The sequence below is a fragment of the Streptomyces sp. NPDC093984 genome, assembly GCF_044764595.1.
GTDB lineage: Bacteria > Actinomycetota > Actinomycetes > Streptomycetales > Streptomycetaceae > Streptomyces > Streptomyces cynarae.
Genome location: NZ_JBIWIM010000009.1, coordinates 131,624 through 243,908, shown reverse-complemented (window position 1 = coordinate 243,908; position 112,285 = coordinate 131,624). Strand labels below are relative to the sequence as shown.

The following is a 112,285-nucleotide window of genomic DNA, read 5'->3' as shown; positions in this document are numbered from 1 at the left end:
TGAGCGCCACGCTGCGGGAGCGGGGCTGGGTGATCCGGCAGTAGGGCGGGCGTACGACCGGTCACGGGTCCGCGCCGGGCGCTGCGGCAACCGGGTGACGGGCAGGCCCGGCATGCCGGGCCCGGCGAGCCAGTAACCTTGTGCGGGGCGCCCTCGCGTCCCGCCCGTCCACCCACCCGCCACACACCACCAGGAAGGTGTTCCCACCGTGGAAAACGGCGCCGCCCGGACCGCCCCGGCAGTGATTGTCGCCATCGACGGCCCCGCCGGCACGGGCAAGTCGAGCACGTCGAAGGCTGTGGCCGCACAGCTCGGGCTCAGCTACCTGGACACCGGCGCCCAGTACCGGGCGATCACCTGGTGGATGGTGAACAACGGCATCGACATAGCGGACCCCACTGCCGTCGCGGCCGTGGCGGGCAAGCCGGAGATCGTCTCCGGTACCGACCCGAAGGCCCCCACCATCACCGTGGACGGCACGGACGTCTCCGGGCCGATCCGCTCCCCGGAGGTCTCCTCCCAGGTCAGCGCGGTCAGCGCGGTGCCCGAGGTGCGGGCCCGGATCACCGAGCTGCAGCGCACCATCGCGGCCGCCGCCGAGAACGGCATCGTCGTCGAGGGCCGCGACATCGGCACGACCGTGCTGCCCGACGCCGACCTGAAGATCTTCCTCACCGCCTCCCCGGAGGCACGCGCCGCCCGCCGCAACGGCGAACTGAAGGGCGCGGACCTGCACGCCACCCGTGAGGCGCTGATCAAGCGGGACGCGGCCGACTCCAGCCGCAAGACCTCCCCGCTCGCGAAGGCGGACGACGCGGTCGAGGTGGACACCACCGACCTCACCCTCCAGCAGGTCATCGAGTGCGTCGTCACCCTCGTCGAGGAGAAGCGGGCCGGGAAGTGACCGAGGCTCCTTCCGTGCGCAGCGCCGAAGTCGGGCGGCGCATCGGCGTCCCGCTGATGTACGGGCTGTGGAAGCCGCGCGTGCTCGGCGCGTGGAGGGTGCCCGCGAGCGGCCCGGTGATCCTCGCCGTGAACCACTCCCACAACATCGACGGGCCCATGGTCATGGGCGTGGCGCCCAGGCCGACGCACTTCCTGATCAAGAAGGAGGCGTTCGTCGGCCCCCTGGACCCCTTCCTGCGCGGCATCGGCCAGCTGAAGGTGGACCGCACGTCCACCGACCGCACGGCCATCACCCAGGCGCTCGGCGTGCTCCAGAACGGGGGAGTCCTCGGCATCTTCCCCGAGGGCACCCGGGGCGAGGGCGACTTCACCTCGCTGCGCGCCGGGCTCGCCTACTTCGCGGTCCGCAGCGGGGCGCCGATCGTCCCGGTCGCGGTGCTGGGAAGTTCCGAGCGGCGGGGACGGTTGATAAAGGGGCTGCCCCCGCTGCGCAGCCGTATCGACGTCGTCTTCGGCGAGCCGTTCCAGGCGGGCGACGGCAGCGGGCGGCGTACGCGCAAGGCGCTGGACGAGGCGACCGTGCGCATCCAGAAGCAGCTCGCCGGGCACCTGGAAAACGCCAGGCGTTCGACCGGGCGCTAGGCGACACTTGAGTAGTGGATCACCGTAGGTGCGGTGCTCCACCGATCACCACGATGAACGAGGTACGGACTTCATGAACGACCAGATCCAGCCCGACGGCTCGGCTGAGCACGAGTACGAGCACGGGGCGCTCGGCGACGCCGAGTACGCGGAGTTCATGGAGCTCGCCGCGGAAGAGGGCTTCGACCTCGAGGACGTCGAGGGCGCCATCGAGGAGGCCGGACACGGCCCGCTCCCGGTGCTCGCCGTCGTCGGCCGCCCCAATGTCGGCAAGTCGACCCTGGTGAACCGCATCATCGGCCGCCGCGAGGCCGTCGTCGAGGACAAGCCCGGCGTCACCCGCGACCGCGTCACCTACGAGGCCGAGTGGGCGGGCCGCCGCTTCAAGGTCGTCGACACCGGCGGCTGGGAGCAGGACGTCCTCGGCATCGACGCCTCCGTGGCCGCGCAGGCCGAGTACGCGATCGAGGCCGCCGACGCGGTCGTGTTCGTCGTCGACGCCAAGGTCGGCGCCACCGACACCGACGAGGCGGTGGTCCGGCTGCTGCGCAAGGCGGGCAAGCCCGTGGTGCTCGCCGCCAACAAGGTCGACGGCCCGAGCGGCGAGGCCGACGCGGCGTACCTGTGGAACCTCGGCCTCGGCGAGCCGTACCCGGTCTCGGCGCTGCACGGCCGTGGCACCGGCGACATGCTGGACGCCGTCCTCGAGGCCCTGCCCGAGGCGCCCGCCCAGACCTTCGGCGGCGCCGGGGTCGGCGGACCGCGCCGTGTCGCCCTGATCGGCCGCCCGAACGTCGGCAAGTCCTCACTGCTGAACAAGGTCGCCGGCGAGGAGCGCGTCGTCGTCAACGAACTGGCGGGCACCACCCGTGACCCGGTCGACGAGCTGATCGAACTCGGCGGCAAGACCTGGAAGTTCGTCGACACGGCCGGCATCCGCAAGCGGGTCCACCTCCAGCAGGGCGCCGACTACTACGCCTCGCTGCGCACCGCCGCCGCCGTCGAGAAGGCGGAGGTCGCGGTCGTCCTCATCGACGCCTCCGAGTCCATCTCCGTACAGGACCAGCGCATCGTCACCATGGCGGTGGACGCGGGCCGTGCGCTCGTGCTCGCCTTCAACAAGTGGGACACCCTCGACGAGGAGCGCCGCTACTACCTGGAGCGGGAGATCGAGACCGAGCTGGGCCAGGTGGCGTGGGCGCCGCGGGTGAACGTCTCGGCGCGTACCGGCCGCCATATGGAGAAGCTGGTCCCGGCGATCGAGACCGCCCTCGCGGGCTGGGAGACCCGGGTGCCGACGGGCCGCCTCAACGCGTTCCTCGGCGAGCTCGTGTCCGCGCACCCGCACCCCGTCCGGGGCGGCAAGCAGCCGCGCATCCTCTTCGGCACGCAGGCCGGCACCAAGCCCCCGCGGTTCGTGCTCTTCGCCTCCGGCTTCATCGAGGCGGGCTACCGCCGGTTCATCGAGCGGCGGCTGCGCGAGGAGTTCGGCTTCGAGGGTGCGCCGATCCATATCTCGGTCCGCGTGCGCGAGAAGCGCGGCAAGAAGAAGTGACGTGAAGTGACACAAGGGCCGGCCTCCGTGCGGGGGCCGGCCCTTCGCGTGTTCTGCGTCCTCTGCCGCCCCGCTCACAGCCCCCTGCGTGGTGCGGGGGGCAGCGCCGGGACGTGGTGCATGCCGCGGGCGTGCCGCGCCACCTGCTGCCAGACGCTGGCCGCCGAGGCCGTATGGCCGTGCTGGGCAGCCAGGTGCCCGGTCCCGTGCTGGGGGGAGGCGGAGAAGGCGGTGAAGCCCAGATCCTCCTCGCCGCTGCGGTCGCCCGGGCACGCCCGGAAGGCCCTGACGTACTCGGCGTAGAGCGCGTCGTAGATCGGCGTGGCGGAGGGGGCCTGGGTCGCTGCCCCGGAGCGGATCGGCTGGTAGGACTGGCGGCGGGGGACGTCATATGCGTGCACGTAGGTGCCAACGACCCCGCCGCTCAAGGGATGCGCACGATTGGTCCGCTTCGTCGGCAGCGGCGGCGCCCTGGAGAGGGGCCAGGCCTCAGATGCCCGCCAGAGGCAACGCCGCGGCCACGAGCTTGCCGTACGCCGCTGCCCTGTCCAGCGCCTCACGCAGCAGGTCCTCACGCGGCTGACGCCCGATCGATCCCACCGGCGCGGCGAACATCAGCACTTGCTGGTGCTTGTTGGCGGCCGCCCGCCACCCGTCCGTCACCTGCAGCGGCTGGTGGGCCTGCCACCATGCCACCGGCTGCCCGCCGTTCGCCCCGGGCTGCAGCACCGCGTGCAGCTGGCCCACGGCGAGCAGCACCGACCAGCCGTGCAGCACCGGCGGCACCGACTCGATCGCCGTCAGCGGCATGAAGCCCTGCTCGATGAGCAGCGGCAGGAAGTCGTCGCCGATCCCGGTCGTGCCCGGGCGCGCGATCGGCGCGGTCGGCTCCACGACGAGCGCCGGGTGCAGCTCTCCGGCGATCAGGACGAGTCCGCTGGTGACACCGAGCACCGCCTGCTCGGGTACGGCCGTGCCGGGCCCCTGGTCGGCGGCGATGGAGCGGACGGCGCCCTGCAGCTGTTCCTCGGTGACCTGGACGACCTGGGAGGGCAGGCAGGTGGCGTGGGCGAAGGCGAGGACGGCCGTCTCCTCGCCGACGAACAGGACGGTGCTGGTGCGCTCCTGTGAGGAGTCGCCCGGGGTGCGGCAGGAGGTGCAGTCGTAACTGCCCGGGGTGTTGTCTCCGGCGAGCAGCCGGTCGGCTTCTTCGTCGCCGATCTCGGCGCGTACGGCGTCGCTGACGTCGAGCATGCGCGGCACGGGTGGCTCCCTCGGGATGCGGTGCGTGACGGTGCCGGGTGGCTCCCGGCCCATGAGCCCGGGGGTCCCCGGCTCATGAAGATGACAACGGGCGATCTGTGGCCGGAGTCACGCCCGAAGGCGAACGGAATCGAACCGACCAGCGCGCAGGGTGAAGCTCCCTGCGGAATCGGTTACTCCACGTCAACTTCTGCCAAGTCACTGCGAGTTGGTTCCGTGAACTGACTCACAGACCGTCGCGTGCGCTGGTCGACAAATCCGGAAATCAGCGAATGAAGTGGGTGGCCTGAAATCGACGATACCCGCGGTAACCGCCAACTGGCCTGGAATGACATCGAGTCGGTTGATTCCGGGCTGCAGACCTCCTTACATTCCTCCGCCGTGTGCAACGAGCACCGCCCGGGTACGTCCACCGGCCGCGCCGCACAGCCGGCGCGCAGCACCACCTCCGGCGGACGGGGCGGAGTGCGACGACCGCGTTCATGCGCGGGACGGCGCGCCTCGCCTTGGGGGATCCGGGTCTGTGGAGAGGGAATTACATGTCCGAATGTGCCGATAACGCCCGTAAGACTCGTACGACCCGTAACTCGGCGGTCCTCGCCGGCGCGGCCCTGCTCGCCCCGCTCGGACTGCTCGCCGCGACCGGCAACGCCGCCGCGGCCGACGGTGGAGTGTGGGACCGCATCGCCCAGTGCGAAAGCGGCGGGAACTGGCACATCAACACCGGCAACGGCTACTACGGAGGACTGCAGTTCTCCGCCGGCACCTGGCGCGCGTACGGCGGCACGGCCTACGCCCCGACCGCCGACCAGGCCTCCCGCCAGGCGCAGATCGCCATCGCCACCAAGGTCCAGCAGGCCCAGGGCTGGGGCGCCTGGCCGGTCTGCTCGCAGCGCGCCGGAGCCTACGGCAGCGCGCCCACCACGTCGGGCGCCGAGGTGAGCACCCGCTCCTCCTCCAAGAAGGCCACCACCGAGTCCGCCCCGGCGAAGCAGGCGTGGAAGGCGCCGCAGCGCTCGACGGGCCACGTCAACCGCAGCGCGTCCCGCGGTGACTACACCGTGCGCCAGGGCGACACGCTCAGCGGCATCGCCGAGCGGCACGGCATCAGCTGGCAGCGGCTGTACGAGCGCAACAAGTCGGTCATCGGCGGCGACCCCGACCTGATCGTTCCCGGGCAGCGGCTCGAACTCTGACCGCGCCCGCCCTCGGGCCCCGACGTCTCAGCGGGACGTCGGGGCCCGACGCGTTCGTGCACGGCCACGGGCTGCCGCTCCCCGTGGCCGTGAGCGGCCGCCCCCGCCTGCGACGACGCGCACGAGCCGCCCGTCCGTGGGAGGCTGGGAGGACGCGGAGGGCCGGCTCGGCCGGGGCGGTGTGTACGCCACCTGTCGCGGTGTACCGCATTCATCGGCCTCGCCCCCGCCCGTCCGGCTGCGCGGCTCGGTCCACCGCACCCGGGCGGCGCCGCTCGGTGGCGCCCACACAGTTCGGGAGGCCGGGCGCAGCGCGCTGAGAAGGGGGCGCCCCGCATGATGACCGAAGGCCCACGCGCCGCCCCGCCCTTGTCCGCCGACTGCGTCGCCGACACCGCGGGCGGACTGACCTTCGACATCGGCGTCGCCGAGCCGGGTCCCGCCCACCTGGTGCTGCGCCGCCGCGACGGCGAGGAGTGCGCGCTGCCCCTGGCTCCCGCCGAGGGCGGCCGGCTGCGCGCCGCCCTGCCCAGCAGCGTCGACCTGCCCGAGGGCCGCTGGGACGCCTACGCACGGTTCGCCGAGGACGAGCCGCACCCCCTCGTCCCGGGCGTCAAAGACCTGCGGTCCCTCGTCGACCGCGTGCCCGGGGAAACGGCCGCCCGGATCGCCGTCCGCATCCCGTACACCACCAGGCGGGGCACCCTGGCCGTCCGCAGCTGGCTGCGCGCCCCGCACGCCGAGGCCGGAGAACTGCACATCACCCAGGCCGGGTTCACGGTGAGCGGCCGGGTGTACGGCACCGGGCTCGCACCCGACGCCTATGCCGAGGTCCGTGAGCGCAGCTGTGCGGAGAAGGTGCTGCGCACGGGCGTCACCGCCCGGGAGACGGAGTTCGGCTTCACCGTTCCCTACGCGCCGCTCGACCCCGGCATCTGGGACCTGTGGCTGCGCCCGGCGGGGGAGGAGGGGCCGCGGGTGCGGATCGCTCGGCTGCTCGACGACGTCGTGGACAAGAGGCCGGTCTTCCGCTACCCGAAGGCCGCGGTGCGGGCGGAGCACGGCGAGGTCCGGGCCCGGCCCTACTACACCGTCGACAACGACCTGTCGGTGACCGTCAGCGCCGTGAGCTGACCGCCTTGCGGACAACCCCGGCCGCCGGGCCTGGCAGACTCGGCCCATGCTGGACACCTCGGCCCGACTGCTGCGCCTGCTGTCCCTGCTCCAGGCCCACCGCGAATGGTCCGGAGCCGACCTCGCGGAGCGGCTGGGCGTCAGCCCCCGCACCGTCCGCCGCGACGTGGAACGGCTGCGCGACCTCGGCTACCCCGTCAACGCCAGCCCCGGGACCGGCGGCGGCTACCAGCTCGGCGCGGGAGCCGAACTGCCGCCGCTGCTGCTGGACGACGACGAGGCGGTCGCCGTGGCCGTGGGGCTGCGCACGGCCGCCGGACAGGGCATCGAGGGCATCGGCGAGAGCTCCGTCCGCGCTCTCGCCAAGCTGGAGCAGGTGCTCCCCGACCGGCTGCGCCGCCGCGTCGGCGCCCTGAACGCCTTCACCGTGCCGATGCTGCGCGGGCCCGCGCCGTCCCCGGTGGACCCGGGTGTGCTCACGGAGCTGGCCCACCTGTGCCGGGACGCGGAGCGGCTGCGCTTCGAGTACCGCGATCACGAGGGCGCCGCCACCCGCCGCACGGTCGAGCCGCACCGCCTGGTGTGCACCGAGCGCCGCTGGTACCTGGTCGCCTGGGACCTCGACCGCGACGGCTGGCGCACCTTCCGCGTCGACCGCATCACCCCCAAGCCCCCGCACGGGCCCCGCTTCACCCCGCGCACACCGCCGGCCGACGACCTGGCCGCCTACGTGTCGCGGGGCGTCTCCACACGCGCGTACGCCACGCAGGCCGTCCTGCGGCTGCTGGTGCCGCTGCACGAGGCGGCCGAGCGCATCTCCCCGTCGGCCGGGGCCCTGGAGGCGGAGAGCGACGGCAGCTGTCTGCTGCGCACCGGGGCCCCCAGCCTCGAGGCGATGGTGGTTCATGTGATGATGACCGGCTTCCCCTTCGAGGTCCTGGAGCCCACCGAGCTCACCGAGACCGTCAGGACGGCTCGTGACCGGCTTGATGCCGCTCTGGCTCGGGCTGAGGGGCCTGACCGGCGTACAGCGGATGGTGCAGGTCGAACGCCGGGGACTCCGAGCGGATCCGGGGCAGCGTGACGAAGTTGTGCCGCGGCGGCGGGCACGAGGTCGCCCACTCCAGGGAGCGGCCGAAGCCCCACGGGTCGTCGGACTCCACCTTCGGCGCGTACTGGGCGGTCCGCCACACGTTGTAGAGAAACGGCAGCGTCGACAGGCCGAGCAGGAGCGCGCCGATCGTCGAGACGGTGTTGAGCGCGGTGAACCCGTCGGCGGCCAGATAGTCGGCGTACCGGCGAGGCATGCCCTCCGCGCCCAGCCAGTGCTGCACCAGGAACGTGGTGTGGAAGCCGATGAACAGCGTCCAGAAGTGGATCTTGCCGAGCCGTTCGTCCAGCATCCTGCCGGTGAACTTGGGCCACCAGAAGTAGAAGCCGCCGAAGGTCGCGAAGACGACGGTGCCGAAGACCACGTAGTGGAAATGGGCGACCACGAAGTACGAGTCGGTGACGTGGAAGTCCAGCGGCGGCGACGCCAGGATCACCCCGGTCAGCCCGCCGAACAGGAACGACACCAGAAAGCCGGTCGCCCACAGCATCGGGGTCTCGAACGACAGCGAGCCCCGCAGCATCGTGCCGCTCCAGTTGAAGAACTTCACCCCCGTCGGCACCGCGATCATGAAGGACATGAACGAGAAGTACGGCAGCAGCACCGCCTGCGTGGCGAACATGTGGTGCGCCCAGACGACGATCGACAGGCCGGTGATCGCCATCGTGGCGCCGACCAGTGTCAGATAGCCGAAGATCGGCTTGCGGCTGAAGACCGGAATGATCTCCGTGATGATCCCGAAGAACGGCAGCGCGATGATGTAGACCTCGGGATGGCCGAAGAACCAGAACAGGTGCTGCCACAGGATGGCGCCGCCGTTCGCGGACTCGAACACCTGCGAGCCGAACCGCCGATCCGCCTCCAGGACCAGCAGCGCCGCGGCCAGCACGGGGAACGCCATCAGGACGAGGATCGACGTGAACAGCGTGTTCCAGGTGAAGATCGGCATCCGGAACATCGTCATCCCCGGCGCGCGCATCCCGACGATCGTCGTCAGGAAGTTCACCGCGCCGAGGATCGTGCCGAAGCCGGCCAGCGCGAGCCCCAGGATCCACATGTCGGCGCCGATGCCCGGCGTGTGCTCGTGGCTGTTGAGCGGGGCGTAGGCGAACCAGCCGAAGTCGGCGGCGCCGTCCGGCGTCAGCAGCGACCCCAGCACGATCAGCCCGCCGAACAGGAACAGCCAGTACGACAGCATGTTCAGCCGCGGGAACGCCACATCGGGGGCGCCGATCTGCAGCGGCATGATCTCGTTCGCGAAACCCGCGAAGCTCGGGGTCGCGAACAGCAGCAGCATGATCGTGCCGTGCAGGGTGAACAACTGGTTGTACTGGGTGTTGCTCATGATCTGCAGGCCGGGCCTGGCCAGTTCCGCGCGCATCAGCAGCGCCATGACGCCGCCGATCAGGAAGAAGCCGAACGACGTGATCAGATAGAGGTGGCCGATCTTCTTGTGGTCGGTGGTCGTCAGCCAGTCGACGACCAGCCGCCCGGCCCGCCTCCGCGGTACGGGCCCCGCGATCGCCCGCGCCGTGTCCGTGCCCATGCTTGCCTCTCGCTCGTCGCGCCCGGGGCCTGCCGGCGCCCGCGGCCCGGCACTCCCGCGGGCTCACGTCATGCTGCGCGCGCCGCCGACGGCTCCGACCGCAGACATACGGGGATTCTGTGCTGAAGCCGTGTGTTTCTTATGCGGAGTCAGGCGGCGCGGACGATCCCGGAATCGGATTGGAAAGAGCCGCGGTGAACTGCGTACCCGGCTTTCCGCGGGGTTTTTCCGAACCCCTTCCGACCGTGGTCAAGCTAGTCCCGAATTACGTTCGGCGGCGTGCGCGGCGCGACCGGAACCGCCCGTACGTGTGACTCCGTTGGGGCGAAACGGGTGTCGTGATCCTGTGACAGAAGCGTGATCGGAGGGGTATCTGAGCCTCCTGTGGCGCTCCGGGCTTCCGCCTCGGGAGCCCGCGGCCTACCGTGGCGGCATGGCACCCCATCCCACACCTGACGCCGAACCCGAGGACTCCCCGGAGCGTTACGTCGGCCTGGAGGCCGGGCAGGCCGAGCGGCTCGCCCGCGAGCGCGGCTGGCGCACGGTCCGCTCGCTGCCGCCGGGCTCGATCATCACCATGGAGTACCTCTTCGGACGGATCAACTTCGAGGTCGAGGACGGCAGGGTCAAGCGCTCCTGGAAGGGCTGACCGAACCGCGTACGCCCATGACGAAGGCCCCGGCTCGCAGGAGCCGGGGCCTTCGTCATGCGTGCGGGTGGGTGTGCGTACCGGTCCCGCGACGTGCGCCGCTCAGCCGCCCGCCAGGGGCCGGGCCGAGGCGGTGCCGCGCGAGGCGCGGTCCGAGTGCGGCGGGCGGCGGCTGCCCACCGGGGTGACCGGGGTGCGTTCCGCCCGGGCCATGTGCGGTCCCGGAGCCAGGTACGCCGGTGAGCGTGGGGCGCGGGAGGCGGTCACCGGCTCCCACGCGGGCGCCGGCTCGTCGGCGGTGCGCGGGGTGACGACCAGCGACGGGGCGCCGACCGGGGCCGGAACGCGCGCCGGGGCGGCACGGCGGCTGCGCAGGCGGTCCCGCAGCGCCAGGATGCGGACCTCGGCGGTGGCGATCGGCGACTCGAACCAGGGCAGCGCCAGCAGGATGAGCAGGCCCGCGGCCCAGCCGAGGAGCACGTCGCTCAGCCAGTGCGTACCGAGGTAGACGGTGGTCATGCCGACGCCCAGGGAGGTCACCGCGGAGAGCGCGGACAGCCAGCGTCTGGCTCGCGGCGTGGAGGCCAGATAGGCGAGGATGCCCCAGGTCACCACGGCGTTCGCGGTGTGACCGGAGGGGAATATATCGCCGCCGCGCCACATCTCGTTCGACCCGATGACGGTCGCGTAGTGCGGTCCGAGACGGCCCATGCCGTACTTGGCGGCTCCGACCGTGATGTTGAGCAGCAGCAGCGCCGTGGCCAGGGTGAGCAGCGGGCGCAGGGTGTGCTGCCGCCAGGAGCGCCAGCCGAGCCAGGCCGCGACCATCACCGCGGTGGGGCCGCGCTGGCCGAGCACCACGTAGTAGTCGAGGAACGCGTGGATCTGCGGCCACTGCTGGTACGGCCGGAAGAACATGACCTGCCAGTCGAGCCGGACCAGCCAGGAGGAGACGACGACGGCCCACACGATCGCCAAGTAGAAGGCCAGAGTTGCCGAGAAGAGAACAACTCGGTGCCGGCTCATCCTGGGCACGTCGATGTGGGCCGGTCGGCTCGGCTCACGGTCCAACCGGGCGAAGACCCGCTCCCAACGGCTCAGCTTTCGTTCGGTACGCACTCAATCGACGTTACAGCGGGTGAGCTGTGAACCCGCCCGAATCACTGGGGTCGTGATGACGATGTGATGTGGGATTCCTCTCAACAGGGCGTTTATATCAACGGATTCCGCAATGAGCTGCGCGGAGCGACCTTCAATTCCATTGATCTTCGGGGTCCACGTTTTAATGGCCCATATCCATTCGTTCACCGAATGCTGGGGCTCAATTCCCCGGCCGATCACCGCCAGTCGCCGAGTGGATCACAGCGGACCGGATCCGTTGAGCCACAACGCTCCGTAGACGGCCGATGCCAACGCGACACCGCCGAGCACCGACGCCGACGTCGATGTCCGTCCCCGGGCGAGAGCGCGGGCGAGCGGCAGCAGCAGGGGGAAGGCGGGCATCAGCAGGCGCGGTTTCGAGCCGAAGTAGCTTGCCGCGCCGAGCGCGAGCGCCGTGACCACGCCCGTGTACACGAGCAACGGCAGCGGCTGGCCCTGCCGTACGCACACCACGTACAACCAGACGATCAACGCGACCCCGGCCACCAGACCCACGCCGGCCGGCACCGAGGCCAGGGACGTGAACTTGGCGGCGGCGAAGCGCGCGAAGGCGTAGCCGCCGTCGAAGCCGTTGCGCCAGCCCGCCTGGACGTCGAGGTAGCCGAGCGGGCCCCGGCCGGTGCGGTGACCGACCCACAGGACGTACCCGGCGGCGCCGAGCGGGGCGAGGAGCATCCCCAGCGCCCGGCGAACAGGGTTGCCGGGCCGCCCGTCCACCGCCGACGCGCCCCGGTCGCGTACGTACGCACGGATCGCCGCCACCCACACGGCCGCGACCACGGCCGCACCGACCGGACGGGTCAGGCCCGCGAGCGACGCGAGCACGCCCGCACTCACCCAGCGGTCCGTCAGCACCGCGTACAGCGCCCAGGCGGCGAGCGCCGTGAACAATGACTCGCTGTACGCCGTCGACTGGACGATCCCGACCGGCAGCGCCGCCCACACCAGCACCGCGCACACTCCGACACGGCGCCCGTACACATGGTCCGCGACGGCGAAGATCCCCCACGCCGCGGCGAGCGAGGCGAGCGTCGAGACGGCCAGGCCCGCGTCGGCGTACGACAACGGGGTGAGTGCCGCGCCGAGCCGCTCCAGCCAAGGCAGCAGCGGGAAGAACGCGAGGTTGGAGTGCACGTCGCCGTTCGGCAGACGGACCTCGTAGCCGTAACCGAGCGCGGCGACCCGGGTGTACCACAGCGAGTCCCAACGGGCGCTCAGCAGCGTGTGCGGGCTCGTGCCGCGCGCCGCGCTCCACACGGCGAGCACGACGAGCCCCATGGCGCGCACGGCGGCGTACCCCGCGAGGGCGGGGGCGGCCCGGCGTACGGTGCCGGTGGGGGGCGGGCGCGTTGCAAGATCGGTCACGCGCTCGATTATCGGCGCCGTACGGAACCGCAGCGGTCATCCGCGCGTGGTGGACCGGGGGAGGCGTGGCGCATACCACATCCTCCGCCAGAAGAACGTGAGAGGTCTGCCACGCGACGGCCGGGGGAACTCGCGTACGCTGACGACTCACTCACTTCGTTGCGTGGGCCCGGAGTACCGCTCCTCCCGGCCACTACCGCGGGGACGTCCCCACCTCGTGGATCCGCCGAAGCGAGGGACCATCTGGGAGGTACGTACATGTCCGGGACGACCACGGCCGCCGCTCGGCTGCGCCGTAGGACGGCCGGGGCGGGTGCCAACCGCTGGGTCGTGCTCGTCGTCCTCTGTGTGAGCCTGCTGCTCGTCGCCCTCGACGCGACCGTGCTGCACGTGGCGATGCCCGCCGTCACCGAGGACCTCAAGCCCGGCGCGATAGAACTGCTCTGGATCGTCGACACCTATCCGCTCGTCTGTGCCTCGCTGCTCATCCTGTTCGGCACGCTGGGCGACCGGATCGGCCGCAGACGCGTCCTGCTGCTCGGCTACGGACTCTTCGGAGTCGCCTCCGGCGTCGCCGCCCTCGCCCAGGACGCCCAGGTGCTGATCACGGCGCGGGCGCTGCTCGGCGTGGGCGGCGCGATGATCATGCCGGCGACGCTGTCCATCCTGCGCCAGGTGTTCCCCGACCGGCGCGAGCGGGCGCTGGCGATCGGCATCTGGAGCGCGGTGGCCGCCGTGGGGGCGGCGGTCGGTCCGCTGCTCGGCGGCTTCCTGCTCGAGCACTTCTGGTGGGGTTCGGTCTTCCTGATCAACATCCCGCTGATGCTGGTCAGTCTGCCGGTCGGACGGCTGCTGCTGCCCGAGTCGAGGGGTGACCGGGACGGCCCGTGGGACGTGGTCGGCGCCCTCATGGCGGCGGGCGGTCTCTTCGGGCTGGTGCTCGGAGTGAAGCGGCTCGGCGGCGGTGAGCCGCCGATCGCCCCGGCCACGCTGCTGCCGCTGCTGGTGGGCGCGGCCCTGCTGGCGGGTTTCGTGCGGCGGCAGCGACGCCGCGCACACCCCCTGGTGGACCTGAGGATGTTCGCGCGTCCGGCGTTCAGCACATCGGTGGGGTGCATCGTGCTGGCGATGCTCGCGCTGGTCGGCCTGGAGCTGATCGCGGCGCAGTACCTGCAACTGGTGCTGCGTCTCTCGCCCCTGCAGACGGGCCTCAGGCTGCTGCCGCTGACCTTCGCGGCGATGGCGGCGGGCCTGGCCGGCTCCCACCTGCTGCACCGGTTCGGTCCGCGCCGGATGGTCGCCGTCGGCTTCTGCCTCACGGCCGCGGCGGTGCTCCTGCTGACGGCGATGGGCGGGGAGGACGACCCGGCACTGCTGCTGTCCGGCTTCGTCCTGCTGGGCTTCGGGCTGGAGACCACGCTGTTCGCGGCGTACGAGTCGATGCTGAGCGAGGCGCCGCAGGAGCAGTCCGGTGGCGCGGCGGCGATCGGCGAGACGTCGTACCAGCTGGGCGCGGGCATCGGCATCGCACTGCTGGGCAGCGTGATGAACGCGGCGTACGCGCCCGGGCTGTCCTCGGTGCCCGGAGTCCCGGCGGGGGCGACACGGGCGGCGGGGCACTCGCTGGGGGAGGCGTACGAGGTGGCGGACCGGCTGGGCGGTGCGCGGGGCGCCGCACTGCGCCACGCCGCGCGGGACTCCTTCGTGCACGGCCTGCATGTGACGCTGGTGGTGAGCGCGGGGCTGTTGCTGCTGGGGGCGCTGATGGCGGTGAGGCTGCCGCGGGTGATGCACTGTGAGGCACCTCCGGCCGGGGTGCCGACCTCGCGCGAGGCCGCCGACACGCGCGTCACGGCGTAGCCGGGGCCCCGCCCACTCCTCGGGCAACGAGCTGCCCGGGGGGCCGGCCCGGTACTGGACGTGGAGCGCACCGCGCCGTAGCGTCGGCCCCGTCCAACCTGGCTAGCGCTGTTAGTTTTCAGTGTCACGGAGGCTGCTCCCATGACCACGTCCTCGACGTTGCCGCCCTTCGACCCGGCCGACCCGCTCGGGATCGACGACCTGCTGGACGCCGAGGACCGCGCCATCCGCGACACCGTACGGACCTGGGCGGCGGACCGTGTGCTGCCCCACGTCGCCGAGTGGTATGAGAAGGGCGAGCTGCCCGCCATCCGCGAGCTCGCCCGTGAGCTGGGCGGCATCGGCGCCCTCGGCATGTCCCTCAGCGGCTACGGCTGCGCGGGAGCCAGCGCCGTGCAGTACGGGCTCGCCTGCCTGGAACTCGAGGCCGCGGACTCCGGAATCCGGTCCCTGGTCTCTGTGCAGGGCTCCCTCGCCATGTACGCCATCCACCGCTACGGCAGCGAGGAGCAGAGGCAGCAGTGGCTGCCGCGCATGGCCGCCGGTGAGGTCATCGGCTGCTTCGGGCTCACCGAACCCGACCACGGCTCCGACCCGGCCTCGATGCGGACGTACGCCAAGCGCGACGGCTCCGACTGGGTCCTGAGCGGCCGCAAGATGTGGATCACCAACGGCTCCGTCGCCGGTGTCGCCGTCGTCTGGGCGCACACCGACGACGGCATCCGCGGGTTCGTCGTCCCCACCGACAGCCCGGGCTTCTCCGCCCCGGAGATCAAGCACAAGTGGTCCCTGCGCGCCTCCGTCACCAGCGAGCTGGTCCTGGACGACGTACGGCTGCCCGCCGACGCCGTACTCCCCGGTGTCGCAGGACTCAAGGGACCGCTCAGCTGTCTCTCCCACGCCCGCTACGGGATCGTGTGGGGTGCCATGGGGGCCGCCCGGTCGTGCTTCGAGGCCGCCGTGGAGTACGCGAAGAGCAGGGAACAGTTCGGCAGGCCCATCGGGGGGTTCCAGCTCACCCAGGCCAAGCTCGCCGACATGGCGGTCGAACTGCACAAGGGGATTCTGCTCGCCCACCATCTGGGGCGGCGCATGGACGCGGGACGGCTGCGTCCCGAACAGGTCAGCTTCGGCAAGCTCAACAACGTCCGCGAGGCCATCGAGATCTGCCGCACCGCGCGCACGATCCTCGGCGCCAACGGGATCTCCCTCGAGTACCCCGTGATGCGGCACGCCACCAACCTGGAGTCGGTGCTCACCTACGAGGGCACCGTCGAAATGCACCAGCTCGTGCTGGGCAAGGCGCTCACCGGACTCGACGCCTTCCGATGACCCGGAACCCGGGAGCGGGCAGGGCCGGTGAGCGGCCCTGCCTCAGCTCTGGTTGAAGAAGCCGTCGCCCTGCCGGCTCGCGGTGTCGCCGCTGACGATCTCCGTGTTCGCCGGGGTCAGCAGGAACACCCGGCTGGAGACACGGTCGATCGAGCCGCGCAGGCCGAAGATCAGCCCGGCCGCGAAGTCGACCACGCGCTTGGCGTCGCCGGGCTCCATGTTGGTGAGGTTCATGATGACCGGGACCCCGTCCCGGAACAGCTCGCCGATGGCCCGGGCGTCCCGGAAGCTGTCCGGGGTGACCGTGCCGATCCGGCGGCCCTTCTCCTCCGCCGTGTCGGAGGCGACCTTGACGCGCGGGTCGGTCACCCAGGCCTCGCCGTGCCCCTGGTCCTCGGCGTAGTCGTCGTCGTAGTAACGCTCGTCATCGTTGTCGTCGACGAGGCCGAGCCAGGCACTCGCCTTGCGCACCGATCCCATGGACGCCTCCTCTCACAGCGGTCTTTTTCATGCCTTCCGCAACCCCATGGTCGTCCATGATGCGGATGTGGCGCCAAGGGGATAGACGCCGCGCGGGGGTTTCGTGACGGTACTGGTGCACAGCGGATCCGTCGAGAGGCCGTATGCCCCAAGAGTTCGAGCTCGAACGCCTGCTGACTATGAGTGAAATACGATTTGTCGCGGCGTCCGGGTGACGGCAAGTGCGTACGGGTGAACGAGTCGGCGGATAATCTGCCGCAGCTCGACATCGTACGAGCCACGGGGGAACGGGGGAGTGTCGTGTTCGGAATGGTCCGGCCCTGTCGTCATCGGATGAGCGAGGGCCTGAGGGCCCAGTGGATGGCGCACTTGTGCGGGCTGTGTCTCGCCCTGCGCCGGGACCACGGGCAGCTCGCGCGCATCGTCACCAACTACGACGGCCTGCTGATCTCCGTTCTGACGGAGGCTCAGGCCGAGGGGACCGCCGGGTGGCGGCGCACCGCCGGTCCCTGCCCGCTGCGCGGGATGCGCACCGCGTCCGTCGCGCGGGGCGAGGGGGCGCGGCTCGCGGCCGCCGTGTCGCTGGTGCTCGCCTCCGCCAAGGTGCGCGACCACATGGCCGACGGGGACGGGATGTTGGCGCGCGCGCCGGTGGCGTTCGCGGCGCGCCGGGTGGCCGCGAACTGGGGCCGGGCCGGGGCCCGTACCGGCTCCGGCATCGGGTTCGACACCGCCGTGCTGGTGGACGCCGTGGACCGGCAGGTGGGCATCGAGGCGCTCGCCGGGCCCGGCACTCCCCTCCTGACCGTCACCGAACCGACCGAGACCGCCACCGCGGCCGCCTTCGCGCACACGGCGGTTCTCGCCGGGCGCCCCGGCAACGCCGCACCGCTCGCCGAGACCGGCCGGCTCTTCGGGCGGCTCGCGCACCTGCTGGACGCCGTGGAGGACCGGGAGGCGGACGCCGCGTCCGGAGCCTGGAACCCGCTCACCGCCACGGGTACGTCGCTGGAGGAGGCCCGTCGCCTCGCCGACGACGCGTTGCACGGGATACGGCTCGCGCTGCGCGAAGTCGCCTGGGGGTCCGGGGGCTCCCCGGAAGGACACAGCTCCGACGGGCGGCTCGCGCACGTCCTGCTCGTCCACGAGCTGCGGCGCTCGGTCGACCGGGCCTTCGGCACCGAGTCCTGCGGGCACGGCCCTCAGGGCGCCTTCGGACCTCCCCGGCAGGACGGTCCGCACACCACGGACGACCTCTCGAAGCCCGGCAAGCGGGGCTTCCTGGCCGGCTGCGCGGTGGCCGTGGGGCTGTGCTGCACCTGCCAGGTGTGCTGCGCCGACGAGTTCGAAGGACCGTGGTCGCGGCAGAGGCGTGAGGGATGGTGCAACAACTGCGACTGCGACTGTGGCGATTGCGGCGACTGCTGTGAGTGCTGCGGCAACTGCTGTTCCTGCGGCGACGGGTGTGACTGCGGCTGCGACTGCTGAAACGCCCGCTGTCCAAAAGATGTCCGGCACGTAAAACAAGCACATGATCTGGTGACCGGTGCGCCGTGGTGATCGTTGGCCGGGGGCAGAACGATTTTCTGCCCCTCCGACCATTCGTCCTCCATATAAGGCACTTCATCAGTGGACGTCACACCCCCCACCACCCGCGCCAGGCTGCTGAGGTTCCTCGTCCTCGCCCTCGCCGTCCTGCTCGCCCTGCTCGGCGCGGCCGCCGCCCAGCAGATCTCCGAACACCGCGACGCTGCCGCCACCGCCGACCACGCCCGGCTCGAGATCGCCCTCCAGGGGCTCGTCCACGAGCTGCAGAAGGAACGCGGGCTGACCACCGGATACGTAGGCGGCGTACGGCAGTTCGGCGCGAAGCTGCCCGCGCAGCGCAGAGCCACCGACACCGCACGCGCCCGGCTGGAACGAGAGCTGCGGGGCCGTGACGATGCCGCCGCCTCCGTGCGCGCGTCCCTGGGACGGCTCGACGGGCTCACCGCGATCCGCCGGCACGCCGACGACGGCACCGGCACCTTCCAGGAGACCTTCGCCTCCTTCAGCACCGGCATCACCGTCCTCGACCGGCTCGAGCTCGGCCTCGACGACGTGTACGACGTCCGGCTCCACGCCGCCTGCCGGGCGCTCGACATCCTCGGCGACGCCAAGGAGTCCGCCGACGAGGAGCGCGCCATCGTCCTGGGCTCGCTACGCGCCGGACGGTTCTTCGGCGACGACTACAACCGCTTCCTGCAGCTCCGCGCGGCCAGGCTCGCCGCCCTGGAGAGCTTTCCGCGCTCGGCCACCGCGGCCCAGCGGCGGCGCCTCGACGCCGCGCTCGGCACACCCGAGGCCGAACGCGCCCTCGCCTATGAGAACGTCGCCGTGCACGCGGACGGCCGCCTCGCCACGGCCGCCATTCCCCCGATGGCCTGGTGGGAGTCCATGACCTCCGCCGACGACGGACTGCGCGCGGTGCAGATCTCGCTCGGCAAGGACGTGGAGGAGCGCGCCACCGCACTCCGGAGCGCCGCCCGGCGCGATCTGCTGCTGTTCGTGCTGTTCGCGTTCGGCACCGTCGCCGCGCTCGGCCACCTCGCCCTCGACTGCGTCCGATCCGTCTCGACTCCGCTCGCCGTCCTGGCCCAGCAGGCACTGGAGGTGGCCGCCACTCAGCTGCCGCGCGCCGTCGCCGCCGGGCGGCGCGGCACTTGGGGCGAGCACCCCGGCCCGCCCGCACCGCTCGCGGTGCCCGGCCGGGCCGGGGCCGAGGTGCTCCACGTCGCCGAGGCGTTCGACCGTGTGCAGCGCGTCGCCTTCGACCTCGCCACCGAGCAGGTGGTGCTGCGCCCCGCGTCCCTTGAGGACGGAGCGGAACCCTTCAGTTCTTCAGCTCCGGAGGTGAGATCTGCGACGTGCTGATCGCCGAGTCCGTGGTCCCCCACTTCTTCAGGATCTTCTGGTACGTTCCGTCGGCGATCAGGTGGTTCACCGCGGACTGGAACGCCGCTGCCAGCTTCGTGCCCTTCTTGAAGGCGAAGCCGACGTCGAGGCGGTGGTACTCGTTCAGGAACCTCAGCCCCGGCTGCTGAGCGACCGCGTACCGCAGGCCGTTGATCGTCGACATCACCACATCGCTGCGGCCCTGCTGCAGGGACGACCACAGCGCCCCCGACTCGCTGTACGTCTGCACGCCGTACGCCTTTTTGCCCGCGTCCGTGCAGACGTGCTTGTTCTCCTCCAGGGTGGCCTCGAAGGTCGTGCCGGCGCCGGTCGCCACGTTCAGCCCGCACAGCTGCTCCAGATCGGTGATCTTCGTGAGGCCGCTGTCCTTGCGGGCGGCGAAGCCCTGGCCGTCGTTGATGTAGGTGACGAAGTCGATCGTCCTGCGCCGCTCGTCGGTGACACCGAAGTTGCTCGCACCGAAGTCGTACTTGCCGCTGCCGAGCGCCGGCAGGATCGCCTCGAAGCTCGCCGGTTCGAGCTTCAGCCTGATCCCGAGCGTCTTGGCGACGGCGGTGGAGAAGTCGATGTCCTGCCCGACGAGCGTCTTGCCGTCGTCCAGATAACTGGTGCCCGGCAACTGGCCGGAGACGGCAACGCCGACGGTGAGGTCGTGCACGCCCGCCGGCAGCAGCCTGGCGGCGGGCCCGTACGCCCTGACGGCCGACACGACGTCCGTGGCCGGGATCTTCCCGGTCTCGGCCGCGGCCCGGGCATCGTTACCGCCCGAGCCCGACGCGTCGCCAGAACCGCACGCGGTGAGCGACAGAGCGGCCGAGACAGCAAGGGCAAAGGCGGTGAAAAGCCTCTTGTTTGTACGTGTCAACGTACGCATGGGTCAGCGGTCTCCTGAGAGCGGAAGTGACAGCGCGCGAGGGAACGCGAAGGAGGGAAGGCGCGTGTGAAGGCGTGGAAAGCGCGTATGGGAACGCGAAAGAGGCCCTGAGGATCAGGGCGTACAGGGCGTGCAGGGCGTCAGCTCAACAGGAACAGGACCACACGCGACCGAAGTCGATGTGGGAGCGGGTGACCAGCCGCTGCTGTGGGCGCATGTGTCAAGTGGAACAGGCATCCGTTTCCCCGTCAACCGACTTGAGACGCACGGCTCACAGTGCGGACGGCCTTGACAGTGCGGGGAAACGGGCACGTACGCTCAGTGCACGGCCCTGCTGAGGGGCTCGGCCGTACAGCGCCTGTGTGAAGGCACCCACCCGTGTTCGACTCGACGTATCACGGAGCCTTCGCATGTCCTCCGAGACTCTCGCCAAACCGGCCGCGGCTGCCGAAGAAGCCGCACCCCCGCGTCTCGTCCCCCGGCGCCACCTCGGTCAGTGGGCCGCGGCCCTCGTGGTCCTGGTTCTGCTCGGTTTCGCCCTCGCCTCCGTCGTGCGCAACGAGGCGTTCCAGTGGGACGTCGTCGGCGCCTACTTCACCTCCACCGCCGTCCTGCGCGGCCTCTGGCTGACCCTCTGGCTGACCGCGGTCGTCATGGGGCTCGGCTTCGCCCTGGGCACCCTGCTCGCCACGGCCCGGCTGTCCGCCAACCCGGTGCTGAAAAGCGTCAGTTGGGGTTACGTCTGGCTGTTCCGCTCGGTGCCGATCCTGGTGCAGCTGCTGTTCTGGTTCAACATCGGCGCCCTGTACCCGCACATCCTCGGCGTGAGGACCGTGAACCTGTTCGGCCCGGTCACCGTCGCCGTCGTCGGCCTGACGCTGCACGAGGCCGCGTACGCCGCCGAAGTGGTGCGCGGCGGCATCCTCTCCGTCGACCGGGGCCAGATCGAGGCCGCGCAGGCGCTCGGCCTGAGCCGGTGGCAGCGATGGTGGCGGATCGTGCTCCCGCAGGCGATGCGGTCCATCGTGCCGCCGGCCGCGAACATGCTGATCGGCACCCTCAAGGGCACGTCCATCGTCAGCGTCATCGCCGTCCAGGACCTGCTCTACTCGGCGCAGCTCATCTACCACCGCACCTACCAGGTCATCCCACTGCTGATGGTGGCCACGCTCTGGTACGTCATCGTCACCTCGGTGCTCAGCGTGGGCCAGTACCACGTGGAGAAGCACTACGCGCGCGGTGCGGAGCGCACACGATGAGCGGTGACCGACCTTCGCTGGTGATCGTGGGTGCCGGACCGCGGGGGACCGGTTTCCTGGAGCGGATCGCAGCCAACGCCCCGGCCCTCTACGCCGGTTCCGAGCTGGACGTGCACCTGGTGGACCCCTATCCGCCCGGCGGCGGACGCATCTGGCGCCAGGCGCAGTCGCCGCTGCTGTGGATGAACTCGCACGCCGAGGACGTCACCATGTTCACCGACGAGACGGTGACCATGGAGGGCCCGGTGCGCGAGGGCCCCACCCTGCACGAGTGGGCGGGCGTCGACGGGCGTCTGTTCGCCGAACGGCAGCGGCAGGGCGCGTATCTGAGCTGGGTCTACGAGCAGACGGTCGCCGCCCTGCCGCCCGGTGTCCGCGTCCACCACCACCCCCGCCTCGCCGTCCGGGTCGACGGCCCGCGCGACGGCCGGCAGAGGGTCTGGCTGGAGGGACGGGCCGAGCCGCTGACCGCCGACCTCGTGGTCCTCACGCTCGGCCACCTCGACGCCGAACTCGACGACGAGCAGCGCGCCCTGGCGTCGTACGCCCGCACGCACGGCCTCGTCCATCTGCCACCCGACTTCACGGCCGACAGCGACCTGGCACCGCTGAAGGCGGGCGAGCCGGTCCTCGTCCGCGGCTTCGGGCTCGCCTTCGTCGACCTCATGGTGCTGCTCACCGAGGGACGCGGCGGACGGTACGAGGGGGACGCGTACGTGCCTTCGGGAGGCGAACCGGTCCTGTACGTCGGCTCTCGGCGCGGCGTGCCCTACCACTCCAAGATCGGCTACGACTGGACGGGGGAGAGGCCGCCGCTGCCCCGGTTCTTCGGGCCCGCCGAGGTCGACGCGCTGCTCGCGCGCCCCGAGGGCTTCGACTTCCGGCGCGACGTGTGGCCGTCGGTCGAGAAGGAGCTGGGCTTCGCCCACTACCACCGGCTGTTCACCGCTCACCCCGAGCGCACCACGGTCGCCTGGAGGGACTTCGAGGAGAAGTACGCCGTGGCGGACGCGGCCTCGCTGCCCGCGCTGGTGTCCGCCGCCGTCCCCGACCCCGCCGACCGCCTCGACCTGAGAGCCCTCGACCGTCCGCTGGACGGCGTGCGCCACGCCTCCTTCGGCGACCTCCAGGTCGGTCTGCGCCGCTACATCGAGGCCGACCTGGACCGGCGCCACGACCCCGCCCACAGTCCGGACCTGGCGGTCTTCCTCGGGCTGCTCTCCGTCTACGGGCAACTGGTGCGGCTCGGCGACATCGGACCCTGGTGGCACGGCTTCTTCAGCTACCTGGCCTCCGGTCCGCCCGGGCCACGACTGCGGCAGATGCTCGCGCTGTCACGCGCGGGCGTGCTGAGGTTCCTCGGCGCCGACATGACCGTCACCGCCGAGGACGGCGTCTTCCGGGCGTCGAGCGGCACCGTGCCCGGCACGTTCGTCGAGGCCCGCGCGCTGGTCGAGGCGCGGCTGCCGAACCCCACGGTCGAACGCACCCGAGACCGGCTGCTGCGGGAACTGCACGCGGACGGCGCGGCCGCCACCGCCGAGGGACTGCTCGCCGTGGACCCCGCCGACGGGCGCGTCCTGGACCGCTCCGGCCGCCCGCATCCCCGGCGCTTCGCGCTCGGCCCGCACACCGACGCCCGGGGTTCCGGCGCGTTCACCCGGCCCCGCACGGGCGGGCCCGCGTTCCGGCAGAACGACGCGGCGGCACGGGCGGCACTGACAGTCCTGCGCGGCCCGTCCACGGCGCTGTGACACCCCATCAGCCACAGAAAGGTTTCACTCGAGATGACCTCATCGCACGGCCGGGGGCTGTTGCACCTGGCCGCCGCCGTCGACCAGCGGGAGGCCCGTGATGTCGACCGCCATGTCGAGGCGGTACGGCTCGCGGAGCGCGGTGCGCTCGACTTCGTCACGCTCGGCGACCACTCCGCCTGGCCCGGCCCCCACGGCTTTGGGGCGCCGGTCCCCGATGCGCTCGCCGTGCTGCACCGCGCCGCGCCCGCAACTCGCCGTATCGGCCTGGTGCCCGGCACGTCCGCGGAGCCGTCCCGTGTCCGGGCGGCCCTCGAGACCCTCGACCGGGTCAGCGGCGGCAGGGCGGGCTGGTACCTCGACCTGCCGGCGACCGAGGCGGAGACCCGGCTCCGGGAGGGGTGGGAGGACTCCGGGTCGCCGCAGGGCCACCCGGTCCGCGTCGTCGACGCCACCGACGCGGGCACCCGTACGAACGTCGCCCGCCACGCCGACGTGGCACTCGCCCGCGTCACGAGCCCCGCGCAGGCCGCTGCCGTACGCGACGAACTGCGGGACGCGGCACGCGAGTCCGGCCGCGAACCGGACGCCGTGCGTCTCCTGGCGAGCCTCGTCGTCGACCTCGGCGACGGCGAACACGCGGCCGAACCCGGATGGGGGTCCCCCCTGTTCGAACGAAGCCGGGAACTTGGGGGAGGCGGGGGCGGCCCCCGGAAGACCGCGCACGGCCCCCTCTACCGCGGCGGCCCCGTCGACCTGGCCGAACTGATCGCCCACTGGCACACGGCCGGTGTCGTCGACGGCTTCCACCTCACACCCGCCGAGCCGCGCCGTGACCTGGAGCGGCTCGTCAACGGCACGGTCGCGCTGCTCCAGCACCGCGGTTTGTTCCGCACCTTCTACCCGGGCAGCACGCTCAGGGAGCACCTGGGCCTGCCCCGGCCCGCCCACCGGCACGTCGTGACAGGGGGAACGTCATGACGGCGCGCTCTGTGCGACGTTCGCCCGAGGGACGAGTTCGTCCGATCGGGCGCCGCCGATGGGTTCTTCCTCGTACCGCATCCCACCACGCTGCGCTCGCACCCCGGGCCCACGTGTCCCATATGGAAGGGTTGACCACATGACGACGGACGCATCCGACGAGTGGAAGCAGTGGCACGAGCACCGCACCGCACAGGTGTCGGAGCCGTACGGACCGCTCGCGTTGACCGGTACCTACTGGCTGGAGGATTATCCGGACGGTCAAATTCCGGACATTCCCGGGCGGTGGACGGACGACGGTGACGCGGTGGCACTGACGGCCGGCGAGGCCGACGGACTGACGGTCGACGGGCGGCCCTTCACCGGTGAGGTCCGCCTGGACGCCGATGCCGGGCCGGTGGGCGCGGCCCGCGTCGCGGCCGGCGAGCGCCGCCTGGTCGTCCTCGCCCGCGAGGGCGTGTGGGGCGTGCGCGACTACGACCCGGCCGCCCCGGCACGCCGGGACTTCCGGGGCATCGACGCCACGCCCTACGATCCGCGCTGGTCGGTCGAGGGGCACTTCACCCCGTACGGGGAGAGCCGCACCGTACGCGTCGAGAACGCCGACGGACGTCACCGCGGGCTCGGCCTCGGGGGAGTGCTCGCCTTCACCCTCGACGGACAGGACCTGACCCTCCAGGTGTCGGTCGAGGGCGATGGCTCGCTGTGGGCCGTGTTCGCCGACGCCACCAGCGAGGACACCAGTTTCCGCTTCCGGTTCCTGCGGCCGCCCGCGCCCGACGCCGAGGGACGCACGACCGTGGACTTCAACCGCGCGCTGCTGCCCCCCTGCGCGTTCGCGGACCACTTCATCTGCCCGTTCCCGCCGCCGGGCAACACGCTGGGCGTCGCGATCGAGGCGGGAGAGCGCGCCCTGCTGTAGACACGAGCCGCCGCAGGGTCGCTGTCAACCCCTTGGAGCCCTAGAGAGGTTAAAGACCGCACGGCCGAAAGGCGCCCTTGCGTCCTTCGGTCAGGCGGCCGAATACTCCCCCACAGCGCTTGTCAGGGGCACGGCGTGTCCGGAATCCGGATGGCACGGCCCCCGGCTGCGACTCACGGGCCCCATCCCCCACGTGGGCCCCCGACTTCCCTTGGAGGGGAACGACAAGTGAGGTTCAAGCGCACCAACCCCACGAGCGGCCTCGCGAGACGGACCCGGCTGATCGCCGTGGCCACCGGACTCCTGGCCGCGGCCGCGTTCACGGTCCCCAGCGCGAACGCGAGCAACGCACAGACCTTCAGTGCGAACCAACTCACCAGGGCGAGCGACTCGGTGCTCAAGGCCGATGTCCCGGGCACCGCCTGGGCCGTCGACCCGAAGACGAACCGCGTCGTCGTCACCGTCGACAGCACGGTCTCGAACGCCGAGATCGCGAAGATCAAGCAGGAGGCCGGCGGCAACGCCGGTGCCCTCACGATCAAGCACACCCCGGGCAGGTTCAACAAGCTGATCTCCGGCGGCGACGCCATCTATGCGAGTAGCTGGCGCTGCTCGCTCGGCTTCAACGTGCAGGACAACAGCGGGAACTACTACTTCCTGACCGCCGGTCACTGCACCGACGGCGCGGGCACCTGGTGGTCGAACTCGTCGCACTCCACCACGCTCGGCACCACGGCCGGCTCCAGCTTCCCGGGCAACGACTACGGCATCGTGCGCTACACCAACAGCTCGGTGACCAAGTCGGGCACCGTGGGCAGCGTGGACATCACGAGCGCGGCCACGCCCTCCGTCGGCACCACCGTCTACCGCCGCGGCTCCACCACCGGCATCCACAGCGGCCGCGTCACCGCGCTCAACGCGACGGTCAACTACGGCAACGGTGACGTCGTCTACGGCCTCATCCAGACCACGGTGTGCGCCGAGCCCGGCGACTCCGGCGGCCCGCTCTACTCCAACAGCGGCGTCGCCTACGGTCTGACCTCCGGTGGCAGCGGCAACTGCACCTCCGGCGGCACGACCTTCTTCCAGCCGGTCACCGAGGCCCTGAGCGCCTACGGCGTCCACGTCTACTGACGCCGAGGACCTCCACGCCGGCACACCCGCACGGCCGACCTGCATCCGGCGGCAGGCGAGCCCCCGCACGCAACCCGCGTGCGGGGGCTCGCCCTTGTCGCGTCCCGGGTCTACCGTCGAGGCAGGCACCAAGCACGCACCTGATGCGCCCACTTCGGACCCTGGGGGCCGGCCTGGTCGAGGAGCTGGTGGCGGCGGGGGCGGCGCTCGCGTCCGCCGGGGCCGTCTACGCGATGGCGGCGGTCCGGGTCGTCAAGCAGTACGAGCGGGGGGTGGTGTTCCGCCTCGGACGGCTCAGGCCCGAGGTGCGGGGACCCGGGCTGACGCTGGTCGTGCCGCTCGTCGACCGGCTCCGCCGGGTCAACATGCAGATCGTGACGATGCCGGTGCCCGCACAGGAGGGCATCACCAGGGACAACGTCACGGTCCGGGTGGACGCCGTGGTGTACTTCCGGGTGACCTCCCCGGCCGACGCGATCGTCCGAGTCGAGGACTACCGGTTCGCCGTCTCGCAGATGGCGCAGACCTCGCTCAGGTCCATCATCGGCAAGAGCGAGCTGGACGACCTGCTCTCCAACCGGGAGAAGCTCAACCAGGGGCTGGAGCTGATGATCGACAGCCCCGCCGTGGAGTGGGGCGTCACCATCGACCGCGTCGACATCAAGGACGTGTCGCTGCCGGAGACCATGAAACGGTCCATGGCCCGGCAGGCCGAGGCCGACCGCGAGCGGCGGGCCCGGGTGATCAACGCCGACGCGGAGCTCCAGGCGTCGAAGAAGCTGGCGGAGGCGGCCCAGCAGATGGCCGAGACGCCCGCCGCGCTGCAACTGCGGCTGCTGCAGACAGTGGTGGCGGTCGCCGCCGAGAAGAACTCGACACTGGTCCTGCCCTTCCCGGTGGAGCTGCTGCGGTTCCTGGAGCGGGCACAGCAGCCGGTGGCGGCGGTGCCGCGGCAGGCTCCTGCGGCACCGGAGGCGGCCGAGTCGTCGATGCGGGAGCAACTCCCGCCCCCGGCCACCGGCTTGAATTAGAAGCCCCAAGGGGCGAAATCCAGCCAGGACTAGACCTCGCTGCCCGCATGGGGACAACCCTGGTGTGCGCAGGGGGCCGGCCAGGCGTGCGCCGACGCATACGTCAGCGGTGAGCCACCGTGTGACGCCGTGTGACGCCGGGCCGTCATCGCACAGGGCTTCCACCGGTGAGCCGTGAGACCTACGATCACCTCTCTCGGATCACTGGGGAGTGATCCGGCAAGGGGGGACGATGGATTTCCTGATCGGCATGGTCCTGATCGTGTTCGGCGCACCGCTTGTCGGGATCGTCGGCCGATGGATCGAGGGCGCCGGCCGCGAGGGCCTGGGCAGGACCATCTCCGTCGGCGGGTACCTGGGGGTGCTCGGCGTCGCGGCGTGGCTGATCATCGGGAGTTTCTGAGCCGCGTTCACGCCGTTGCGCGGGTGGGTGTCTCTGTCCCCGTGTGCCCGCGATGCGCAGGCGGGTGACCGTATGTCCGCAAGCTCTTGCGCGGGGGTATTTTGTCCATGTCTGTACAGGAACGCGCGCCCGAAGGGTTGTCGTACGACAGTTCGAAAATTGGTCTATGGTGGTCCTGAGGGAGATGGGAACGGACGTTCGAGAGCCGTGTGAGTGGCTCACGGGTACGGGAGGTGCGTGTGCCGGGTTTCACGCATCTGCACACCGCCTCCGGGTTCTCCCTGCGGTACGGCGCCTCGCACCCGGAGCGGCTGGCCGAGCGCGCCGGTGAGCTGGGCATGGACGCCCTCGCGCTCACCGACCGGGACACCCTCGCGGGCACGGTCCGGTTCACCCGGGCCTGCGCGGCGGCTGGGGTCCGGCCGCTGTTCGGGGCGGAGCTGGCGGTGGCGGAGTACGAGCCCGCACGACGCGAGAGGCGCCGTACCCCGGTGCGCGGCGGTGCCTTCATCGACGAGTCGACACCCCGCGCGGTCTTCCTCGCCCGGGACGGCGCCCGCGGCTGGGCCGACCTGTGCCGCCTCGTCTCCGCCGCCCATACGCATGAGGGCACCCCGCTGCTGCCGTGGGCCGACAACCACGCCGACGGCCTGACCGTCCTGCTCGGCCCCGACTCCGACGTGGGCCGCGCCCTCGCCGCCGGACGACCGGACCGCGCGGCGAAGCTGCTCGCACCCTGGCGTGAGGTCTACGGCGACGCCCTGCGCCTGGAGGCCGTCTGGCACGGCCGTGCCGGCACCGGCCCCGGCTCCCTGCGCCTGGCCGCCCGCACCGTCGGCTTCGCCGCCGAGCAGCGCGTCCGGCCCGTGCTCAGCAACGCCGTCCGGTACGCCGACCCCGGCCTCGGCCCGGTCGCCGACGTCTTGGACGCCGCCCGCCGTCTGGTCCCCATCGACCCCACCAAGGAGCTGGACTCCGGTGAGGCCTGGCTCAAGGACGCGGGCGCCATGTTCGAGATCGCCGAGCGGGTGGTGGAGGCGGCCGGCTTCCGCCGCGACACCGCCCACCGCCTGCTGGAGCAGACCCGGGCCACGGCCGCCGAGTGCCTGGTCGACCCCGAGGACGACCTCGGCATCGGCACCGTCCACTTCCCCGAACCGCACCTCGTCGGCGCCGGCCGCCGCACCGCCCAGCGCGCGCTCGCCTCCCGGGCGGCGGCGGGCATGGTGCTGCGCGGTTACGCCGGCCGCCGGGACTACTGGGAGCGGATGCACGAGGAACTGGGCATCATCGCCCACCACGGTTTCGCCTCTTACTTCCTCACCGTCGCCCAGGTCGTGGACGACGTGCGGGAGATGGGCATCCGGGTCGCCGCGCGCGGTTCCGGCGCGGGCTCCCTCGTCAACCACCTCCTCGGTATCGCGCACGCCGACCCCATCGAGCACGGGCTGCTGATGGAGCGCTTCCTGTCCAAGCGGCGCGTCGCCCTGCCCGACATCGACATCGACGTGGAGTCCGCGCGCCGCCTCGAGGTCTACCGGGCGATCATCGGCCGGTTCGGCACCGAGCGGGTCGCCACGGTCGCGATGCCGGAGACGTACCGCGTGCGGCACGCCATCCGCGACGTGGGCGCCGCCCTGTCCATGGACCCGGCCGAGATCGACCGCATCGCCAAGTCCTTCCCGCACATCCGCGCCCGCGACGCCCGCGCGGCGCTGGAGGAACTGCCCGAGCTCAGGCAGCTCGCGGGGGAGAAGGAGAGGTACGGCAGGCTGTGGGAGCTGGTTGAGGCCCTCGACGCCCTCCCGCGCGGGGTCGCCATGCACCCGTGCGGAGTGCTTCTCTCCGACGCCTCCCTCCTGTCCCGTACGCCGGTCATGCCGACCAGCGGCGAGGGCTTCCCCATGTCGCAGTTCGACAAGGACGACGTGGAGGAGCTGGGGCTGCTCAAGCTCGATGTGCTCGGGGTGCGGATGCAGTCCGCGATGGCGCACGCGGTCGCGGAGGTGAAACGGACCCAGGGTCGGCGGATCGACCTGGACTCCCTCGCGCCGGGCGACCCGGCGACGTACCGGCTCATCCGCTCCGCCGAGACACTGGGGTGCTTCCAGATCGAGTCGCCGGGCCAGCGGGACCTGGTCGGGCGGCTCCAGCCGGCCGGCTTCCACGACCTGGTCGTCGACATCTCCCTCTTCCGGCCGGGGCCGGTCGCGGCCGACATGGTGCGGCCGTTCATCGAGGCCCGGCACGGGCGGGCGCCCATCCGCTATCCGCACCCCGATCTGGAGGAGCCGCTGAAGGAGACGTACGGCGTCGTCGTCTTCCACGAGCAGATCATCCACATCGTCGACATCATGACCGGGTGCGGGCGGGGCGAGGCGGACCAGGTGCGGCGCGGGCTGTCCGACCCTCAGGCGCAGGGGCGGATCCGGGTGTGGTTCGCGCAGCGGGCGGCGGCGAACGGATACGACGCGGAAACGATCCAGCGGACCTGGGAGATCATCGAGGCCTTCGGCTCCTACGGCTTCTGCAAGGCGCACGCGGTCGCCTTCGCCGTGCCGACGTACCAGTCCGCGTGGCTGAAGGCCCATCACCCGGCCGCGTTCTACGCGGGGCTGCTCACGCACGACCCCGGGATGTACCCGAAGCGGCTGCTGCTGGCGGACGCGCGGCGCCGGGGCGTGCCGATCCTGCCGTTGGACGTGAACAAGTCGGGCGCCGCCCACCGTATCGAACTGGTGTCTGAATCACCTGACTCCGGCGGGCGTTGGGGCCTCCGCCTCGCCCTCTCCGACGTGCACGGCATCAGCGAGGCCGAGGCCGGGCGGATCGAGGCCGGGCAGCCGTACGCCTCCCTCCTCGACTTCTGGGAGCGGGCCCGGCCGAGCCGCCCCCTCGCCCAGCGGCTCGCGCAGGTCGGCGCGTTGGACGCGTTCGGCGCCAACCGCCGCGATCTGCAACTGCACCTGACCGAGCTGCACCGGGGCTCCCGGGGCGCGGGCGGCGGCCAGCTCCCCCTGGCGGGCGGACGCAGGACCGCCCCGGCCGGGCTGCCCGACCTCACCGCTCAGGAGCGGCTCAGCGCCGAGCTGGGCGTGCTGTCCATGGACGCCTCGCGCAACCTGATGGACGACTACCGCACGTTCCTCGACGAGCTGGGCGTGATCTCGGCACGCCGGCTGCGCGACGCCCGGCACGGTGAGACGGTGCTGGTCGCGGGCGCCAAGGCGGCCACCCAGACCCCGCCGATCCGCTCCGGCAAGCGGGTCATCTTCACCACGCTCGACGACGGCACGGGCCTGGTCGACCTCGCCTTCTTCGACGACTCCCACGACACCTGCGCCCACACCGTCTTCCACTCCTGGCTGCTGCTGGTGCGCGGGGTGGTGCAGCGGCGCGGACCGCGCAGCCTCAGCGTGGTCGGCTCGGCCGCCTGGAACCTCGCCGAACTGGTCGAACTGCGCGCCGAGGGCGGCCTCGACGTGGTGGCGCAGCGGCTGGCGGAGCCCGCGGCGCACCCGTCGGACGGCGGCGACGGCGACGCGGCGAGGGGCCGGCGCATCCGGATGTCCACGGGGTACGAGATGAACCCCTGGGCCGACATGCGTCCCGCGGGCGAGGGCCCGGCGGGCGGAAGGAAGTTGTGGCACCAGAGTCCGGGGAGTGCGGGATGACCATCCTCTGCGTACGTTTCCAGCTGCCCGAGCTGTACGAGGCGGCCCTGCCCGGGCTGCTCGGGCTCCTCGAGGAGTTCACGCCCGTCGTCGAGGCGCTGCCGCCCGACGTCGCGCTCGCCGACCTCGGGGGAGCGGAGCGGTACTTCGGGCGGGACGCCGTCGAACTGGCCAGGCTGATCCGCGTACGGGCCCTCGCGCACCACGGGGTCGACTGCGCGATCGGGGCCGGGCCCGGGCCGATGCTGGCCCGTATGGCCCTCGGGGAGGCGGCGCCCGGGGAGATCCGGGTGGTGCCCGACGACCCGGACGCCATCGAGGAGTTCCTGGCCGACCGTCCGGTGCGGGCGCTGCCCGGGGTCGGCGGCGCGACCGCCCGCACCCTGTGCGAGTACGGCCTCGACACCATCGGCAGGCTCGCCGCCGCGCCCCAGTCGACGGTGCAGCGCCTCGTCGGCGCCCGGGCCGGTCGCGAACTGCACGAGAAGGCGCACGGCATCGACCGCGGCCGGGTCGTGCCCAACGCCGTCACCCGCTCGCTGGCCACCGAACGCACCTTCGCGCGCGACGAACTGGACCCGGACCGGCACCGCCGCGCCCTGCTGTCGGCCACCGAGGAGTTGGGCGCCCGGCTGCGCGCCGTGGAGCGGGTGTGCGGCAGGCTCACCCTCACCGTGCGCTACGCCGACCGCTCCGCGACGACCCGCACCCGCACCCTCGCCGAGCCGACCGCGCACTCCGCGGTGCTCACCGCCGAGGCGTACCGCATGTACGAGGCGCTCGGCCTGCAGCGCGCCCGCGTCCGTGCGATCGCCCTGCGCGCCGAGGACCTGAGCTCCGCCGAACACGCGGCCCACCAGCTCACCTTCGACCCGGTGGACGAGAAGGTCCGCCGCATCGAGGAGGTCGCGGACCGCGCGCGGGCGAAGTTCGGGCCCCGGGCGGTGATACGGGGGTCGCTGGCCGCGTAGGCGTCAACTCGCCCACGGGGGCGTGATACGGGTGCCGTCCGCGAGCACCGCCTCCAGACCGATGGAGGTGGTGACCCAGGAGACGGCGACCTCGTCCGTGGGGTTCTCGACACCGAGGGTGGCGCCGGGATTGATGATCACCGTGTCACCCGCGGTGATCCGCTCGGCGTGGCCGTCGAGGGTGATCAGCAGTTCGCCGCTGAGCAGGTGGAAGATCTCCTCCCGGTTGACTGTGTGGAAGGGGGCGCGGGTCCCCGGCGGGATCTCACCGCGCCATGCGCACAGCTCCTTGCTGCCGGTCAGGGGGGTGGCGTACGAGACGAATCGGGCGCCGTGCAGTTCGTGGGTGACGGCTTGGGAAGGGCGGACGACGGGCATGGGTGCCTCCTGCGTGGATGGTCAAGCTGCTTGACTAAAGGCTGTGCCTGAATGGTCAACCCGCTTGACCATTCCGTCAAGGGTGTTTGAATGCCCCCGTGCAGAACTCCGAGGCCATCTCCCTGTCCGCAGCCCTGCTCGCCGTCGCGGGTGAGCTGACGCAACGCATTCATGACGGGGTTGTCGCGCGCGGCTTCGAAGGGCTGCGACCCGCGCACGGGTTCGCCTTCGCGCGACTGGCCCCGGATGGCGCGACGGTCACAGAGTTGGCCGCCCACCTGGGCGTGACCAAGCAGGCCGCGAGTCAGCTCGTCGAGGAGATCGTGCGCAAGGGGTACGCCGAGCGGCGGCCGCATCCGGGCGACGCGCGGGCGCGGCTGATCGTGCTGACCGAGCGCGGATGGGCCTGTACGCGCGCCGCCGAGGAGGCCGCGGCGGACGCCGTGCGGCCATGGGTGGAACTGCTCGGCGAGCGTGAAATGCGTTCGTTGGAGCGGCAGTTGCTGCGTATCGCGCCCTATGGGCCGATCAAGCCCGTCTGGTGACGAGTCGCCGCATACGTTCAGGGCATTACCAGGAATCGCTGCCGCGGTCAGTTACCGCTGGAAGTTTTTACTGACGCGTAACTTCACTTGTCTCCTACTCGTTCGTAACTTGACGAGTGAACAGCATCCCGTGATCCGGATCACAGGGCGCAAGGTCATCGCCTCTCCCCTGAGCCGCAAGGAGATCACCCGATGCTGCCCTGGAAACGCCTTCTCAGACCGCTTGCCGCGCTCGCGCTGGCCTCGGCGGTCGCCTTCGTCCCCGCCGCCACCGCCGAGGCCGCCGCCCCCAGCACCGGCTGGAACGACTACTCCTGCAAGCCGTCCGCCGCCCACCCCCGCCCGGTCGTCCTCGTCCACGGGACCTTCGCGAACTCGGTCGACAACTGGCTGGCCTTCGCCCCCTACCTGGAGGACCGCGGCTACTGCGTCTTCTCGCTCGACTACGGCCAGCTCTCAGGCGTCCCGCTCTTCCACGGCCTCGGCCCCATCGACCAGTCCGCGCAGCAACTGTCCGTCTTCGTCGACAAGGTGCTCGCCGCGACCGGCGTCGCCAAGGTCGACATCGTCGGCCACTCCCAGGGCGGCATGATGCCCCGCTACTACCTCAAGTTCCTCGGCGGCGCCGCCAAGGTGAACGCCCTCGTCGGCATCGCGCCCGACAACCACGGCACCACCCTGGGCGGACTCACCAACCTGCTGCCGTACTTCCCCGGCGCGCAGGACCTTCTCTCCGCGGCCACGCCCGGGCTCGCCGACCAGGTCGCCGGGTCCGCCTTCCTCACCAAGCTCAACGCGGGAGGCGACACCGTGGCCGGCGTGCACTACACGGTCATCGCCACCAAGTACGACGAGGTGGTCACGCCGTACCGCTCCCAGTTCCTGAGCGGATCCGACGTCCACAACGTGCTGCTGCAGGACCTGTGCGGAGTGGACCTCTCGGAGCACGTGATGATCGGGCTGTCCGACCGGATCGCCTTCCACGAGGCGGCCAACGCCCTCGACCCGGCCCACGCCACCGCCACCACCTGCGCGTCGGCGTTCAGCTGAGGCGCCGCCGGGACCTGTCCGGCCTGAGCCGCCGGACAGGTCCCGAAGTGAGGGGCGAACAGCAAGCTAGCCGCAGGAAGCCGTGAAATCGCCTGTTCGGGGCGGGTGGTGGAGATCCTTATGGCCCCGTTAAGGGGGTGCTGAGCCTGCGATCAGGTAAGTACCGTTCGGCCCATGACAGATGCCATGGAAGACGCCGGTACGACCGAGGGAATCAGGCTCGCCCTCGCCGCCGACGTACCGGCCGTACGGGCTGTGACGGATGCCGCGTACCACCACTACATCGCGCGCATCGCAGTGGTGCCGAGGCCCATGGAGGCGGACCACGCGGACGACGTGGCCTCGGGGCGGGTGTTCGTGACGGGAGAGCCGGTGAACGGCCTTGTGGTGGTGGAGGCGTTCGCGGACCATCTCTTCCTCGACAGCATCGCCGTGCACCCGGGCGCCCAGGGACGGGGTGTGGGGCGCCGGCTGCTCGCCTTCGTGGACGCACACGCGCGTGCGCTCGGCCTGCCCGAGGTCAGGCTCTATACGAACGCGCTGATGTGGGAGAACCAGACGATCTACCCCAAGTACGGATACGAGGTCGTGGAGCGCCGCGTCGACGGGCCGTACGACCGCGTCCACTACCGCAAGCGGCTGGGCTGAGGTCGTCGACGGCGAAGCCGCCGTCGGATTCGGGGTGGAGCTCCAGCCCGGTGGCCCGCTGGTGGAACGCGGCCGGCGCCGACGGGTCGGAGCAGTCGGGCATGATCGCTGTCAGTGTCATGGGCGGGGGCACAGCACCTCAGTGACGGTCGGTACGCCCCGGGTCAGCCGTCGGGCCACCAGACGCGGGCGATGTCCTTGCGGACCTCCGGGCGCTCCGTGGGGCGCTCGTCGGATTCCTCGCGCGTCCGGCGGGAGTCGGTCCTCTTCAGGGGCTTGTGCACGGTCACTCGGCGCATGGCTGCCTCCTTGTGCCTACCGGGTTCCGCGTCCGCGCGGAGGTAGACCCTTTGGGCGAGGGTTCCTCATCGGTCGAGGTATGTCTGTGGCGGCTGTCACGATTCGACTGTCAGTGGCGGCTGTCACCCTGGCGTCATGAATCGGGACATCAACACGGACATGACCAGGAACATGGCCAGGAACAGCGGAGCCCAAACCTCCGCGGGCACCGGACCCGGCGTGGACTGGGACGCCGAGGCCGCCACCTTCGACGCCGAACCGGACCACGGACTGCGCGACCCCGCCGTGCGCGAGGCATGGGCCGCCCGGCTGGGTACGTGGCTGCCTCGGCAGACCGGCGACGTCCTGGACCTCGGCTGCGGCACCGGCAGCCTGTCCCTGCTCGCCGCCGAACAGGGACACCGGGTGACAGGGGTCGACCTGTCGCCGGCCATGGTGGCGCGTGCCCGCGCCAAGCTCGCCGGCCGCGACGCGGTGTTCCTCGTCGGCGATGCGGCGACGCCGCCGGTCGGCGAACAGCTCTTCGACGCCGTCCTCGTCCGCCATGTGCTGTGGACCCTGCCCGACCCCGGCCGCGTCCTGCGCCACTGGCGGGGACTGCTGCGCCCGGCCGGGCGCCTGGTGCTGGTGGAGGGTGTGTGGGGGACGGTGAGCCCGGTCGGCATACCCGCCGACCGCCTGACCGCTCTCCTTACGCCCCTCGCCCGGGACGTACGCCTCGAGCGGCTGTCGGACGACGCCCGGCTGTGGGGGAGGGAGGTGGACGACGAGCGGTATGCGGTGGTGGCGGTCGTCTGACGGGCGGCGCGGTGCGGGCGGCCCGGTGCGGGGTCAGCGCATGCGGGTCAGCGCAGCAGAGCCTCGAAGTCTCCCTCCCTGGCCAGGAGTTCGAGCTCGTCCAGGGCGCTCACGGCGGCCGCCGCGGCCTCCGGGTCCGTGGTCGCCAGGCCGCTCGCCGCGAACTCGTCCTCGTCCAGGCGCAGCACGGCCGTGCCGTCCGCCGAGCGCCACAGGTCCAGGTCGAGGTCCTCCACGACGAGTTCGGAGCCGGAGACCGTGGCGGGGCGGGTGATGTCGCAGTACCAGCCCTTGAGCGTGCCCTGCGCGTCCCTGACCTCCTTCACCGCGTACCACCGGTCGCGCCAGTAGTACTCGGTGAAGACGTCACCGGGCTCGAACCGTACGAAGCCGAAGTCGCGGACGCCGTCGCCCGCCCAGGGAGCGCGTACGGCGATCCGGTCGCCGTCGTCGGCCACGAGCTCTCCCTTGTAACGGATCTTCGTACGGCCCGCCTTGACCAGGACGACGTCCACCCGGGCCGCCGTCTCAGCCGAGTTCGCGGACATGGCGCACCTCCGTGCCGCAGATCTCGTAGCCGAACCACTTGTTGATCGCGATCATCGGGCCGTTGCCCACGTCGTTGCCCGTGAACGCCTCCGTGTACCCGGCGGCGCGGGCGCGGTGCAGGGAGTGGTTCTTGGCGAGCTTGGCGAGGCCCCGGCCGCGGAAGGCGCGGGCCGTGCCGGTCATCACGGTGCCGTAGCGGGTGCCGCCGTCGGTGCGGGCCGCGCTGAACGCGGCGGGGCGGCCGTCGACCACCGCCACCGAGGTCAGCTCGGGGCTGAAGAGGGGATGGCGCCAGGTCTCCACGAGCCACGCCTCGTAGTCGGTGAACTCGTATGCGATGTCGCTCGGCTCGTCGGACATCGTCTCCGCGTCCAGTGCGAACAGGGGGCGAGGGTCGTCGGCGAAGTCCGCGCCGGTGCGCAGCTCGACGCCCGGCGGGGGGTCCTGGAGCGGGGGCAGGGTGCCGTTCGCCAGATCCAGACGGAGGAAGTGGGCGGAGCGGCTGCTCTTGTAGCCGTGCCGTTCCGCGAAGGCGCGGTTGCCGGGCTCGTCCAGGACCCAGGCGAAGAGCCTGGTGGCGCCCACGGAGGCCAGGTACTCCTCGGCGGCGCGGACGAGGAGCGAGCCGGCCCCGCGGCGGGTGCGTCCCGGGTGCACGTAGACGTTGAGGTTGCCCTGGCCGGGCTCCCGGCTCTCATGGGCGAGGTGAACCTGGGCCGTGCCGATGATCTCGCCGTCCTCCTCGGCCACGAGCGGGCGGTAGTGGGCGTCGGGATGCATGTGGGCGGCGTCGTAGGCGATGGACTCCGGGGTGAACAGGATGAAGGGGAGGGCGAGGTGCCGGACCCGGGCGAAGCCCTCGGTGTCGGCTCGCACGTCGGGACGGAGGTCGCGCACGATCACTGTCATGGGGGCGCACGGTATCCGGGCCGGAGGCGGGGGTGCCTCTCATTTTCCGGTGGGTGCGGGACAATCGGGCCGTGACCTTGAAGATCCACATCGATGGGAGCGCGCCGCCGTACGAACAGGTGCGGGCGCAGATCTCCGAGCAGGCCCGGGCGGGGGTGCTGCCGGTGGGATACCGGCTGCCGACCGTACGGGGGCTGGCCGAGTCCCTCGGCCTCGCGGCGAACACGGTGGCGAAGGCGTACCGGGCGCTGGAGGAGGACGGGGTGATCGAGACGAGGGGGCGCAACGGAACGTTCGTGGCTGCCGCCGGCTCGGCCGCGGAGCGAGAGGCGGCTGCCGCCGCCTCCGCCTACGCCGAAAGGGCGCGGCGGCTGGGGCTGGGCGAGGATGCGGCGTTGGCCGCTGTGCGGGATGCCCTGCGGGCGGCTTACGGGGGTTGAGCAGCGCGGTCGGCTGCCTGCCGGGTCCGCCGGGTCCGGCGGGTCCGGCGGGTCCGTCGGGTCCGCCGGGTCCGTCGGGTCCGCCGGGTCCGGCGGGTCCGCCGGGTCCGGCGGGTGGCCGGGGGGAGGGCTTAGCACCCCCCCCCACTGCCTCAACGGCGTGGGGGAGGCCCCCCAGTCTCCGTGGCCGTGGCTGATCGCCGTTGCGGCGGAAGAGGGGACGCACCGCTGCGGCGGGAGACGGTCACGTCGCCGTACCCGTGGCGGGGGCGGGCAGCTTTCGAGGCGTGCGTGTCACCCGCATGCCCGCCGTGGTCGCCAACCGCGCGAACACCGTCGCGTCCAGGACCGCCGCCGCGTGCGGGTCGTTGTTGAAGTAGGCGTAGACGTCCACCCCCTCCGGCCACACCGCCCCGATCCGCTGGACCCACGTCGTCAGGGACCGGCGGCCGTAGCGGGGCCACGGACGGGCCCGCCCCGTGTGGAAGCGGATGTAGCCCCAGTCCGTGGTGCGCCACAGCGGGGTGACCGGGCGGGAGAGGACGTCGGCCCAGCACAGGGCGGCGCCCCGCGCCTCCAGCACCGCGCGCACCTCGTGTGTCCACCAGGAGTCGTGGCGTGGCTCGACCGCGACCCGGGTGCCGGGCGGGAAGCAGGCGAGGCAGTCGTCCAGGAGGGCCGGATCCGCGCGCAGGGTGGGCGGGAGCTGGAGCAGGACCGGGCCCAGGCGGTTGCCGAGTCCGGCCGCGTGGCTCATCAGCCGGTGAACCGGCTCCTCGGGCTCCTTGAGCCGCTTGATGTGCGTCAGATAGCGGCTCGCCTTCACCGCCACCACGAAGTCCGCCGGCACCCGCTGCCGCCAGGCCTCGAACGTCTCCCGCGAGGGCAGCCGGTAGAACGCGTTGTTGATCTCGACCGTGGCGAACCGCGTCGCGTACTCCTCCAGCCACAGCCGCATGGGCACGTCCGCCGGGTACAGGACGTCCCGCCAGTCCCGGTACTGCCACCCCGACGTGCCGACGAACAGGGTCATATGTCCATCAAAGCACCGGTGGCCGTCGAGGCGCCGGTCGTGGCCCGCTCCAGGTGTCGTGCCCGCCGCGGGCGTCGCGCCCCTACAGGTACAGCCCCGCGCCCGCTCCCGCCCGCTGGTCCGGCACCGACGCCGGGGACGTGCCCCGCCGCAGCGCGTACAGCTCCGCCAGCGTCGCCCCCTCGCGGCCCACGCCCTCCTCGCGGCCCAGCCAGCTCACCGCCTCCGTGCGGGTGAGCGGGCCGACCTCGATACGGGCCAGGCAGCGGCCGGGGCGGACGACGGCCGGGTGCAGGCGCTCCAGGTCCTCGTTCGTCGTCACGCCCACCAGCACGTTGCGGCCCTGTCCCAGCAGTCCGTCCGTCAGGTTCAGCAGGCGGGACAGCGCCTGGCCCGCCGTGTGCTTCGCCTCGCCGCGGATCAGCTCGTCGCAGTCCTCCAGCAGGAGCAGCCGCCAGCGGCCCTTGCCGGCCGTGTCCTCCTCGCCGATCGCGATGTCCATCAGATAGCCGACGTCGCTGAAGAGCCGCTCCGGGTCCAGGACGCAGTCCACCTGGCACCAGTCCCGCCACGAGCGGGCCAGCGTCCGCAGCGCCGAGGTCTTGCCCGTGCCCGGCGGCCCGTGGAGCAGCAGCAGACGGCCCGCGATGTCCTCCGGGGTCGTCTTCATCAGCCGGTCCATCGCGTCCGCCACCGGCGCCGTGTAGTTCGGGCGGACCTCCTCCCAGGTGCCCGCCGAGATCTGCCGTGTCGTACGGTGCGGGCCGCGCCGCGGCGACACGTACCAGAACCCCATCGTCACGTTCTCCGGCTGCGGCTCCGGCTCGTCGGACGCGCCGTCCGTGGCCTCGCCCAGCACCTTCTCCGCCAGCTCGGCGCTGGTCGCGGTCACCGTGACGTCGGCCCCGCGGTTCCAGCGGGACACCAGCAGCGTCCAGCCGTCGCCCTCGGCGAGCGTCGCGCTGCGGTCGTCGTCGCGGGCGACCCGCAGCACCCGGGCGCCCGGCGGCAGGAGCGTGGCCCCGGACCGTACCCGGTCGATGTTCGCGGCGTGGGAGTAGGGCTGCTCGCCCGTCGCGAAGCGGCCGAGGAACAGCGCGTCGACGACGTCGGAGGGGGAGTCGCTGTCGTCGACGTTGAGCCGGACCGGCAGAGCGTCGTATGGGTTCGCAGACATGCCGCCATGATCCGTCACGGGGCCGCCTGGTGCATCCGCTTTCCGTAGTGCGCCGGATGTGTCGCCTTTGCCTGATGTATACCCACCGGATCGGCCCATTCCGGTACGCGCTGTTACCTGGCTGTCGCACGCCGAAATCTGTCCGCGGCCCAAGGAGCGCCGTTAGTGTGGCCCGTGATGGGACGTCATGGGTGGAATTCGGGGGAACGGCGGTGGCGACTCACCGCACTGCTCGGCGTGACCGTGGCCGCTCTGGCCCTGGTGGTCACCCTGATCAGCACACTGCCCGGGAACGGCGCGAGCACCAGAGGCACGACACGCGACGGCGACAAGGTGCACGGCACCCCCGCCGCCCCGCCGAAGGTGACGAAACCGGACGTCGGCTGGGGCTTCACCCACACCCAGTACAGCGCCGACCAGGGCAGCGACGCCGCCACCGAGCGCGTCGAGGGGCTGCTGTCCGGGGCCGGGCTGCCGCAGAACCAGGCCATCATGGGGTGGGGCGCCGACAACCCGGAACCGGTCAAGGGCCGTTACGACTTCGCGGCGATGGATCGCCGTATCGACTTCGTCCGCAAGACCGGCGGCACCCCGGTCGTCACCCTGTGCTGCGCCCCGGACTGGATGAAGGGCGGCAAGGCGGGCGCTGACAACACCGACTGGAGCCGGACCGCCCTCGAGACCGCCCCGAAGCCCGACCACTTCAAGGACTACGCCGCCCTCGCCGCGACCGTCGCCAGGCGCTACCCGGACGTGCGCCACTTCATCGTCTGGAACGAGTTCAAGGGCTTCTGGAACGACTCCAAGGCCCGCTGGGACTACGAGGGCTACACCGAGCTGTACAACCTGGTCTACAAGGCGCTCAAGCAGGTCGACCCCAAGATCATGGTGGGCGGTCCGTACCTCGTCATGGACAGCGTCGACCCGCGGCAGAAGGAGAACGCCTCCACCGCCCTGCGCGGCCCCTGGGGCGCCATGGACCAGCGGATCATCGACGCCTTCACCTACTGGAACACGCACAAGGCAGGTGCCGACTTCGTCGTGGTGGACGGCTCCAGCTACACCAACGACGACGAGCTGCTTCCGAACGAGTTCGCCGCGACCGACAAGTTCACCGCCGTCGGCGCGTGGGTGCGCCGGCAGACCCACGGCCTGCCGCTGTGGTGGGCCGAGTACTACGTCGAGCCCGCCGACGGCGATGACGAGCGCAGGGGCTGGAGCGAGGACCGCCGCGTCGCCGTCCAGGCCGCCGGAATGACCGCCCTGGTCAAGGGCGGCGCGTCCTCGGGCTTCTACTGGAACCCGGAGGACGAGAAGGGCGCCGACTGCCCCGGCTGTCTGTGGACGCCGACCGACACCGCCGAGGGCGGCCGGGCACTGCCGATGTACGGCCTGGTGTCCCGCTTCTCCAAGGAGTTCCCGCCCGGCACCGCGTACCGCACGGTGGCGGTGGCCCCGGACGACGTCCCCAACGTCCGCGTCCTCGCCACCGACAAGGTCGTGCTGGTGGTGAACACCCTGGGCCGGGCGATCAGCGCCCAGGTCGACGGCAAGCGGTTCGACATGAAGGCGTACGAGGTGAAGTGGCTCCCGCGCTGAGCCGCTTCACCTCGTACGCCCCGTCCCTCCGTACGCCTCCGCAGGCCGTGTGAGCCTCAGCCCTTCCCCATGGTCAGGAACCGCTGCACCAGCGACGCCAGCAGCACCGCCAGCAGCGGCAGCGAGAACCAGAAGCTCGACTGCAGCACCCGCAGCTGCCGTACGCCCGGCCGTACCGCGACCCGCACCAGCTCCCGCGCCGTCAGCATCAGCACCAGCGCCACGGCCGCGAGCCCCCCGACCACCGACCACGGCGTCCAGGTCACCCGCGGGCCGATCGGGCCCGGACGCGGCTGCGGGACCTCGCCGGCGGGCTGCTCGCGCAGCGCGTACATGGTCACGTCGTCGTTGACAAGTACCTTGCTCAGCTCCTGGCGGTCGTCCAGGTTCTTGATGAGCCGGGACTCCCAGGTCGCCGAGTAGCCCACGTCCATCTGGAGATACGTCACCTGGCTGCGGTTGATCATGAGGAACGAATTGGGGCCCGCGTCCTTGAGCGACTTGACCAGTCCCGACACCAGGACCGGATCGGTGGGCGCCAAGGTCGGCACATAGTTCACCTTCTCCATGTCCTTGGCGCCCCACGGCATCGCCGGTGTCACGTCGTTGACCGTGTCGTTGCTCAGCCACAGCAGCCGTACCGTCGGCTTGTCGTGCGCGTAGACGTAGTCCATGGCCGCGACCTCGCCCGGGCGGATCCGCTCGAACGGCTCATTGCCCCAGCGGGCCACCAGGAAGCCGCCCATCAGCAGCAGGCCCGCCATCAGGGCGGCGAGCGGGGCGAGGCTCGCCCGGTCCTTGTCCCGCTCCTCGGCCGTCACGCCGGTGCGCGGGAAGAGGGCGAGCGCGCAGAGCAGCGCCGCGCCCGGCACCGCGAACATGAACACGCGCAGCGCCATCTCGCCGCCGTAGGACTGCATGCCGAAGCCCAGGAACGGCACGAAGGTGAGCACCAGCAGCGACCGCTCCCGGTACTTGTGCTCCCGCCGTCGCCACCAGCCCCAGCAGGCGAACGCCATCACGACGCCTGCCAGCAGCACGCGCGTGTACAGCACCAGCTTGTGCGTCGAGTCGCCGCCCTGGATACGGCCGGAGACGGACGTCGACACATTGCTGCCGACGCCGCCGACGCCGCCGAAGAGCTCGTCGAAGTGCCCGGACCAGTACGGCTCCGCCATGAAGCCCAGCCAGAACATGACCAGCACGGCGAACAGGACCGGCAGACCACGCAGTTCGGAGCGGCCCACCAGGACGAGCACCGCGAGCACGCCCAGCATCATGAACGGGGTGAGCTGGTGGGCCGGGACGCTGGCCGCGTACAGGGCGATCAGCACCATGAGCAGCACGGCGCGTTGCCCGCGGCTGGTCGGCTCCACCTCGGCCTCGCCGGGGCGCCGCCTGGTCCAGAGGACGCGCGGCGCGCGGAACCAGACCAGCAGGATCGCCACGAAGGCGAGATAGAACAGATACGTGAAGCCCTGCGGGGAGAAGTAGTCCTGACCGACCCAGCCGCTGAGCACGAAGATCCAGATGCCGGTCCACTTGGCGCGCCAGCTCGCCCGCATCGAGCGGACCAGCAGGAACATCGGCGCCAGGTAGAGCAGCTGGATGGTCAGCGGCCACCAGCGGATGACCTCGGTGAGGTCGGTGACCCCGCAGGCCTTGGCGACGAACGCGGCGACCGCGAAGAACCCCGGCCAGCTCCAGCGGGCGTCCAGGAACGGCACGGCCGACCCGGTGCGGTCGATGTAGTCGAGGAAGCCGAGGTGCTGCCAGGCCGTCGGGAACCGCGGCTCGGTCTCGATCACGGCGGGCAGCGCGTGCAGCGACACGACGGTGGCCACCAGGGTGGCCAGCAAGAGGACCTTGTGCTCGCGGGCGCGCCGGAGCAGGGCGGCGAAGACCACGACGAGGAGGGCCGCGCCGAGCAGGGTGGGCAGCGGTAGGACGGAGATCAGTCCGAGGCCGCCCATGTGCTCCAGGGAGGCGTCGTCGAGTCGCAGGGCGGGCAGCCAGTACAGCAGCAGGGCGGACACGAGCGAACAGCCCAGCAGAATCGGCCCGGTGGCAGAGCTCCGGGTGTCCTTCGACCGCGGATCGTCCGTGGTTTCCCGCGCCCTTGCGGCGGAGTCGGCTGATGTCACGTCCCGCGCCCCTGACATGGCACTGTGCGCGAACGGTGTTCCGGTCGGCGGCGTTCCCGGCCCTCGACGCACGTCCGGCCTGCGTTCCTGGTGGTCGAAGTCCACATGGACGCCCAGCGCCAGCGTGTCCGCGTCCAGCTTCTTCGCCCAGGACGGGCCGTTCCTCGGCTCGGGGACCGCGAGGTCGGCGAGGTCCCCGTCCGGTGCCGCGTCCTCGGGCACCGCGTCCGCCGGGGCCGTGCGCACGATCTTGAGCAGCTTCGGTGCGGCGATCGCCACGATCACCGCCAGGCTGGAGATCTCGGCGACGCCCGCCCCGGTCAGCCCCATCCGGGGCAGCAGCAGGACGGTCAGTCCGAGTACCAGGACGCACAGCAGGCCCTGGAGGTAGGCGAGCCCGGAGGTACGGCTCTGGGCGCGCAGCACCGCGAAGTACGTCTCCATCACGACCCGCAGCAGCGCGCCGACCGCGAACCAGCGCAGCAGCGGGGTCGCCGCGTGCGCGTAGCCGTCGCCGAAGACGTGCAGGATGACGGGCGCGCCCAGGAACAGCAGCCCGCACACCGGCAGCATGATCCGGGCCATGCGCTTCAGCGCCGCCCGGGTGTTGGCGGCGAGCCGCGCCGGGTCGTGCGAGCCCTCGACGGTGAGCGAGGCGCCCATGTTGATGGCGAGCAGGTTGGTCGTGCCGCCGATGGTGGTGGTGATGTAGAAGTACGCGTTGTCCGCGGCGCTGACCTGCGACGCCACGATCACCGGCACCAGGTAGACCACGGCCAGCGAGAACAGCGAGCCGGTGTAGTCGCCGGCCAGGAACCGCCCGATCTCCTTCAGTGACGGCGGACTGGCGTGGTCCTCGGTCCCCTTGACGTGCCGCGGCACCAGGCGCCGGAACACCAGCCACCCCAGCGGCACCACGGACGTGGCGATGGCCGCGACCCAGGAGACGAAGACGCCCAGCATCGGGATCGCCGCCGCGAAACCGACGAGCAGCAGCAGCTTCACCGCGGAGAAGACGGTGTTGCCCACCGGCACCCACAGCGCGCTGCGCAGCCCGGTCAGCACACCGTCCTGGAGCGTGAGCAGGTTCCAGGAGACCACGGCCACCACGAAGACCAGGGCGGGGCCGGGACCGTGCAGGAAGCGGTACGACGGCCCCCACAGGTCCAGCGTCAGCAGGAACACGCCCGCGGCGATCGCCACGACGAGCGAACTGCCCGCGTAGGTGCGGAGGATGAGGCGCCCGGTGGCGCGTCCCGCGACCGGTATGAAGCGGGCCAGGGCACCTGTGAGCGTGACCGCGGTGAGCCCGGCGAGCAGCTTCATGGCGGCGATCGCGGCCGAGCCCTGGCCGACCGCGGTGTCGGAGTAGTAGCGGGCCGCGACCAGCCAGTAGCCGAGGCCCAGCACCGCGGAGATCCCGGTGTTGAGCATCAGCGCGTAGGCGTTGCGGAACAGCTGGTCGCCGCCTCCTGGGACGCCGCCCCTTCCGGGCAGGCGGAGGCGGCGGCCCGACGGCTGCCCGGGTTCCGCGGTCGTGGCCTCACCGGCCTGGGTCGTGGTGGTCGTGTCAGACACGGGAACGGATGGCCTTCCGGCGGACCTGGCGTGCTCTTCGGACCATGGCGTACCCCTTGGTCAGGGCGCGGTCCCTGGCGAAGGTGCGGGTGATCGCACGGCCCTGGACGAGCCGCTCGAACTCCTCGACACCGGTGGTGCGGCGCACGGTGACCCGCTGCAGCGCGTACGGGCCCTGGCGGCGGCGTGCGAGAGCGTTGCCCACGGCGAGCGACTGACCGAAGCCCGCCTCGCGCACGATGCGGCGCACCCGGCGGCTGGAGTAGCCGTACGGGTAGGCGAACGACACCGGGCGGGCGCCGAGTTGGTCGGCGATGATCTCCTTGCAGCGCAGCAGCTCGAACCAGAGCGCGTCGTCGGGGAGCTGGTCGAGCTGCGGGTGCGTGTGGCTGTGCCCGCCGATCTCGACCCCGGCGTCCACGAGGTCGCGGACCTGGTGCCAATCGAGCATCGTGTCCAGGCCGCCGCCGGTGTCGTGGGCGCCCCGGATCCAGCCGGTGGAGACGAACAGCGTGGAGGCGAAGCCGTGCCGCGCGAGCACGGCCAGCGCGTGCCGGTGCACGCCCTCGTAGCCGTCGTCGAAGGTGATGAGGACGGGCCGCTCGGGCAGCGGGCCGCCCTCCCGCCAGCTCCTCGCCAGGCCGGCCGTGGTGACGGGCGTGAACTTGAGGTCGGCGAGCAGGGCCATCTGCTCGCTGAAGGCCTCGGGCGCCACCGACAGCGCGCGCGTCGCCTCGTTGGGCGCCGCCGCCACCGAGTGGTACATGAGGATCGGCACGGGCTGGTCGCTCATGCGGCCGCCCCCTCACCGTCCGGGATGCCGGCCACGGCGAAGGTCGCGCCACTCCTGCGCGCCCGGACGCTCCCGACCAGGTACCCGCCGGCCGCCGTGAGCACCCCGGCGACGATCGCACCCGCCCGGCCCGCGCCCCCCGGGCGGGCCAGCAGCGCGTCGCGCAGGCCGCGGCCCACCCCGGCGGGCAGCACCCGGGTGGTGTAGCGGCGTTCGGACTCCAGGCCCTTGTCGGCACCGACGCTGCGGGCCACGAGCGCCTTGGACAGGCCCTCGGCGTAGGTGCGGGTACGGAAGTACGCGAAGTGCTCGCGCGGCCGAGGCACCCGGTGGTGGATCACCGCCCGGTCGTCGATCAGCAGGATCGCGTCGGGCCTGGCCCGGGTCAGGCGGATGCACAACTCCGTCTCCTCGCAGCCGAGGGGACGCTTGTCGCCGTCGCGTCCGATGCCCGTGGCGAAGCCGCCCGCCGCGTCGAACGCGCTGCGGCGGAAGGAGGCGTTGCCGCCGAGGACGTTGCGCACCCGGACCCGGCCGGGGGGCAGCCCCTTGTACGTACAGCCCACCACCCAGTCGAACTCCTCCGGGAACCAGACCGGGCGGTGGCCCGACGCCCAGATCGGCATCGTACGGCCGCCTACGGCCATGACCCGTGGGTCCTCGTATCCTTCGGCGAAGTGCTTCAGCCAGTCCCGCTCGGCCACCGCGTCGTCGTCGAGGAAGGCGATGACCTCCCCCCGCGAGGCGGCGATCCCGGTGTTGCGGCCCGCGGACAGGCCGCGGGGGCCCGCGTTGGCGAGCACGCGGACCTCCCGGGCCTCCTTGTACTCCCGGGTCAGCCTCTCCAGCAGGGTCTCGTTGTGGTCCACGACCAGCAGCGTCTCGTGCGCCGGCCGGGACTGCGCCCGCACCGAGGCGACCGCCGCGAGGATGTCCTCCCAGCGGTCCTCGGTGTACACGCAGATCACCACGGAGATGTCCGGTTCGCTCAAGACAGCTCTCCCTGCCCTGAGTTGAGCGCCACCGCGCGCGGGCGGCGGCGCAGCGCACGCCGGTTCGAGCGCTCCTTGAGGATCACCTTCAGCACCCGGAGCCCGTCGCGCACCGCGCTCAGGTTGCTGGTGCCGTGGATGCGGAGGTACTCGTGGCTGGGTATCTCCTGCACCTTCAGGCCGGCCTTGACCACCCGGATGTTCATCAGCGTCTCGACCTCGAAGCCGGTGCAGTCGAGGTCGATCTTGTCCAGGCAGTGCCGCCAGAACGCGTTGTACCCGTAGCACAGGTCGGTGTAGCGGGCGCCGAACTTGGCGTTGACGATCGCGCACAGCACCCGGTTGCCCAGCTTGCGGATCGGCGTCATGTCGGAGGTGCCGCCGCCGTTCGCGAATCGCGAGCCCTTCGCGAAGTCGGCCCCGGACACCAGCGCGGAGACATAGCTGACGATCTCCTGACCGTCCGCCGAGCCGTCCGCGTCGACCATCACGATGATGTCGCCGGTGCACTCCGCGAAGCCGGTGATCAGGGCGTCGCCCTTGCCCTTGCCCCGCTGCTCGACGACCTTCACGTCGGGCCACAGCTCGCGGGCCACCTCCACGGTGTCGTCGGTGGAATTGCCGTCCACGAGAACCACTTCGTGAATCCAGTCCGGAAGGGTCTTGAAGACGTAGGGGAGATTCTCCGCCTCGTTCATGGCGGGGATCACCACGCTCACCGGCGGCGCGATGGCCAGGTGAGAGGAGATCGGCCGGTACTTCCCCTGCGCTAACGGACCCTGATCCGAAAAGGCAGGGCGCAGAACAGAACTCATGAGTCTTGTCCCTCTCGTCCGGTCGGACCGTCCGCCCCTGGACGGTCCGGCTCTGTGTCCGGTTCGAAAGGGGGGTTCTCACCGTCGGCATGCGACATGGATCTCCGTGCACGCCGGGTGAGCTGGCAAAGTGGCCGTCTGCCGGGAAATCGGCAGCCGGTCGCGCGGCACGACTCGTACGACCTTTCAGGTCGCCGAGCACGGCACCCCCCTACCGCGCCCCGCGCCGGAACCATCGCGGTACCTGAGCCCTCCCCTGGACCGCATGATGATGGACCGATGCGAGTTGATGTATGACGGTATTGACGATTGCGACGATATGGCAAGACCTGCGACAAGGTCCGCTTTTTTGTTGGTATGGCCGTAACTCAACTCCTCGAACGGATTTGTCCGATCCGTTTGAGTGTCCGAACGGCCGGCTCGAAGAGTTCCGGCCGTGACAGCACCGCATCGCGCGGCGCCCGGACCGGGGCGCGACGGGCCCCGGGTCCGAACACGACAGGGTGACAAGGTGTCACCCACCCCTCAGGCACGGAGCGTTTGCGTGTCTTCAGGGAGTCCTTGTATTGCGTGCGGGGCGGAGACTTCGGCGTCGCCGGCGGAGCCGTCCACGCCGCCCGGCCGGCCTGCGTGGGCTCGCCGGGGCGGTGCGCGCCGATGTCCACGTCGTCAGCCCCGATCTCGTGCCGCGCGGCCGCGGTGCCGCCGTACCAGGACCGGCACGAGGACGAGGGCGCTGAGCACGGTCACCGCGACGATTCCGCCGGTGATGGACCACCGGTGCACCGCCAGCATGCCCTGGGCGACCAGAAGGTCGATCGCGAGCGCTCCCGTCACGGCAACCACCGTGCGGGGATAGGGTTTCAGCCCCCTCAGGGCGGCTCCCACGGCCGTCGCCGGCGCGCCGAGCAGGAAGAACAGGGTGAACGGGCCGCGCAGCGGTGAGTCGGAGCCGCTCAGCGCGAGGGTCGCGCCGACCGCCGCGACCGCGACGGCCACGCCCACGAGCAGCGGAAGCAGGTCCCTCCCCGGACCCCGCCCCGGCCGCTCGTCTCCCTCTGGTAAAGGTGGCTTGATGCCTAAGGTCTGCATTGGCGACTTTGCCCCCCGAAGCGCCGGATGCCGGGCTTCAATGTCGCGCAGTGAGCGGGAGGGCGTCAAGATGCGAAAACCGCCCGCGCAGGTTCTCGGCCCGCTTCAAACATCCGTTCTGTGGGGGTGAATCGGGCTGACCCCGAAAAGTCTTGGCATGGACACTTCCTGTCAACACGCGTAGCTGCTATGCCGGTTGTGGCAGAGATCCTGCTAAAGGGAGGTTCCATGAGACGTTCCCGATATGCGGCCTTTATGAGTTCGCTCCTCCTCGCCCTCGGCCTCGCCCTCACCGGGGCCGCCGCGGCGCAGGCGTCCCCCCTCGCCGCGGCCACCGGGTATGTGGCGCTCGGCGACTCCTACTCCTCCGGTGTCGGATCCGGCAGCTACATCAGCTCCAGCGGCGACTGCGACCGCAGCACGAAGGCCTATCCCTACCTGTGGCAGGCCGCCCACGCACCCGCCTCGTTCAGCTTCATGGCCTGCTCCGGCGCCAAGACCACCGATGTGCTGAACAACCAACTCGGCACCCTCAGCGCCTCCACCGGGCTCGTCTCGATCACCATCGGCGGCAACGACGCCGGCTTCTCCGACGTCATGACGACCTGTGTGCTCCAGTCCGACAGCGCCTGCCTCTCCCGGATCGCCACGGCGAAGGCGTACGTCGACTCGACCCTGCCCGGCCGACTGGACACCGTCTACTCGGCGATCCGCGCCAAGGCCCCCTCGGCCCACGTGGTCGTGCTGGGCTACCCCCGCTTCTACCAGCTCGGCACCACCTGCCTCGGACTGTCCGGAACCAAGCGGTCGGCGATCAACGGCGCCGCCGACTACCTGGACGCCGCCATCGCCAAGCGCGCCGCCGACCACGGCTTCACCTTCGGCGACGTCCGCACCACCTTCAGCGGCCACGAGATCTGCTCGGGCGACTCCTGGCTGCACAGCGTCGACTGGCTGAACATCGGCCAGTCGTACCACCCGACCGCGGCCGGCCAGTCCGGCGGCTATCTGCCGGTGCTCACCGGCGCGGCCTGACGGTCACGAACCTCACGAGGAACCCGACGGTCACGAACGTCACGAAGGAGAGGGGGAGGCCCCGCCCGACGGGGTCTCCGCCTCACAGGTCACCGAGAACGGCACCGACTCGGACGTGACGTCGACCGGACTGCGCACCTCCACGCCGATCGCGTTCCGCACGGAACCGCCCTCCTCGTACGTGGTGACGATGACCTGCCGCTGCTTGGTCTTCGCGTCACCCGCCGCGAACGACAGCGTCTTCCAGCCCGGATCCGAGACCTGGCCCGTCTTCGTCACCCAGCGGTAGGACACGTCGACCGGAACCCTGCCCACGGTGAACGTCGCCGTGAACGTGGGTGCCTTCGCGTCCGGCGGCGGACAGGCCCCCGTGTAGTCGGTGTGCGCGCCCGTGACCGTCACCTGGACCGACTGGGTGGGCGGGCTCGACGTACGACCGCCCCCGCCCCCGCCGCCGGTGGAGGTCCCGCGGGTGGGGGAAGCGGTCCGCGACGTGCCCACCTCCGGGCTGCTCGGGGGCGCGCCGCTGACCGTGCTGCTCTGCGTGGCCCCGCTGTTCGTACCGCCCGTGCCGTTCCGGTTCACCAGCGCGTACGTCAGCCCCGCCACCGCCAGGACGAGCGCGGCCAGGCCCGCGACCAGCACGATGCCGGCCCGGCGGTTGCGGGGCGGCGGCTCGGACGGAGCGGCGTACGCGGGGGCGGGCGCCGGCCGGGTGGCGGCCGGCTGAGGAAGCGGCGCGGTGGTCGGCTCGGCCGGACTCTGGAACGCCGCGACCGTCGGCGTGTAAGCGGCGGCACCCGTGCGCGGGGTACCGCCCGCCGCGATGATCCGCAGGTCCTGCTCGGCCCGGTCGGCCGGGATCCGCTCGGCCGGGTCCTTGCGCAGCAACCCCTCGATCACCACAGCCAGCGGGCCCGCGCGGCGCGGCGGCGGCAGCTCCTCGTCGACGACTGCGCGGAGCGTGCTCAGCGGAGTGTCGTGCCGGAACGGCGAGTTGCCCTCGATCGCCGCGTACAGCAGCACACCGAGCGACCACAGGTCGGACTCAGGGCCGGGCGTACGCCCGAGCGCCCGCTCCGGAGCGAGGAACTCGGGGGAGCCGATGACCTCGCCGGTCATGGTCAGCGCGGAACTGCCCTCGACCATGGCGATCCCGAAGTCCGTGAGGACCACCCGGCCGTCGTTCGCCAGCAGCACGTTGGCCGGTTTCACATCGCGGTGCAGCACCCCGGCGGCGTGCGCGGCGCGCAGGGCCGCCAGCACCTCGGCGCCGATGTGCGCGGCGCGCTGCGCGGAGAGGGGTCCCTCCGCGTCCAGCAGGTCCGACAGGGCGATGCCGCGGACCAGTTCCATCACGATCCAGGGACGGCCGTCCTGGTGGGCCACGTCGTAGACCGTCACCACGTTCCGGTTCGCCACCCGGGCCGCCGCCCAGGCCTCCCGCTCCAGCCGGGTGTACATGCGCTGGACCTCCGGCGAGGGGAGCCCGGCCGGTGCGCGCACCTCCTTGACGGCGACCTCGCGGTGCAGGACCTCGTCACGGGCCCGCCAGACCGTCCCCATGCCGCCCTGGCCGAGGGGGGACAGCAGACGGTAGCGCCCGGCGATCACACGTTCACTGCCCGGTTCTTCGGACACGGGCCGTCCCCCATTCGCATCCGCGCGATGTATCCACGTATCCACTCCGCGTGATTTCTCCCCAAAAGTAGCTCAACCGAGTGCGGATGCCGCCCCCTTGAACACCAGTCCGGCGCCCAGGGCGAGGACCACGAAGGCGGATCCGAGGGGTGCGGTCCTGCGCACCAGGGCGGCCGCCGGGTTCTGGGCCCAGCGCGGGCGCCGGTCCAGGAGGCGGTTCATCCCGCTGCCCAGCTTGACCACGGCGAACCCCGCCGCGGTCAGGGTCAGGGCGAGCCCGACGCCGTACGCGACGACGAGCAGCAGCCCGAACCAGGCCTGGCCGAGCGCGGCGGCGCCGACGAGGACGACGACGGCGGAGGGACTGGGGACCAGCCCGCCGGCGAAGCCTAGGAGGATCGTGCCGCGGAGGGTGGGGGCGGTGGGGTGGGTGTGGGGGATGCCGCCGTGTGTGTGGGTGTGGGTCTGGGTGTCGGTGTGTTCGTGACCATGACCATGACCGTGGCCGTGGGCGTGATGTTCGTGCTCGTGGTCGTGCTCATCGGGGTGCCCGTCGTCGTGTGCGTGTGCGTGCGCGTGCCCGTGGTCGTGCGTGTGCCCGTGTCCGTGGTCGTGCCCGTGGCCCCGGTTGCGCCAGGCCCGGCGTACGAGGGACGCGCCCGCCAGGGTGACAAGTGCGCCGCTCGCCATCCCCAGCCAGGCGATCACCGACGGCGCCGCCGCGGAACCGGCCGTGACCAGCAGGCCGAGGGCGACCACGCCCAGGGTGTGGGTGACCGTCACCGACGCGGCCAAGGGAAGTACGTCCCGGAGCCTGGCCCGGCCCCCGCGGGCCGCCGCCGTCGCCGCCATCAGGGTCTTGCCGTGGCCAGGCGCGAGCGCGTGCATCGCGCCGAGGCCGATGGCGACGACCAGGGCGAGCGCGGCGAAACCGAGCGTGAGGTGGTGACGGGCGACCAGGTTGTCCAGCGCGCGCGTCCAGCGGTCCGCGCCGCGCGGAAGGATCGAGGCGGCGGGCGCCTCCCGCTGGTCCCCGGCCAGCGCGGGGCCTCCCGGGCGCACTCGGAGCGAGGCCTTGACGGCGTCGGCCGGTGAGGAGAGCAACTCCTTCGGATAGCTGGCCAGTTCGCGGGACACGGATGTCTTCGGCACGTCGGACGCGGTCAGCGTCATACGGTCGCCGCGCGCGGTGATCTCCCTCCAGCCGGGCCCGGTGGTGGCGCCCGCGCTGTGGAAACCGACGGTGAGGGTGTCGCCCTCGGGCAGCGGTGCGGTCAGCCGGCACTCCACGCGCAGGGTGTCGAGCCCCGCCTGCCCGGGCCGCAGCTGGGCGCGGCTGGTACGGACGCTCAGCGGGGCCGGGTGCCCGCCGACGGTGAGCCTGCTGCCCTCGGCGGCCGTCGCGCACCGCTGGCGGGCCCATGCGGTCAGCCCGAGCCTGGCGATGTCGGGCCTGGCCTGGGTGGCGGGGATCTCGGCGAGGTCCTCGACGTGGTCGACGCGCATCTGCCCGGGCGCGGCGACCAGACCGTCGTAGCGGTTGACGGTGAAGTTGCCGAGCGGGTGGGCGCTCGCCGCGGAGGCGGGGCCGAGGACGAGCGTGCACAGGGCCGTGAGGAGGGCCGCGCCCGAGGCGGCGATACGACGGGTGTTCACCGCATCGCCTCCAGGGCCTTACGGGCCTCGCGCGCGCCCAGCGGGGAGAAGCCGGGGTTCAGCTTCAGCGCGGCGGTGAGGGAGGCGCGCGCCTGCTCGGTGTCACCGGTGGCGCGCTCGACCATGCCGCGGTGGTAGAGGAAGGCCGCGTTGCGGTAGCCGGTGGCCGTGGCCTGACGGGCGTAGGGAAGGGCTTCCTGGTCGCGGCCGTTGACGTGCAGCGCCCAGGCGAGGGCGTCGGCGGTGTGCACGGTGTGGCGGCGTGCCCACTCGGCGCGGGCGGCCTTCAGCGCGGCCGCGCGGTCGCCGTGGTCGGCGGCGGCGAGAGCGGTGTCGAGGTCGGCGTTGACACCGTTTGCGCGGGCCAGGGACACCCAGGCGTCGACGAGGGCGTACTGGTCGCGGGCCTTGGACAGGTCACCGGACGCGCCGCGCACCTCGTACAACTCTCCGAGTTCCACGAGGGGTTGGGGCAGCGGATACCGCTCCACGACCTGCTCCATGCCGCGGACCGCGTCGGCGGTGTCGCCCTGGGCGGCCTGGGCGCGGGCGCGGCCCTCCAGGGCGGGGAGGTAGGTGTCGTCGGCGGCGAGGGCGCGGGCGTAGAAGTCGAGGGCGGTCTTGTACTGGCCCTGGTTCCAGGCGAGCTGACCGAGCGCGGTGGCGACGTACGCGATGTCGCCGCGGGAGGTGGCCGTGGCCAGGGCCTGCTCCAGGACGCTGCGGGCGGTGCTCACGTCGCCGCGCAGTTCGTGGACGTAGGCGTAGCGGGTGAAGACGGGGACGCCCGGGTGGCGGGAGTCGGCCAGGTCTGCGGCCTTCGAGGCGTCGGCGTAGCGGCCGAGTTCGACGAGGGCGTCGATACGGGAGCACAGGGCGCGCTCGCTGTACGGGTTCTGCTTCAGGGCCTGGTCCGCGTAGTCCAGGGCGCCGGTGAAGTCGTGCCGGGCGGCGGCGAGGGCGGCGCGGCCGGCGAGCGCGGCGTCGTTGTCCGGCCGGACCCGCAGCGAACGCTCCAGCGCGGCCTGGGCCTGCGGATAGCGGGAGGGGTCGCCCTTGGTCCGGGCCTGCTCGACGTAGGCGAGGCCGAGGGTGGCCCAGCTGCCGTGGTCGCGGGGCTGGGCGCGGAGGTGGGCCTGCAGTGCCCGGATGCCGCTGTCGAGATCGCCGCCGGCGAGGAGCTCGGGCGACACCCCGCTGGGCGCCGAGGCGACAGGGGCCGTACCGCTGTCCCGCACGGCTCCGAGGACCACGGCCCCGGCGGTGAGCGCGACGGCCAGGGAAGCGGCACAGACCACGAGCTGCGCACCCCGCCACCGCCGCCCGGCAGCGGAGAACCGCCGCACAGCGGCGACCCGCTCGTCGGCCGCGCCGGGGGACTCCGCTGTCGCGGCAGCCTGCGCCTCGGTGGCCTTGGTGGCGTCGGTGGCCTTGGTGGCGTCGGGGGCCTCGGCCACCTCGGTCACCTCGGGTCCGTCGGCCGGTGGCGAAGGTGCCGTCTGTCCGCCGCCCCGCGTGTCGGCCGATGCTTGCTCCTCGGGCGTCGGCTCCGTCGTACGGGCCCCGCGAGCCGTCTCCTCGGCCTTCGGCGCGGCCGACTCGGTGACCGGAGCGCCGTCCCCGGCGGAGCCGGCCGCCGGGGTCGTAGCCGCGCCCGGGTCGTCGGCTCGTTCGTCCGGCGCGTCGGCGCCCCCGGCGCCGAAGGCGCGCTCCCAGGCCTCCCTGATGGCCTTGTCGGGCCCGGTCTCCGCGGTGCGGAGCGCCGGCCTCCCAGGGGCGGCCCCCTCACGGTCGCCGTGGCCGGTCTCCGGCGCGTTGTCGTTCGTACGCGGGGACATGCCCTCTCCTCGATCTGCTGGGCGGAAAACGGGTGGCGCGGCCCGCGCCGTGGGGGACGGGGAAGTGCGGGCCGCGCCGGTTCGGGGGACGGCGACCGGCCGTCAGTACGCGCGGTAGCGGTTGCGGCGGCGCCACCACATCAGGGCGGTGCCGATCAGCAGGGCCCCCGCGACGCCACCGGCGGCGGACGTCGCGATCAGCGTGGTGTTCGTGCCGGCACCCGTCACCTGCAGTCCGTCACCCAGCTGGTTGCGCACGCTGTTGCCGGTGCCCTTCGCCAGCGGGCCGCGCGACCCGGACGTCGGCTGGGCGAGGTACGGGAAGGAGTGCCCGAAGTTCTGGTCGTTCGCGTCGACACCGTCGCCCAGGTCGTTCTTGGAGCCGACCAGCTCGCCCTCCACGACCTGCAGCGCCTCGTCGATCACGTCGTCGGTGAGCCGGCGGCCGTTCGGGAAGCCCGCGTTGTCGCCGTCCAGCACGCCCAGCCGCTTCGGGTGCATGCTGGGCTTGATCGAGGTGTTGAGCCGCAGCTCCTCCGCCGGCCGCACGTACGGCGGCTGGTTGAGGCCCTTCACGCCCTTGAGGAACACGTCCACGAGGTCGTTGCGAGGCTCCGACGGCGCCTTGATCTTGTAGATCGCCTCGATGAGCTTCGGCAGCTCGGGGTTGGTCACGTTCTTCAGGAACTGCGCGTCGTCGTACGGCTCGGACGCGTTGAACTTGTCCTTGTCCTTCTGCGGGTTGACCACCTCGTTGACAAGTGGGTTGCCCAGCCGCGAGACCTGCGACCAGTGCCCGCGCGCGTCCTTGCGCTGGACCGTCCCCCAGATGCCGACGACCGGCTGGTGCGACGACTCGCGGATCAGGTCGTTCGGCACCTGCAGGGCCAGGGAGTTGACGTTGTAGCCCTTGAGGGTGTCGTTCCCGACCTCCGAGAGGTTCCCGCCGTACAGCAGGTCGAAGACCCTGAGGTCCGCGAAGAACGGGTCGTCGGCCTGCCCGGCGAAGGTCGTCGCCCCGCCCGCGAGCTTGTACACCGCCTCGTCGCGCAGCTTGCCGTAGTCCGGCATCGACGCCTTGCCGACGTTCGACGGCGCGACCGGCACGTTGTCCGCGATCCTCGTCTTCGCCACCAGCTTCTGCTTGTGCAGCTTGATGAGGTCGATGTCGTACGTCTGAGTGACGTTCAGGTCGGGGTCCTTGAGGCTGTCGACCGGACCCGTGTTGTAGAGGAAGGTGTTCTTGTTCTTGACGTGCGTCTTGAACGTGTAGCGGAAGATCAGCTCGCTCTGCGCGTCACCGTTGTTGTCGACGTGGAGGTCGTACTGCGCGTCCTCCGCGAACGTGTAGAAGTTCGGACCGCCCGCCGGCTCCTCGAACGGCACGAAGTTCGCGATGATCGTCGTCGTGTCCGGCTTGTCCGGGCTGACGAACGCGTACAGGTCGGTGTTGTCGTACTGCGGCTGCCCGGAGATCAGCGGGGCCTCCCGGTGGGAGGAGGCGGAGGCCGCCCCCGGTTCCAGCGCGGTCACGCCGGCGGCTGCGAGCCCGCCCGCGGCCAGCGCGCCACAGATGAGGGTCGCGATACCCCTACGACCCACGCCGCTCCTGGAGATAGGTGTCATGCCGTCCGTCCTCAGTGCCAACTTGCCTGACGCACAGAGATACGGAGCGATCGCCCGGACGGCTTGGTCGAATCCCAAAAAACTTTTCTCGCCTGCTCGACCCGCGTTTCGGCCCCGCTGATCCGTATCCCTTCCGAAGGGGAGTCAGCAGCGAACGCCCAGTGGAGCGAGCATGCCGTGCACGGCGTCGGTGAGGGGGGTACGAGTGGAGGCGGACGAACTTCTGCTGCTCGTGGCCGGAGGCGACCAGAAGGCCTTCGAGCAGCTGTACGGACTTGTGTCGGGGCCGGTGTTCGGCCTGGTCCGGCGCGTCCTGCGGGATCCGGCGCAGTCGGAGGAGGTGGCCCAGGAGGTGCTGCTCGAACTGTGGCGCTCCGCCCCGAAGTTCGACCCCCGTCGCGGCAGCGCCCTGTCGTGGATCCTCACCCTCACCCATCGCCGCGCCGTCGACCGGGTGCGCAGCGCCCGCGCGGCCGGCGAACGCGAGCAGCGCGAGGCCCGGCGCGCTCACCACCCCGCCTTCGACCAGGTCGCCGAGGAGGTGGAGGCCGGTCTGGAACGCGAATGGGTGCGCCGCTGCCTGGACCGCCTCACCACCCTGCAACGCCAGTCGGTCATGCTCGCCTACTACGACGGTTACACCTACCGTGAGGTGGCCGAGCGGCTCTCACTGCCGCTCGGCACGGTCAAGACGCGGATGCGCGACGGACTCACCCGGCTGCGCCAGTGCCTGGGAGGGGTCGCATGAGCATCCTCGGCCGACTGCTGCGCCGCGAGGACCTGCACTCCCTGGCCGCGCCCTATGCCCTGGACGCCCTCGAGCCCGCCGAACGCGTCCGCTTCGAGAGGCACCTGAAGGGCTGTGACCGCTGCGCCGCCGAGGTGCGGGACCTGTCCGAGGACGCGGTGCGGCTCGCCTGGTCGGCCACGGCCCTGGCCCCGCCCGGCCTGCGCGACCGGGTCCTGACCGCCGTACGGAACACCCCCCAGGACCCCTCGCCCGCGCAGGGAGCGTCCCGTGCCCATGAACCGCACCTGCCGCCGCACGTCTGGGGCACGGCGCCACCGCCGCCGCGCACCCGTGCGCCCCGGCTGCGCCCCCTGTTCGCCCCGCTGGCCACCGCCACGGCCGCGGCGGCCCTCGTCGTCGCCGCGCTCTTCGCCGTGCAGGCCACGCGGACCCAGGACCGACTCGACGCCGAGCGCGCCCAGGCACGTGAGATCGCCCACGTTCTGGCAGCCCCGGACGCCCGTGCGACCAGCGACCGGGATGCCAGGGGCCGAGGAATCGGAGTGATTGCCTCCGCATCGGAGGGGCGCGCCGTCGTCACCCTCCGCGGACTGGGCGCACCGCCCGGCGGCCGTGTGCACCAGCTCTGGCTGATGCGCCCGGGCGTGCCACCACGCTCCCTCGGGCTCTTCGACGGCGACACGCCCCTGGTCGCGAGCGGTCTGACCAAGTCGGCGACGTCACTCGCCGTGACCGTCGAACCCGGGGGAGGGTCATCTCAGCCCACCGGCCAGCCGGTTGTCCAACTCGCCCTGCACTCCATCGGTTTCGGAGGGTAGTCGTCAACGGTTCGTCAACGCCCTTATGGGGAAGGTGAATCCTGTGCCCGCGATACACGCGTGCCACGAGAGAGCGATAGGGTTACTCTGCCCGGGCCGGGTGGACTCGTACGGGTGGGGAGTGACATGGAACAGATAACAGTGCGCAGCAGGGCCAGGGTCCCTGCGATCACCTGCGGGAGCAGCGCGACCAGTTCGCGCCTCGACCGCCATCTCTCGGTGCTGGCCGGCCCCGCCGTCCCACAGCGCGAGGCGGCCGAGGCGACCTCGCTGATGCGTGAGCTCACCGCGCGTGACGCCGCGCACGGCCGTAGCGGCAGGGGCGGACGCATGAGCGGTGTCTCGCTCTTCGCACCGCTGCGTCGACTGCGTCGTTCGCTGTTCGGCGGGCGCTGAGCGTCACCCGCGTTCCTTCAAGGCCCGCGCTCAGGCCGTCACACCGTCCCGGCGCAGCGCTGCGATCTCCTCGTCCGTCATCCCCACGGCACGCAGCAGCGCCTCGGTGTGCTCCCCGAGCGCGGGCACGTCCCCCATCCGCGCCTCCGTACCGCCCGGCAGCGTGATCGGCGGCAGCAGCGCCCGCAGCGGCCCCACCGGTGTCCCCACCTCCCGCCACCGCTCCCGGGCCGCCAGCTGAGGGTGTTCCGCCACCTCGTACAGATCCCTCAGGCGCGCGCACGCGATGCCCGCGCCCTCCAGCCGGGTCATCGCCTCGTCGGCGTCCAGCGCACCCAGCGCCTTGCCGACGAGCGTGTCCGTGCGGTCCCGGTGGGCGACCCGCGCCGCGTTCGTGGCGTACGCCGGATCGTCCGCCAACTCCGGCTGCCCGAGCACCTGTTCGGCGAGCCGCCGCCACTCCCGGTCGTTCTGCACGGACAGCAGCACGCGCCCGCCGTCCGCCGTCGGATAGGCGTCATAGGGCGCGATGACCGCGTGCGCGAGGCCGGTACGCGCCGGGGGAGTGCCGTCGTGCATCGCGTGGTGCAGCGGATGCCCCATCCACTCCGCGAGCGCCTCCAGCATCGAGACCTCCACCGGCCCGCCGCGCCCGGTGGTGCCCCGCCGCACGAGCGCCGCGAGCACCCCCGAGAACGCGTACATGGCCGCCGCGATGTCAGCCGCCGGGATCCCCGCCTTGACCGGCTGCTCCGGCGTGCCGGTCACCGACACCAGTCCCGCCTCGCACTGCACGAGCATGTCGTAGGCCCGCTTGTCCGCGTACGGCCCCGACGCCCCGTATCCCGAGATGTCCACGGCGACCAGTCGTGGATGGGCGGCGCACAGGGTGGCCGCGTCCAGGCCGAGCCGGGCCGCGGCCCCCTGCGCGAGGTTCTGCACGAACACGTCCGCGTCCGCGATCAGCCGTCGCACGACGTCCACTCCGCGCGGGTCCTTCAGGTCCAGCGCGATCGACTCCTTGCCGCGGTTGCACCACACGAAGTGGGAGGCGAGGCCGCGGGCGGCGGTGTCGTAGCCGCGTGCGAAGTCGCCGCCGTCGACCCGCTCGACCTTGATGACCCGGGCACCGAGATCGGCGAGCTGGCGGGTCGCGAAGGGCGCCGAGACGGCCTGTTCGACGGCGACGACGGTGATGCCCTCCAGGGGCAGCGGCAGACGGTCCATGGGCGGGATCATGACCCGCCGGCGGCGTCCTTGTCAGCAGGCGCTCACCGGGGCCGCGCGTACCGGCGGACGGCGAGCGGCGCGAACACCGCGATCAGCACCACGCACCAGGCGAGTGCTCCGGCGACGGGATGCGCCACCGGCCAGGCCGCGCCCCGGGGCACGGGCGCGTTCCCGAAGAGGTCCCGCAGGGCCGTGGTGACCGCGCTGATCGGGTTCCACTCGACCAGGGTGCGCAGCCAGCCGGGCATGCCGTCGGCGGGGATGTACGCGGTGGACAGCAGCGGCAGCACGAAGGTCGTGCTGGCCAGCTGGCCGGCCGCCTCCTCGTTCCGGGGCAGCAGCCCGAGGAGGATCCCGGCCCATGTGCAGGCGAACCGGAACAGCAGCAACAGGCCGAGCGCGCCCGCCGCCCGGGCCGCCGAACCCTCGACGCGCCAGCCCACCGCGAGGCCGACCAGCAGCAGCGGCACCGTGCCGACCGCCGAGACGACCAGGTCCGCGACGGCCTGCCCGAGCGGCACGGCCGCCCGGCTCACCGGCAGCGTGCGCAGACGGTCCATCACGCCCCGGTGCGCGTCCTGGGAGGCCTGGAGCATCCCCGTGGTCACCCCGCCCGCGGCCGTGGCCGCCAGCAGCCCCGGGACCAGGAAGGACCGGTACTGGCCGCCGGGCATCGCGACCGCGCTGCCGAAGACGTACCCGAAGAACAGCAGCATGGTGATCGGCATCGTCTGCGTGAGGACCACCAGGCCCGGGTTGTTGCGGATCCGCTGCAGCTGCCGTCCCAGCATCGCGGTGCCGTCGTACGCCAGTGTGCTCATGCCACGAGCTCCTTGCTGTCGGTGAGGCGGAGGAAGACGTCGTCGAGGGTCGGCGGCCTCAGGCTCGCGTCGAGCAGTGGAACGCCCGCCGTGTCCAGTGCGCGCACCAGGTGGGGCAGGGTGAGCGTCGGGTCCCGGGTGACGGCGCCGACGGCGCCTCGCTCGTGGTCCAGCGACGGCTCGGCCCCGGTCAGCCGGTCGAGGACGCCCGCCGCCTTCTCCATGAGGTCCGTGTCCATGACGACGACCTCCGCGTACACCCCGATGAGGGCCTTGAGCTCGGCCGGTGAGCCGGTGTGCGCGACCTGCCCCCGGTCCACCAGGGCGATGCTGTCGGCGAGTTGGTCGGCCTCCTCCAGATACTGCGTGGTGAGCAGGACCGTCGTGCCCTCGGCGGTGAGCGCGCGCACGGCGTCCCAGATGCGGTTGCGGCTGGCGGGGTCCAGGCCCGTGGTGGGCTCGTCCAGGAAGAGCACGTCGGGTCGCCGGACCAGGCTCGCCGCCAGGTCCAGCCGCCGCCGCATCCCGCCCGAGTAACCGGACGCCGGCCGGTCGGCGGCCTCGGCGAGCCCGAACCGCTCCAGCAGCTCGTCGGCCCGCGCCGCCGCGTCCCGGACCCGGTGCAGCCGGGCGAACAGCCGCAGGTTCTGCCGGCCGGTCAGATCCCCGTCGACGGAGGTGGCCTGCCCGGTCACGCCGATCCTGCGACGTACGGCAGCGGGCTCGCGCACGAGGTCGTGCCCCGCCACCCGCGCCGTCCCGGCGTCCGGGCGCAGCAGGGTGGTCAGCAGCCGTACGGCCGTCGTCTTGCCCGCCCCGTTCGGCCCCAGCACCCCGCAGACCGTCCCCTCGGGGACCGCGAGGTCGAGACCGCGCAGGGCGTGCACCCGCCCGAAGCGCTTCTCCAGGCCCTCACTAAGTACAGCGTACGTAGTAATCATGGGTCGACCATAGCGCACTACGTACGCCGTACGTAACTACGATGGTGGACGAGGTGATGAACGATGGCGGGCCGAGCGGCCGAACCCCATGTGATCTGGGCGCGCCCCGAGCGCACGGGCCGCGGGCCGAAACCGGCGTACACCCGGACCGACATCGCGGACGCCGCGGTGCGCGTCGCCGACGCCGAGGGCCTGGACGCGGTCTCGATGCGACGCGTCGCCGCCGAACTGGGCTGCGGCACGATGTCGCTGTACAACTACGTCCCCCGCAAGGAGGACCTGTACGAGCTGATGATGGACGCCGTCGGCGGCGAGCACGAGCTGTGGGAGCCGTCGGGCGACTGGCGCGCGGACATGCTGCTCATGGCCCACCAGACCCGCGCCCTCATGCACCGGCACCCCTGGCTGCCGCGCCTGATCTCCGGCCACTACGGCTTCAGTCCCAACGCGCTGCGCTACCTCGAGCACTGCCTGCGCTCCCTGGAACCGCTGGAGGCGAGTGCCGGGACGAAGCTGGAACTCATCGCCATGGTGAACGGCGTGGTGACGACGGCCGTCGCCAACGAGCTCTCCACGGCCGAGCGCGCCCGCACCCTGCCGTGGTCGGCGGAGCAGGAGCAGGCGGTCCGCATGGCCTACCTGGGCGGACAGCTCGCGACCGGCGCCTATCCACGCCTGGCGGCGGCCCTGACACAGGCCGCCGGGCAGGTCGACCTGGACGAGGTGTTCCAGCGGGTGGTGGAACGGGTGCTCGACGCCTTCGAACCCAAGCCCTAGCGGCCGGACGCTAGATCAGCGTGAACTGCCCCTCCGGGCCCTCCTCGTGGTGGTCCAGCACGGAGGCCGGGCGGCGCGCCGCCTCCGGTACCGGCAGCAGCCCCGCCTTGCGCAGTTCGGTGGCCGTGATGGGCTCCGTGACGCTCAACTGCGCCTGCCGCGGCCGTACTTCCGCCAGCAGGGCCAGGATGGTGATCAGTTCCAGCAGCTCCGACGTCCAGTTCTGCGGCCAGGTGGCCGGGCGGATCGCCGTCAGCGCGCCCGGCTCCCCCTCCGCCGTACGGGCCGCGAACCACTGTTCCAGCACCCGGACACCGGCCACCTCGAAGTCCCAGGCCTCGGGCGGTACCGGGGCGATGCGGCCCTCGTCGAGGTGCAGGGTCTCCTCCTCACGGTCGTAGTGGAGAGTCAGGGGCCGGGAGGGGAGCGGGGCGCGGACGTAGGGGCGGCGCCCGCCCGGGAGCTTCGGGCGGTCGCCGTCGCGGCGCATCAGCCACAGCATGCGGCGGCCCAGCTCGACGCCCCGGGTCCACAGATCGGGGTCCGCGGTGAGGGGGACGGTGAGATCGGGGCGCACCGTCGCGACGATCCAGGCCAGGACGTCCACGGGAGCGGGGGAGTGGCCGAGGCGGGACGTCAGGTGCTCCAGGAGACCGGGGGCGAGGTTGGGTTCCCCGGCCCCGGGGCGGCGGTACAGCGGGCGGATGCGGCCGGGGCGGACCAGCGGCAGGAGCGACGTCGCGAGCAGGTGGGGGCCGCCCGCGTCGGTGGCCGTCTCCACGGCGAAGATCTGGTGCTCGTCCGCCACCCGCCACAGCTCTGGCCGCGCGGTGTCGATCAGGCGGTGGTCGGGGATCAGCCACTGCTCGTCGAAGGGGGCCAGCAGGACGCGTATCGGCTCCGAACAGGGTCCCGACGCGCGCGACAGCTTCTCCGTGCCGCTCGTCTGGCCGGGCAGCCGGCCGACCGCCGAGTGCAGGGTGCGCGAGCGCGTCGGCTCGAACAAAGCCTCCCGGTCGGGGCCGTCGGCCTTCATGAGGGCGTCCCAGCGGGCCTTGAGGGACGCCGCGTCGGGCGCCGAGGGCCAGGTGCGGCCCGGCCGCAGGGGGGCGACGGACCACGGCATGAGGTCCGCGAGCAGCGGAGCGTCGTCGTGCGTCACGCTGGGCATCGTACGACGGGGTCAGGTGGCCTCGAGGGTGACCGTGAAGGAGAAACGGTCCCCCCGGTAGTGGATGACGGCCACGTCCAGCGCGCGCCCGTCGCCGTCGTAGGTCACCCCCGTGTAGTGCAGGATCGGGCTGAGCAGCGGGACTTGGAGCAGCTGGGCCGTCTCCGGGTCGGCGAGCCGGGCCTCCACGGTGTCCGTGATGCGGCTGATGTCCGCGCCCACGACGTCCCGCAGCACCTTGGTCATCGGCCAGCGCACCAGGTCGTCCAGGTCGATGCGCTCGGCCAGTTCGGGGCGTACGTAGTTGCGGGCGTGGTTGGTCGGCTCGCCCGTCTTCTCGTCGCTGCGCAGCCGGTGGTACGTCGCCACCTCGGCCAGATCCGGGAAGTGCTCGGCGAGTTCGCCCGGCACCGGGCGCCCGCCGTGGTCGAGCAGTTCCGTCGTCATACCGGACTGCTGGGCGACGATCGCGTCCACCGAGCCCAGCAGCCGCACCGGGGCGCCCCTTTGCGCGCTGGGCTCGATGAACGTGCCGCGCCGGCGGTGGCGCGTGATCAGGCCCTCGTCCTCCAGCTCCTTCAGCGCCTGCCGCATGGTCAGCACGCTGACCCCGTAGTGCCCCGCCAACTGCTCCTCGGTGGGCAGGCGCAACGGATCCCCGGGCGCGCGGCCGAGTATCGAGGCACGCAGCGACTGCGACACCTGGTACCAGAGCGGCAGCTTGCGGTTCAGGACGATCGAGTCGGGGGCGAAGGAGGTCACGGGCCATCCGTACCGGTAGGGAGTCCTCAGTGCAAGGGCGAGCGGAAGTGGCGCTCGAGGCCCTGCCACACGTCGTCGTACCCCTGTTGCAGGTGATCCGCCCGGGCGGCCTGCGGGGTGAGGGTCACCGGCCAGCGCGTCTCGAACATGAACGCCAGCCCGTCGTCGATCTTCTGCGGCTTGAGCTCCGCGGCGCTCGCCCTCTCGAACGTCTCGCGGTCCGGGCCGTGCGCCGACATCATGTTGTGCAGCGAGCCGCCGCCCGGCACGAAGCCCTCCGCCTTCGCGTCGTAGGCGCCCTCGATCAGGCCCATGTACTCGCTCATCACGTTCCGGTGGAAGTACGGCGGCCGGAACGTGTCCTCGCCCACCAGCCAGCGCGGCGCGAAGACCACGAAGTCGACGCCCGCCAGGCCGGGAGTGTCGGACGGGGACGTGAGCACCGTGAAGATGGACGGGTCCGGGTGGTCGTACGAGATGGTCCCGAGCACATTGAAACGGCGCAGGTCGTAGATGTACGGCACATGGTTGCCGTGCCAGGCGACGACGTCGAGCGGTGAGTGGTCGTAGGTGGCCGTCCAGAGGTTGCCGCAGAACTTGTTCACCACCTCCACCGGGCCGTCGACGTCCTCGTACGCGGCGACGGGCGCCCAGAAGTCCCGGGCGTTCGCGAGGCCGTTGGCCCCGATCGGGCCGAGGTCGGGGAGGCGGAAGGGCGCGCCGTAGTTCTCGCACGCATAGCCGCGCGCCGACTCATCAAGCAGCTCCACACGGAAACGCACCCCGCGCGGGATCAGCGCCACATGGCCGGGCTCCCCGTGCAACATCCCGAACTCGGTGTGCAGCAGCAGCCCGCCGCGCTCCGGAACGATCAGGAGTTCGCCGTCCGCGTCGCTGAAGACCCGCTCCATGGAGGCGTTGGCGTGGTACAGGTGCACGGCCATGCCGGTGCGCTGGGTGGCGTCGCCGTTGCCGCCGAGGGTCCACAGGCCCGCGAGGAAGTCGGTCCCCGCCGCGGGCTCCGGCAGCGGGTTCCAGCGCAGCCGGTTGGGGTCGGGCACCGACTGGGTGAACGGGGCCGTGCGGATCGTGCCGTTGTCCGTGCGGGAGAACGCGGGGTGCGCCGCCGAGGGGCGGATCCGGTACAGCCACGAGCGGCGGTTGTGCGCCCTCGGCTCGGTGAACGCCGTCCCGCTCAGCTGCTCCGCGTACAGCCCGAGCGGCGCGCGCTGTGGCGAGTTGCGGCCCTCGGGCAGGGCGCCCGGGACCGCCTCCGAGCTGTGCTCGTTGCCGAACCCGGAGAGATAGGACAGCCCCTCCGCGATCTTCCTCGCGTCCCCGCTCATCACCGCTCCCTCGTCGTTGATTCCTATGCATCACCGTAGGATTCGGTGGACGGGTGCGCAAGGGGGGAGGGGTGGAGCGGAGGTGGAGAAGCGGGTGGAGGCCGAGTGCGACTGGCGGGGGACATGAGAACCCGACTTCAGGGGGATCCGGCCGTCCGGGAGGGCGCAATACGCTCTCCGGCATGTCGTGGACGCGCGGACTGATCGTCGCGCTCGCGGTGGGTGCCCTGCTCGGCGGCTCGGCGGGCTGCGCCTCCAGCGAGGCGCACGAGCGGAAGGGCGAGGTGTCGGCCTCGCCGGTGGGCAAGGTACTGGACGACACGGACGAGGAAGGGCGGCACTACCGTGAGATCGGCAAGAAGGACGCGCCCCAGGTGGCGATCGAGGTGCAGCCGGCCTCCGGTGGCGCCTGGGACGTGCGGCTGACGGTCCGCCACTTCCGCTTCTCCCCTCCCGGTGTGCGCCCGGTGGCCCTGGCGGGCCGCGGCACGGCCCGGCTCTACCTGGACGGCCACGCCCTCACCCGGCTGCGCACCCCCGACTACCGCCTGCCCGGCCGGCTGGTCCCGCGCGGCACACACCACGTCACGGCCCGGTTGTACGCGGACGACCAGACGGTCTGGACGGTGGACGGCAAGCCGGTGGAGAGCACGGCGGACATCACGGCGTCCGGGACGGAGGAGCCGCCGAACCCGGCGTCCGGGACGAAGGAGTCCCCTGGGACGGAGGGAACGCCGAGCTCCGCGAGCACGGGCTGAACTCGGCGCCCGCCCGATGAGTGCAGAAGCCACCGATTCCCGTACAGAGAGACGAGGTTCACCTGCACCCGGCGGAAAGGCATGATGAAGCCCGTGCCCCAAGCGACATCGCTGCGCCGCGCGCCCGTCCAGCGCCGTAGCGCCGAACGACTGACCAGAATCCTCGACGCCTGCGCCGACCTGCTCGACGAGGTCGGTTACGACGCCCTCAGCACCCGGGCCGTGGCCCTGCGCGCGAGCGTCCCCATAGGCTCCGTCTACCGCTTCTTCGGCAACAAGCGGGCCATGGTCGACGCCCTGGCCGAACGCAACCTGGAGCGCTACACCGAGCGCGTAGCCCACCGCCTGGCCGAGGCGCAGGGCGAGGGCGGCTGGCGCACCGCCATGGACGCCATGCTCGACGAGTACCTGGACATGAAGCGCACGGCACCCGGGTTCTCCCTCGTCGACTTCGGCAACCAGATCCCGGTCGGCGCCCGCTGCGCCGAACCGAACCACCGCGTCGCCGACCGCCTGACCGAACTGCTGTCGGCGTACCTCGGCCGAGAACCGGACGAGGCCCTGCGCCGCACGCTGCTGATCGCGGTGGAAACCGCGGACACCCTGGTCCACCTGGCCTTCCGGGTGTCCCCGGAGGGAGACGAGAAGATCATCGCGGAGATGCGGGAGCTGCTGCGGGCGTACCTGGCCAGGGCGCTCGACTAGGGCGTGTTGCGCTGTGGTGGGCGTCACCGTGCGGTCCGGGGGCTCCCCCAGCGTGCATACCGGTCGGTATGCTCACCCCGTTCGTGCGTCATCGCCGTCGCCGTCCCACCGGGAGGACCCGTGTCCAGCACCGCCCTGCGCATCTGCCCTCTCTGCGAGGCCACCTGCGGGCTGACGCTCACCATCGACGGCACGCGGGTCACCGGCGCGCGCGGCGACCGGGAGGACGTGTTCAGCAAGGGGTTCATCTGCCCGAAGGGCGCCTCGTTCGGGGCCGCCGACTCCGACCCGGACCGGCTGCGCGGGCCCCTCGTGCGCCGGGACGGGGAGTTGCGCGAGGCCACCTGGGAGGAGGCGTTCGACGCCGTCGCCGCCGGGCTGCGGCCGGTCGTCGAGCAGTACGGGCCGCACGCCGTCGGTGTCGTCCTGGGCAACCCCAACGTGCACACGATGGCCGGCGGCCTCTACCCGCCCGTCCTGCTCGCCGGTCTCGGCACCCGCAGCGTCTTCACCGCCTCCACGCTGGACCAGATGCCCAAGCACGTCTCCAGCGGACTGCTCTACGGCGACGCGAACGCCATCCCCGTCCCCGACCTGGACCGCACCGACCACCTGTTGCTCCTCGGCGCCAACCCCCTCGAATCCAACGGCAGTCTGTGCACCGCCCCCGACTTCCCCGGCCGGCTCAAGGCCCTCAAGGCCCGCGGCGGCACCCTCACCGTGGTCGACCCACGCCGCACCCGCACCGCCCGGCTCGCCGACCGGCACGTCGCGATCCGCCCCGGCACCGACGCGCTGCTGCTCGCTGCGATGGCACACGTTCTGTTCGAGGAAGAGCTCGTCGACCTCCAGGACCTCGCCCCGCACGTCCAGGGAGTCGACGAACTCGCCGCGTCCATACGGGACTTCACCCCCGAGGCCGCCGCAGCGGCGTGCGACGTCGATGCCGGCACCATCCGCACCCTCGCCCGGGAGCTCGCCGCCGCCCCCGCCGCCGCCGTCTACGGCCGCATCGGCAGCTGCACCGTCCCGCACGGCACCCTCGCCAGCTGGCTCGTCGACGTCCTGAACGTCCTCACCGGCAACCTCGACCGGCCCGGCGGTGCCCTCTTCCCGCTGTCGGCCACCGACAAGACGCCCCGGCCCGCCGGACCCGGCCGCGGCTTCGCGCTCGGCCGCTGGCACTCGCGGGTGCGCCGGCACCCTGAGGCCAAGGGCGAGCTGCCGATCTCCGCGCTCGCCGAGGAGATCGACACCGCCACCGACGAGGGCAGCCCGATCCGCGCCGTCATCGCGATCGCCGCCAACCCCGTGCTCTCCGCCCCGGACGGCGACCGCCTCGACAAGGCGCTCGGCTCACTCGACTTCATGGTCAGCGTCGACCCGTATCTGAACGAGACCTCGCGCCACGCGCACGTCGTGCTGCCGCCGCCCCCGCCCTCCCAGACACCGCACTTCGACTTCGCCTTCAACACGCTCGCCGTGCGCAACCAGGTCCGCTACACCCGCGCCGCCGTCCCGCTGGAGCCCGGACGCATGGCCGAGACCGAGATCCTGGCCCGGCTCGTGCTCGCCGCCACTGGCATGCACGGCGCCGACCCTTCCGCCGTCGACGACCTCGTCATCGGCCAGACCCTCGGCAAGGCCGTCACCGAGACCCGCTCGCCCGTCCACGGCCGGGACCCGAAGGAGCTTGCCGCCCAGCTCAGCGGCGACAGCGGCCCCGAGCGGCGGCTCGACATGATGCTGCGCCTCGGCCCGTACGGCGACGGGTTCGGCGCCCGGCCCGACGGGCTCACCCTCGAGAAGGTGCTCGCCCACCCGCACGGCATCGACCTCGGCCCCCTCGAGCCCCGGCTGCCGCAGCCGCTGAAGACCGTCAGCGGCAAGGTCGAGCTGCTGCCGGGGCCCATCGTGGACGACCTGCCGCGCCTGAAGCAGGCCCTGAGCGAGCGCGCCGACGGACTCGTGCTCGTGGGGCGGCGTCATCTGCGGTCCAACAACAGCTGGCTGCACAACGTGCCCGCCCTCACCGGCGGCTCCAACCGCTGCACCCTGCACATCCACCCCGAGGACGCCGAGCGGCTCGGACTCCTGGACGGCGCTCCCGTACGGGTCAAGGGCGCCGGGGGAGCGGTCACCGCGCCCGTCGAGATCACCGACGGCATCCGGCCCGGAGTCGTCAGCCTTCCGCACGGCTGGGGCCACGACCGGCCCGGCACCTGGATGAGCCACGCCGCCCTCGACCCCGGCGTCAACGTCAACCAGCTCCTCGACGGCAGTCTGCTCGACCCGCTGTCGGGCAACGCGGTGCTCAACGGCGTGCCCGTCGAGCTCGCGCCGCTCCCCGCACCCCGTTGACCTGGAATTTTGCGCTTATTGCTCGCACGTCAACTACTTGTTAACAGTTCTTGACCCGACCTAACGTCAACGCACCCCCGGCCCCCGTGGGGGTGTTCAAGGGCGAACGTTAGGTATCCACTCATGCTGACCATCCTCGGCTTCGCCATGATCGCGACCTTCCTGGTCCTGATCATGATGAAGAAGATGTCGCCGATCGCGGCGCTCGTGCTGATCCCCGCGCTGTTCTGCGTGTTCGTCGGTAAGGGCGCGGGGCTCGGTGACTACGTCATCGACGGCGTCACCGGCCTCGCGCCCACCGCGGCGATGCTGATGTTCGCGATCGTCTACTTCGGTGTGATGATCGACGTCGGTCTCTTCGACCCGATCGTGCGGGGCATCCTGCGCTTCTGCAAGGCCGACCCGCTCCGCATCGTCGTCGGCACGGCGGTCCTCGCCGCGATCGTCTCCCTCGACGGTGACGGCTCGACCACCTTCATGATCACGGTCTCGGCGATGTACCCGCTGTACAAGCGACTGAAGATGAGCCTGGTTGTGATGACCGGTGTCGCCGCGATGGCCAACGGCGTGATGAACACCCTGCCCTGGGGCGGTCCCACCGCCCGCGCCGCGACCGCGCTGAAGCTGGACGCCAGCGACATCTTCGTGCCGATGATCCCGGCCCTCGCCGTCGGCCTGCTGGGCGTCTTCGCCCTCGCGTACGTCCTCGGCCGCCGCGAGCGCAAGCGGCTCGGCACGCTGACGCTGGACGAGGTCCTGGAGCCGCAGGAGGCCGAGACGGTGCTCGTCGGGGCGGGCGGCCCCGGCGGCGGTACCGGCAAGGGACGTACGGCCACCGGCGCCTCCGGCTCCGGCACGGACGCCGACGCTCCCGAGTCCGCCGCAAAGGACGGCTTCCAGGGTCTCGACCCCAACCGGCCCACCCTGCGCCCCAAGCTGTACTGGTTCAACGCACTGCTCACCGTCGCACTGCTCACCGCCATGATCATGGAGTGGCTGCCGATCCCGGTCCTGTTCCTGCTCGGCGCCGCGCTCGCGCTCACCGTCAACTTCCCGCACATGCCCGACCAGAAGGCCCGCCTCGCCGCGCACGCCGAGAACGTCCTCAACGTCTCCGGCATGGTCTTCGCCGCCGCCGTCTTCACCGGCGTCCTGCAGGGCACCGGCATGGTCGAGCACATGGCCAAGTGGCTGGTGGACAACGTCCCGGACGGCATGGGCCCGCACATGGCCCTCGTCACCGGCGTGCTGAGCATCCCGCTCACGTACTTCATGTCCAACGACGGTTTCTACTTCGGCATCCTGCCGGTGCTCGCCGAGGCGGGCCAGGCGCACGGTGTCTCCAGCCTGGAGATCGCCCGCGCCTCGCTGATCGGCCAGCCGCTGCACATGTCCAGCCCGCTGGTGCCCGCCGTCTACGTCCTCGTCGGCATGGCCAAGGTGGAGTTCGGCGACCACACGCGGTTCGTGGTCAAGTGGGCCGCGCTGACATCGCTGGTGGTCCTCGGGGCAGGAATCCTGTTCGGCATCATCTGATCACTCGTTGTCCGGTCATTCGTGGTCCGATCATTCGTTGGAGGACGTCCTCATGGGGCCCGGTGGGAACCGCGGCTGGCTGCTCCGCCTCGTCATCGCCTTCGGCTTCGCGCAGGGGGCGGTGTCGATGGCCCGGCCCGCCGTCTCCTACCGGGCCCTCGCGCTGGGCGCGGACGACCGGGCGGTCGGTGTGATCGCCGGTGTGTACGCGCTGCTGCCGCTGTTCGCCGCCGTACCGCTGGGCCGCCGTACGGACCACGGCCGGTGCATGCCGCTGCTGGTGACCGGTGTCGTCCTGATCTCCGGTGGCTGCGCGCTCAGCGGGGCCGCGGGCTCCCTCGCGGCGATGGCCGCGTGGAGCGGTGTGATGGGCCTCGGTCACCTGTGCTTCGTCATCGGCGCCCAGTCGATCGTGGCCCGCCAGTCGGAGCCCCACGAACAGGACCGCAACTTCGGCCACTTCACCATCGGCGCCTCCCTCGGACAACTCGTCGGCCCGATCGCAGCCGGCGCCCTGATCCACGGCCCCGACCGGGCGGCCACCAGCGCGCTCGCCCTGCTGGTGGCGGGCGCGGGCGCCGCGATCGCGTTCACCTCGCTGTGGCGCATCGAGCGCCGTACGGCCACGACGCCCCGTACCGCGCGCGGCGACCGCGTCCCCCTGCACCGCATCCTGCGCGCCCGCGGTGTACCGGCCGGCATCCTGATCAGCCTCGCCGTGCTGTCCGCCACGGACATCCTCACCGCGTACCTGCCGGTCGTCGGCGACCACCGCGGCATCGCCCCGGCGGTCGTCGGCCTGCTGCTGAGTCTGCGCGCGGCGGCCACCATCGCCTGCCGTCTCGTCCTCACGCCGCTGCTGCGGCTGCTCGGCCGGACCGTCCTGCTCGCCCTGACCTGCCTGGTCGCGGCGCTGCTGTGTGCCGGGATCGCGCTGCCGGTGCCGGTGTGGGCGCTCGGCGCGATGCTCACCGTGCTCGGGTTCTGCCTGGGTGTCGGGCAGCCGCTGTCCATGACGACCGTCGTGCAGGCCGCACCCGACGACGCCCGCTCCACCGCCCTCGCCCTGCGGCTGACCGGCAACCGCCTCGGCCAGGTCGCCGCGCCCGCCGCCGCGGGTCTGGTGGCCGGAGTGGCCGGCGTGGCCGCGCCGTTCGTGATGCTGGGCGCGCTGCTGCTGGTCTCCTCCGGGATCGCGCTGCGCTCGCCGGCGAGAGAACCGCACGGGGCGGACTCGTCCGTGCGGCGGGGCGCGGCGGCCGGCCGGACCTGAAGCCGCCTCCGGACCGTCCCTCCCGGCCGACCCGATCCGGAGGCAGGCCCTACGCTGACCTCCCGGAGCCCCCTGGCGCCGTAAAACTACCGGCGCTAGTTTGGGGCGCGGACGACGCTGCCCCGCCCTGGAGGAAGACGATGAAGGCACATGACGGCATGTACATCGACGGCGCCTGGCGCCCCGCCGTCGGCGCGGACACCATCGAGGTCGTGAACCCGGCCGACGAGCAGGTCATCGGCCGGGTGCCAGCGGGCACCGCCGAGGACGTCGACGCCGCCGTACGCGCCGCCCGCGCCGCCTTCCCCGGCTGGGCCGCCACCACCCCGGCCGAGCGGGCCGCCCGGCTCGCCGCCCTGCGCGACGTGCTCGTCGCCCGGAAGGACGAGATCGCCGAGACCGTGACGGCGGAGCTGGGCTCCCCGCTCCCGTTCTCGCAGAACGTGCAGGTCGGCCTGCCGATCGCGGTCGCGGGATCGTACGCCGAACTGGCCGCCACGCACTCCTTCGAGGAGAAGGTCGGCAACTCCACCGTCTACCAGGAGCCGGTCGGCGTCGTCGGCGCCATCACCCCCTGGAACTACCCCCTCCACCAGATCGTCGCCAAGGTCGCCCCGGCGCTGGCGGCGGGCTGCACGGTCGTCCTCAAGCCGGCCGAGGACACCCCGCTGACCGCCCAGCTCTTCGCGGAGGCCGTCCACGAGGCGGGTGTGCCGGCCGGGGTCTTCAACCTGGTCACGGGCCTCGGCCCGGTCGCGGGCCAGGCGCTCGCCGAGCACCCGGGCGTCGACCTGGTCTCCTTCACCGGCTCCACGGCGGTCGGCCGGCGGATCGGCGCCACCGCGGGGGCGGCCGTGAAGAAGGTGGCCCTGGAACTGGGCGGCAAGTCCGCGAACGTCATCCTGCCGAGCGCGGACCTCGCCAAGGCGGTCAACGTGGGCGTCGCGAACGTCATGTCCAACTCCGGCCAGACGTGCAGCGCGTGGACGCGGATGCTGGTGCACCGGGACCGGTACGAGGAGGCGGTCGAGCTCGCCGCGACGGCCGCGGCGAAGTACGGGGACCGCATCGGCCCGGTGGTGAACGCCAGGCAGCAGGCGCGGGTGCGCGGTTACATCGAGAAGGGCCTCGCGGAGGGCGCCCGGCTGGTCTCGGGCGGCCCCGAATCGCCCCGGGAGCGCGGCTACTTCGTGCAGCCCACCGTCTTCGCCGACGTCACCCCCGAGATGACCATCGCGCAGGAGGAGATCTTCGGGCCCGTACTGGCGATCCTCCTCTACGAGGACGAGCAGGACGCCCTGCGGATCGCCAACGGCACGGTGTACGGGCTGGCCGGCGCGGTATGGGCCGGGGACGACGCGGAGGCGGTCGCGTTCGCCCGGCGCATGGAGACCGGGCAGGTCGACATCAACGGCGGACGCTTCAACCCCCTCGCCCCCTTCGGCGGTTACAAGCAGTCCGGGGTCGGCCGCGAGTTGGGCGCGCACGGCCTCGCCGAGTACCTGCAGACCAAGTCCCTCCAGTTCCAGGAGCGTTGAGCCAGATGGCCGTACGTGCCGCTGTACTGCCCGCCCTCGGTGCCCCGCTGGAGGTCACCGGGATCGAGCTGCCCGAGCCAGGCCCCGGCCAGGTCCGGATCCGGCTCGCCGCCGCCGGCGTCTGCCACTCCGACCTGTCCCTGTCCAACGGCACCATGCGGGTGCCGGTGCCCGCCGTCCTCGGTCACGAGGGCGCGGGCACGGTGGTGTCGGTGGGGGAGGGCGTCACCCATGTCGCCCCCGGTGACGGAGTGGTCCTCAACTGGGCGCCGTCCTGCGGGAGCTGCCACGCCTGCGCACGGGGCGAGGTGTGGCTGTGCGCCGACGCGCTCACCGGCGCCGGTGCCGTCCACGCCCGCCGCGCGGACGACGGCACGGATCTCCACCCCGGTCTGAACGTGGCCGCGTTCGCGGAGGAGACCGTGGTCGCGGCGTCCTGCGTGCTCCCGGCCCCGGACGGCGTGCCGCTGACCGACGCGGCCCTGCTGGGCTGCGCGGTCCTCACCGGGTACGGGGCCGTGCACCACGCGGCGAAGGTCCGGCCGGGGGAGACGGTCGCGGTGTTCGGCGTCGGCGGGGTGGGCCTCGCGACCCTCCAGGCGGCGCGGATCGCGGGCGCCGAGAGGATCGTCGCGGTGGACGTGTCCCCCGCGAAGGAGGAGTTGGCGCGAGGGGCGGGCGCGACGGACTTCCTGCTCGCCTCCGACACCACGCCCCGCGAGATCCGCGGCCTCACCGGCAAGCAGGGCGTCGATGCGGCGGTGGAGTGCGTGGGCCGGGCGGCCACCATCCGCGCCGCCTGGGACTCCACCCGCCGCGGCGGCCGTACGACGGTCGTCGGCATCGGCGGCAAGGACCAGCAGGTCACCTTCAACGCCCTGGAGATCTTCCACTGGGGCCGCACGCTGACAGGCTGCGTCTACGGCAACTCGAACCCGGCCGAGGACCTGCCGGTCCTGGCCGAGCACGTCCGGGCGGGCCGCCTGGACCTGGGCGCGCTGGTGACGGAACGGATCGCGCTGGAGGGCATCCCGGCCGCCTTCGAGAACATGCTGGCGGGCAAGGGCGGCCGGGCACTGGTGGTGTTCTGACGCCCCGGGTTCGCCCTGGGGCCTAGGACTCGGCCTGGGACTCGGCGGCCGGTACCTGCTCGGGCGTGGTGTGCGGTTCCGGGACCGGAGGCGACTTACGGGGGCGCGACCGTGACACCGCCACTCCGGCCAGGCACAGCGCGCCACCCCCGAGCGTCACCGGCCCCGGGACCTCCTGGAGGAAGAGCCAGGACATCAGGACCACCAGCGCGGGCACCGCGTACGTCGTCGCGCCCATACGGCTCGCCGTCGTACGGGCCAGGGCGTACGCCCAGGTGGTGAAGGCGAGCGCCGTCGGAAAGACGCCCAGATAGACCATGTTGAGCGTGGCGGACACCGGCGCGCGGGCCGCGTCGTGCACCAGCTGTCCGGCGAACGGCAGACAGACGACCGCGCCCACCAGACACCCGAACGTCGTCGCCTGCAGCGCGCTCGCCGCACCCAGCGCGGGCTTCTGCGCGACGACACCGGCCGCGTAGGCACCCGCGGCGAGCAGACACAGCACCACCCCGAGCACCGAGGAACCCCCGTCACCCGACATCGACAGGCCCACGGTCACGGCACCGGCGAACGACACCGCCATGCCCGCGAGCAGCCGCGGCGGCATGGCGTCCCCCAGCAGCCGCGCACTCAGCAGCGCGATCAGGATCGGCCCGATGTTCACCACCAGCGCGGCGGTCCCGGCATCGACCTGCTGCTCGCCCCAGTTGAGCACGACCATGTAGAAGCCGAACCACAGCAGCCCGGATATCGCGATCCCGCGCCACGCCGCACGCGGCGGCAACCCCTCCCGCCGCAGGAGGCAGATCACCCCCAGCGCCAGTGCCCCGGACAGCAGCCGACCGAGCGCCAGCGCGCCCGGCGCGTACGCGGCGCCCGCGCTGCGGATCGAGACGAAGGCGGAGGCCCACAGCAGCACGGTGACGGTGGCCGCCCCGGCGGCCAGACGGGAGGGGGAGGCGTTCATCGAAACTCCTTGCGTGGAAACCCTGGCGTCTTCGGGCCGGGGAGGAAACGCGTCCGACGATCGCCGGACGCGCAGCGTTCAGATTGCGCTACGCGATGTGGCACCCGGCGGAGACAACCAGGCTGCCGGGTCTACCGCCGGGCCGGCGGGAAGTCAGGTCTGCGGAGCTTGCGTAAGACCGTGGGCGGCACACCGTCCCTTCGCTGGTAACCCCGGGCGGCAGCGGGCTGCGAAGCAGAAAGCCCGACCCGCGAGGGAAGGAATCCCCGTCGTCTCGGCGGGGAGGAGGTCAACATTCTCCAGAGGCTAGGAGGGCAGGGGCCGGTGGCGCTCGCGGATTTCCGCCGGGACGGCGGGCTCAGCGCAGTGCCGTCGCCTTGATGCCGAGCCACTGCGACAGCGCGTGCTCGCCCTTCGCCGTGACCTTCACGGCCCGCTCGGAGCCGATGCGGACGCACCAGCCCGCGTCCAGGGCGTGCCGGCACAGCGCGGCGCCCGCGACACCCGCGAGATGGGGGCGACGCTCGGTCCAGTCGAGGCAGGCGCGGGCCAGGGGCCGGCGGCCCTTGCGGTCGAGGCGGATACCGGCGGTGTCGAACCATGCCAGGCCCGCGTCCGTGAGCGCGAAGCCCGTGTCCTGACGCAAAAGGCCGCGTTCGGTCAGCGCATCCGTGACGGCGATACCGAGCCGCCCCGCTAGGTGGTCGTAGCAGGTGCGCCCGCGGGCCATCGCGGACCCGGCGCTCGCCTCCCGCAGCGAGCGCGGACGCCCGTCCCTGGCATCCGGCGTCACCTGCGCGGCGAGGTCCTCGACGATCTGGGCGACCCGCGCGTCGGCGAGCCGCACATACCGGTGCCGTCCCTGCCGCTCCTCGGCGAGCAGCCCGCCCGCGACGAGCTTGCCCAGGTGCTCGCTCAGCGTCGAGGCGGCGACCCCGGCGTGCCGCGCCAGCTCACCGGCGGTCCACGCCCGGCCGTCGAGCAGCGCCAGCAGACAGGCGGCCCGCGTCTCGTCGGCGATCAGCCCCGCGAGCCCGGCGAGCCCGGCCGCCGTACCGTCCTTCCTCGTCGTCATGCGTCCAGCATCGACCACGGCCACTTCGGCGCCCACCGAAGCGTGCCCGCCTGTCCTATAGGGAGCGCTTCACCTGCTCGTACTGCCGCTCCAGTCCGTCCAGCAGGGCCGCCAGCCCCGTGTCGAAGGCCCGTTCGTCGATCTTCTCCTGCTGCTCGGCGAGGAGGTGGGCCTGCCCGAGGTGGGGATAGTCGGCCGGGTCGTACGCCGCCGCGTCGTCGACGAAGCCGCCCGCGAACGAGCCGAGCGCGGAGCCCATCACGAAGTAGCGCATCAGCGCGCCGATGGAGGTGGCCTGCGCGGGCGGCCACCCCGCGCCGACCATCGCCCCGTAGACCGCGTCCGCGAGGCGCAGCGCGGCCGGGCGGCGACCGGGCCCGCGGGCCAGGACCGGGACGATGTTCGGGTGGTCGCGCAGTGCGGCCCGGTAGGAGACCGCCCAGTCGTGCAGCGCGGTCCGCCAGGGCCGGCCGTCCTCGAACATCGACAGATCGACCTGTGCGCTCACCGAGTCGGCGACCGCCTCCAGGATCTCGTCCTTGGTCCGGAAGTGGTTGTACAGCGACGGCCCGCTGACCCCGAGTTCGGCGGCGAGCCGGCGCGTGGAGACGGCCGCGAGGCCTTCCGCGTCCACCAGCGTCCGCGCCGTGGCGACGATGCGGTCGGTGCTGAGGAGGGGCTTGCGCGGTCGGGCCATGGCGCACATAGTAGGGCTGCAGTGGCAAACTAGCACTGCTAATTTAAATGTGCCGCTTTCAATGATCTGCCGAGGGGTGACGCGTCGTGAACCTGGAGCTCAGCGAGGAGCAGGTGGCCGTGCGACGGCTGGCCGAGGAGTTCGTGGCCCGCGAGATCGCCCCGCACGTCGTCGCCTGGGACCGGGCCGAGGAAGTGGACCGCTCGATCGTCAAGAAGCTCGGCGAGGTCGGCTTCCTCGGGCTCACCATCGACGAGGAGTACGGCGGCTCGGGCGGCGACCACCTGGCGTACTGCCTGGTGACCGAGGAGCTGGGCCGCGGCGATTCGTCCGTGCGCGGGATCGTGTCCGTCTCGCTCGGCCTGGTCGCCAAGACGATCGCCGCCTGGGGGAGCGAGGAGCAGAAGCGCCGCTGGCTGCCGGGGCTGACGTCCGGGGAGTACGTCGGCTGCTTCGGGCTCACCGAACCGGGCACCGGCTCCGACGCGGGCAACCTCGCCACCAGGGCGGTACGCGACGGCGACCACTACGTGATCAACGGCACCAAGATGTTCATCACCAACGGCACCTGGGCCGACGTCGTCCTCCTCTTCGCCCGCTCCACCGACGCCCCCGGTCACAAGGGCGTCTCCGCCTTTCTCGTCCCCACCGACACCCCCGGCCTGACCCGCCGCACCGTCCACGGCAAGCTCGGCCTGCGCGGCCAGGCGACCGCCGAACTGGTCCTTCAGGACGTCCGCGTCCCCGCCTCCGCGATGCTGGCCCCGGAGGGCAAGGGGTTCTCCGTCGCCATGTCCGCGCTCGCCAAGGGCCGGATGTCGGTGGCGGCGGGCTGCGTCGGCATAGCCCGGGCCGCGCTGGAGGCGGCGGTGACGTACGCCGGCGAACGGGAGCAGTTCGGCAGGACGATCGCCCACCACCAGCTCGTCCAGGAACTCCTCAGCGACATCGCCGTCGACGTGGACGCCGCACGGCTGCTGACCTGGCGCGTCGCCGACCTGATCGACCGCGGCCTGCCCTTCGCCGTCGAGTCCTCCAAGGCCAAGCTGTTCGCCTCCGAGGCGGCCGTCCGCGCCGCGAACAACGCCCTGCAGGTCTTCGGCGGCTACGGCTACATCGACGAGTACCCGGTGGGCAAACTGCTGCGCGACGCCCGGGTGATGACCCTCTACGAGGGCACCAGCCAGATCCAGAAGCTGGTCATCGGGCGGGCGCTGACGGGGGTTTCGGCGTTCTGAGTACCGCTTTGAGTACGCGTGCGGATGTCCCGGCGCCGCCGTCCGCCGACCCTGGTCCACATGAGTGAGACTCCGGTCAGACAGCAGAACACGGCCGCCTTCTACGGGCAGGCCGTGGCGTCCTTCGCCATCGCCCTGGTGGCCACCGCCGTCGGGATCTTCCAGCTGCACGCCGACGCCTGGGTGCGGGCCTTCCTCGGCATCGCCGTCCTGTACCTGGTGACCTCCGCCTTCACCCTCGCCAAGGTGATCCGGGACCGCCAGGAGGCCGGGCAGATCGTCAGCCGGGTCGACCAGGCCAGACTGGAGAAGCTGCTCGCCGAGCACGACCCCTTCGAAAAGCTCTGAGCGGGCACGCTAAGCGCCCGCTCACCTTCGGAGGTATGGTGTTCGTCCTGCCAGTGGAAGGGGCGAGCGATGAGTACGGCGGAGGAGACAGCCGGCGGCGAGGTGGAGCCGTGGGCCGAGGTGACCCCGGACGCGGCCCGGCGGCTGCTGGTCGCCGCGGTCGAGGCCTTCGCCGAACGCGGCTACCACGCCACGACGACCCGTGACATCGCGGGACGCGCCGGTATGAGCCCGGCCGCGCTCTACATCCACTACAAGACCAAGGAAGAGCTGCTTCACCGCATCAGCCGCATCGGCCACGACAAGGCGCTGGAGATCCTGCGCACGGCGGCCCGGCGCGAGGGCAGCGCGACCGAGCGGCTCGCCGACGCCGTGAGCTCCTTCGTCCGCTGGCACGCCGGGCGGCGCACCACCGCGCGGGTCGTGCAGTACGAACTGGACGCGCTCGGCCCGGACGCCCGCGCCGAGATCCTGGCCCTGCGCCGCCAGGTGGACGCCGAGGTGCGCGGGATCGTCGAGGACGGCGTGGCCGCGGGCGAGTTCGACGTGCTGGACGTGAAGGGGACGACGCTGGCCATCCTCTCCCTGTGCATCGACGTCGCCCGCTGGTTCAACGTCAACGGGTCCCGGACCCCCGAGGAGGTCGGCGCGCTCTACGCCGACCTCGTGCTGCGGATGGTGGGGGCAGGGAAGTAGGCGCCCCCACCGGGTCCGGGGTCAGAGGTAGTAGCGCGCGACCGACTCGGCGACGCACACCGGCTTGTCGCCGCCCTCCCGCTCCACCGTGAAGGCGACGGCCACCTGCACGCCGCCCTGCACCTCCTCGACGCCGGAGATCGTCGCGGTGGCGCGCACCCGGGAGCCGACCGGGACCGGCGCGGGGAAACGGACCTTGTTGGTGCCGTAGTTGACGCCCATCTTCACGCCCTCCACCTTGATCAGCTGCGGCCCGAACAGCGGGAGCAGCGACAGCGTGAGGTAGCCGTGCGCGATGGTGGTCCCGAAGGGGCCCTGGGCCGCCTTCTCCGGATCCACATGGATCCACTGGTGGTCGCCGGTCGCCTCCGCGAACAGGTCGATCCGCTTCTGGTCGATCTCCAGCCAGTCGGTGTACCCCAGCTGCTCGCCCACCGCCGCCTTCAGCTCGTCGGTGGATGTGAAGGTCCTCGGCTCTGCCATGTTCCCGGCCTCTCGCGTCACGAAATCACGATGTCTAAGCAACTGCTTAGCATGGTCGGGTGCGGCACCGGTGTCAACGGACGGCGCCTGTGCCGCGGTGGGTAGGCTCTGGAAGGTGCCCCAGATCCCGGAGAAGATCCACGAGCTGACCGTCGGCCAGTTGTCCGCCCGCAGCGGCGCCGCCGTCTCCGCCCTGCACTTCTACGAGTCAAAGGGCCTGATCAGCAGCCGCCGCACCGCGGGCAACCAGCGCCGCTACTCCCGGGACGCCCTGCGCAGGGTCGCCTTCGTACGGGCGGCGCAACGGGTGGGCATCCCGCTGGCCACGATCCGCGAGGCGCTGGCGCAACTCCCCGAGGAGCGCACACCCACCCGCGAGGACTGGGCCCGCCTCTCCGCGGCCTGGCGCTCGGAACTGGACGAACGCATCAAGCAGCTGAGCCGCCTGCGGGACCACCTGACCGACTGCATCGGCTGCGGCTGCCTGTCCCTGGAGACGTGCGTGCTGTCCAACCCGGACGATGTGTTCGGCGAACGGCAGTCAGGCTCCCGCCTGCTGGTGGAACGCCGCAAGCGGTAGCCCCGCCCCCTCCGGGCAGTCGTACCTCCCCAGAGCCTTGACGGCCTGGGGGGACCCCAGGGCGGCACGGGTGGGCGCTGGGGCACCCCCTGCTCGAAGAGCCTGGGGAGGCGCCCCGCAGGCGCCGGTTGGCGCACGTCCTCCCTGCTCGCCCCGGCACCGGGCACCCGTAGGCCCCCGGCTCGCTTCCGCACCCTGTCCCGACGGGTCGGGAGCCGCTGACAACGGGGGTGCGGCATCCCCCGGCGCACCCCCACGGGCCCTAGGCCGACACGAGCAGCCGCGCGCGCCTGGTCCGTGCCAGAGCCCCAGGTGTCAGCACGTGCGACGGCACCAGGATGCCGCAGTCCGTGCAGACCGGGCCCGACGACGGCTCATGGGCCAGGTCGTATCTCCAAGTGAGGCGCTCACCGGCGCACACCGGACACGATGAGCCCGGCTCGCGCTCCAGTGCGGCGATGAGCCTGCGCAGCACCTCCGCCAGCGGTTCATGAGGGTGGACCCGCGGGTCGTCGCACCACGCGACCCCGAAACCGCCCCACGTCAGCCGGTGCCAGTCGTCCACACTGCCCGGCCGGCGCAGCCCGTCGTGCTTCTCCTTCTTGCGGCGCTCCGTGAACTCGGCCTCGTAGGTGAGCCACACGGACCGGGCCTCCTCCAGTTCCTCCAGTGCGGCCACGAGCCGCGCCGGATCGGGGGAGCGGTCCTCGGGACCGAACCCGGCCCGGGAGCACAGATGGTCCCAGGTCGCCCTGTGCCCGTAGGGGGCGAACTTCTCAAGGCACTTGCGCAGTGAGTAGCGCCGTAGTGCCAGATCGCACCTCGGATCACGGACCTGTCTCGCCAGACTCCGGAAACCGGCCATCGCCCTGCACCTCCGTCACAACTGCACCAGTACTTCGGTCACTTCGGCGTCGTCCTGGGGACGTCGCCGAATAGACGTATCGACACGCGATTCGGCTCCATCGGATTTCCGATGACCTCCATAAGCACTTGCCGGACGGTTGAAAAACTGACGCATGTTCATCTTCAATCGCGGGGATACCGGCGGTAACGTCCGCCCGCCCATTCCCCCAAGCTCTCGGCTTCGCTCGAGCAGGGGGGACCCCCATCGTCGGGAGGAGCTGCCATGCCACGGCGCACCCCACGCACCGCCCTCGACAGACTGAGAACTCCTCGCAGAACCCCCAAGTTCCTCAAGGCCGCGTCGATATGCGTGCTCATCGCGGGGCTTTTGTCCCCGACCGCCGCGGCCACCGCACAGGCGGCCACGGGCACCGCGGAGGCGGCCGCGTCGAACGACTACTGCGGCGGCCAGTGTTCGGACATCCTCCCGCCCGGCGAGAACGGCAACGCCACCCTCGCCCAGATCCTGCTCAACCAGGCCTTCGGCACCCAGCCCGCCCACGCCGAGGACCAGCTCGGCCCCTACGCCAACCTGGCCACCGGGTACTCCACCCTCACCGACGCGAAGATCAACAACTTCTTCAACGACGCCTCGTTCGGCGTTCCCTCCGACCAAGTCGCCTCCACCGAGAAGCCCGCGGGCCGCGGCGACGTGACGATCGTCCGCGACAAGAAGACGGGCGTCCCGCACATCACCGGTACCACCAGGTACGGCACGGAGTTCGGCGCCGGGTATGCCGCGGCTGAGGACCGGCTGTGGCTGATGGACGTCTTCCGGCACGTGGGCCGCGGACAGCTCACCTCCTTCGCGGGCGGCGCCGCCGCCAACCAGGGCCTGGAGCAGGAGTTCTGGCGCAACGCGCCCTACACCGAGGCGGACCTCCAGGCGCAGATCGACAACGCGGTGGCCGCCGCCGGCGACCGCGGCAAGCAGGCCCTCGCCGATGTCAACGCCTACCTGGCCGGCGTCAACGCCTACATCGACGCCTCCGACAGCGGCCGCTACTTCCCCGGCGAGTACGTCCTGACCGGCCACAAGGACTCCATCACCAACGCCGGCACCATCGAGCACTTCAAGGTCACCGACCTGGTCGCGCTCGCCTCCGTCATCGGCGCGCTCTTCGGCTCCGGCGGGGGCGGCGAGGTCAACAACGCGATCTCCCTGCTGGCCGCCCAGTCCAAGTACGGCGTGGAGGAGGGCACCAGGGTCTGGGAGTCCTTCCGCGAGCGCAACGACCCCGAGGCCGTCCTCACCGTCCACAACGGCGAGAGCTTCCCGTACGCGACCAAGCCCTCGAGCCCCCAGGGCGAAGCTTTGCCCGAGGCGGGCTCGGTGACCCAGGAACCGCTCGTCCACGACCGCACCGGCAGCGCGGCGACCTCGAGCGCGGCCAGTGCGTCGAAGACCGCGGCCACCACCGCCCTGACCTCCGCCAAGCGCGGCATGTCCAACGCCCTGGTGGTCAGCGGCAAGTACACCGCGAGCGGCCACCCCATCGCCGTCTTCGGCCCGCAGACCGGCTACTTCGCGCCCCAGCTCCTCATGCTCCAGGAGATCCAGGGGCCCGGCATCAGCGCCCGCGGCGCCTCCTTCGCGGGCCTGAGCATGTACGTCGAACTGGGCCGCGGCCAGGACTACTCGTGGAGCGCCACCACCTCCGGCCAGGACATCATCGACACCTACGCGGTCGAGCTGTGCCAGGACGATTACCACTACCTGTACCACGGCACCTGCACCGCCATGGACAAGGTCGAGCAGAAGAACTCCTGGTCACCCACGACCGCCGACTCGACCCCGGCCGGCTCCTACACCATGCGCGTGTGGCGCACCGAGTACGGGCCCGTGGAGTACCGCGCCACGGTCGGCGGCAAGAAGGTCGCCTACACCACCCTGCGCTCGTCCTACCTGCACGAGGCCGACTCGATCATCGGCTTCCAGATGCTGAACGACCCCGACTACGTCAAGGGCCCGAAGGACTTCCAGAGCGCGGTCCAGCACATCAACTACACCTTCAACTGGTTCTACGCCGACTCCCAGCACACCGCGTACTACAACAGCGGCGACAACCCGGTGCGGGCGAGCGGTGTCGACGCCGAGTTCCCCGTATGGGCGCAGGCGGCGTACGAGTGGCGCAACTGGGACCCGGCGACCAACACGGCCGACTACACCCCGCCGTCCCAGCACCCCAACTCCGTCGACCAGGACTACTACATCTCCTGGAACAACAAGCAGGCCAAGGACTACACGGCCGCCCCCTGGGGTGAGGGCTCGGTCCACCGCGGCAACCTGCTGGAGGACCGGGTGCGGAAGCTGGTCGCGGCCGGCGGTGTGACCAGGTCGTCCCTGGCGAAGGCGATGGCGGACGCGGCTCTCGCGGATCTGCGGGCCGAGGACGTGCTGCCGAAGCTGCTGAAGGTCGTGGGCAGCAGTACGGTGACGGACTCCACGGCCGCGGCGGCGGTCAGCAAGCTGCAGGCCTGGGTGACGGCGGGCGCCAAGCGCACGGAGACCTCGGCCGGCTCCAAGACGTACGCCAACGCCGACGCCATCCGCATCCTGGACGCCTGGTGGCCGCTGCTGGTGAAGGCCGAGTTCCAGCCGGGCCTCGGCAGCGACCTGTACACCGCCTTCGGCGACAACCTGCCGATCGACGAGTCCCCCTCGGCCGCGCACGGCCCGACCGGATCGCACGCCGGAAGCTCCTTCCAGTACGGCTGGTGGAGCTATGTCGACAAGGACATCCGGGCGGTCCTCGGGGAGCCGGTGCAGGGCCCGCTCGCGCAGAAGTACTGCGGCGGCGGCAGCCTGAGCGCCTGCCGTGACACCCTGATCAGCACGCTGAAGCAGGCGGCGGGCATGACCGCGTCCCAGGTCTACCCGGGCGACGACCAGTGCTCCGCCGGTGACCAGTGGTGCGCCGACTCGATCGTCCAGCGCACCCTGGGCGGCATCAAGCACGGCAGGATCAGCTGGCAGAACCGGCCGACGTTCCAGCAGGTGGTGGAGTACACCTCGCACCGGTAGGCCGGAAGGTGAGGTGCGGCGGCGGGTCAGCTCACCCGGCCCGCCGCCAGCACCACCCGGGCCAGCTCCGGATGCACGATGTCGCTGTGCGCCCCCGCCGGCGGACCACCGTGGCAGACCACCGCACAGGCGTCGACGTTGACGCAGCCGGACGCCGGCAGTTCGCCGCCGAGCGCGTCGGCGAGCGTCAGGCCGCGCGTGCCGTCCACCGCCTGGACTCCGTCGTGCCCCATCGCTCCCCATCGCGGGCCGAGGAGCCGGCCGATGTCGAAGTCCGCTGCGAAGTCCCCGGTCAGCGACCGGTCGTCGTCCGCCATGCGGGACGCCAGCGGGTAGAGCGTGCCGAGCGCCGAGTCGAAGTGGGAGTAGCAGCACACCAGGGGACCGTCGACCCGGTTCTGCTGCCCGTGCAGCACACCGCTCGTATGCGGGTCCTCCGGCAGCCGGGCCGCGAACGCGTAGTGCGAGAAGGCGCCCTGCAGCAGCGTCACGGACTTCACCGTGCGCACCTGCTCCGGCAGCCCGCGCAGCGCGAACGACACCAGCCGCCCGCCGAAACTGTGCCCGACCAGGTGCACCCGTACCCCGGGCGCCGCCTGCGCCAGCTGCCCGATCACCTGCCCGAGCCCCCGCTCGCCGACCGTCCCCGCGCGCCGCTTCATCGCGTAGTACGTGGCCTGTCTGAGCAACTCGCGCGCGCCGTCCCACACCCCCTTCGGCGTGAACGAGAACCCCTCGGGGGACTCCCCACCGGCCGACTGGACCTGTTCCAGCGCCCGCGCGAAGCTCCGGCACACCTCGGCCGTGTCCCCGGTCAGCATCCCGGGCTCGTCCTCGGGAGCCCCCTGGGCCAGGGTGTCCGCGGCGAACGCGGCCTGCGGCCCCTGCGGCCGCACCTCCACCAGCAGCCGTACCAGCCGCCCGAACTCCTCCAGCGAGGCACCGTCGTCCGGGTGCTGCTCCAGCAGCCGTGAGAGCTGCTCCACCACGGTCGCACGGCCGGGGAACACCTCCAGCAGCGCGTGGCGGCTGTCCTTGTCCAGCAGCGGAGCCGCCGGCACCTCGGCCGCGACCGACCGCGGGAAATGGGGGATCGCCTCGTCCGCGAACATCATCGACGGCCAGATCACGCCCACGTACCCGAGGCGGGCCCTGGGCGCGATCAAGGGCACCGGCGCGAAGAAGCTGCTGTAGAGCCGGGTGGCGCCGGAGCGCTGGTTGTTCCAGCCGTGCGCGAAGACCAGCAGGTCGCGTACTCCCCGCCGTGTCACCTCCGCGACCAGCCGGTCCCGCTCCGGCCCGTCGACGTCGCCGTCCGCGTCGAAGGTCAGCTCCCAGTAGGGACTCACGCTCATTGCCGGTACCGCCATGACGGGCCCCCTTGCCCCGAGGTCGAGTGCGCTGTGCGCAGTGCGCGCATCGTCCTGCGGGCGGGCACGGTTGGCCATACGTCACGACTCATCCGTACAGCAGGTACTCCCCGCGGATCCGCCGGAAGGCGGCCAGCTCGTCCTGCCACGCGGCCACCACCTCGTCGGCCGTGGCGCCGGCGTCGATCATCGTGCGCACCCGTGCGGAGCCGGTGAGCTTGTCGATCCAGTCGTCGGAGCGCCAGGCGAAACCGCTCCACACCTTCTTGGCGGTCACGAGCAGCGCGATCCCGGTGCGGACGGGGTCGTAGGCGGCCCGGTCGTGCACATGGATCTGCACTCCACCGACCGTCTTCCCCTGGAACTTGGAGAAGGCGGGCGCGAAGTACGCCTCCCTGAAGTGCACGCCCGGCAGCCCCAGTCGTTCCGCTTCCGCTGCCCAGCGGCCGTCGACGCCCTCCGCGCCGAGGAGTTCGAAGGGGCGGGTGGTGCCGCGTCCCTCGGACAGGTTCGTGCCCTCGAACAGGCATGTACCCGAGTAGACCAGCGCGGTGTCGGGTGTCGGCATGTTCGGGCTCGGCGGTACCCAGGGCAGCCCGGAGGCGTCGTAGAAGTCGGACCGCCTCCAGCCGGTCATCAGCACCATGTCGAGCGGAACGGGCGTGGGCAGGAACTCCTCGTTGAACAGCCGCGCCAGCTCCGCGACCGTCATCCCGTGCGCCTGCGCGATCGGCTGCCGGCCCACGAAGGTCGCGAACTCCCTGTGCAGGACCGGGCCGAGGGCGGCGCGTCCGGTCACCGGGTTCGGCCGGTCCAGGACCATGAACCGCTTGCCGGCGAGCGCGGCGGCCTCCATGCAGTCGTAGAGGGTCCAGATGTAGGTGTAGAAACGGGCGCCCACGTCCTGGATGTCGAAGACGACGGTGTCCACGCCGGACGCGGTGAAGATGTCGGCGAGCGGCCGGCCGCTCTTCAGGTACGTGTCGTAGACGGGGAGCCCGGTCGCCGGGTCGTCGTAGCGGCCCTCCGATCCGCCGGCCTGGGCGGTGCCGCGAAAGCCGTGCTCGGGGCCGAAGACCGCGACCAGGTTCACCCGGGCGTCGGCGTGCGTCACGTCCACGATGTGCCGGACGTCCCTCGTCACGCCCGTGGGATTGGTCACGATGCCGACCCGGCGGCCCGCCAGCGGCGCGTAGCCCTCCGCCGCCAGCCGTTCGAATCCGGTGCGCAGCCGCCCGCCGCCACCGGCCCGGGACGCCGCGGGGAACGGCACGGTCGCCGCCGTGGTGGCGGCGAGCAGCCCTCGTCTGGACAGCCTCATGCGATGACCTCCCTGCTCGATGGAACTGTCATGCCCGCGCAATGGCTGGCGAAGCAGCCTCTTCCCTCGCTACATACCGACTGGTTAGTCTGGCCGCCGTACAGAGCCGACGGCAGCAGAGCCGGTGCGTGTCGCGTCGAAGGAGACCGATGGTGGAAGCCGTGCAGGATGCGGGAGTGGTCGTCACTGGGGCGGGAGGCGGCATCGGGGCCGCGCTGGCCCGCCGCTTCGCCGCCGAGGGGGCCCGGGTCGTCGTCAACGACCTGGACGCCGAGAAGGCCAAGGCCGTGGCCGACGAGATCGGCGGCATCGCCGTCCCGGGCGACGCGTCCGCGATCGTGTCCGAGGCGCGGGACGCCCTCGGCGGCACGATCGACGTCTACTGCGCCAACGCGGGCCTCGGCTCCGGCGGCACCGAGGCCGCCGACGAGGAGGTCTGGGCGCGGGCCTGGGACGTGAATGTGATGGCCCACGTCCGCGCGGCCCGGGAACTCCTGCCCGCCTGGCTGGAGCGCGGCGCGGGCCGCTTCGTCTCCACGGTCTCCGCCGCCGGACTGCTCACCATGATCGGCGCCGCCCCCTACAGCGTCACCAAGCATGGCGCGTACGCCTTCGCCGAGTGGCTGTCCCTGACGTACCGCCACCGCGGCCTGAAGGTCCACGCGATCTGCCCCCAGGGCGTCCGCACCGACATGCTGACCGCCTCCGGCACTGCCGGTGACCTGGTGCTGGCACCGACCGCGATCGACCCCGAGGACGTCGCCGACGCCCTGTTCAAGGGCATCGAGGAGGACCGCTTCCTGATCCTGCCGCACCCCGAGGTCGCCGCCTACTACCAGGCGCGCGCCACCGACCCGGACCGCTGGCTGACGAGCATGAACCACATCCAGCAGAAGTGGGAGGCCGACCGGTGACCACCTCCCGCTACGCCGCCAAGCCCTGGCTCACCCTGCTCAACGATGCCCAGCGCGCCCCGGTCAGCCCCGCCGACTCGCTCCCGCACGCACTGCGCGAGGTGCCCGCGGAGCGCACCGCCCTGGCCTACTTCGACGGCCGGATCAGCTACGCCGAACTGGACGCGCTGACCGACTCCGTCGCCGGGTTCCTCGCCGCGCGCGGTCTGGAGCGCGGCGACCGGGTCGCGATCCTGCTGCAGAACTCCCCGCACTTCGTGCTGGCCCTGCTCGGCGCCTGGAAGGCCGGCGCCACCGTCGTGCCCGTCAACCCCATGTACAAGTCGGGGGAGGTCACGCACGTCCTGAAGGACGCCGAGGTGACCGCCCTGGTGTGCTCCGACCGCGCCTGGGAGTCGTACCTGCGCGACACGGCCGCCGCATCGCCCGTGCGGATCGTGCTGACCGCCTGCGAGCGGGACCTCCAGACCCGTGACGACGCCCGTGTGCTCACCTTCGAGCGGCTTGAGCAGGCCGCCGACGCCGACGACCTGGTCACCGTCGCCCGGCAGGGCCACAAGGCGCCCGAGGGCCGCGAGGTGGGCCCGTCCGACCTCGCGCTGATCAGCTACACCTCCGGCACCAGCGGCACCCCCAAGGGCGCCACCAACACGCACGGCAACATCATGTACAACGCCGAGCGGCAGCGCACGGGCCTCGGCCTGCCCGAGGCGCCCGTTTACTTCGCGCTGGCACCGCTGTTCCACATCACTGGGATGGTGTGCGAGCTGGTGGCCTGTCTCACCAGCGGCGGCACGCTCGTCCTCGCCTACCGGTTCGAGCCGGGCGTCGTCCTCGACGCGTTCGCCGAGCACCGCCCGCACTACACCGTCGGCCCCTCCACCGCCTTCATGGCACTCGCCGCCCACCCGTCCGTCACCCCGGACCACTTCTCCTCCTTCCGGGTCATCTCCTCCGGTGGCGCGCCGCTGCCGCCCGCCCTGGTGGAGAAGTTCCGGGCCGGCTTCGGGCCGTACATCCGCAACGGCTACGGCCTGACCGAGTGCACCGCACCCTGCGCCTCGGTCCCGCCCGGTCAGGAGGCCCCCGTGGACCCGGTCTCCGGGACTCTGGCGGTCGGCGTGCCCGGGCCGGACACGGTCGTCCGCATCGTCGACGACAGGGGCGAGGAGGTGCCGTTCGGCGAACAGGGCGAGATCGTCGTCCGTGGCCCCCAGGTCGTGCCCGGCTACTGGCGGCGCCCCGAGGCCACCGCCGAGACCTTCCCCGACGGCGAGCTGCGCACCGGCGACATCGGGTTCATGGACGAGCGGGGCTGGCTGTACGTCGTGGACCGCAAGAAGGACATGATCAACGCGTCCGGCTTCAAGGTGTGGCCGCGCGAGGTCGAGGACGTCCTCTACACGCACCCGGCGGTGCGCGAGGCGGCCGTCGTGGGGGTGCCGGACGGGTACCGCGGCGAGACCGTCAAGGCGTACATCAGCCTGCGCCCGGGCGCCGAGACGGATCCCGACGCGCTCGCGGCGTACTGCAAGGAGAGACTGGCCGCCTACAAGTACCCGCGCCAGGTGGAGATCCTGCCCGAGCTGCCGAAGACGGCGAGTGGGAAGATCCTCCGGCGGGAACTGCGTTCCCGCCGGGAGTGAGCCGAAGGGGCGCGCCGGTGTCGAGAGCGCGACCGCGCGGAGGCCCGAAGGGCTGAGCACGGTCGGGGTCGCGACACCGGCTTGAGCGCTCCGGAGGCGAACGACCGAGAACAGGCGCAGACGAGCCAGTAGAGATCGCCGGTACATCACGGAAAGGCAGGTGGCGGCAGTGCCCAGAACGACGGACGGGGACGGTACGCCGGTCCCGCAGCGGCTCCTGGCCGCCGCCACGCGGCTCTTCGCCGAGCAGGGCTACGACCGCACGTCCGTGCAGGAGATCGTCGAGGCGGCAGGCGTGACCAAGGGCGCGCTGTACCACTACTTCGGCTCCAAGGACGATCTGCTGCACGAGGTGTACGCGCGCGTGCTGCGTGTCCAGCAGGAGCGGCTCGACGCCTTCGCGGAGGCCGACGAGCCCGTGGAGAAGCGTTTGAGGGACGCGGCAGCCGACGTCGTCGTCACCACGATCGAGAACCTCGACGACGCGATGATCTTCTTCCGGTCCATGCACCACCTCAGCCCGGAGAAGAACAAGCAGGTCCGCGCGGAGCGGCGCCGCTACCACGAGCGGTTCCGCGCGCTGATCGAGGAGGGCCAGAAGGAGGGCGTGTTCTCCACCGCCACCCCGGCCGACCTGGTCGTCGACTACCACTTCGGCTCGGTGCACCACCTGTCGACCTGGTACCGCCCCGACGGCCCGCTCGGCCCCCGGGAGGTCGCCGACCACCTGGCGGACCTGTTGCTGAGGGCGCTGCGGCCGTAGCCCGTCGACGCACAGGGATGATCGACGCACATGGGTGAGGGGCGGACGCCACGGCGTCCGCCCCTCACCCGTGTCTCACAGGTACTTCTTCAGCTCCCGCCGCGCCAGCGACCGCTGGTGGACCTCGTCCGGGCCGTCGGCGATCATCAGCGTGCGGGCGCCGGCATAGAGCTCGGCCAGCGGGAAGTCCTGGCTCACTCCGCCCGCGCCGTGCAACTGAATCGCCCGGTCGATGATGTCGACCACCGCCCGGGGCGTGGCGATCTTGATCGCCTGGATCTCCGTGTGGGCGCCCTTGTTGCCGACGGTGTCCATGAGCCACGCGGTCTTCAGCACCAGCAGCCGCAGTTGCTCGACCGTGACCCGGGCGTCCGCGATCCAGTTGTGGACCACGCCCTGCTGGGCGAGCGCCTTGCCGAAGGCGGTGCGAGACACCGCTCGCCTGCACATCAGCTCGATCGCCCGCTCGGCCATGCCGATCAGCCGCATGCAGTGGTGGATCCGGCCCGGACCCAGCCGCGCCTGGGCGATGGCGAAGCCGCCGCCCTCCTCGCCGATGAGGTTCGACACCGGCACCCGCACATGGTCGAAGATCACTTCGGCGTGGCCGCCGTGGTAGTGGTCCTCGTAGCCGAAGACCTGCATCGCGCGCTGGACGGTCAGTCCGGGGGTGTCGCGCGGGACCAGCACCATGGACTGCTGGCGGCGGATGTCCGGCCCGTCCGGGTCGGTCTTGCCCATCACGATGAAGATCCGGCAGTCGGGGTTCATCGCCCCGGAGATGTACCACTTGCGGCCGGTGATGACGTACTCGTCGCCGTCCCGCTCGATGCGCGTGGTGATGTTCGTGGCGTCCGAGGAGGCCACCTCCGGCTCGGTCATCGCGAACGCCGAGCGGATCTCCCCGGCCAGCAGCGGCTCCAGCCACTGCTTCTTCTGCTGCTCGTCGCCGAACTGCGCGAGGACCTCCATGTTGCCGGTGTCGGGCGCCGCACAGTTCGTCACGGTGGGCGCCAGCTGCGGGGAGCGGCCGGTGATCTCGGCGAGCGGGGCGTACTGGAGGTTGGTGAGCCCGGCGCCGTACTCCGCGTCCGGCAGGAAGAGGTTCCACAGGCCCTGCCGGCGCGCCTCGGCCTTCAGCTCCTCGACGACCGGCGGGGTGTCCCACGGCGAGGCGAGCCGCTCACGCTGCTCGTGGGATACGGCCTCCGCCGGGTAGACGTACTCGTCCATGAAGGCGAGCAGCTTGGCGCGCAGCTCCTCGGTGCGCGCGTCGAACGCGAAGTCCATGACGGATCAGCCTTCCTGCAGGGTGGTCAGGCCGTGCTCGATGAAGACGGGCACCAGATCGCCGATGCGGTCGAAGCCCTGCCCGACCGTCTGGCCGAGCGTGTAGCGGTAGTGGATGCCCTCGAGGATCACGGCGAGCTTGAACCAGGCGAACGCCGTGTACCAGGAGACGGCGGAGACGTCGCGCCCCGAGCGGGCCGCGTACCGTTCGATCAGCTCGGCCGGATCGGGGTGACCCGGGGCCTCGGCGGTCGTGGAGACGGGGGAGTCGGGCGTCCCGAGCGGCACGCTGTACATCACCAGCAGACCCAGGTCGGTCAGCGGGTCGCCGAGCGTGGACATCTCCCAGTCCAGGATGGCGGTGATCCGGTCGTCGTCACCGAGGAGAACGTTGTCCAGGCGGTAGTCGCCGTGGATCACGGCCGGTGCGGGGGAGTCGGGCAGCGCGCGGCCGAGCGCCGCGTGCAGCTCGTCGATGCCGGGCAGCTCCCGGTTGCGCGAGGCGTCCAACTGCTTGCCCCAGCGGCGCAGTTGACGGTCCAGGAAGCCCTCCGGGCGGCCGAAGTCCGCAAGACCCACCGCCTCGGGGTCCACCGCGTGCAGCTCGACCAGCGTGTCCACCAGGCCGAGGATCGCGTTCCGGGTGCGCTCCGGGCCGAGCCGCGCCAGCTGTTCGGCGGTGCGGTAGGGGGTGCCCTCGACGAAGTCCATCACGTAGAAGGGGGCGCCGAGGACGGACTCGTCCTCGCACAGCAGCACCGGGCGCGGCACCGGCACCGGCGTCGGGTGCAGCGCGCTGAGCACCCGGTGCTCGCGCCGCATGTCGTGCGCGGTGGCCAGGACGTGGCCGAGCGGGGGACGGCGTACGACCCACCGCGCCGCGCCGTCCGAGACGGCGTAGGTGAGGTTGGACCGCCCGCCCTCGATCAGCCGCCCGGTCAGGGGGCCGTTCACCAGGCCGGGCCGCTCGGCGTCGAGCAGGCCGCGCAGCCGGCCGAGATCAAGACCCGGCGGGTGGTCTGGGCTCATCATTGCTCCTCACATGCGACGTGCGCGGAAAACAGGACCTGTGCCTCATGATGCCGACCGGTCGGTATGTCGTCCAGTGCGCGGGGCGAACGTGATCGGCGCCACGGTGCCATCGTGGCGCCGGCGGTCGCGGGTGTCACGGCGGCGGGGCGCCGCCGTGACACGGACGCGGCCCTCACGCGTGGCTGGCCATCATCTCCCCGCCGTTCATGACCGCCATGTCCCGGAAGGCGGGCAGCGGATCGAGAGCCGCCCCCTCGGCCAGGCCGTCCAGCTCGGCGTAGGCGCGGTGCAGGTTGGCCACCAGCCGCTCGCTCTCCCGCCACTCTGCGAACTCCCCCAGATCCGTGGACCGCGCCGCCTGGAGCGGCGTACGGCCCGCCGCGTGGTGCTTCTGCGCGACCTCGGCGACGAACCGCAGATAGCGCTCCGTACGGTCGAACGCCGACGGATCGGTCACCGGCCCGTGCCCGGGCACCACCGTCTCGGCGCCGAGCGCGCGCAGCCGTTCCAGCGCGCGCAGCGAGCCGCTGAGCGAGCCCATCAGGAAGAACGGCGTGCCGCCCTCGAAGACCAGATCGCCGGTGAACAGCACACGCCGGTGCGGCAGCCAGACCACCGAGTCGCCCACGGTGTGCCCGACGCCGGGGTGGATCACCTCGGCGTCCACCGCGCCCGCGTGCACCGTCGTGTGGTCCCGGTACGTCAGGTCGGCACCCTGTATCCGGACGTCCCCGTAGTCGATCGTGGGCCAGATCAACGGCAGGTTGTGCCCGGCGGCGAGCGCTTCCCGGCGGCAGTCGGCGTGCGAGACGATCATCGCGGCCGGCGCGAAGAAGGCGTTGCCGTAGGTGTGGTCGCCGTGGTGGTGGGTGTTGACCACCACCCGCGGCGAGGGGGCGCCCGTCGCCGCGATCGCCGCGCCCAGGGCACGGGTGCGGCGCTCGGTCGCGGTGGTGTCCACCAGCAGGGTGGCCGTCCCGTCGCTCACGAACCCGGCGTTGTTCAGGCACCAGCCGCCGTCCGGCTGGACATAGGCGTGTACGTCGTCGGCGAGTGCGACCGTGTACGGGTCAGCCGCGGCCATGGAACCCCCTGTTGCGTTGTCAACTGGTGCGGGACAGCCTGCCAGTCGACAACGAGCCTCCCGTATCGGGGGTTCCTCTTGCAGTCCTCGGTCAGTGCCTTCAGAACACCAGGGCCGCCGCGCACACCGCGAGCGCGGCCGTGCACAGGGTCGCGGCCGCGGCGTGGCGGGGCGTGAGCCGCGGGGGGTGGCCGGGCTCGGCGGTCGCCAGGGCGTGGATGCGGCGCCCGGCCAGGGCGAGGAAGCCGAGCCAGAGCAGGCAGCACAGCGCGACGGCGACGAAGCCGCCCGTCGTCCTGCCGTGCAGCGCCGTCTTCGCGGCCAGGACGGCGGCCACGGTGCAGGAGAGGGTGGTACGGCGCCACGCGAGCCGGGTGCGCTCCGGCTGCAGCCCCGGGTCGCGCTGACCGGCCGGGGCGCTCATCCGGCCCAGCCGACGAGGACGACCACGACCATGGCGAGGGCCACCACGGCGATGGCGAGGCTGAGCATCGCCGGGAAGCGGGAGGCGGGAAGGTCCTCGCCGCGCCGCATCGCCCGCTCGCAGCGCACCCAGTGGTTGACGGCCCGCAGCGAGCACAGCACCCCGGAGCCGAGCAGCGCGAGGGCGAGCCCCACGCGCCAGGCCCAGCGCAGGCCGGGCAGGAACTGGTCCACGGCGAAGCCGCCGCCGATCAGCGCGAGCGCGGTGCGCAACCAGGCCAGGAAGGTGCGCTCGTTGGCCAGCGAGAAGCGGTAGTCGGGTGTACGGCCTTCCTCGCGGACCGCCTGGGGCGCGAACCACAGCCGGACGTTCCGTACGAATTCGATCACGGCAGGACCCTACCGGGGGCGCCGTGCCGCGCCGCGCTCAGTCGGTGCACCGGCGGTACTCCTTGAGCCGCCGGTACGCGGCGAGCCCGTCCGGGACCCACTCCCACTGCGACAGCCGCCGTTCCACCTCGTCCTCGGGCAGGAAGGCGTGCCAGGCGACCTCCTCCGCCTGGGGGTTCACCGGCAGGTCGCAGCGGACCTCGTAGACCGAGGACCACCAGGTCCGTCCGGCGCCGTCGTCGTACAGGAACTTGAACAGCGGCTCGGGCCGGGGGAGCCCGCTGACGCCGAGCTCCTCCTCCGCCTCGCGCAGGGCGGCGTCGTCGTAGGTCTCTCCCGCGCCGACGACGCCGCCGACGAACATGTCGTAGAGGGAGGGGAACACGAGTTTGGTAGGGGTGCGGCGGTGCACGAAGACCCGCCCGTCGCCATCGCGCGCCAGCACGAACACGCACCGGTGCCGCAGCCCCCGCGCGTAGGCCTCGCCGCGCGGCGACCGCCCGACGACCCGGTCGTCCTCGTCCACGATGTCAAGTAGCTCATCAGCGGCACTCATACGGCCATCCAACCAGGCGCTGCCGGCCGCCGGCCGCCGAGGACGGCGCTCTTCTCCCCGCCGCAAGGGGCCACGGCCTCACCCCGGCTGCAGGTCCTTCTCGCGTTCGACCTCGCCCAACCCCCGCGGCATCGCCGGGTGCAGCCCGAGCAGCACGATGCCCAGCACGATCGCCGCGAGACCGGCCGCCTCCCAGGCGAGCGCTCCCGTGTCGGTGCGCAGGCGGTCGCCGAGGAAGCCCACCCCGCAGGCGATCCCGGCCAGCGGCTGGGCCGCGGTCAGCGCCGGCAGGGACATCCGCAGCGGCGCCGTCTCGAACGCGCTCTGCACCAGCACCAGTCCGGTCACCCCGAGCACCAGCACCACGTACGGCTGCCAGCCCGTGATGAACTCCGTCCACCCGCCCGTCGTCAGACGCTGCCCGCTGACCCGGGTGAGCGCGTCCTGCACGCCGTACAGCAGACCGGCCGCCAGCGCCAGCAGCGACGGTCCGATGATCATCCGGGACTTCTTCGCATACGCCGTCAGCGCCAGCGCTGCGCCGACCATCGCCCCGATGATCATCCAGTGCCGTACCGGATCGGTGACCGCGTCACCCGCTCTGGGCCGGCCCGCCACGATGAACGCCGTGACACCGCCGGCCAGCAGCACCAGACCGGCCCAGCCCTGACGGCCCAGCGGCTGCTTGGTCTGTAGGCGGGAAAGGGCGAGCGCGAACAGCAGGTTCGTGGCGACCAGCGGCTCGACCAGTGAGATCTCGCCCTGGGACAGCGCGACCGCGCTGAGGATCATGCCCGCCACCATCAGGCCGATACCGCCGAGCCAGCGCGGCACCCTCATCAGATCCAGCAGCAGGCGGGGGGAGAGGAAGTCGCTGAGCGGTGCCTGCTGGGCTGCGTTCTGCTGCAGGACGAACCCGGTGCCCAGACAGAAGGCCGCGCTCACGGCGAGAGCCAGAACCAGTACCGACACGCTGCGTACCTCAATGATTCAGCGGGGTCACGGGATGCGTATCACGCTGACTGTAGCGCTCCCGGCTGTGACCTGCCCGTGCTTGACAACTTCCCGGCACGCTCCCGCCCGTACGACACGCCGGGTGTCCCGCACCCCCGCCCGGCACCGGGAAGACGCCAACAACGCTGCCGGGGGCTGCTTTTGCCCCAGGTGAGCACCCCATGCCGCACGGCGGCGCACGCGTCCGCGCGGCGGACGACGTGAGTTTGCCGACAGCGGCGAGTACCCGGAAACAGGCGGTTGACGCCGTCACTCTTCTGCCGAAGGATCTGACCCGTCGGTAACAAGGAAACGGACTGGTCGTCACCGCGAGAGGACGGGCGCATGGCCTACGACGCTGATGTCATCGTGATCGGGGCAGGCCTCGCCGGGCTCACCGCGACCGCCGAACTGGTGGACGCCGGCCGGAAGGTCATCCTGCTCGACCAGGAACCCGAGCAGTCGATGGGCGGCCAGGCGTTCTGGTCCTTCGGCGGCCTCTTCTTCGTGGACTCCCCGGAACAGCGCCGCCTCAGGATCCGCGACAGCCACGCGCTCGCCCTCCAGGACTGGATGGGCACGGCCGCATTCGACCGCCCCGAGGACCACTGGCCGCGCAAGTGGGCCGAGGCGTACGTCGACTTCGCGGCGGGCGAGAAGCGGGCCTGGCTGCACGGGCAGGGCGTGCGCTTCTTCCCGGTGGTCGGCTGGGCCGAACGCGGCGGCTACGACGCCACCGGGCACGGCAACTCCGTCCCCCGCTTCCACATCACCTGGGGGACCGGTCCCGGGGTGATCGCCCCGTTCGTGCGGCGGGTGCGGGCCGGCGTCGCGCGCGGCCTCGTCGAACTGAAGTTCCGTCACCGTGTCACCGGCCTCGCGCGCAGCGCGGGCACCGTCGACACCGTCACCGGCGAGATCCTGGAGCCCTCCAACGCGCCGCGGGGCAAGGCCAGCAGCCGCACGGTCACCGGCGCCTTCGAGCTGCGGGCCCAGGCGGTGATCGTCACCTCGGGCGGCATCGGCGGCAACCACGACCTGGTCCGCGCCAACTGGCCCAAGCGCCTCGGTAACCCGCCGGAGCGCATGGTCTCCGGCGTGCCCGCGCACGTCGACGGCAGGATGCTCGGCATCGCCGAGGAGGCGGGCGCCCGCCTGATCAACCGCGACCGCATGTGGCACTACACCGAGGGCCTGCACAACTGGAACCCCATCTGGGACAACCACGGCATCCGCGTCCTGCCCGGCCCGTCCTCCCTCTGGCTGGACGCCCGCGGCCGGCGGCTGCCCGTCCCGCTCTTCCCCGGCTTCGACACCCTCGGCACGCTCGAGCACATCATGAAGACCGGGTACGACCACACGTGGTTCGTGCTCGACCAGAAGATCATCGGCAAGGAGTTCGCGCTCTCCGGCTCGGAGCAGAACCCCGACCTCACCGGCAGGTCGGTCCGGGACGTGATCGTGCGGGCCCGCGCCGACGTGCCCAGGCCGGTGAAGGCGTTCATGGACCGCGGGGTGGACTTCGTCGTCGAGAAGGACCTCGGCGCGCTGGTGCGCGGCATGAACGCGCTCACCAAGGAGCCGCTCATCGACGAGGCCGAGCTGCGCCGCGAGATCGTCGCGCGCGACCGGGAGATCCTCAACCCCTTCACCAAGGACCTCCAGGTGACCGCGATACGCGGGGCCCGCCGCTTCCTCGGCGACCGGCTGATCCGTACGGCGGCACCGCACCGCATCCTCGACCCCAAGGCGGGCCCGCTGATCGCGGTGCGCCTCAACATCCTCACCCGCAAGACGCTCGGCGGCCTGGAGACCGACCTGTCCTCCCGGGTGCTGACCGAGGGCGGCGACCCGCTGCCGGGCGTGTACGCGGCCGGGGAGGCGGCGGGCTTCGGCGGCGGCGGGGTGCACGGCTACCGCTCCCTGGAGGGCACGTTCCTCGGCGGCTGTCTGTTCTCGGGACGCACCGCCGGACGGGCGGCGGCCAAGGCGGTCGGCTGAGCCGAGCGGTGGGCCGAGCGCACGCGGGGCCGGAGCAGCGTCCCCCGGCCACCGCCCCGCCCCGCGCGCTCGCTCAAGTTGCGTGTTCAACACGCTTGCCTCTGAGCGCAGTTGACACGTGTAGGTCCACCAGTCCGCCCTTGACGCACCCCGTCGGCGGACGGTTTGCTGTGCGTGACCGCACTCTGACGAGCCGCGTTCGGTAAGGAATCACCGCGGTGCCACCCCCACCCCCACCGGCGTTCGGCCGTGCCCGCAAGCGCGCGGGCCGGCTCTTCGACGCCGCGCTCGACGACACCGAACTCATCGCTGCCCGGGCCTCGCTCGCCCGCGGACGATGGGCGACCGTGCGTGCCCTGCTCGCCGCGACCCGGGACGACTGGGACCGCCGCGGCCACCGCGTCACCGTCCTCGCCCAGGAGCCCACGGCGCTCGCCTGGGCGCGCGACTGGCAGCTCGCCGAACCGGAGTCGCCCTGCGCCGCCGTCCTCGTCGCCCACGCCGTCGTCCACCGCGCGCTGAACGGCAAGGAGAGCACGGACGCGGCCCGCGAGGCCTGCCGGGCCGCCGCCGCGCTCGCCCCCGAGGACCCCACGCCCTGGCTCGGCCTGCTGATCCTGGAGCGGTCGCTCGGCACCGAGGAGGACGTGGTCCGCCTCTTCGACGAGGTGCGCGCCCGCTACCCGGACCACCACCACGCCCACCACCTGGTGGTCGCCCGGCTCGCCGAGCGCCGCGCCGACGCCGGCCAGGACCCGCTGCACGAGGTCTACGACTTCGCCAACTGGGCCGCCGAACAGGCCCCCGCCGACTCGCCGCTCGCCATCCTCCCGGTCGTCGCGCACGCCGAGCGCTACCGCGTGCTGGCCGCCACGGGCAGCGAGCCGCCCGACCCCCTGGCCTCCGGGCACTGGGTGGGGCGGCGCGCCCGCCAGGTGATGAAGGCGGCGTTCGACTGGTGGCTGGAGTGGGAGCGCGACGACCACCCGCGCCGCCATGTCGACCTCAACTTCCTGGCCCACGCCAAGTACTGCGAGGGCCGGGGCGCCGAGGCCGCCGCACTGTTCCACCGCATCGGGTCGTACGCGACCCCGGCGCCGTGGTCGTACCCCGACCGCGACCCGTACACGGCGTTCCGCACGGCGCGCGACACGGCGTTGGGTACGGCGTGACGACACCGACGGTCCCGAAAGCCCTGAAATCCCGACAGCACTGACAGCCCCGACAGTCCCGACAGTCCCGTTCAAGGCATCCGAAAGGACAACCGCGCGATGACGACCGGCAGTTCGAGCACGAGCAGACCGGCCGCCGCCGACGGCGGCACCATCCCCACCTTCAAGGGGCAGGAACGCGCCCTGCGCGCCGACCGGCTCGGCACGACGGGCCTGCTGCTGTCCGTGCTGGCGGCGACCGCCCCTCTCATGGTCGTCGCAGGTGTCATGCCCACCACATTCGGAGTGATGGGCGTCGTCGGCCAGCCGCTGCTGTTCGTCGTCCTCGGCGTGGTGCTCGCCCTGTTCTCCTTCGGATACGCGGAGATGAGCCGCCACGTCCACAACGCGGGCGCGTTCTACGCGTACATCTCCCGAGGGCTCGGCGGCACCGCGGGCGCGGCCGCGGCGGCCGTGGCCCTCGTCGCCTACAGCGCGCTGCAGTTCGCGATCTACGGCATCTTCGGCTTCGAGGTCTCCGGACTGTTCGCCACCTATCTGGACGTCCAGGTGGCCTGGTGGATCCCGGCACTGGCCGCCGTCCTCGTCGTCGGCACGCTCGGCCGGCTGAAGATCGACGTCAACGCGCGCGTGCTCGGCGTGCTGCTGCTGGTCGAGGTCGCGCTCGTCGTGATCTTCGACGTCGCGGCCGTGGCCGACCCCGCCAAGGAGGGCCTGTCGCTGCACGCCTTCAACCCGGACACGCTCACCGGGGCGGGTGTCGGCACCGCGCTCTGCTTCTGCGTCGCCGCCTTCCTCGGCTTCGAACAGGCGCCCGTCTACGCGGAGGAGACCAGCCGCCCGGACGTCCTGGTGCCCCGGGTGATGTTCCTCGCGGTCGGTTTCGTGGCCGTCTTCTTCGCGCTCAGCTGCTGGGCGCTGACCGTGGCCGCCGGCCCCTCGCAGATCGTGCCGGCCGCGCAGAAGCAGAGCGCCGGCCTGCTGTTCTGGCTGACAAGGGGGCTGCTCGGCCACACCTTCACGGACGTGCTGCACGTGCTGTTCGTCACCGGCATGTTCGCGGCGATGCTCAGCTTCCACAACGTGGTCGCCCGGTACGCGTTCGCCATGGGCCGCGAGGGACTGCTGCCGGCCGCCTTCGGACGCACCACCGGCACCAGCGGCGCGCCCGGCACCGGCTCGCTGCTGCAGAGCGCGGTGTCCGCGGTGGTCGTGATCGCGTTCGCGGTGGCCGACGACAAGCCGAACGGCGACCCGACCGCGCCGGTGCTGCACCTGTTCACCTGGTTCGGCAGCGTCGGAGCGCTCGGCGTCACCGTGCTGATGGTGGCCGCCTCCGCCTCCGTGATCGTCTTCTTCGCCCGCCGTGGCTCCGCCCGCGCCCAGGCCTGGCGGCTGGCCACCTCCGCGGTGGCAGGACTCGCCCTGCTGGTGATCGCCGCCTACACGGTCAAGGACTTCGACGTCCTGGTCGGCACGGGCCCGGACTCGGAACTCGGATGGCTGCTCCCCGCGATCATCGGCGTCGCCCTGCTGCTCGGCCTGGCCCAGGGCCTGCTGCTGCGCTCCCGCAAGCCCCGGGCGCACGCCCGCATCGGCCTGGGCAACGAGGCGTTCCAGCTGGAGAAGGCGGCGGAGTCGACGGCCTGAGCGGCGCACATCGCTGATCCACCTCGCTGATCCGGCTTCCTGAGAACCCGGTGAGAAGTGATGACGGAATTCTGACGGGCACCCGGTTCCCCTGGCATCGAGGGGGTGCCGGGTGCTCGAATCGTTGTGTGAACCCTGAACGACCGCAAGAGCCGGACGCACCGGAGCCCCCGGCGACCGGTACTCCGATCGGCCGCCGGGTGCTGCTGGGCACCCTGGGGCTCGGCGCGCTCGGCGTGATCGCGGCGCCCACCCTCCAGCGCGGCCTGGAGTCCTTCCTCGGCGGCGTCGCCGGCAAGGACCCGACGGGCCTGACCGGACTGCTGCCCAACGGCGGCGGCTTCCGCTACTACTCGGTGACCGCGTCCGTCCCGCACCTCGGCGAGAGCAGCTACCGGCTCACGGTGAACGGCCTGGTCGACCACCCGAAGACGTACACCCTGGCCGACCTGCGCGCCCTGCCCCAGACCCGGCTCGTGCACGACGTCCAGTGCGTCACGGGCTGGCGCGTGCCGAAGACGCCGTTCGAAGGCGTACGGCTGTCCGCGCTGCTGGACGCCGCGGGCGTGCGGTCCTCCGCCGGCGCCGTCCGCTTCACCTGCTTCGACGGGGCGTACACCGAGAGCCTCACCCTCGACCAGGCACGCCGCGACGACGTCCTGGTCGCCCTGAAGATGCAGGACAAGCCGGTGACCCACGACCACGGCGGCCCGGTCCGGCTCTACGTCGCCCCCATGTACTTCTACAAGTCCGCGAAATGGCTCTCCGGCATCACGGTCACCCGGGACGTGCGCCCCGGGTACTGGGAGGAGCGCGGATACGACGTCGACGCCTGGGTCGGCCGGTCGAACGGACGCGACGATGCCCCCACGAGTTGACGCCGCCCAGCCCCCCGTCTCCGCCCCGGCCCGGGTACGCCGCTTCACCCGCGCCGAGCACTGGGTCCACCGCACGACCGCCGCCCTGATGGGCGTGTGCGTGGTGACGGCGGCCTGCCTCTACGTCCCCGCGTTCGCGGAACTGGTGGGGCGCCGCGAACTGGTGGTCAGGGTCCACGAGGTGGCGGGCGTGCTGCTGCCGGTCCCGGTCCTGCTCGGCCTCGCCTCCCGGGCGTTCCGCGCGGATCTCGGCCACCTCAACCGCTGGGGGCCGCACGACCGGGTCTGGCTGCGTGCGGCCCTGCGGCGCGACCGCCGCCGCGAGTCCCGCCCGGCGGGCAAGTTCAACGCGGGGCAGAAGACGTACGCGGCCTGGATCGCGGGTGCCACGCTGGTGATGCTCGGCACCGGACTGCTGATGTGGTTCACGCACCTCACGCCGCTGATGTGGCGCACCTCGGCGACGTTCGTCCACGACTGGCTCGCCCTGACGATGGGCGTGGTCCTGGCCGGCCACATCGGCATGGCCCTCGGCGACCCGGAGTCCCGCCGGGGTCTGCGGACCGGTCTGGTCAGCCGCGATTGGGCGGAGCGGGAACACCCGCTGTGGCGGCCGTAGCCGCCACGGCCGTCACCAGCCGGGCCAGCCCCTCGTGACCATGACCGGCGGCGACGGCCCGGTCGGCGGCCCGCTTGGCCGCCGCCAGCGCCCCCGTGTCCAGGCCGTGTGCCGAGGCGGCCTCGACGAGCCGGGCGAGCGTCGCCGCCGCCGAGGCGACGGTGGAGCGCTCCCCCGGGAAGCGGCCGGTCCGAAGCTGTTCGGCCCACCGCGGGATCATCTCGGACAGCAGCCCGCTGATCCCGACGGCGAACGGCGCCAGGTCCCCGGGTGCGACACCTTCGGCGGAGGCCAGGGCGAAGGCGTGCGCGGCCCCGTGCACGGAGGTGGCGAACAGATCGAGCAGCGCGACCTCGTACGCCGCCGCGCGCCCCGGATCGGCGTCGAGATACGTTCCCGTGCCGCCCAGGGCCGCCACCGTCCCGCGGATCGCCTCGTAGGCCTCCCGCGGACCGCTGTAGAGGACCGCGGCCGCCGGGGTGCCGATCGCCGGGGTCGGAGTGAGGATCACACCGTCCAGGTAGCGGATGCCGTGCCCGGCTGCCCAACCGGCCAGGGCCCGGGCCTGCTCGGGCTCCCCGCTGCCGAGGTTGACCAGCGTGCGGCCCGCCCAGCCCGTCGCCGGCAGCACGGCCCGTACGGCGTCGTAGTCCATGAGGCAGACGACGATCACCTCCCCGGCCCGTACGGCGTCCTCCGCCGTGGACGCGACGGACGCGCCCCGCTCGGGAAGGTCCCCGTCCCGGCCGGGGGTGCGGTTCCACACGGTCAGCGGATGGCCGGCGCTCAGGAAGGCGGACGCGAGGGCCCGCCCCATGGGGCCCAGACCGAGGACGGAAACAGATGTGTGCGTGCTCGAGTTCGTCATGCCGCGACGCTAGACATTGACATTGACGTGAGAGTCAAGTCCCTGCTGCACTCGGCGACATGAGGATCGGCGAACTCTCCCGCCGCACCGGTGCGAGCCCCCGCGCCCTGCGCTACTACGAGGAGCAGGGGCTGCTGTCCCCGCTGCGCCGCCCGAGCGGATACCGCGACTACGCGGAGCGGGACGTGACGACCGTGCGGCGCATCCAGGTCCTGCTGTCGGCGGGACTCGGCACGTCCGTCATCGCCGAGATCGTGCCCTGCGTCGAGGACGAGAACGTCGTCCTGGCCGGCAGGTGCCCGGAACTCCTCGAAGGACTGGCGAGGGAACGGGCCCGGATCACGGCGGCGATCGACGACCTGACCGCCGCCCGTGACATCCTCGACTCGCTGGTGGGCCGTCCCCTTTAGGGGGCCTTGCTGCGCAAGGACCCCTTAGGCGGGCTGCCCGAAGTCCAGCAGCACCTTGCACGACCGGCTCCGGTCCGCCGCCAGGGCGAACGCCGACTCCGCCTCCCGCACGGGGACCACCTCGCTGATCAGCGCGTCGAACGCGGGGTCGGAGGCGAGCAGGCCGAGCGCGTCGTCGAACTCCGTGTCGAAGCGGAACGCGCCGCGCAGGTCGATCTCCCGGCTCACCAGCAGATTGCCCGGGAAGGGGCTCTGACCCGGGGGCAGCATGCCGAGCTGGACCACGACACCACCCCGGCGGACCAGCCGCAGACAGGTGTCCAATCCGGCGGCGACCCCCGACGCCTCCACCGCCACGTCCACCTCGGCGGGCCATCCCGCATCGTCCGGGTCGTCCGCCCGTACGAGGGTGTCGGCGCCCGCCGCCCCGGCGAAGTCCAGCGCCCGGGGCAGCAGGTCCGTGACCGTGACCCGCGCCGCGCCCGCCGCCTTCACGGCCGCCACCACCAGGCAGCCGATCGGGCCCGCACCGGTCACCAGGACGTGCCGGCCGGCCACCTCACCGGCCCGCCGCACGGCATGCAGCGCCACCGACAACGGCTCGGCGAGTGCCGCCCGGCGCAGCTCGAGACCGGCCGGGAGCGGCCTCAGCTGCTCGGCCGGGACGACCATCCGCGCCGCGAAGCCGCCCTGCACATGCGGGAAACGGGCCGCGCTGCCCAGGTAGCGGGTGTCCCGGCACACGTTCCGCCGCCCGCCCGCGCACTCCGGGCACACCCCGCACGGAGTGGCCGGATGCACGGCGACCGCCGTACCGGCGGCAGGACCTGACGCACCGTCACCGTAGTCGATCACCGTCCCGACCACCTCGTGGCCCAGCACCATCGGCTCCCTGAGCCGGAAGTCCCCGACACCGCCGTGCCGCCAGTAGTGCAGATCCGAGCCGCACACCCCGCCGTAGCGGACGGCGACCAGCGCCTGCCCGGGCCCCGGCTCCGGGACCGGCAGCTCGTCGACCCGCAGGTCGCCCCGGCCGTGGATGACGCAACCCAGCATCGCCGGACCCTCCTTCACAGCACACTCGTCATTCCGCCGTCGACGTACAGCACCTGTCCGCTGACGAAGTCCGCCGCGGGGGAGGCGAGGAAGAGCACCCCGCCCACCAGGTCCTCCGTACGTCCCCAGCGCCCGGCCGGAGTGCGCCTGCGCACCCAGGCGCTGAACTCCTCGTCCTGCACGAGCGGCCGGGTCAGCTCCGTCTCGATGTAGCCCGGGCCGAGCCCGTTGATCTGCACGCCGTACGGACCCCAGTCCGCGCACATGCCCTTGGTGAGCATCTTCAGCGCGCCCTTGGTCGCCGCGTACGGCGCGATCCCGGGGCGGACCACCTCGCTCTGCAGCGAGCAGATGTTGATGATCTTCCCGTGGCCGCGCTCGGTCATGTGCCGGGCCGCCTCACGGCCGACCAGGAACGCGCTGGTGAGATTGGTGTCCAGGATCCGGTGCCAGTCGGTGTCGGTGAACTGGAGCAGGGGCGCGCGCAGTTGCATGCCGGCGTTGTTGACCAGGATGTCGAGCGGGCCCACCCGCTCCTCGACCTCCGCGATCCCGGCGGCGACCGAGGCGCCGTCGGTCACGTCGAACACGGCCGTGTGCACGTCGCCCGGCAGTTCCGCCGCCGCCTTCGTGAGCCGGTCGGCGTCGCGCCCGTTGAGGACCACCGTGCAGCCGGCCTGAGCCAGCCCGCGGGCGAGCGCGAGGCCGATGCCCCGGCTGGAGCCGGTCACCAGTGCCGTACGGCCGCCGATGTCGAAGAGGGGGTGAGCCGTCATCGCCGTACCACTCCTAGATCACGAGGGAGAGCAGGAGGACCAGTCCGCCGGCGACCACGGAGATGATGCACTCCATGACCGACCAGGTCTTCAGGTTCTGGCCGACGCTGAGCCCGAAGTACTCCTTCACCAGCCAGAACCCGGCGTCGTTGACATGGCTGAAGAAGAGCGAGCCGGCGCCGATGGCCAGCACCAGCAGGGCCGCGTGCGTGGTCGACATGTCGGCCGCGAGCGGCGCGACCAGACCGGCGGCCGAGACGGTCGCCACGGTCGCGGAACCGGTCGCGAGCCGGATCGCCACCGCGATCAGCCAGGCCAGCAGCAGCGCGGGGATCGACCAGTCCTTGGATATGTCGAGGACCATCCGGCCCACGCCGCAGTCGATCAGCGTCTGCTTGAAGCCGCCGCCCGCGCCCACGATCAGCAGGATGCCCGCGATGGGTGCGAGGCCCTTCTCGACCAGCTGGGAGATCCGCTCCTTGCTGAAGCCGGCCGGGCGGCCCAGCGTGAAGATGCCCACGATCACGGCCGCGAGCAGTGCGATCAGCGGCGAGCCGATCACGTCGAAGACGCGCTGCACCATCTTGGCCGGGTCGTCGACGACGATGTCCACCAGCGCCTTCGCCAGCATCAGCACGACCGGCAGCAGCACGGTGGCCAGCGTGGGGCCGAAGCCGGGGCGCCTGTCCAACTCCTCGGAGGCACGCGCGGGAATCATGCGGTCGGGAACCGGGACGTCCACCCAGCGGGCCGCGACCTTCGAGAACAGCGGGCCCGCGATGATCACGGTCGGGACGGCGACCAGCACGCCGAGTGCCAGCGTCACACCGAGGTTCGCCTTGACCGCGTCGATCGCGACCAGCGGACCGGGGTGCGGCGGGACCAGACCGTGCATCACGGACAGACCCGCGAGCGCCGGGATGCCGATCCGCATCAGCGAGTAGTTGCCGCGCTTGGCGACCATCAGCACGACCGGGATCAGCAGCACGATGCCGACCTCGAAGAACAGCGGCAGCCCGATCACCGAGGCGATCAGCACCATCGCCCAGGGCATCGCACGCCCCTGCGCCTTGGCGAGGATCGTGTCGACGATCTGGTCCGCGCCGCCGGAGTCGGCGAGCAGCTTGCCGAGGATCGCGCCGAGCGCGATCAGGACGCCCACACCGGCCACGGTCGAGCCGAGCCCGGTGGTGAAACTGGTGATCGCCTTGTCGAGCGGCGCCCCGGCGAACGCGCCCAGCGCGAGCGAGCCGACGGTCAGGGCCAGGAAGGCGTGGAGCTTGAACTTGGTGATGAGCAGCACGATGACGGCGATGCCCGCCACCGCCGCGATGCCCAGTTGAGCGTGGCCCGCCGACGTGATCGGTTCGACGGGGGCCGCTGCCAGCATCTCGACGCTGAGTCTGGTCACGGGTGTTCCCTAGGAGTGAGGAGAGGAACTCTCGGTTTCGGGTGAGGAAGGCCCTCGTCGGCCGTCCCCCTGGGGAGAGGGGGCGTGCCGAGGCCGCGGCCCCTGGGGGGAGGACTCGCGCCGAGGGCCGGGGGGAGTTACTGCGAGGACCGCGCGGAGGACCGGGGGGAGTTACTGCGAGGACCGCGCGGAGGACCGCTCGAGGCCGCGCAGGGCGTTCACGGCGCGGGCGGTGATGTCCTCGGGGCTGCCCGAGACGTCCACCGCGACCCCTCGCTCGTCAGGCTCCAGCGGCTGGAGCGTGGCGAACTGGGAGTCCAGCAGCGCCGTGGGCATGAAGTGCCCCTGGCGGTGCGCCATCCGTTCCTCGATGAGCCCCCGGTCGCCCGTCAGATGCACGAAGACGACGCCGGGAGCCGCGGCCCGCAGCCGGTCGCGGTACGCCCGCTTCAGAGCCGAGCTGCTGACCACCCCGCCGAGCCCCGCCCGCTCGTGCGCCCAGGCACCGATGGCGTCCAGCCAGGGCCACCGGTCCTCGTCGTCGAGCGGGATCCCGGCCGACATCTTGGCGATGTTGGCCGAGGGGTGGAAGTCGTCGCCCTCGGCGTACGGGACGCCGAGCCGGGCCGCAAGCAGGGGACCGATGGTGGTCTTGCCGGTGCCTGCGACGCCCATGACCACGACGACGTGGGGGGTACGCGGATGCTGCATCGTGCTCTCGCTGTCTTCGTCGACATCTTGTGTCGACGTCACTGAAACCGATTAGGTACGACGAATTCAAGACCCTGTGACATATAAGTCTGACTTTTTCTTCTCGTGACCTTCCTCGTACGCTGAGTGCATGAGCACACCGGGCCGGGGGCTGCACGGCCATGTACTGGACACCCTCGGCCCCGCGATCACCGCGGGCGAGTACCCGCCGGGCAGCGTCCTGCGCACCGACGAACTCGCCCAGCACTTCGAGGTGTCCCGGTCCGTGATGCGCGAGGCGGTGCGCGTCCTGGAGTCCATGCACCTGGTGGAATCGCGCCGCCGGGTGGGCGTGACGGTCCTGCCCCCGTCCGAGTGGAACGTCTACGACCCCCAGGTCATCCGGTGGCGGCTGGCCGGCGCCGACCGCCCCCGGCAGCTGCGCTCGCTGACCGTGCTGCGCTCGGCGATCGAACCGGTCGCGGCGGGCCTCGCCGCGCGCCACGCCACCGCCGAGCAGTGCGCCCGCCTCACCGAGTGCGCACTGGGCCTGGTGGCCAACTCACGCGGCCACCGACTTCAGGCCTACCTGGTCCACGACATGGCCTTCCACCGGGTGATCCTCGAGGCGTCGGGCAACGAGATGTTCGCGCGCCTCGGCGACGTGGTCGCGGAGGTCCTCTCGGGCCGCACCCACCACGACGTCATGTTCGAGGACCCCGACCCGGCCGCGGTCACCCTGCACGTCCAGGTCGCGGAGGCGGTACGGGAGGGCGACGCGGCCCGCGCCGAGCAGCTCACCCGCGAGATCACCGTGGGCGCGCTGCACGAACTGGACATCCTGGCGCCGTGACGGCGCCGGGAGCTGTCAGGAGCCGTCAGTCCCGGTCGGGGAAGTCCCCGTCGACGTACACCCACGCCCCGTCGACCCGCTCGAACCGGCTGCGCTCGTGCAGCGAGCCACCCCGGTAGGAGGCGCGGAAGGTCACGGTCCCCGTGGAGTGGAAAGCGGAACCCTCCGTCGTCCCCAGGATCTCCAGCCCCGTCCACCGCATCCGCGCATCGAGGTCGAGCCGCGCCGGGCGGGTGCGCGGATGCCAGGTGCGCAGCAGGTACTCCGCGTCCCGCCGAACGAAGGCGCTGTACCGGGACCGCATCAGCGCCTCGGCGGTCGGGGCGGCGGCGGCCCCCGCGTGGAAGCGGCCGCAGCAGTTCTCGTAGGCCTCGGGCAGCCCGCACGGGCAGGAACGCGTGGTCATGACCGTCATTCTGCCCGGCCCTGCGACACGCCCCGCGGGGACTGTGCGGCAGGCGCCCATCGGAGTCACAGTGGAAGGGGGCCGCATCCCTTTCAGTCCTCTTGCCTCGCACCCGCGTGAGGAGGGACGGACGATGACCCGAGCCGCCGACAGCCGGCCTGTGTCCGCCAAGGAGTGGACGCTGCACCTGTACCTGTCCGAACACGACCCGGCGACCACGGCCCGGGCCGTCCTGGACACCGGCGAGAACGTGCTCGAGAGCCACGCGGAGGCCCATCGCAGCCCGTACGACACGGCGGTGCCCGAGATCGGCGACGAACTCGCCGCCGGACGGGCCCTGATCGCGCTGGGCCGCCGGCTGGTCCGCGCCGCCGTCGGTGACATCACGGCGGCGGGGGCGCCCGAGGGGCCCCCGCCCGCACCGCTCTGGTCCCCCCGGGAGTGAGGAGGCTGCATCGTGGTCTTCACCGATCGTCTCGAAGCGGGACGGCAGTTGGGCGCCCGCCTCAGGCACCTCAGGGGCCGGGACCTCGTCGTCCTGGGGCTGCCCAGGGGAGGGGTGCCGGTCGCCGCCGAGGTCGCCGAAGCGCTCGGGGCGCCGCTGGACGTGTGCCTGGTCCGCAAGCTGGGCGTGCCCTTCCAGCCGGAGCTGGGGATGGGGGCGATCGGCGAGGATGGCGTGCGCGTGATCAACGACGCGGTGGTGCGGGAGGCCCGCGTCACGCCGGAGGAACTGGCACAGGTCGAGGAGCGCGAGCGCGAGGTGCTGGAACTCCGGGCCCGGCGCTACCGGGGCGGGCGCTCACCGGTCCCCGTCGAGGGGCGGACCGTGGTGGTCGTCGACGACGGGGTGGCCACCGGGTCCACCGCGCGTGCCGCCTGCCGGATCGCCCGGGCCAGGGGAGCGGCACGGATCGTGCTGGCGGTGCCCGTCGCGCCGCACGACTGGACCGAGCGGCTCGCCGACGAGGCGGACGAACTGGTCTGCCTCGACACACCGCGGGTCTTCTTCGCGGTCGGCCAGTTCTACGCCGACTTCGCCCAGGTCGACGACGCCGAAGTGGCCGCCTGCCTGCAACGGACCGCGGGGCACATGGGCACCGTGGACCGCGAGGTGGAGGTGGCCGCCGGTGCCGTACGCCTCGGCGGACGGCTGACCGTGCCCGAGGACCCGACCGGGATCGTCGTCTTCGCCCACGGCAGCGGCAGCAGCCGGCACAGCCCGCGCAACCGCTTCGTGGCCGAGGGCCTGAACCGGGCCGGGCTCGGCACGCTGCTGTTCGACCTGCTCACCGAGGAGGAGGAGCGCGACCGGGCCAACGTGTTCGACACCGAGCTGCTGGCCCGCAGGCTCGCCGACACCACCGGCTGGCTGCGCACCCGGCCGGAGACGGAGGGCCTCGCCGTCGGCTACTTCGGCGCCAGCACCGGCGCCGCCGCCGCGCTGTGGGCGGCCGCCGAACCGGGGACGCACATCGCCGCGGTCGTCTCCCGCGGTGGCAGGCCGGACCTCGCCGGACCGCGCCTGCCCGAGGTGACGGCACCCACGCTGCTCGTCGTCGGCGGCGCCGACCCGGTCGTCCTCGACCTCAATCGGCAGGCCCAGGCCCGGCTGCGCTGTGAGAACCACCTCGCGGTCGTCCCGCGCGCCACCCACCTGTTCGAGGAACCCGGCGCCCTGGAGGCGGTCACCGACCTGGCCCGCGACTGGTTCACCGACCACATGGCCCCCGCGCACGTATGACCGGGACCCAGGTGGAACCGCGACCCTTCGCGTGACGCCCGATACCGCCTTAGCGTGGGAGGGTGCACACGGGCGCGGTGACCCTGTTCCTGTGCGGGGACGTCATGCTCGGCCGGGGCGTCGACCAGATCCTCCCGCACCCCGGTGACCCGGCGCTGCGGGAGACCTACATCCACGACGCCCGGGCCTACGTCGGGCTGGCCGAGGCCGCCAACGGGCCCATTCCCCAGCCGGTCGACTACTCCTGGCCCTGGGGCGAGGCGCTGACGGTCCTGCAGGACGCCGCGCCCGACGTGCGGGTGGTCAATGTGGAGACCGCCGTCACCGGCGACGGGGAGTTCGCGCCCGGCAAGGGCGTCCACTACCGGATGAGCCCCGCCAACCTGCCGTGCCTGGCCGCCCTGCGCCCGGACGTCTGCGCCCTCGCCAACAACCACGTCCTCGACTTCGGCCGGCGCGGCCTCGAGGAGACCCTCGACTCCCTCGCGGCGGCGGGGCTGCGCACGGCCGGGGCGGGCCGGGACGCGACCGCGGCCGGGCGGCCCGCGATCGTCCCCCTCGACGGCGGCGGACGCGTGCTGGTGTTCTCCTTCGGCATGCCCTCCAGCGGGATCCCGGAGGACTGGGCCGCCACCGAGGACCGGTCCGGCGTCGCCTTCGTCGCGGGCCCGACCGTCGCCGTGGCCGCCGGGTTCGCCGCCCGGCTGCGGCAGCTCAAGCAGCCCGGAGACATCGTCGTCGCCTCGGTCCACTGGGGACCCAACTGGGGCTACGACGTCTCCCGCGCCGAGATCCGCTTCGCCCACGCGCTCGTCGACGCCGGCGTGGACATCGTCCACGGGCACTCCTCGCACCACCCGCGCCCGCTGGAGACCTACCGGGGCA

Annotated in this window: 105 protein-coding genes and 1 pseudogene (2 of these 106 cut by a window edge); 57 read left to right on the top strand and 49 right to left on the bottom strand. The window is 72.0% G+C overall.

Features of this window, described 5'->3' with window-relative positions; translation table 11 throughout:
* From ACIRC0_RS29245 to der, 4 genes are all read left to right on the top strand, one after another.
* A protein-coding gene (locus tag ACIRC0_RS29245; RefSeq protein ID WP_403621693.1) for a prephenate dehydrogenase crosses the window boundary here: on the top strand, positions 1–44 show its 3' end. It extends 1,042 nt beyond the left edge of the window; the window shows 44 of its 1,086 coding nt (coding positions 1,043–1,086); the start codon falls outside the window, past its left edge; its stop codon occupies positions 42–44.
* A 164-nt stretch (positions 45–208) separates the two neighbouring features.
* Entirely contained in the window at positions 209–904 is a 696-nt protein-coding gene (gene cmk / locus ACIRC0_RS29240) for a (d)CMP kinase (RefSeq protein ID WP_403621690.1), read from the top strand.
* Positions 901–1,548, top strand: coding sequence for a lysophospholipid acyltransferase family protein (locus ACIRC0_RS29235; protein ID WP_403621687.1), 648 nt, complete (start codon positions 901–903; stop codon positions 1,546–1,548). The genes cmk and ACIRC0_RS29235 overlap by 4 nt, the downstream gene beginning before the upstream one ends.
* Positions 1,549–1,621: 73 nt before the next feature.
* The gene (der, locus tag ACIRC0_RS29230) at positions 1,622–3,103 is read left to right on the top strand and encodes a ribosome biogenesis GTPase Der (protein ID WP_403621684.1); all 1,482 of its coding nucleotides are present in this window, start codon (positions 1,622–1,624) and stop codon (positions 3,101–3,103) included.
* Positions 3,104–3,177: 74 nt separating this feature from the next.
* Here the strand turns inward: der and ACIRC0_RS29225 are convergent, their stop codons facing one another.
* Together ACIRC0_RS29225 and ACIRC0_RS29220 are read right to left on the bottom strand one after the other, a co-directional pair.
* Complete coding sequence (locus ACIRC0_RS29225) at positions 3,178–3,504, bottom strand: hypothetical protein (RefSeq protein ID WP_403621681.1); 327 nt, start codon at positions 3,502–3,504, stop codon at positions 3,178–3,180.
* Positions 3,505–3,592: 88 nt separating this feature from the next.
* Positions 3,593–4,366 carry a hypothetical protein gene (locus ACIRC0_RS29220; protein ID WP_403621678.1) on the bottom strand — a complete coding sequence of 258 codons (774 nt, stop codon included), beginning with the start codon at positions 4,364–4,366 and terminating at the stop codon, positions 3,593–3,595.
* A gap of 539 nt (positions 4,367–4,905) precedes the next feature.
* Between ACIRC0_RS29220 and ACIRC0_RS29215 the strand changes: the two genes are divergently transcribed.
* From ACIRC0_RS29215 to ACIRC0_RS29205, 3 genes are all read left to right on the top strand, one after another.
* Positions 4,906–5,562: a transglycosylase family protein gene (locus tag ACIRC0_RS29215; protein WP_403621675.1), complete on the top strand. Its 657-nt coding sequence runs from the start codon at positions 4,906–4,908 to the stop codon at positions 5,560–5,562.
* Positions 5,563–5,901: 339 nt separating this feature from the next.
* A complete protein-coding gene (locus ACIRC0_RS29210) occupies positions 5,902–6,696 on the top strand; it encodes a hypothetical protein (protein WP_403621794.1) in 795 nt (264 codons plus the stop codon).
* Between the two features lie 46 nt (positions 6,697–6,742).
* Positions 6,743–7,780: a helix-turn-helix transcriptional regulator gene (locus ACIRC0_RS29205; protein WP_403621671.1), complete on the top strand. Its 1,038-nt coding sequence runs from the start codon at positions 6,743–6,745 to the stop codon at positions 7,778–7,780.
* On the opposite strand, the gene ctaD is transcribed toward ACIRC0_RS29205, so the two are convergent.
* Positions 7,662–9,353, bottom strand: coding sequence for a cytochrome c oxidase subunit I (ctaD, locus tag ACIRC0_RS29200; RefSeq protein ID WP_403621668.1), 1,692 nt, complete (start codon positions 9,351–9,353; stop codon positions 7,662–7,664). The two genes, ACIRC0_RS29205 and ctaD, sit on opposite strands and share 119 nt — an antisense overlap.
* Before the next feature lie 433 nt (positions 9,354–9,786).
* Here ctaD and ACIRC0_RS29195 point away from each other — a divergent pair, with 433 nt between their 5' ends.
* A complete protein-coding gene (locus ACIRC0_RS29195; protein WP_388997366.1) occupies positions 9,787–10,002 on the top strand; it encodes an I78 family peptidase inhibitor in 216 nt (71 codons plus the stop codon).
* Positions 10,003–10,104: 102 nt separating this feature from the next.
* Here the strand turns inward: ACIRC0_RS29195 and ACIRC0_RS29190 are convergent, their stop codons facing one another.
* Complete coding sequence (locus tag ACIRC0_RS29190; RefSeq protein ID WP_403621664.1) at positions 10,105–11,121, bottom strand: phosphatase PAP2 family protein; 1,017 nt, start codon at positions 11,119–11,121, stop codon at positions 10,105–10,107.
* A 240-nt stretch (positions 11,122–11,361) separates the two neighbouring features.
* Positions 11,362–12,528 carry a glycosyltransferase family 39 protein gene (locus ACIRC0_RS29185; RefSeq protein ID WP_403621661.1) on the bottom strand — a complete coding sequence of 389 codons (1,167 nt, stop codon included), beginning with the start codon at positions 12,526–12,528 and terminating at the stop codon, positions 11,362–11,364.
* Positions 12,529–12,786: 258 nt separating this feature from the next.
* On the opposite strand from ACIRC0_RS29185, the gene ACIRC0_RS29180 reads away from it, so the two are divergent.
* Together ACIRC0_RS29180 and ACIRC0_RS29175 are read left to right on the top strand one after the other, a co-directional pair.
* Positions 12,787–14,388, top strand: coding sequence for an MFS transporter (locus ACIRC0_RS29180; protein WP_403621658.1), 1,602 nt, complete (start codon positions 12,787–12,789; stop codon positions 14,386–14,388).
* 141 nt (positions 14,389–14,529) lie between these two features.
* Positions 14,530–15,720 carry an acyl-CoA dehydrogenase family protein gene (locus ACIRC0_RS29175; RefSeq protein ID WP_403621655.1) on the top strand — a complete coding sequence of 397 codons (1,191 nt, stop codon included), beginning with the start codon at positions 14,530–14,532 and terminating at the stop codon, positions 15,718–15,720.
* A gap of 42 nt (positions 15,721–15,762) precedes the next feature.
* Here ACIRC0_RS29175 and ACIRC0_RS29170 read toward each other — a convergent pair whose 3' ends face one another.
* Complete coding sequence (locus ACIRC0_RS29170; protein WP_403621652.1) at positions 15,763–16,200, bottom strand: cell division protein SepF; 438 nt, start codon at positions 16,198–16,200, stop codon at positions 15,763–15,765.
* 333 nt (positions 16,201–16,533) lie between these two features.
* Here ACIRC0_RS29170 and ACIRC0_RS29165 point away from each other — a divergent pair, with 333 nt between their 5' ends.
* Both ACIRC0_RS29165 and ACIRC0_RS29160 read left to right on the top strand, forming a co-directional pair.
* Positions 16,534–17,688 carry a DUF5685 family protein gene (locus ACIRC0_RS29165; RefSeq protein WP_403621649.1) on the top strand — a complete coding sequence of 385 codons (1,155 nt, stop codon included), beginning with the start codon at positions 16,534–16,536 and terminating at the stop codon, positions 17,686–17,688.
* Between the two features lie 141 nt (positions 17,689–17,829).
* The gene (locus ACIRC0_RS29160; RefSeq protein ID WP_403621646.1) at positions 17,830–19,113 is read left to right on the top strand and encodes a nitrate- and nitrite sensing domain-containing protein; all 1,284 of its coding nucleotides are present in this window, start codon (positions 17,830–17,832) and stop codon (positions 19,111–19,113) included.
* Here ACIRC0_RS29160 and ACIRC0_RS29155 read toward each other — a convergent pair.
* Positions 19,073–20,029, bottom strand: a complete 957-nt coding sequence (locus ACIRC0_RS29155) for an ABC transporter substrate-binding protein (protein ID WP_403621643.1) — start codon at positions 20,027–20,029, stop codon at positions 19,073–19,075. The two genes, ACIRC0_RS29160 and ACIRC0_RS29155, sit on opposite strands and share 41 nt — an antisense overlap.
* 410 nt (positions 20,030–20,439) lie before the next feature.
* Between ACIRC0_RS29155 and ACIRC0_RS29150 the strand changes: the two genes are divergently transcribed.
* The 9 genes from ACIRC0_RS29150 (at position 20,440) to ACIRC0_RS29110 (ending at position 32,158) form a co-directional block, all read left to right on the top strand.
* Positions 20,440–21,288: an amino acid ABC transporter permease gene (locus ACIRC0_RS29150; RefSeq protein ID WP_403621640.1), complete on the top strand. Its 849-nt coding sequence runs from the start codon at positions 20,440–20,442 to the stop codon at positions 21,286–21,288.
* Positions 21,285–23,042 (top strand): FAD/NAD(P)-binding protein, encoded by a 1,758-nt coding sequence (locus ACIRC0_RS29145; protein WP_403621637.1) that lies wholly within the window; start codon positions 21,285–21,287, stop codon positions 23,040–23,042. Before ACIRC0_RS29150 ends, ACIRC0_RS29145 begins: the two co-directional genes overlap by 4 nt.
* 33 nt (positions 23,043–23,075) lie before the next feature.
* Positions 23,076–24,023 carry an LLM class flavin-dependent oxidoreductase gene (locus ACIRC0_RS29140; RefSeq protein ID WP_403621634.1) on the top strand — a complete coding sequence of 316 codons (948 nt, stop codon included), beginning with the start codon at positions 23,076–23,078 and terminating at the stop codon, positions 24,021–24,023.
* Between the two features lie 139 nt (positions 24,024–24,162).
* Entirely contained in the window at positions 24,163–24,945 is a 783-nt protein-coding gene (locus tag ACIRC0_RS29135) for a DUF1684 domain-containing protein (RefSeq protein WP_403621631.1), read from the top strand.
* Positions 24,946–25,173: 228 nt separating this feature from the next.
* Positions 25,174–26,079: a S1 family peptidase gene (locus ACIRC0_RS29130; protein WP_403621628.1), complete on the top strand. Its 906-nt coding sequence runs from the start codon at positions 25,174–25,176 to the stop codon at positions 26,077–26,079.
* Positions 26,080–26,252: 173 nt separating this feature from the next.
* The gene (locus ACIRC0_RS29125) at positions 26,253–27,110 is read left to right on the top strand and encodes a slipin family protein (RefSeq protein WP_403621791.1); all 858 of its coding nucleotides are present in this window, start codon (positions 26,253–26,255) and stop codon (positions 27,108–27,110) included.
* Positions 27,111–27,342: 232 nt separating this feature from the next.
* Complete coding sequence (locus tag ACIRC0_RS29120) at positions 27,343–27,513, top strand: hypothetical protein (protein ID WP_200421433.1); 171 nt, start codon at positions 27,343–27,345, stop codon at positions 27,511–27,513.
* Positions 27,514–27,752: 239 nt separating this feature from the next.
* Positions 27,753–31,187: a DNA polymerase III subunit alpha gene (locus ACIRC0_RS29115; protein WP_403621624.1), complete on the top strand. Its 3,435-nt coding sequence runs from the start codon at positions 27,753–27,755 to the stop codon at positions 31,185–31,187.
* The gene (locus ACIRC0_RS29110) at positions 31,184–32,158 is read left to right on the top strand and encodes a DNA polymerase thumb domain-containing protein (protein WP_403621621.1); all 975 of its coding nucleotides are present in this window, start codon (positions 31,184–31,186) and stop codon (positions 32,156–32,158) included. Before ACIRC0_RS29115 ends, ACIRC0_RS29110 begins: the two co-directional genes overlap by 4 nt.
* 3 nt (positions 32,159–32,161) lie before the next feature.
* Here ACIRC0_RS29110 and ACIRC0_RS29105 read toward each other — a convergent pair whose 3' ends face one another.
* The gene (locus tag ACIRC0_RS29105; RefSeq protein ID WP_403621618.1) at positions 32,162–32,536 is read right to left on the bottom strand and encodes a cupin domain-containing protein; all 375 of its coding nucleotides are present in this window, start codon (positions 32,534–32,536) and stop codon (positions 32,162–32,164) included.
* A 98-nt stretch (positions 32,537–32,634) separates the two neighbouring features.
* Between ACIRC0_RS29105 and ACIRC0_RS29100 the strand changes: the two genes are divergently transcribed.
* The 3 genes from ACIRC0_RS29100 (at position 32,635) to ACIRC0_RS29090 (ending at position 34,779) form a co-directional block, all read left to right on the top strand.
* The gene (locus ACIRC0_RS29100) at positions 32,635–33,081 is read left to right on the top strand and encodes a MarR family winged helix-turn-helix transcriptional regulator (protein ID WP_403621615.1); all 447 of its coding nucleotides are present in this window, start codon (positions 32,635–32,637) and stop codon (positions 33,079–33,081) included.
* A gap of 192 nt (positions 33,082–33,273) precedes the next feature.
* Positions 33,274–34,131, top strand: coding sequence for an esterase/lipase family protein (locus ACIRC0_RS29095; RefSeq protein WP_403621612.1), 858 nt, complete (start codon positions 33,274–33,276; stop codon positions 34,129–34,131).
* A 174-nt stretch (positions 34,132–34,305) separates the two neighbouring features.
* Positions 34,306–34,779 carry a GNAT family N-acetyltransferase gene (locus ACIRC0_RS29090; RefSeq protein ID WP_403621609.1) on the top strand — a complete coding sequence of 158 codons (474 nt, stop codon included), beginning with the start codon at positions 34,306–34,308 and terminating at the stop codon, positions 34,777–34,779.
* Positions 34,780–34,943: 164 nt separating this feature from the next.
* Here the strand turns inward: ACIRC0_RS29090 and ACIRC0_RS29085 are convergent, their stop codons facing one another.
* A complete protein-coding gene (locus ACIRC0_RS29085) occupies positions 34,944–35,078 on the bottom strand; it encodes a hypothetical protein (RefSeq protein ID WP_403621606.1) in 135 nt (44 codons plus the stop codon).
* 172 nt (positions 35,079–35,250) lie between these two features.
* Between ACIRC0_RS29085 and ACIRC0_RS29080 the strand changes: the two genes are divergently transcribed.
* A complete protein-coding gene (locus ACIRC0_RS29080) occupies positions 35,251–35,877 on the top strand; it encodes a class I SAM-dependent methyltransferase (RefSeq protein WP_403621787.1) in 627 nt (208 codons plus the stop codon).
* 47 nt (positions 35,878–35,924) lie between these two features.
* Here ACIRC0_RS29080 and ACIRC0_RS29075 read toward each other — a convergent pair whose 3' ends face one another.
* Together ACIRC0_RS29075 and ACIRC0_RS29070 are read right to left on the bottom strand one after the other, a co-directional pair.
* Complete coding sequence (locus tag ACIRC0_RS29075; RefSeq protein ID WP_403621603.1) at positions 35,925–36,425, bottom strand: DUF402 domain-containing protein; 501 nt, start codon at positions 36,423–36,425, stop codon at positions 35,925–35,927.
* A complete protein-coding gene (locus ACIRC0_RS29070; RefSeq protein ID WP_403621600.1) occupies positions 36,406–37,335 on the bottom strand; it encodes a GNAT family N-acetyltransferase in 930 nt (309 codons plus the stop codon). Before ACIRC0_RS29070 ends, ACIRC0_RS29075 begins: the two co-directional genes overlap by 20 nt.
* Before the next feature lie 71 nt (positions 37,336–37,406).
* Between ACIRC0_RS29070 and ACIRC0_RS29065 the strand changes: the two genes are divergently transcribed.
* Positions 37,407–37,775 carry a GntR family transcriptional regulator gene (locus tag ACIRC0_RS29065; RefSeq protein WP_200421426.1) on the top strand — a complete coding sequence of 123 codons (369 nt, stop codon included), beginning with the start codon at positions 37,407–37,409 and terminating at the stop codon, positions 37,773–37,775.
* Between the two features lie 244 nt (positions 37,776–38,019).
* Here the strand turns inward: ACIRC0_RS29065 and ACIRC0_RS29060 are convergent, their stop codons facing one another.
* Positions 38,020–38,808, bottom strand: a complete 789-nt coding sequence (locus ACIRC0_RS29060; RefSeq protein WP_403621597.1) for a DUF72 domain-containing protein — start codon at positions 38,806–38,808, stop codon at positions 38,020–38,022.
* An 82-nt stretch (positions 38,809–38,890) separates the two neighbouring features.
* Complete coding sequence (locus tag ACIRC0_RS29055) at positions 38,891–39,985, bottom strand: DUF5925 domain-containing protein (protein ID WP_403621593.1); 1,095 nt, start codon at positions 39,983–39,985, stop codon at positions 38,891–38,893.
* A gap of 177 nt (positions 39,986–40,162) precedes the next feature.
* Here ACIRC0_RS29055 and ACIRC0_RS29050 point away from each other — a divergent pair, with 177 nt between their 5' ends.
* Positions 40,163–41,584, top strand: coding sequence for a xylan 1,4-beta-xylosidase (locus ACIRC0_RS29050; RefSeq protein WP_403621590.1), 1,422 nt, complete (start codon positions 40,163–40,165; stop codon positions 41,582–41,584).
* A gap of 56 nt (positions 41,585–41,640) precedes the next feature.
* Here the strand turns inward: ACIRC0_RS29050 and ACIRC0_RS29045 are convergent, their stop codons facing one another.
* From ACIRC0_RS29045 to ACIRC0_RS29020, 6 genes and pseudogenes are all read right to left on the bottom strand, one after another.
* On the bottom strand, positions 41,641–45,306 hold the full coding sequence (locus ACIRC0_RS29045; RefSeq protein WP_403621587.1) for a lipopolysaccharide biosynthesis protein: 3,666 nt from the start codon (positions 45,304–45,306) through the stop codon (positions 41,641–41,643).
* Positions 45,299–46,099 (bottom strand): polysaccharide deacetylase family protein, encoded by an 801-nt coding sequence (locus tag ACIRC0_RS29040; protein WP_403621585.1) that lies wholly within the window; start codon positions 46,097–46,099, stop codon positions 45,299–45,301. The genes ACIRC0_RS29045 and ACIRC0_RS29040 overlap by 8 nt, the downstream gene beginning before the upstream one ends.
* Positions 46,096–47,091: a glycosyltransferase family 2 protein gene (locus ACIRC0_RS29035; protein WP_403621582.1), complete on the bottom strand. Its 996-nt coding sequence runs from the start codon at positions 47,089–47,091 to the stop codon at positions 46,096–46,098. The genes ACIRC0_RS29040 and ACIRC0_RS29035 overlap by 4 nt, the downstream gene beginning before the upstream one ends.
* Entirely contained in the window at positions 47,088–47,906 is an 819-nt protein-coding gene (locus ACIRC0_RS29030) for a glycosyltransferase family 2 protein (protein WP_403621580.1), read from the bottom strand. The genes ACIRC0_RS29035 and ACIRC0_RS29030 overlap by 4 nt, the downstream gene beginning before the upstream one ends.
* 368 nt (positions 47,907–48,274) lie before the next feature.
* A pseudogene (locus ACIRC0_RS29025) lies at positions 48,275–48,475 on the bottom strand (cellulose biosynthesis protein CelD); the annotation flags it as partial.
* Positions 48,476–48,575: 100 nt separating this feature from the next.
* On the bottom strand, positions 48,576–48,905 hold the full coding sequence (locus ACIRC0_RS29020) for a hypothetical protein (RefSeq protein ID WP_403621577.1): 330 nt from the start codon (positions 48,903–48,905) through the stop codon (positions 48,576–48,578).
* 321 nt (positions 48,906–49,226) lie between these two features.
* On the opposite strand from ACIRC0_RS29020, the gene ACIRC0_RS29015 reads away from it, so the two are divergent.
* Complete coding sequence (locus tag ACIRC0_RS29015; protein WP_403621574.1) at positions 49,227–50,033, top strand: SGNH/GDSL hydrolase family protein; 807 nt, start codon at positions 49,227–49,229, stop codon at positions 50,031–50,033.
* Between the two features lie 39 nt (positions 50,034–50,072).
* On the opposite strand, the gene ACIRC0_RS29010 is transcribed toward ACIRC0_RS29015, so the two are convergent.
* The 4 genes from ACIRC0_RS29010 to ACIRC0_RS28995 form a co-directional block, all read right to left on the bottom strand.
* Positions 50,073–51,674, bottom strand: a complete 1,602-nt coding sequence (locus ACIRC0_RS29010; RefSeq protein ID WP_403621571.1) for a serine/threonine-protein kinase — start codon at positions 51,672–51,674, stop codon at positions 50,073–50,075.
* 72 nt (positions 51,675–51,746) lie between these two features.
* Positions 51,747–53,330, bottom strand: a complete 1,584-nt coding sequence (locus ACIRC0_RS29005; RefSeq protein WP_403621568.1) for a sulfite exporter TauE/SafE family protein — start codon at positions 53,328–53,330, stop codon at positions 51,747–51,749.
* Positions 53,327–55,168 carry a tetratricopeptide repeat protein gene (locus ACIRC0_RS29000; protein ID WP_403621564.1) on the bottom strand — a complete coding sequence of 614 codons (1,842 nt, stop codon included), beginning with the start codon at positions 55,166–55,168 and terminating at the stop codon, positions 53,327–53,329. The genes ACIRC0_RS29005 and ACIRC0_RS29000 overlap by 4 nt, the downstream gene beginning before the upstream one ends.
* 102 nt (positions 55,169–55,270) lie before the next feature.
* The gene (locus tag ACIRC0_RS28995) at positions 55,271–56,794 is read right to left on the bottom strand and encodes a DUF4331 domain-containing protein (RefSeq protein ID WP_403621561.1); all 1,524 of its coding nucleotides are present in this window, start codon (positions 56,792–56,794) and stop codon (positions 55,271–55,273) included.
* A 205-nt stretch (positions 56,795–56,999) separates the two neighbouring features.
* On the opposite strand from ACIRC0_RS28995, the gene ACIRC0_RS28990 reads away from it, so the two are divergent.
* The 3 genes from ACIRC0_RS28990 (at position 57,000) to ACIRC0_RS28980 (ending at position 58,759) form a co-directional block, all read left to right on the top strand.
* Entirely contained in the window at positions 57,000–57,542 is a 543-nt protein-coding gene (locus ACIRC0_RS28990) for a sigma-70 family RNA polymerase sigma factor (RefSeq protein ID WP_403621784.1), read from the top strand.
* Positions 57,539–58,363 carry an anti-sigma factor domain-containing protein gene (locus tag ACIRC0_RS28985; RefSeq protein ID WP_403621558.1) on the top strand — a complete coding sequence of 275 codons (825 nt, stop codon included), beginning with the start codon at positions 57,539–57,541 and terminating at the stop codon, positions 58,361–58,363. Before ACIRC0_RS28990 ends, ACIRC0_RS28985 begins: the two co-directional genes overlap by 4 nt.
* A gap of 126 nt (positions 58,364–58,489) precedes the next feature.
* Positions 58,490–58,759 (top strand): hypothetical protein, encoded by a 270-nt coding sequence (locus tag ACIRC0_RS28980; RefSeq protein WP_200421411.1) that lies wholly within the window; start codon positions 58,490–58,492, stop codon positions 58,757–58,759.
* A gap of 30 nt (positions 58,760–58,789) precedes the next feature.
* On the opposite strand, the gene ACIRC0_RS28975 is transcribed toward ACIRC0_RS28980, so the two are convergent.
* The 3 genes from ACIRC0_RS28975 to ACIRC0_RS28965 are packed head-to-tail and all read right to left on the bottom strand — an operon-like array spanning position 58,790 to position 61,751.
* Complete coding sequence (locus tag ACIRC0_RS28975; RefSeq protein WP_403621555.1) at positions 58,790–59,986, bottom strand: CaiB/BaiF CoA transferase family protein; 1,197 nt, start codon at positions 59,984–59,986, stop codon at positions 58,790–58,792.
* A gap of 44 nt (positions 59,987–60,030) precedes the next feature.
* Positions 60,031–60,810 (bottom strand): ABC transporter permease, encoded by a 780-nt coding sequence (locus tag ACIRC0_RS28970; protein WP_403621552.1) that lies wholly within the window; start codon positions 60,808–60,810, stop codon positions 60,031–60,033.
* The gene (locus ACIRC0_RS28965) at positions 60,807–61,751 is read right to left on the bottom strand and encodes an ATP-binding cassette domain-containing protein (protein ID WP_403621549.1); all 945 of its coding nucleotides are present in this window, start codon (positions 61,749–61,751) and stop codon (positions 60,807–60,809) included. The genes ACIRC0_RS28970 and ACIRC0_RS28965 overlap by 4 nt, the downstream gene beginning before the upstream one ends.
* A gap of 63 nt (positions 61,752–61,814) precedes the next feature.
* On the opposite strand from ACIRC0_RS28965, the gene ACIRC0_RS28960 reads away from it, so the two are divergent.
* Entirely contained in the window at positions 61,815–62,528 is a 714-nt protein-coding gene (locus ACIRC0_RS28960) for a TetR/AcrR family transcriptional regulator C-terminal domain-containing protein (RefSeq protein WP_403621546.1), read from the top strand.
* Between the two features lie 10 nt (positions 62,529–62,538).
* Here the strand turns inward: ACIRC0_RS28960 and ACIRC0_RS28955 are convergent, their stop codons facing one another.
* From ACIRC0_RS28955 to hmgA, 3 genes are read right to left on the bottom strand one after another with little or no spacing between them, the layout of a single operon-like run.
* Positions 62,539–63,699: a type ISP restriction/modification enzyme gene (locus ACIRC0_RS28955; protein WP_403621543.1), complete on the bottom strand. Its 1,161-nt coding sequence runs from the start codon at positions 63,697–63,699 to the stop codon at positions 62,539–62,541.
* A gap of 12 nt (positions 63,700–63,711) precedes the next feature.
* A complete protein-coding gene (locus tag ACIRC0_RS28950; RefSeq protein WP_200421405.1) occupies positions 63,712–64,461 on the bottom strand; it encodes a GntR family transcriptional regulator in 750 nt (249 codons plus the stop codon).
* A 26-nt stretch (positions 64,462–64,487) separates the two neighbouring features.
* Entirely contained in the window at positions 64,488–65,807 is a 1,320-nt protein-coding gene (gene hmgA, locus ACIRC0_RS28945) for a homogentisate 1,2-dioxygenase (RefSeq protein WP_403621539.1), read from the bottom strand.
* Positions 65,808–65,989: 182 nt separating this feature from the next.
* Between hmgA and ACIRC0_RS28940 the strand changes: the two genes are divergently transcribed.
* From ACIRC0_RS28940 to ACIRC0_RS28910, 7 genes are all read left to right on the top strand, one after another.
* Positions 65,990–66,565, top strand: coding sequence for a hypothetical protein (locus ACIRC0_RS28940; protein ID WP_403621536.1), 576 nt, complete (start codon positions 65,990–65,992; stop codon positions 66,563–66,565).
* An 84-nt stretch (positions 66,566–66,649) separates the two neighbouring features.
* Entirely contained in the window at positions 66,650–67,270 is a 621-nt protein-coding gene (locus ACIRC0_RS28935) for a TetR family transcriptional regulator (RefSeq protein ID WP_403621781.1), read from the top strand.
* Between the two features lie 120 nt (positions 67,271–67,390).
* A complete protein-coding gene (locus ACIRC0_RS28930) occupies positions 67,391–69,631 on the top strand; it encodes a molybdopterin oxidoreductase family protein (RefSeq protein WP_403621533.1) in 2,241 nt (746 codons plus the stop codon).
* A gap of 123 nt (positions 69,632–69,754) precedes the next feature.
* The gene (locus tag ACIRC0_RS28925) at positions 69,755–71,167 is read left to right on the top strand and encodes a CitMHS family transporter (protein ID WP_403621530.1); all 1,413 of its coding nucleotides are present in this window, start codon (positions 69,755–69,757) and stop codon (positions 71,165–71,167) included.
* 52 nt (positions 71,168–71,219) lie between these two features.
* A complete protein-coding gene (locus ACIRC0_RS28920; protein ID WP_403621527.1) occupies positions 71,220–72,440 on the top strand; it encodes an MFS transporter in 1,221 nt (406 codons plus the stop codon).
* A 140-nt stretch (positions 72,441–72,580) separates the two neighbouring features.
* Complete coding sequence (locus ACIRC0_RS28915; RefSeq protein WP_403621524.1) at positions 72,581–73,978, top strand: aldehyde dehydrogenase family protein; 1,398 nt, start codon at positions 72,581–72,583, stop codon at positions 73,976–73,978.
* 5 nt (positions 73,979–73,983) lie between these two features.
* The gene (locus tag ACIRC0_RS28910; RefSeq protein WP_403621522.1) at positions 73,984–75,069 is read left to right on the top strand and encodes a Zn-dependent alcohol dehydrogenase; all 1,086 of its coding nucleotides are present in this window, start codon (positions 73,984–73,986) and stop codon (positions 75,067–75,069) included.
* Between the two features lie 22 nt (positions 75,070–75,091).
* On the opposite strand, the gene ACIRC0_RS28905 is transcribed toward ACIRC0_RS28910, so the two are convergent.
* The 3 genes from ACIRC0_RS28905 to ACIRC0_RS28895 all read right to left on the bottom strand — a co-directional run bounded on the left by ACIRC0_RS28905 (position 75,092) and on the right by ACIRC0_RS28895 (position 77,808).
* The gene (locus tag ACIRC0_RS28905; protein ID WP_403621519.1) at positions 75,092–76,036 is read right to left on the bottom strand and encodes a DMT family transporter; all 945 of its coding nucleotides are present in this window, start codon (positions 76,034–76,036) and stop codon (positions 75,092–75,094) included.
* A 358-nt stretch (positions 76,037–76,394) separates the two neighbouring features.
* Positions 76,395–77,111, bottom strand: coding sequence for an ArsR/SmtB family transcription factor (locus ACIRC0_RS28900; protein WP_403621516.1), 717 nt, complete (start codon positions 77,109–77,111; stop codon positions 76,395–76,397).
* 55 nt (positions 77,112–77,166) lie between these two features.
* Positions 77,167–77,808, bottom strand: a complete 642-nt coding sequence (locus ACIRC0_RS28895; RefSeq protein WP_403621513.1) for a TetR/AcrR family transcriptional regulator — start codon at positions 77,806–77,808, stop codon at positions 77,167–77,169.
* An 86-nt stretch (positions 77,809–77,894) separates the two neighbouring features.
* Here ACIRC0_RS28895 and ACIRC0_RS28890 point away from each other — a divergent pair, with 86 nt between their 5' ends.
* From ACIRC0_RS28890 to ACIRC0_RS28880, 3 genes are all read left to right on the top strand, one after another.
* Positions 77,895–79,046 carry an acyl-CoA dehydrogenase family protein gene (locus ACIRC0_RS28890; protein ID WP_403621511.1) on the top strand — a complete coding sequence of 384 codons (1,152 nt, stop codon included), beginning with the start codon at positions 77,895–77,897 and terminating at the stop codon, positions 79,044–79,046.
* 60 nt (positions 79,047–79,106) lie between these two features.
* Positions 79,107–79,394, top strand: coding sequence for a YiaA/YiaB family inner membrane protein (locus tag ACIRC0_RS28885; protein WP_103839144.1), 288 nt, complete (start codon positions 79,107–79,109; stop codon positions 79,392–79,394).
* Positions 79,395–79,463: 69 nt separating this feature from the next.
* Positions 79,464–80,090, top strand: a complete 627-nt coding sequence (locus ACIRC0_RS28880) for a TetR family transcriptional regulator (RefSeq protein ID WP_403621508.1) — start codon at positions 79,464–79,466, stop codon at positions 80,088–80,090.
* Between the two features lie 21 nt (positions 80,091–80,111).
* Here the strand turns inward: ACIRC0_RS28880 and ACIRC0_RS28875 are convergent, their stop codons facing one another.
* Complete coding sequence (locus ACIRC0_RS28875) at positions 80,112–80,573, bottom strand: MaoC family dehydratase (RefSeq protein ID WP_403621779.1); 462 nt, start codon at positions 80,571–80,573, stop codon at positions 80,112–80,114.
* A gap of 115 nt (positions 80,574–80,688) precedes the next feature.
* Here ACIRC0_RS28875 and soxR point away from each other — a divergent pair, with 115 nt between their 5' ends.
* Positions 80,689–81,153, top strand: coding sequence for a redox-sensitive transcriptional activator SoxR (soxR, locus tag ACIRC0_RS28870; protein WP_403621507.1), 465 nt, complete (start codon positions 80,689–80,691; stop codon positions 81,151–81,153).
* Positions 81,154–81,415: 262 nt separating this feature from the next.
* On the opposite strand, the gene ACIRC0_RS28865 is transcribed toward soxR, so the two are convergent.
* Positions 81,416–82,018, bottom strand: coding sequence for a hypothetical protein (locus ACIRC0_RS28865; protein ID WP_366025595.1), 603 nt, complete (start codon positions 82,016–82,018; stop codon positions 81,416–81,418).
* 264 nt (positions 82,019–82,282) lie between these two features.
* Between ACIRC0_RS28865 and ACIRC0_RS28860 the strand changes: the two genes are divergently transcribed.
* Positions 82,283–85,084 carry a penicillin acylase family protein gene (locus tag ACIRC0_RS28860; protein WP_403621504.1) on the top strand — a complete coding sequence of 934 codons (2,802 nt, stop codon included), beginning with the start codon at positions 82,283–82,285 and terminating at the stop codon, positions 85,082–85,084.
* Between the two features lie 26 nt (positions 85,085–85,110).
* Here ACIRC0_RS28860 and ACIRC0_RS28855 read toward each other — a convergent pair whose 3' ends face one another.
* A complete protein-coding gene (locus ACIRC0_RS28855; RefSeq protein WP_403621502.1) occupies positions 85,111–86,454 on the bottom strand; it encodes a serine-threonine protein kinase in 1,344 nt (447 codons plus the stop codon).
* 88 nt (positions 86,455–86,542) lie between these two features.
* Positions 86,543–87,775, bottom strand: a complete 1,233-nt coding sequence (locus ACIRC0_RS28850) for an exo-beta-N-acetylmuramidase NamZ domain-containing protein (protein ID WP_403621499.1) — start codon at positions 87,773–87,775, stop codon at positions 86,543–86,545.
* Between the two features lie 149 nt (positions 87,776–87,924).
* Here ACIRC0_RS28850 and ACIRC0_RS28845 point away from each other — a divergent pair, with 149 nt between their 5' ends.
* The 3 genes from ACIRC0_RS28845 to ACIRC0_RS28835 all read left to right on the top strand — a co-directional run bounded on the left by ACIRC0_RS28845 (position 87,925) and on the right by ACIRC0_RS28835 (position 91,098).
* Complete coding sequence (locus ACIRC0_RS28845; RefSeq protein ID WP_403621496.1) at positions 87,925–88,689, top strand: SDR family oxidoreductase; 765 nt, start codon at positions 87,925–87,927, stop codon at positions 88,687–88,689.
* Positions 88,686–90,335, top strand: a complete 1,650-nt coding sequence (locus ACIRC0_RS28840) for a class I adenylate-forming enzyme family protein (RefSeq protein ID WP_403621493.1) — start codon at positions 88,686–88,688, stop codon at positions 90,333–90,335. Before ACIRC0_RS28845 ends, ACIRC0_RS28840 begins: the two co-directional genes overlap by 4 nt.
* 169 nt (positions 90,336–90,504) lie before the next feature.
* A complete protein-coding gene (locus tag ACIRC0_RS28835; protein WP_403621490.1) occupies positions 90,505–91,098 on the top strand; it encodes a TetR/AcrR family transcriptional regulator in 594 nt (197 codons plus the stop codon).
* A gap of 75 nt (positions 91,099–91,173) precedes the next feature.
* Here the strand turns inward: ACIRC0_RS28835 and ACIRC0_RS28830 are convergent, their stop codons facing one another.
* The 7 genes from ACIRC0_RS28830 to ACIRC0_RS28800 form a co-directional block, all read right to left on the bottom strand.
* A complete protein-coding gene (locus tag ACIRC0_RS28830; protein ID WP_403621487.1) occupies positions 91,174–92,388 on the bottom strand; it encodes an acyl-CoA dehydrogenase in 1,215 nt (404 codons plus the stop codon).
* Between the two features lie 6 nt (positions 92,389–92,394).
* Positions 92,395–93,417 carry a phosphotransferase family protein gene (locus tag ACIRC0_RS28825; RefSeq protein ID WP_403621484.1) on the bottom strand — a complete coding sequence of 341 codons (1,023 nt, stop codon included), beginning with the start codon at positions 93,415–93,417 and terminating at the stop codon, positions 92,395–92,397.
* Between the two features lie 175 nt (positions 93,418–93,592).
* Positions 93,593–94,504 (bottom strand): MBL fold metallo-hydrolase, encoded by a 912-nt coding sequence (locus ACIRC0_RS28820; protein ID WP_403621481.1) that lies wholly within the window; start codon positions 94,502–94,504, stop codon positions 93,593–93,595.
* A gap of 100 nt (positions 94,505–94,604) precedes the next feature.
* On the bottom strand, positions 94,605–94,928 hold the full coding sequence (locus ACIRC0_RS28815) for a DUF202 domain-containing protein (RefSeq protein ID WP_403621478.1): 324 nt from the start codon (positions 94,926–94,928) through the stop codon (positions 94,605–94,607).
* A complete protein-coding gene (locus ACIRC0_RS28810; protein ID WP_403621475.1) occupies positions 94,925–95,317 on the bottom strand; it encodes a YidH family protein in 393 nt (130 codons plus the stop codon). The genes ACIRC0_RS28815 and ACIRC0_RS28810 overlap by 4 nt, the downstream gene beginning before the upstream one ends.
* Before the next feature lie 37 nt (positions 95,318–95,354).
* Positions 95,355–95,873 carry an NUDIX hydrolase gene (locus tag ACIRC0_RS28805; RefSeq protein WP_403621472.1) on the bottom strand — a complete coding sequence of 173 codons (519 nt, stop codon included), beginning with the start codon at positions 95,871–95,873 and terminating at the stop codon, positions 95,355–95,357.
* Positions 95,874–95,951: 78 nt separating this feature from the next.
* Positions 95,952–96,845, bottom strand: a complete 894-nt coding sequence (locus ACIRC0_RS28800) for a DMT family transporter (protein ID WP_403621469.1) — start codon at positions 96,843–96,845, stop codon at positions 95,952–95,954.
* A 366-nt stretch (positions 96,846–97,211) separates the two neighbouring features.
* On the opposite strand from ACIRC0_RS28800, the gene ACIRC0_RS28795 reads away from it, so the two are divergent.
* From ACIRC0_RS28795 to ACIRC0_RS28775, 5 genes are all read left to right on the top strand, one after another.
* Positions 97,212–98,867 (top strand): FAD-binding dehydrogenase, encoded by a 1,656-nt coding sequence (locus tag ACIRC0_RS28795; protein ID WP_403621465.1) that lies wholly within the window; start codon positions 97,212–97,214, stop codon positions 98,865–98,867.
* 218 nt (positions 98,868–99,085) lie between these two features.
* Positions 99,086–100,039 (top strand): hypothetical protein, encoded by a 954-nt coding sequence (locus ACIRC0_RS28790; RefSeq protein WP_403621463.1) that lies wholly within the window; start codon positions 99,086–99,088, stop codon positions 100,037–100,039.
* Positions 100,040–100,138: 99 nt separating this feature from the next.
* On the top strand, positions 100,139–101,689 hold the full coding sequence (locus ACIRC0_RS28785; protein ID WP_403621460.1) for an APC family permease: 1,551 nt from the start codon (positions 100,139–100,141) through the stop codon (positions 101,687–101,689).
* A gap of 128 nt (positions 101,690–101,817) precedes the next feature.
* On the top strand, positions 101,818–102,567 hold the full coding sequence (locus ACIRC0_RS28780; protein ID WP_403621457.1) for a molybdopterin-dependent oxidoreductase: 750 nt from the start codon (positions 101,818–101,820) through the stop codon (positions 102,565–102,567).
* Positions 102,551–103,186, top strand: coding sequence for a cytochrome b/b6 domain-containing protein (locus ACIRC0_RS28775; RefSeq protein WP_403621454.1), 636 nt, complete (start codon positions 102,551–102,553; stop codon positions 103,184–103,186). The genes ACIRC0_RS28780 and ACIRC0_RS28775 overlap by 17 nt, the downstream gene beginning before the upstream one ends.
* On the opposite strand, the gene ACIRC0_RS28770 is transcribed toward ACIRC0_RS28775, so the two are convergent.
* A complete protein-coding gene (locus tag ACIRC0_RS28770; RefSeq protein WP_403621451.1) occupies positions 103,140–104,054 on the bottom strand; it encodes an NAD(P)-dependent oxidoreductase in 915 nt (304 codons plus the stop codon). The two genes, ACIRC0_RS28775 and ACIRC0_RS28770, sit on opposite strands and share 47 nt — an antisense overlap.
* A gap of 59 nt (positions 104,055–104,113) precedes the next feature.
* Here ACIRC0_RS28770 and ACIRC0_RS28765 point away from each other — a divergent pair, with 59 nt between their 5' ends.
* A complete protein-coding gene (locus ACIRC0_RS28765) occupies positions 104,114–104,464 on the top strand; it encodes a MerR family transcriptional regulator (RefSeq protein WP_403621448.1) in 351 nt (116 codons plus the stop codon).
* Between the two features lie 24 nt (positions 104,465–104,488).
* Here the strand turns inward: ACIRC0_RS28765 and ACIRC0_RS28760 are convergent, their stop codons facing one another.
* From ACIRC0_RS28760 to ACIRC0_RS28745, 4 genes are all read right to left on the bottom strand, one after another.
* A complete protein-coding gene (locus ACIRC0_RS28760) occupies positions 104,489–105,520 on the bottom strand; it encodes an L-idonate 5-dehydrogenase (protein ID WP_403621445.1) in 1,032 nt (343 codons plus the stop codon).
* A gap of 14 nt (positions 105,521–105,534) precedes the next feature.
* Positions 105,535–106,296, bottom strand: coding sequence for an SDR family oxidoreductase (locus ACIRC0_RS28755; protein WP_403621442.1), 762 nt, complete (start codon positions 106,294–106,296; stop codon positions 105,535–105,537).
* A gap of 13 nt (positions 106,297–106,309) precedes the next feature.
* Entirely contained in the window at positions 106,310–107,707 is a 1,398-nt protein-coding gene (locus tag ACIRC0_RS28750) for a GntP family permease (protein ID WP_403621439.1), read from the bottom strand.
* Between the two features lie 171 nt (positions 107,708–107,878).
* Complete coding sequence (locus ACIRC0_RS28745) at positions 107,879–108,418, bottom strand: gluconokinase (RefSeq protein WP_403621436.1); 540 nt, start codon at positions 108,416–108,418, stop codon at positions 107,879–107,881.
* 130 nt (positions 108,419–108,548) lie between these two features.
* Between ACIRC0_RS28745 and ACIRC0_RS28740 the strand changes: the two genes are divergently transcribed.
* A complete protein-coding gene (locus tag ACIRC0_RS28740) occupies positions 108,549–109,250 on the top strand; it encodes a FadR/GntR family transcriptional regulator (protein ID WP_403621433.1) in 702 nt (233 codons plus the stop codon).
* Positions 109,251–109,275: 25 nt separating this feature from the next.
* Here the strand turns inward: ACIRC0_RS28740 and ACIRC0_RS28735 are convergent, their stop codons facing one another.
* Positions 109,276–109,656: a YchJ family protein gene (locus tag ACIRC0_RS28735; protein ID WP_403621430.1), complete on the bottom strand. Its 381-nt coding sequence runs from the start codon at positions 109,654–109,656 to the stop codon at positions 109,276–109,278.
* A 133-nt stretch (positions 109,657–109,789) separates the two neighbouring features.
* Here ACIRC0_RS28735 and ACIRC0_RS28730 point away from each other — a divergent pair, with 133 nt between their 5' ends.
* The 3 genes from ACIRC0_RS28730 to ACIRC0_RS28720 all read left to right on the top strand — a co-directional run.
* Positions 109,790–110,101, top strand: a complete 312-nt coding sequence (locus ACIRC0_RS28730; protein ID WP_403621427.1) for a dsRBD fold-containing protein — start codon at positions 109,790–109,792, stop codon at positions 110,099–110,101.
* A 12-nt stretch (positions 110,102–110,113) separates the two neighbouring features.
* A complete protein-coding gene (locus ACIRC0_RS28725) occupies positions 110,114–111,400 on the top strand; it encodes a phosphoribosyltransferase family protein (RefSeq protein WP_403621425.1) in 1,287 nt (428 codons plus the stop codon).
* 62 nt (positions 111,401–111,462) lie between these two features.
* Positions 111,463–112,285, top strand: the 5' portion of a protein-coding gene (locus tag ACIRC0_RS28720) for a CapA family protein (RefSeq protein WP_403621422.1). 293 nt of this gene lie beyond the right edge of the window; only the first 823 of its 1,116 coding nucleotides appear in the window; the start codon lies at positions 111,463–111,465; the stop codon falls past the right edge of the window.

Excerpts from the sequence above, each read along its gene's own strand:
- ctaD (WP_403621668.1), bottom strand. The coding sequence starts at position 9,353 with ATGGGCACGGACACGGCGCGGGCGATCGCGGGGCCCGTACCGCGGAGG.
- ACIRC0_RS29085 (WP_403621606.1), bottom strand. The coding sequence starts at position 35,078 with ATGCGCCGAGTGACCGTGCACAAGCCCCTGAAGAGGACCGACTCCCGC.
- ACIRC0_RS28940 (WP_403621536.1), top strand. The coding sequence starts at position 65,990 with ATGTCGTGGACGCGCGGACTGATCGTCGCGCTCGCGGTGGGTGCCCTG.
- ACIRC0_RS29155 (WP_403621643.1), bottom strand. The coding sequence starts at position 20,029 with ATGCGTACGTTGACACGTACAAACAAGAGGCTTTTCACCGCCTTTGCC.
- ACIRC0_RS29180 (WP_403621658.1), top strand. The coding sequence starts at position 12,787 with ATGTCCGGGACGACCACGGCCGCCGCTCGGCTGCGCCGTAGGACGGCC.
- ACIRC0_RS29210 (WP_403621794.1), top strand. The coding sequence starts at position 5,902 with ATGACCGAAGGCCCACGCGCCGCCCCGCCCTTGTCCGCCGACTGCGTC.
- ACIRC0_RS28755 (WP_403621442.1), bottom strand. The coding sequence starts at position 106,296 with ATGACGGCTCACCCCCTCTTCGACATCGGCGGCCGTACGGCACTGGTG.
- ACIRC0_RS29215 (WP_403621675.1), top strand. The coding sequence starts at position 4,906 with ATGTCCGAATGTGCCGATAACGCCCGTAAGACTCGTACGACCCGTAAC.
- ACIRC0_RS28895 (WP_403621513.1), bottom strand. The coding sequence starts at position 77,808 with ATGGCCCGACCGCGCAAGCCCCTCCTCAGCACCGACCGCATCGTCGCC.
- ACIRC0_RS28860 (WP_403621504.1), top strand. The coding sequence starts at position 82,283 with ATGCCACGGCGCACCCCACGCACCGCCCTCGACAGACTGAGAACTCCT.
- ACIRC0_RS28915 (WP_403621524.1), top strand. The coding sequence starts at position 72,581 with ATGAAGGCACATGACGGCATGTACATCGACGGCGCCTGGCGCCCCGCC.
- ACIRC0_RS28980 (WP_200421411.1), top strand. The coding sequence starts at position 58,490 with ATGGAACAGATAACAGTGCGCAGCAGGGCCAGGGTCCCTGCGATCACC.
- ACIRC0_RS28995 (WP_403621561.1), bottom strand. The coding sequence starts at position 56,794 with ATGACACCTATCTCCAGGAGCGGCGTGGGTCGTAGGGGTATCGCGACC.
- ACIRC0_RS29195 (WP_388997366.1), top strand. The coding sequence starts at position 9,787 with ATGGCACCCCATCCCACACCTGACGCCGAACCCGAGGACTCCCCGGAG.
- ACIRC0_RS28985 (WP_403621558.1), top strand. The coding sequence starts at position 57,539 with ATGAGCATCCTCGGCCGACTGCTGCGCCGCGAGGACCTGCACTCCCTG.
- ACIRC0_RS29090 (WP_403621609.1), top strand. The coding sequence starts at position 34,306 with ATGACAGATGCCATGGAAGACGCCGGTACGACCGAGGGAATCAGGCTC.
- ACIRC0_RS28880 (WP_403621508.1), top strand. The coding sequence starts at position 79,464 with ATGAGTACGGCGGAGGAGACAGCCGGCGGCGAGGTGGAGCCGTGGGCC.
- hmgA (WP_403621539.1), bottom strand. The coding sequence starts at position 65,807 with ATGAGCGGGGACGCGAGGAAGATCGCGGAGGGGCTGTCCTATCTCTCC.
- ACIRC0_RS29135 (WP_403621631.1), top strand. The coding sequence starts at position 24,163 with ATGACGACGGACGCATCCGACGAGTGGAAGCAGTGGCACGAGCACCGC.
- ACIRC0_RS28850 (WP_403621499.1), bottom strand. The coding sequence starts at position 87,775 with ATGAGGCTGTCCAGACGAGGGCTGCTCGCCGCCACCACGGCGGCGACC.
- ACIRC0_RS28875 (WP_403621779.1), bottom strand. The coding sequence starts at position 80,573 with ATGGCAGAGCCGAGGACCTTCACATCCACCGACGAGCTGAAGGCGGCG.
- ACIRC0_RS29040 (WP_403621585.1), bottom strand. The coding sequence starts at position 46,099 with ATGAGCGACCAGCCCGTGCCGATCCTCATGTACCACTCGGTGGCGGCG.
- ACIRC0_RS29170 (WP_403621652.1), bottom strand. The coding sequence starts at position 16,200 with ATGGGATCGGTGCGCAAGGCGAGTGCCTGGCTCGGCCTCGTCGACGAC.
- ACIRC0_RS29140 (WP_403621634.1), top strand. The coding sequence starts at position 23,076 with ATGACCTCATCGCACGGCCGGGGGCTGTTGCACCTGGCCGCCGCCGTC.
- ACIRC0_RS28735 (WP_403621430.1), bottom strand. The coding sequence starts at position 109,656 with ATGACCACGCGTTCCTGCCCGTGCGGGCTGCCCGAGGCCTACGAGAAC.
- ACIRC0_RS28830 (WP_403621487.1), bottom strand. The coding sequence starts at position 92,388 with ATGGACTTCGCGTTCGACGCGCGCACCGAGGAGCTGCGCGCCAAGCTG.
- ACIRC0_RS28975 (WP_403621555.1), bottom strand. The coding sequence starts at position 59,986 with ATGGACCGTCTGCCGCTGCCCCTGGAGGGCATCACCGTCGTCGCCGTC.
- ACIRC0_RS29060 (WP_403621597.1), bottom strand. The coding sequence starts at position 38,808 with ATGACCCTGTTCGTCGGCACGTCGGGGTGGCAGTACCGGGACTGGCGG.
- ACIRC0_RS28775 (WP_403621454.1), top strand. The coding sequence starts at position 102,551 with ATGCCCCCACGAGTTGACGCCGCCCAGCCCCCCGTCTCCGCCCCGGCC.
- ACIRC0_RS28765 (WP_403621448.1), top strand. The coding sequence starts at position 104,114 with ATGAGGATCGGCGAACTCTCCCGCCGCACCGGTGCGAGCCCCCGCGCC.
- ACIRC0_RS28925 (WP_403621530.1), top strand. The coding sequence starts at position 69,755 with ATGCTGACCATCCTCGGCTTCGCCATGATCGCGACCTTCCTGGTCCTG.
- ACIRC0_RS29145 (WP_403621637.1), top strand. The coding sequence starts at position 21,285 with ATGAGCGGTGACCGACCTTCGCTGGTGATCGTGGGTGCCGGACCGCGG.
- ACIRC0_RS28865 (WP_366025595.1), bottom strand. The coding sequence starts at position 82,018 with ATGGCCGGTTTCCGGAGTCTGGCGAGACAGGTCCGTGATCCGAGGTGC.
- ACIRC0_RS29150 (WP_403621640.1), top strand. The coding sequence starts at position 20,440 with ATGTCCTCCGAGACTCTCGCCAAACCGGCCGCGGCTGCCGAAGAAGCC.
- ACIRC0_RS28955 (WP_403621543.1), bottom strand. The coding sequence starts at position 63,699 with ATGCCCAGCGTGACGCACGACGACGCTCCGCTGCTCGCGGACCTCATG.
- ACIRC0_RS29015 (WP_403621574.1), top strand. The coding sequence starts at position 49,227 with ATGAGACGTTCCCGATATGCGGCCTTTATGAGTTCGCTCCTCCTCGCC.
- ACIRC0_RS28805 (WP_403621472.1), bottom strand. The coding sequence starts at position 95,873 with ATGAGTGCCGCTGATGAGCTACTTGACATCGTGGACGAGGACGACCGG.
- ACIRC0_RS29175 (WP_403621655.1), top strand. The coding sequence starts at position 14,530 with ATGACCACGTCCTCGACGTTGCCGCCCTTCGACCCGGCCGACCCGCTC.
- ACIRC0_RS28770 (WP_403621451.1), bottom strand. The coding sequence starts at position 104,054 with ATGACGAACTCGAGCACGCACACATCTGTTTCCGTCCTCGGTCTGGGC.
- ACIRC0_RS28795 (WP_403621465.1), top strand. The coding sequence starts at position 97,212 with ATGGCCTACGACGCTGATGTCATCGTGATCGGGGCAGGCCTCGCCGGG.
- ACIRC0_RS28935 (WP_403621781.1), top strand. The coding sequence starts at position 66,650 with ATGAAGCCCGTGCCCCAAGCGACATCGCTGCGCCGCGCGCCCGTCCAG.
- ACIRC0_RS28740 (WP_403621433.1), top strand. The coding sequence starts at position 108,549 with ATGAGCACACCGGGCCGGGGGCTGCACGGCCATGTACTGGACACCCTC.
- ACIRC0_RS28965 (WP_403621549.1), bottom strand. The coding sequence starts at position 61,751 with ATGATTACTACGTACGCTGTACTTAGTGAGGGCCTGGAGAAGCGCTTC.
- der (WP_403621684.1), top strand. The coding sequence starts at position 1,622 with ATGAACGACCAGATCCAGCCCGACGGCTCGGCTGAGCACGAGTACGAG.
- ACIRC0_RS28910 (WP_403621522.1), top strand. The coding sequence starts at position 73,984 with ATGGCCGTACGTGCCGCTGTACTGCCCGCCCTCGGTGCCCCGCTGGAG.
- ACIRC0_RS28920 (WP_403621527.1), top strand. The coding sequence starts at position 71,220 with ATGGGGCCCGGTGGGAACCGCGGCTGGCTGCTCCGCCTCGTCATCGCC.
- ACIRC0_RS28970 (WP_403621552.1), bottom strand. The coding sequence starts at position 60,810 with ATGAGCACACTGGCGTACGACGGCACCGCGATGCTGGGACGGCAGCTG.
- ACIRC0_RS28785 (WP_403621460.1), top strand. The coding sequence starts at position 100,139 with ATGACGACCGGCAGTTCGAGCACGAGCAGACCGGCCGCCGCCGACGGC.
- ACIRC0_RS29165 (WP_403621649.1), top strand. The coding sequence starts at position 16,534 with ATGAGCGAGGGCCTGAGGGCCCAGTGGATGGCGCACTTGTGCGGGCTG.
- ACIRC0_RS28900 (WP_403621516.1), bottom strand. The coding sequence starts at position 77,111 with ATGACGACGAGGAAGGACGGTACGGCGGCCGGGCTCGCCGGGCTCGCG.
- ACIRC0_RS28825 (WP_403621484.1), bottom strand. The coding sequence starts at position 93,417 with ATGAGCCCAGACCACCCGCCGGGTCTTGATCTCGGCCGGCTGCGCGGC.
- ACIRC0_RS29050 (WP_403621590.1), top strand. The coding sequence starts at position 40,163 with ATGGGACGTCATGGGTGGAATTCGGGGGAACGGCGGTGGCGACTCACC.
- ACIRC0_RS28905 (WP_403621519.1), bottom strand. The coding sequence starts at position 76,036 with ATGAACGCCTCCCCCTCCCGTCTGGCCGCCGGGGCGGCCACCGTCACC.
- ACIRC0_RS29055 (WP_403621593.1), bottom strand. The coding sequence starts at position 39,985 with ATGTCTGCGAACCCATACGACGCTCTGCCGGTCCGGCTCAACGTCGAC.
- ACIRC0_RS29080 (WP_403621787.1), top strand. The coding sequence starts at position 35,251 with ATGGCCAGGAACAGCGGAGCCCAAACCTCCGCGGGCACCGGACCCGGC.
- ACIRC0_RS28815 (WP_403621478.1), bottom strand. The coding sequence starts at position 94,928 with ATGAGCGCCCCGGCCGGTCAGCGCGACCCGGGGCTGCAGCCGGAGCGC.
- ACIRC0_RS28845 (WP_403621496.1), top strand. The coding sequence starts at position 87,925 with ATGGTGGAAGCCGTGCAGGATGCGGGAGTGGTCGTCACTGGGGCGGGA.
- ACIRC0_RS29000 (WP_403621564.1), bottom strand. The coding sequence starts at position 55,168 with ATGTCCCCGCGTACGAACGACAACGCGCCGGAGACCGGCCACGGCGAC.
- ACIRC0_RS29095 (WP_403621612.1), top strand. The coding sequence starts at position 33,274 with ATGCTGCCCTGGAAACGCCTTCTCAGACCGCTTGCCGCGCTCGCGCTG.
- ACIRC0_RS28730 (WP_403621427.1), top strand. The coding sequence starts at position 109,790 with ATGACCCGAGCCGCCGACAGCCGGCCTGTGTCCGCCAAGGAGTGGACG.
- ACIRC0_RS28745 (WP_403621436.1), bottom strand. The coding sequence starts at position 108,418 with ATGCAGCATCCGCGTACCCCCCACGTCGTCGTGGTCATGGGCGTCGCA.
- ACIRC0_RS28885 (WP_103839144.1), top strand. The coding sequence starts at position 79,107 with ATGAGTGAGACTCCGGTCAGACAGCAGAACACGGCCGCCTTCTACGGG.
- ACIRC0_RS28960 (WP_403621546.1), top strand. The coding sequence starts at position 61,815 with ATGGCGGGCCGAGCGGCCGAACCCCATGTGATCTGGGCGCGCCCCGAG.
- ACIRC0_RS28820 (WP_403621481.1), bottom strand. The coding sequence starts at position 94,504 with ATGGCCGCGGCTGACCCGTACACGGTCGCACTCGCCGACGACGTACAC.
- ACIRC0_RS28855 (WP_403621502.1), bottom strand. The coding sequence starts at position 86,454 with ATGGCGGTACCGGCAATGAGCGTGAGTCCCTACTGGGAGCTGACCTTC.
- ACIRC0_RS29030 (WP_403621580.1), bottom strand. The coding sequence starts at position 47,906 with ATGAGTTCTGTTCTGCGCCCTGCCTTTTCGGATCAGGGTCCGTTAGCG.
- ACIRC0_RS28760 (WP_403621445.1), bottom strand. The coding sequence starts at position 105,520 with ATGCTGGGTTGCGTCATCCACGGCCGGGGCGACCTGCGGGTCGACGAG.
- ACIRC0_RS29105 (WP_403621618.1), bottom strand. The coding sequence starts at position 32,536 with ATGCCCGTCGTCCGCCCTTCCCAAGCCGTCACCCACGAACTGCACGGC.
- ACIRC0_RS29075 (WP_403621603.1), bottom strand. The coding sequence starts at position 36,425 with ATGTCCGCGAACTCGGCTGAGACGGCGGCCCGGGTGGACGTCGTCCTG.
- ACIRC0_RS29120 (WP_200421433.1), top strand. The coding sequence starts at position 27,343 with ATGGATTTCCTGATCGGCATGGTCCTGATCGTGTTCGGCGCACCGCTT.
- ACIRC0_RS29070 (WP_403621600.1), bottom strand. The coding sequence starts at position 37,335 with ATGACAGTGATCGTGCGCGACCTCCGTCCCGACGTGCGAGCCGACACC.
- ACIRC0_RS29205 (WP_403621671.1), top strand. The coding sequence starts at position 6,743 with ATGCTGGACACCTCGGCCCGACTGCTGCGCCTGCTGTCCCTGCTCCAG.
- ACIRC0_RS29110 (WP_403621621.1), top strand. The coding sequence starts at position 31,184 with ATGACCATCCTCTGCGTACGTTTCCAGCTGCCCGAGCTGTACGAGGCG.